This window comes from Arthrobacter nitrophenolicus (genome assembly GCF_000332815.1).
Lineage (GTDB): Bacteria > Actinomycetota > Actinomycetes > Actinomycetales > Micrococcaceae > Arthrobacter > Arthrobacter nitrophenolicus.
The window spans coordinates 1-90,308 of sequence record NZ_AOFD01000012.1; the positions used below are offsets into that span (position 1 = coordinate 1).

Annotated in this window: 80 protein-coding genes, 3 tRNA genes and 16 pseudogenes; 36 read left to right on the forward strand and 63 right to left on the reverse strand. The window is 67.8% G+C overall.

Annotated elements, in window-relative coordinates; all coding sequences use genetic code 11:
• Positions 1–50: 50 nt before the first annotated feature.
• From G205_RS06035 to G205_RS06045, 3 genes are all read right to left on the reverse strand, one after another.
• The gene (locus G205_RS06035; RefSeq protein ID WP_009357194.1) at positions 51–473 is read right to left on the reverse strand and encodes a DUF3151 domain-containing protein; all 423 of its coding nucleotides are present in this window, start codon (positions 471–473) and stop codon (positions 51–53) included.
• A complete protein-coding gene (gene fbaA / locus G205_RS06040) occupies positions 474–1,493 on the reverse strand; it encodes a class II fructose-bisphosphate aldolase (RefSeq protein ID WP_009357195.1) in 1,020 nt (339 codons plus the stop codon).
• Between the two features lie 141 nt (positions 1,494–1,634).
• On the reverse strand, positions 1,635–2,309 hold the full coding sequence (locus tag G205_RS06045) for a TrmH family RNA methyltransferase (RefSeq protein WP_009357196.1): 675 nt from the start codon (positions 2,307–2,309) through the stop codon (positions 1,635–1,637).
• A 52-nt stretch (positions 2,310–2,361) separates the two neighbouring features.
• Between G205_RS06045 and G205_RS06050 the strand changes: the two genes are divergently transcribed.
• Entirely contained in the window at positions 2,362–3,198 is an 837-nt protein-coding gene (locus tag G205_RS06050) for an HAD-IIA family hydrolase (protein ID WP_200859140.1), read from the forward strand.
• On the opposite strand, the gene G205_RS06055 is transcribed toward G205_RS06050, so the two are convergent.
• The 4 genes from G205_RS06055 to pyrE all read right to left on the reverse strand — a co-directional run bounded on the left by G205_RS06055 (position 3,195) and on the right by pyrE (position 6,515).
• Entirely contained in the window at positions 3,195–4,235 is a 1,041-nt protein-coding gene (locus G205_RS06055; RefSeq protein WP_009357198.1) for an alpha/beta fold hydrolase, read from the reverse strand. The two genes, G205_RS06050 and G205_RS06055, sit on opposite strands and share 4 nt — an antisense overlap.
• Before the next feature lie 69 nt (positions 4,236–4,304).
• A complete protein-coding gene (locus G205_RS06060) occupies positions 4,305–4,916 on the reverse strand; it encodes a hypothetical protein (RefSeq protein WP_009357199.1) in 612 nt (203 codons plus the stop codon).
• Positions 4,917–5,016: 100 nt separating this feature from the next.
• Entirely contained in the window at positions 5,017–5,784 is a 768-nt protein-coding gene (locus G205_RS06065) for a GAF and ANTAR domain-containing protein (RefSeq protein ID WP_009357200.1), read from the reverse strand.
• Positions 5,785–5,930: 146 nt separating this feature from the next.
• Entirely contained in the window at positions 5,931–6,515 is a 585-nt protein-coding gene (pyrE, locus tag G205_RS06070; protein WP_009357201.1) for an orotate phosphoribosyltransferase, read from the reverse strand.
• Between the two features lie 74 nt (positions 6,516–6,589).
• On the opposite strand from pyrE, the gene nadE reads away from it, so the two are divergent.
• Entirely contained in the window at positions 6,590–7,444 is an 855-nt protein-coding gene (gene nadE / locus G205_RS06075) for an ammonia-dependent NAD(+) synthetase (protein WP_009357202.1), read from the forward strand.
• On the opposite strand, the gene G205_RS06080 is transcribed toward nadE, so the two are convergent.
• Positions 7,441–8,223 carry an IclR family transcriptional regulator gene (locus G205_RS06080; RefSeq protein WP_009357203.1) on the reverse strand — a complete coding sequence of 261 codons (783 nt, stop codon included), beginning with the start codon at positions 8,221–8,223 and terminating at the stop codon, positions 7,441–7,443. The genes nadE and G205_RS06080 overlap by 4 nt on opposite strands.
• A gap of 171 nt (positions 8,224–8,394) precedes the next feature.
• Here G205_RS06080 and G205_RS06085 point away from each other — a divergent pair, with 171 nt between their 5' ends.
• The 3 genes from G205_RS06085 to G205_RS06095 are packed head-to-tail and all read left to right on the forward strand — an operon-like array spanning position 8,395 to position 11,011.
• Complete coding sequence (locus G205_RS06085) at positions 8,395–9,120, forward strand: CoA transferase subunit A (protein WP_009357204.1); 726 nt, start codon at positions 8,395–8,397, stop codon at positions 9,118–9,120.
• Positions 9,121–9,149: 29 nt separating this feature from the next.
• The gene (locus tag G205_RS06090; protein ID WP_009357205.1) at positions 9,150–9,821 is read left to right on the forward strand and encodes a CoA transferase subunit B; all 672 of its coding nucleotides are present in this window, start codon (positions 9,150–9,152) and stop codon (positions 9,819–9,821) included.
• On the forward strand, positions 9,818–11,011 hold the full coding sequence (locus tag G205_RS06095) for an acetyl-CoA acetyltransferase (protein ID WP_009357206.1): 1,194 nt from the start codon (positions 9,818–9,820) through the stop codon (positions 11,009–11,011). The genes G205_RS06090 and G205_RS06095 overlap by 4 nt, the downstream gene beginning before the upstream one ends.
• 117 nt (positions 11,012–11,128) lie before the next feature.
• On the opposite strand, the gene G205_RS06100 is transcribed toward G205_RS06095, so the two are convergent.
• The gene (locus G205_RS06100; protein WP_009357207.1) at positions 11,129–11,566 is read right to left on the reverse strand and encodes an ankyrin repeat domain-containing protein; all 438 of its coding nucleotides are present in this window, start codon (positions 11,564–11,566) and stop codon (positions 11,129–11,131) included.
• Between the two features lie 281 nt (positions 11,567–11,847).
• Positions 11,848–12,411 (reverse strand): GlcG/HbpS family heme-binding protein, encoded by a 564-nt coding sequence (locus G205_RS06105; RefSeq protein ID WP_035752235.1) that lies wholly within the window; start codon positions 12,409–12,411, stop codon positions 11,848–11,850.
• A 192-nt stretch (positions 12,412–12,603) separates the two neighbouring features.
• Here G205_RS06105 and G205_RS06110 point away from each other — a divergent pair, with 192 nt between their 5' ends.
• The 5 genes from G205_RS06110 (at position 12,604) to G205_RS06130 (ending at position 16,119) form a co-directional block, all read left to right on the forward strand.
• Entirely contained in the window at positions 12,604–13,839 is a 1,236-nt protein-coding gene (locus G205_RS06110) for a sensor histidine kinase (RefSeq protein ID WP_009357209.1), read from the forward strand.
• The gene (locus tag G205_RS06115; protein WP_009357210.1) at positions 13,836–14,462 is read left to right on the forward strand and encodes a response regulator; all 627 of its coding nucleotides are present in this window, start codon (positions 13,836–13,838) and stop codon (positions 14,460–14,462) included. Before G205_RS06110 ends, G205_RS06115 begins: the two co-directional genes overlap by 4 nt.
• Positions 14,463–14,595: 133 nt before the next feature.
• The gene (locus G205_RS06120) at positions 14,596–14,799 is read left to right on the forward strand and encodes a cold-shock protein (protein WP_009357211.1); all 204 of its coding nucleotides are present in this window, start codon (positions 14,596–14,598) and stop codon (positions 14,797–14,799) included.
• Between the two features lie 130 nt (positions 14,800–14,929).
• Positions 14,930–15,265, forward strand: coding sequence for a hypothetical protein (locus G205_RS06125; RefSeq protein WP_009357212.1), 336 nt, complete (start codon positions 14,930–14,932; stop codon positions 15,263–15,265).
• Between the two features lie 68 nt (positions 15,266–15,333).
• Entirely contained in the window at positions 15,334–16,119 is a 786-nt protein-coding gene (locus G205_RS06130; RefSeq protein ID WP_035752214.1) for a MerR family transcriptional regulator, read from the forward strand.
• A 38-nt stretch (positions 16,120–16,157) separates the two neighbouring features.
• Here G205_RS06130 and G205_RS06135 read toward each other — a convergent pair whose 3' ends face one another.
• Complete coding sequence (locus G205_RS06135; protein ID WP_009357214.1) at positions 16,158–17,147, reverse strand: SDR family oxidoreductase; 990 nt, start codon at positions 17,145–17,147, stop codon at positions 16,158–16,160.
• 123 nt (positions 17,148–17,270) lie between these two features.
• Positions 17,271–18,534, reverse strand: a pseudogene (locus G205_RS06140) (acyl-CoA dehydrogenase family protein).
• Here G205_RS06140 and G205_RS06145 point away from each other — a divergent pair.
• Positions 18,523–19,029, forward strand: a complete 507-nt coding sequence (locus tag G205_RS06145; protein WP_035752217.1) for a MarR family winged helix-turn-helix transcriptional regulator — start codon at positions 18,523–18,525, stop codon at positions 19,027–19,029. The pseudogene G205_RS06140 and the gene G205_RS06145 overlap by 12 nt on opposite strands.
• Before the next feature lie 18 nt (positions 19,030–19,047).
• Here G205_RS06145 and G205_RS06150 read toward each other — a convergent pair whose 3' ends face one another.
• Together G205_RS06150 and G205_RS06155 are read right to left on the reverse strand one after the other, a co-directional pair.
• The gene (locus G205_RS06150; protein WP_035752220.1) at positions 19,048–19,692 is read right to left on the reverse strand and encodes a DedA family protein; all 645 of its coding nucleotides are present in this window, start codon (positions 19,690–19,692) and stop codon (positions 19,048–19,050) included.
• Positions 19,693–19,778: 86 nt separating this feature from the next.
• Positions 19,779–20,363 carry a helix-turn-helix domain-containing protein gene (locus G205_RS06155; protein WP_009357217.1) on the reverse strand — a complete coding sequence of 195 codons (585 nt, stop codon included), beginning with the start codon at positions 20,361–20,363 and terminating at the stop codon, positions 19,779–19,781.
• Positions 20,364–20,429: 66 nt separating this feature from the next.
• Here G205_RS06155 and G205_RS06160 point away from each other — a divergent pair, with 66 nt between their 5' ends.
• Complete coding sequence (locus G205_RS06160) at positions 20,430–21,215, forward strand: NAD(P)/FAD-dependent oxidoreductase (RefSeq protein WP_235046803.1); 786 nt, start codon at positions 20,430–20,432, stop codon at positions 21,213–21,215.
• Positions 21,202–21,420: a hypothetical protein gene (locus tag G205_RS22570; protein ID WP_235046804.1), complete on the forward strand. Its 219-nt coding sequence runs from the start codon at positions 21,202–21,204 to the stop codon at positions 21,418–21,420. The genes G205_RS06160 and G205_RS22570 overlap by 14 nt, the downstream gene beginning before the upstream one ends.
• Here the strand turns inward: G205_RS22570 and G205_RS06165 are convergent.
• The 4 genes and pseudogenes from G205_RS06165 to G205_RS06180 form a co-directional block, all read right to left on the reverse strand.
• Positions 21,407–22,183, reverse strand: coding sequence for an enoyl-CoA hydratase (locus tag G205_RS06165; RefSeq protein WP_009357218.1), 777 nt, complete (start codon positions 22,181–22,183; stop codon positions 21,407–21,409). The genes G205_RS22570 and G205_RS06165 overlap by 14 nt on opposite strands.
• Positions 22,180–23,209 (reverse strand): annotated as a pseudogene (gene mmsB, locus G205_RS06170) (3-hydroxyisobutyrate dehydrogenase). Before mmsB ends, G205_RS06165 begins: the two are co-directional and overlap by 4 nt.
• Complete coding sequence (locus G205_RS06175) at positions 23,202–24,317, reverse strand: enoyl-CoA hydratase/isomerase family protein (protein ID WP_009357219.1); 1,116 nt, start codon at positions 24,315–24,317, stop codon at positions 23,202–23,204. Before G205_RS06175 ends, mmsB begins: the two are co-directional and overlap by 8 nt.
• Positions 24,317–25,703, reverse strand: a pseudogene (locus G205_RS06180) (CoA-acylating methylmalonate-semialdehyde dehydrogenase). Before G205_RS06180 ends, G205_RS06175 begins: the two are co-directional and overlap by 1 nt.
• A 280-nt stretch (positions 25,704–25,983) precedes the next feature.
• Here G205_RS06180 and G205_RS06185 point away from each other — a divergent pair.
• A complete protein-coding gene (locus G205_RS06185) occupies positions 25,984–26,790 on the forward strand; it encodes an exodeoxyribonuclease III (RefSeq protein ID WP_009357220.1) in 807 nt (268 codons plus the stop codon).
• A gap of 34 nt (positions 26,791–26,824) precedes the next feature.
• A pseudogene (locus tag G205_RS06190) lies at positions 26,825–27,708 on the forward strand (DUF8083 family protein).
• A 46-nt stretch (positions 27,709–27,754) separates the two neighbouring features.
• Here G205_RS06190 and G205_RS06195 read toward each other — a convergent pair.
• From G205_RS06195 to G205_RS06215, 5 genes and pseudogenes are all read right to left on the reverse strand, one after another.
• Positions 27,755–28,807: a LacI family DNA-binding transcriptional regulator gene (locus G205_RS06195; protein ID WP_009357222.1), complete on the reverse strand. Its 1,053-nt coding sequence runs from the start codon at positions 28,805–28,807 to the stop codon at positions 27,755–27,757.
• Between the two features lie 127 nt (positions 28,808–28,934).
• Positions 28,935–29,183, reverse strand: a complete 249-nt coding sequence (locus G205_RS06200; protein ID WP_009357223.1) for a hypothetical protein — start codon at positions 29,181–29,183, stop codon at positions 28,935–28,937.
• Positions 29,180–30,075: pseudogene (locus G205_RS06205) on the reverse strand (carbohydrate ABC transporter permease). Before G205_RS06205 ends, G205_RS06200 begins: the two are co-directional and overlap by 4 nt.
• A complete protein-coding gene (locus tag G205_RS06210) occupies positions 30,072–31,109 on the reverse strand; it encodes a carbohydrate ABC transporter permease (protein ID WP_009357224.1) in 1,038 nt (345 codons plus the stop codon). Before G205_RS06210 ends, G205_RS06205 begins: the two are co-directional and overlap by 4 nt.
• Positions 31,110–31,112: 3 nt before the next feature.
• Positions 31,113–32,402 (reverse strand): ABC transporter substrate-binding protein, encoded by a 1,290-nt coding sequence (locus G205_RS06215; RefSeq protein WP_009357225.1) that lies wholly within the window; start codon positions 32,400–32,402, stop codon positions 31,113–31,115.
• A gap of 140 nt (positions 32,403–32,542) precedes the next feature.
• Between G205_RS06215 and G205_RS06220 the strand changes: the two are divergent.
• A pseudogene (locus G205_RS06220) lies at positions 32,543–34,332 on the forward strand (glycoside hydrolase family 13 protein).
• Between the two features lie 5 nt (positions 34,333–34,337).
• Here the strand turns inward: G205_RS06220 and G205_RS06225 are convergent.
• From G205_RS06225 to G205_RS06265, 9 genes and pseudogenes are all read right to left on the reverse strand, one after another.
• Positions 34,338–34,948, reverse strand: a pseudogene (locus G205_RS06225) (hypothetical protein).
• Positions 34,945–35,601, reverse strand: coding sequence for a hypothetical protein (locus tag G205_RS06230; protein ID WP_009357229.1), 657 nt, complete (start codon positions 35,599–35,601; stop codon positions 34,945–34,947). Before G205_RS06230 ends, G205_RS06225 begins: the two are co-directional and overlap by 4 nt.
• Complete coding sequence (locus tag G205_RS06235) at positions 35,598–35,978, reverse strand: hypothetical protein (protein ID WP_009357230.1); 381 nt, start codon at positions 35,976–35,978, stop codon at positions 35,598–35,600. The genes G205_RS06230 and G205_RS06235 overlap by 4 nt, the downstream gene beginning before the upstream one ends.
• Positions 35,975–36,166: a DUF2273 domain-containing protein gene (locus G205_RS06240; RefSeq protein ID WP_009357231.1), complete on the reverse strand. Its 192-nt coding sequence runs from the start codon at positions 36,164–36,166 to the stop codon at positions 35,975–35,977. The genes G205_RS06235 and G205_RS06240 overlap by 4 nt, the downstream gene beginning before the upstream one ends.
• Positions 36,163–36,624 carry an Asp23/Gls24 family envelope stress response protein gene (locus G205_RS06245; RefSeq protein ID WP_009357232.1) on the reverse strand — a complete coding sequence of 154 codons (462 nt, stop codon included), beginning with the start codon at positions 36,622–36,624 and terminating at the stop codon, positions 36,163–36,165. Before G205_RS06245 ends, G205_RS06240 begins: the two co-directional genes overlap by 4 nt.
• Before the next feature lie 160 nt (positions 36,625–36,784).
• Positions 36,785–38,383 carry a glycoside hydrolase family 68 protein gene (locus tag G205_RS06250; protein ID WP_009357233.1) on the reverse strand — a complete coding sequence of 533 codons (1,599 nt, stop codon included), beginning with the start codon at positions 38,381–38,383 and terminating at the stop codon, positions 36,785–36,787.
• A gap of 737 nt (positions 38,384–39,120) precedes the next feature.
• A tRNA-Phe gene (locus G205_RS06255) sits at positions 39,121–39,196 on the reverse strand.
• A 48-nt stretch (positions 39,197–39,244) separates the two neighbouring features.
• Positions 39,245–39,318, reverse strand: a tRNA-Asp gene (locus G205_RS06260).
• Between the two features lie 91 nt (positions 39,319–39,409).
• A tRNA-Glu gene (locus tag G205_RS06265) sits at positions 39,410–39,482 on the reverse strand.
• A gap of 170 nt (positions 39,483–39,652) precedes the next feature.
• Between G205_RS06265 and G205_RS06270 the strand changes: the two genes are divergently transcribed.
• Positions 39,653–40,696, forward strand: a complete 1,044-nt coding sequence (locus G205_RS06270) for a PHP domain-containing protein (protein WP_009357234.1) — start codon at positions 39,653–39,655, stop codon at positions 40,694–40,696.
• A 39-nt stretch (positions 40,697–40,735) separates the two neighbouring features.
• On the opposite strand, the pseudogene G205_RS06275 reads toward G205_RS06270, so the two are convergent.
• A pseudogene (locus G205_RS06275) lies at positions 40,736–41,418 on the reverse strand (DsbA family protein).
• A gap of 126 nt (positions 41,419–41,544) precedes the next feature.
• On the opposite strand from G205_RS06275, the gene G205_RS06280 reads away from it, so the two are divergent.
• The 3 genes and pseudogenes from G205_RS06280 to G205_RS06290 all read left to right on the forward strand — a co-directional run bounded on the left by G205_RS06280 (position 41,545) and on the right by G205_RS06290 (position 43,905).
• Positions 41,545–42,537: a DMT family transporter gene (locus tag G205_RS06280; protein ID WP_052014057.1), complete on the forward strand. Its 993-nt coding sequence runs from the start codon at positions 41,545–41,547 to the stop codon at positions 42,535–42,537.
• A 9-nt stretch (positions 42,538–42,546) separates the two neighbouring features.
• Complete coding sequence (locus G205_RS06285; protein WP_009357237.1) at positions 42,547–42,975, forward strand: metallopeptidase family protein; 429 nt, start codon at positions 42,547–42,549, stop codon at positions 42,973–42,975.
• Positions 42,976–42,985: 10 nt separating this feature from the next.
• Positions 42,986–43,905: pseudogene (locus G205_RS06290) on the forward strand (cation diffusion facilitator family transporter).
• A 23-nt stretch (positions 43,906–43,928) separates the two neighbouring features.
• Here the strand turns inward: G205_RS06290 and G205_RS06295 are convergent.
• The 7 genes from G205_RS06295 to G205_RS06315 all read right to left on the reverse strand — a co-directional run bounded on the left by G205_RS06295 (position 43,929) and on the right by G205_RS06315 (position 50,950).
• Positions 43,929–44,726 carry an ABC transporter permease gene (locus tag G205_RS06295; RefSeq protein WP_009357238.1) on the reverse strand — a complete coding sequence of 266 codons (798 nt, stop codon included), beginning with the start codon at positions 44,724–44,726 and terminating at the stop codon, positions 43,929–43,931.
• 70 nt (positions 44,727–44,796) lie between these two features.
• A complete protein-coding gene (locus G205_RS06300) occupies positions 44,797–45,783 on the reverse strand; it encodes an ABC transporter ATP-binding protein (protein ID WP_009357239.1) in 987 nt (328 codons plus the stop codon).
• The gene (locus G205_RS22575) at positions 45,780–46,013 is read right to left on the reverse strand and encodes a hypothetical protein (protein ID WP_235046805.1); all 234 of its coding nucleotides are present in this window, start codon (positions 46,011–46,013) and stop codon (positions 45,780–45,782) included. Before G205_RS22575 ends, G205_RS06300 begins: the two co-directional genes overlap by 4 nt.
• Positions 46,010–46,666, reverse strand: a complete 657-nt coding sequence (locus G205_RS22580) for a LolA family protein (protein WP_235046806.1) — start codon at positions 46,664–46,666, stop codon at positions 46,010–46,012. Before G205_RS22580 ends, G205_RS22575 begins: the two co-directional genes overlap by 4 nt.
• A 456-nt stretch (positions 46,667–47,122) precedes the next feature.
• Positions 47,123–48,442, reverse strand: a complete 1,320-nt coding sequence (locus tag G205_RS24170; RefSeq protein ID WP_476855425.1) for a PEP-utilizing enzyme — start codon at positions 48,440–48,442, stop codon at positions 47,123–47,125.
• Positions 48,339–49,877 carry a PEP/pyruvate-binding domain-containing protein gene (locus G205_RS24175; RefSeq protein WP_476855426.1) on the reverse strand — a complete coding sequence of 513 codons (1,539 nt, stop codon included), beginning with the start codon at positions 49,875–49,877 and terminating at the stop codon, positions 48,339–48,341. The genes G205_RS24170 and G205_RS24175 overlap by 104 nt, the downstream gene beginning before the upstream one ends.
• Positions 49,878–49,909: 32 nt before the next feature.
• Positions 49,910–50,950: a universal stress protein gene (locus G205_RS06315; protein WP_009357240.1), complete on the reverse strand. Its 1,041-nt coding sequence runs from the start codon at positions 50,948–50,950 to the stop codon at positions 49,910–49,912.
• Between the two features lie 427 nt (positions 50,951–51,377).
• Here G205_RS06315 and G205_RS06320 point away from each other — a divergent pair, with 427 nt between their 5' ends.
• On the forward strand, positions 51,378–51,989 hold the full coding sequence (locus G205_RS06320) for an NAD(P)-binding protein (RefSeq protein WP_009357241.1): 612 nt from the start codon (positions 51,378–51,380) through the stop codon (positions 51,987–51,989).
• 45 nt (positions 51,990–52,034) lie between these two features.
• Here the strand turns inward: G205_RS06320 and G205_RS06325 are convergent, their stop codons facing one another.
• Positions 52,035–52,649, reverse strand: coding sequence for a copper resistance CopC family protein (locus G205_RS06325; RefSeq protein ID WP_009357242.1), 615 nt, complete (start codon positions 52,647–52,649; stop codon positions 52,035–52,037).
• 110 nt (positions 52,650–52,759) lie between these two features.
• Here G205_RS06325 and G205_RS06330 point away from each other — a divergent pair, with 110 nt between their 5' ends.
• Positions 52,760–54,202, forward strand: coding sequence for an NCS2 family permease (locus G205_RS06330; protein WP_009357243.1), 1,443 nt, complete (start codon positions 52,760–52,762; stop codon positions 54,200–54,202).
• A 2-nt stretch (positions 54,203–54,204) separates the two neighbouring features.
• On the opposite strand, the pseudogene G205_RS06335 reads toward G205_RS06330, so the two are convergent.
• A pseudogene (locus tag G205_RS06335) lies at positions 54,205–55,508 on the reverse strand (cation:proton antiporter).
• Between the two features lie 246 nt (positions 55,509–55,754).
• Between G205_RS06335 and hutG the strand changes: the two are divergent.
• From hutG to G205_RS06350, 3 genes are all read left to right on the forward strand, one after another.
• Complete coding sequence (gene hutG / locus G205_RS06340; protein ID WP_009357244.1) at positions 55,755–56,708, forward strand: formimidoylglutamase; 954 nt, start codon at positions 55,755–55,757, stop codon at positions 56,706–56,708.
• An 89-nt stretch (positions 56,709–56,797) separates the two neighbouring features.
• Positions 56,798–57,286, forward strand: a complete 489-nt coding sequence (locus G205_RS06345) for a transporter substrate-binding domain-containing protein (RefSeq protein WP_009357245.1) — start codon at positions 56,798–56,800, stop codon at positions 57,284–57,286.
• Positions 57,283–58,293, forward strand: a complete 1,011-nt coding sequence (locus G205_RS06350) for a cation diffusion facilitator family transporter (protein ID WP_009357246.1) — start codon at positions 57,283–57,285, stop codon at positions 58,291–58,293. Before G205_RS06345 ends, G205_RS06350 begins: the two co-directional genes overlap by 4 nt.
• 23 nt (positions 58,294–58,316) lie before the next feature.
• On the opposite strand, the gene G205_RS06355 is transcribed toward G205_RS06350, so the two are convergent.
• Both G205_RS06355 and G205_RS06360 read right to left on the reverse strand, forming a co-directional pair.
• Positions 58,317–58,982, reverse strand: a complete 666-nt coding sequence (locus tag G205_RS06355; protein WP_009357247.1) for a response regulator — start codon at positions 58,980–58,982, stop codon at positions 58,317–58,319.
• The gene (locus G205_RS06360; RefSeq protein ID WP_009357248.1) at positions 58,975–60,552 is read right to left on the reverse strand and encodes a sensor histidine kinase; all 1,578 of its coding nucleotides are present in this window, start codon (positions 60,550–60,552) and stop codon (positions 58,975–58,977) included. The genes G205_RS06355 and G205_RS06360 overlap by 8 nt, the downstream gene beginning before the upstream one ends.
• A gap of 299 nt (positions 60,553–60,851) precedes the next feature.
• On the opposite strand from G205_RS06360, the gene G205_RS06365 reads away from it, so the two are divergent.
• The 4 genes from G205_RS06365 to G205_RS06380 are packed head-to-tail and all read left to right on the forward strand — an operon-like array spanning position 60,852 to position 64,421.
• Positions 60,852–61,862 (forward strand): Bug family tripartite tricarboxylate transporter substrate binding protein, encoded by a 1,011-nt coding sequence (locus G205_RS06365; protein ID WP_009357249.1) that lies wholly within the window; start codon positions 60,852–60,854, stop codon positions 61,860–61,862.
• The gene (locus G205_RS06370; RefSeq protein WP_009357250.1) at positions 61,859–62,362 is read left to right on the forward strand and encodes a tripartite tricarboxylate transporter TctB family protein; all 504 of its coding nucleotides are present in this window, start codon (positions 61,859–61,861) and stop codon (positions 62,360–62,362) included. Before G205_RS06365 ends, G205_RS06370 begins: the two co-directional genes overlap by 4 nt.
• Positions 62,362–64,032, forward strand: coding sequence for a tripartite tricarboxylate transporter permease (locus G205_RS06375; RefSeq protein WP_009357251.1), 1,671 nt, complete (start codon positions 62,362–62,364; stop codon positions 64,030–64,032). Before G205_RS06370 ends, G205_RS06375 begins: the two co-directional genes overlap by 1 nt.
• Entirely contained in the window at positions 64,029–64,421 is a 393-nt protein-coding gene (locus tag G205_RS06380) for a universal stress protein (protein WP_009357252.1), read from the forward strand. Before G205_RS06375 ends, G205_RS06380 begins: the two co-directional genes overlap by 4 nt.
• Here G205_RS06380 and G205_RS06385 read toward each other — a convergent pair.
• Entirely contained in the window at positions 64,418–65,281 is an 864-nt protein-coding gene (locus G205_RS06385) for a fumarylacetoacetate hydrolase family protein (protein ID WP_035752225.1), read from the reverse strand. The two genes, G205_RS06380 and G205_RS06385, sit on opposite strands and share 4 nt — an antisense overlap.
• 188 nt (positions 65,282–65,469) lie before the next feature.
• Between G205_RS06385 and G205_RS23975 the strand changes: the two genes are divergently transcribed.
• Entirely contained in the window at positions 65,470–65,604 is a 135-nt protein-coding gene (locus G205_RS23975; RefSeq protein ID WP_009357254.1) for a hypothetical protein, read from the forward strand.
• 213 nt (positions 65,605–65,817) lie between these two features.
• Here G205_RS23975 and G205_RS06395 read toward each other — a convergent pair whose 3' ends face one another.
• The 4 genes and pseudogenes from G205_RS06395 to G205_RS06410 form a co-directional block, all read right to left on the reverse strand.
• Positions 65,818–66,054 carry a hypothetical protein gene (locus G205_RS06395; RefSeq protein WP_035752228.1) on the reverse strand — a complete coding sequence of 79 codons (237 nt, stop codon included), beginning with the start codon at positions 66,052–66,054 and terminating at the stop codon, positions 65,818–65,820.
• A gap of 162 nt (positions 66,055–66,216) precedes the next feature.
• Positions 66,217–67,809, reverse strand: coding sequence for a histidine ammonia-lyase (gene hutH, locus G205_RS06400; protein ID WP_009357257.1), 1,593 nt, complete (start codon positions 67,807–67,809; stop codon positions 66,217–66,219).
• A gap of 75 nt (positions 67,810–67,884) precedes the next feature.
• Positions 67,885–69,581: pseudogene (locus tag G205_RS06405) on the reverse strand (urocanate hydratase).
• 195 nt (positions 69,582–69,776) lie between these two features.
• Positions 69,777–70,598: an IclR family transcriptional regulator gene (locus tag G205_RS06410; RefSeq protein ID WP_009357258.1), complete on the reverse strand. Its 822-nt coding sequence runs from the start codon at positions 70,596–70,598 to the stop codon at positions 69,777–69,779.
• 259 nt (positions 70,599–70,857) lie between these two features.
• Between G205_RS06410 and G205_RS06415 the strand changes: the two genes are divergently transcribed.
• Positions 70,858–71,493 carry a LysE family translocator gene (locus G205_RS06415; RefSeq protein ID WP_009357259.1) on the forward strand — a complete coding sequence of 212 codons (636 nt, stop codon included), beginning with the start codon at positions 70,858–70,860 and terminating at the stop codon, positions 71,491–71,493.
• A gap of 120 nt (positions 71,494–71,613) precedes the next feature.
• Here the strand turns inward: G205_RS06415 and G205_RS06420 are convergent, their stop codons facing one another.
• Positions 71,614–72,477 carry an SDR family oxidoreductase gene (locus G205_RS06420; RefSeq protein WP_035752238.1) on the reverse strand — a complete coding sequence of 288 codons (864 nt, stop codon included), beginning with the start codon at positions 72,475–72,477 and terminating at the stop codon, positions 71,614–71,616.
• A 118-nt stretch (positions 72,478–72,595) separates the two neighbouring features.
• Here G205_RS06420 and G205_RS06425 point away from each other — a divergent pair, with 118 nt between their 5' ends.
• Together G205_RS06425 and G205_RS06430 are read left to right on the forward strand one after the other, a co-directional pair.
• A complete protein-coding gene (locus G205_RS06425) occupies positions 72,596–72,997 on the forward strand; it encodes a winged helix-turn-helix transcriptional regulator (protein ID WP_009357261.1) in 402 nt (133 codons plus the stop codon).
• Positions 72,998–73,166: 169 nt separating this feature from the next.
• Complete coding sequence (locus tag G205_RS06430) at positions 73,167–73,430, forward strand: hypothetical protein (protein WP_009357262.1); 264 nt, start codon at positions 73,167–73,169, stop codon at positions 73,428–73,430.
• A 28-nt stretch (positions 73,431–73,458) separates the two neighbouring features.
• Here G205_RS06430 and G205_RS06435 read toward each other — a convergent pair whose 3' ends face one another.
• A complete protein-coding gene (locus G205_RS06435) occupies positions 73,459–74,247 on the reverse strand; it encodes a 3-hydroxybutyrate dehydrogenase (protein WP_009357263.1) in 789 nt (262 codons plus the stop codon).
• A 126-nt stretch (positions 74,248–74,373) separates the two neighbouring features.
• Here G205_RS06435 and G205_RS06440 point away from each other — a divergent pair, with 126 nt between their 5' ends.
• Positions 74,374–75,267: a LysR family transcriptional regulator gene (locus tag G205_RS06440; RefSeq protein ID WP_009357264.1), complete on the forward strand. Its 894-nt coding sequence runs from the start codon at positions 74,374–74,376 to the stop codon at positions 75,265–75,267.
• 10 nt (positions 75,268–75,277) lie between these two features.
• Here the strand turns inward: G205_RS06440 and G205_RS06445 are convergent.
• The 11 genes and pseudogenes from G205_RS06445 to G205_RS06495 all read right to left on the reverse strand — a co-directional run bounded on the left by G205_RS06445 (position 75,278) and on the right by G205_RS06495 (position 87,242).
• Positions 75,278–76,257 (reverse strand): annotated as a pseudogene (locus G205_RS06445) (spermidine synthase).
• Positions 76,258–76,353: 96 nt separating this feature from the next.
• Complete coding sequence (gene rfaE2, locus G205_RS06450; RefSeq protein ID WP_009357265.1) at positions 76,354–77,886, reverse strand: D-glycero-beta-D-manno-heptose 1-phosphate adenylyltransferase; 1,533 nt, start codon at positions 77,884–77,886, stop codon at positions 76,354–76,356.
• Positions 77,883–79,306 (reverse strand): annotated as a pseudogene (locus G205_RS06455) (aldehyde dehydrogenase family protein). Before G205_RS06455 ends, rfaE2 begins: the two are co-directional and overlap by 4 nt.
• Positions 79,307–79,345: 39 nt before the next feature.
• Positions 79,346–80,047: an SDR family oxidoreductase gene (locus tag G205_RS06460; protein ID WP_009357266.1), complete on the reverse strand. Its 702-nt coding sequence runs from the start codon at positions 80,045–80,047 to the stop codon at positions 79,346–79,348.
• 53 nt (positions 80,048–80,100) lie between these two features.
• Complete coding sequence (locus G205_RS06465) at positions 80,101–81,567, reverse strand: PfkB family carbohydrate kinase (protein WP_009357267.1); 1,467 nt, start codon at positions 81,565–81,567, stop codon at positions 80,101–80,103.
• Positions 81,564–82,259: a D-sedoheptulose-7-phosphate isomerase gene (locus G205_RS06470; RefSeq protein WP_009357268.1), complete on the reverse strand. Its 696-nt coding sequence runs from the start codon at positions 82,257–82,259 to the stop codon at positions 81,564–81,566. The genes G205_RS06465 and G205_RS06470 overlap by 4 nt, the downstream gene beginning before the upstream one ends.
• Positions 82,256–83,505: pseudogene (locus tag G205_RS06475) on the reverse strand (glycosyltransferase). The gene G205_RS06470 and the pseudogene G205_RS06475 overlap by 4 nt, the downstream one beginning before the upstream one ends.
• The gene (locus tag G205_RS06480; RefSeq protein WP_009357270.1) at positions 83,502–84,536 is read right to left on the reverse strand and encodes a glycosyltransferase; all 1,035 of its coding nucleotides are present in this window, start codon (positions 84,534–84,536) and stop codon (positions 83,502–83,504) included. Before G205_RS06480 ends, G205_RS06475 begins: the two are co-directional and overlap by 4 nt.
• Entirely contained in the window at positions 84,533–85,621 is a 1,089-nt protein-coding gene (locus G205_RS06485; RefSeq protein WP_009357271.1) for a glycosyltransferase family 9 protein, read from the reverse strand. Before G205_RS06485 ends, G205_RS06480 begins: the two co-directional genes overlap by 4 nt.
• Positions 85,621–86,155: pseudogene (locus G205_RS23980) on the reverse strand (D-glycero-alpha-D-manno-heptose-1,7-bisphosphate 7-phosphatase). Before G205_RS23980 ends, G205_RS06485 begins: the two are co-directional and overlap by 1 nt.
• 178 nt (positions 86,156–86,333) lie before the next feature.
• Entirely contained in the window at positions 86,334–87,242 is a 909-nt protein-coding gene (locus tag G205_RS06495; protein ID WP_009357274.1) for a sigma-70 family RNA polymerase sigma factor, read from the reverse strand.
• Positions 87,243–87,387: 145 nt separating this feature from the next.
• Here G205_RS06495 and G205_RS06500 point away from each other — a divergent pair, with 145 nt between their 5' ends.
• Positions 87,388–88,428 carry an NAD-dependent epimerase/dehydratase family protein gene (locus G205_RS06500; protein ID WP_009357275.1) on the forward strand — a complete coding sequence of 347 codons (1,041 nt, stop codon included), beginning with the start codon at positions 87,388–87,390 and terminating at the stop codon, positions 88,426–88,428.
• Here the strand turns inward: G205_RS06500 and G205_RS20570 are convergent.
• Positions 88,409–89,050 (reverse strand): hypothetical protein, encoded by a 642-nt coding sequence (locus tag G205_RS20570; protein WP_152419540.1) that lies wholly within the window; start codon positions 89,048–89,050, stop codon positions 88,409–88,411. The genes G205_RS06500 and G205_RS20570 overlap by 20 nt on opposite strands.
• Positions 89,051–89,328: 278 nt before the next feature.
• On the opposite strand from G205_RS20570, the pseudogene G205_RS06510 reads away from it, so the two are divergent.
• Positions 89,329–90,308: pseudogene (locus tag G205_RS06510) on the forward strand (hypothetical protein); the annotation flags it as partial.

A 90,308-nucleotide genomic window follows, 5' to 3' on the forward strand; every position in this document is an offset into this window, starting at 1 on the left:
TTCGTGGAGAAGGTGGCCGCCCGCCGTCGTTCTTTCAGCGAATGTTTGTACTACTGGCCTTCGATGGCTGCCTTGGCCGCGGGATCCGAGTCCTTGAGGAACTTCTCGATGCGCTCGGGTTCCTCCGGCTCGCCGATGGCTGCCGAGGCCCGGCCCAGCGAGTAGAGGGCGCGCAGGAAGCCGCGGTTGGGCTCGTGCTCCCAGGGAATGGGGCCGGCGCCGCGCCAGCCGTTGCGGCGCAGCGCATCCAGCCCGCGGTGGTAGCCCACCCGGGCGTAGGCGTAGGAGTCGATGGTTCGCCCCTCGGCCCACGCCTCTTCAGCCAGGATGGCCCACAGGAGCGAGGACGTGGGGTTCTTCGCCACCAGGTCCACCGCTTCCTGGCCGAGGGCGAGGTGCTGGTACACCTCGGTCTCGGCGGGCAGGAGCGTGGGCTCCGGACCCATGAGGTTTTTGCGGAACTCGTCCGACATCTAGAAGGTCTTTCCGGCCGAGCCGAGCTGCTTGGTGGCTTCGACCACGCGGGCTGCCAGGCCGGCTTCGGCGGAGGCACCCCAGACGCGGGGGTCGTAGGTCTTCTTGTTGCCCACTTCGCCGTCCACCTTCAGGACGCCGTCGTAGTTCTTGAACATGTGGTCGGCCACCGGGCGGGTGTAGGCGTACTGGGTGTCGGTGTCGATGTTCATCTTGATGGTGCCGTAGGAGACAGCGTCAGCGATCTCCTGGTCCGAGGAGCCGGAACCGCCGTGGAACACCAGGTCGAACGGGTTTTCCTTGCCGATCTTCGCGCCCACCTGGGCCTGGATGTCCTTGAGGATCTCCGGGCGGAGCTTGACGCCACCGGGCTTGTACACGCCGTGGACGTTGCCGAAGGTCAGCGCGGTGATGTAGCGGCCGTGCTCGCCGGCACCCAGGGCCTCAACGGTGGCCAGGGCGTCCTCAACGGTGGTGTAGAGCTTTTCGTTGATCTCGTTCTCAACGCCATCCTCTTCACCGCCCACAGTGCCGATTTCAACCTCGAGGATCATCTTGGCGGCGGCAGTGCGCTCCAGCAGCTCGCGGGCGATGCGGAGGTTTTCCTGCAGCGTCTCGGCGGAGCCGTCCCACATGTGGGAGTTGAACAGCGGGTTGCGGCCGGCCTTGACCTCAGCCTCGGAGGCGGCCAGCAGCGGCAGGACGAAGCCGTCCAGCTTGTCCTTGGGGCAGTGGTCGGTGTGCAGCGCAATGTTCACGCCGTAGTTCTTGGCCACCTCGCGGGCGAAGGCTGCAAAGCCCAGGGAACCGGCAACCATGTCCTTGGTGGAGGCGCCGGACCAGTAGGCCGCACCGCCGGTGGAAACCTGGACGATGCCGTCGGACTCAGCCTCGGCGAAACCGCGCAGGGCGGCGTTCAGGGTCTGCGAGGAGGTGACGTTCACGGCCGGGTAAGCGAAGCCGCCTGCCTTCGCGCGGTCGATCATTTCGGAGTAGATCTCTGGGGTTGCAATGGGCATGCTGACTCCTATGCTGAGTTTCGTCTGAGGCTGGTAACCCGTAGACCGCTTTACGGCTAGCTCCATCCTAGCGATATCCGCCACACCGCCGCCGATTCGGGTCAGCCGTCGGTAACACTCCCGCAACCAGAAGCGCGCGCCCTACACGTGCTGGTTGAAGACGTGCCGCCGGACCCAGGCGTGCATGGCGATGGCTGCCGCTGAGGCGGCGTTGATGGACCGGGTGGAGCCGAACTGTTCAATGGATAGCGTGGCCTCCGCCGCCGTGTGGACTTCGGGTGTAAGGCCCGGGCCTTCCTGGCCGAAAACCAGCACACAGTCCCTGGGCAGGTCGTAGGTTTCCAGCGGCACCGAGTCCGGGAAAATGTCGACGCCGATGATCGCCAGCCCCTCGCCCTGCGCCCACGCCACGAAGTCCTCAACGCTGGGATGGTGGCGGACGTGCTGGTAGCGGTCGGTCACCATGGCACCGCGCCGGTTCCACCGCCGTCGTCCGATGATGTGCACCTCTTTGGCGAGGAACGCGTTGGCGGTCCGCACCACCGTGCCGATGTTGAGGTCGTGCTGCCAGTTCTCGATGGCCACGTGGAAGTTGTGCCGGCGCGAATCCAGTTCCGCCACGATCGCCTCGTGCTTCCAGTAGCGGTACTTGTCCAGCACGTTGCGGCGGTCGCCGTCGGCCAGCAGGTCCGGGTCCCAGTGGTCGCCTTCCGGCAGTTCGCCTTCCCAGGGCCCGACGCCGACCTCCGCCTTGGGCGCCGCGGCCTCCTCGGGGTGTGCGTTGGGGTCGTCGGGAAGGCCGGGCGTTTGGTTCACCCCTCAACACTAGACTGGTCCACTGGAGCAAACATCACCGGTGGAGGTAAGCGTGGCAGAAGCAGACCAGGTAGCAGGAAATCCCGCGGTATACCGCAGCGGCCAGGAAATCGAGTGCTGGCTGACGGACATGGACGGGGTCCTGGTCCACGAGAACCAGCCGATCCCGGGAGCAGCCGAACTGATCCAGCGCTGGGTGGACACCTCCAGGCGCTTCCTGGTGCTGACCAATAACTCCATCTTCACCCCGCGCGACCTGGCCGCCCGGCTGCGGGCCTCAGGCCTGGAGGTTCCGGAGGAGAACATCTGGACCTCGGCGCTGGCCACCGCCCAGTTCTTGAAGGACCAGGTGTCCGCGGGCGGCTCGGAATCAGGAAACCGCGCCTACACCATCGGCGAAGCCGGGCTGACGACGGCGCTGCACGAGGCTGGTTTCATCCTTACCGACCAGAACCCGGACTTCGTGGTGCTCGGCGAAACACGTACCTACTCCTTTGAGGCAATCACCACCGCGATCCGCCTGATCCTGGCCGGTGCCCGCTTCATCGCGACCAACCCGGATGCCACGGGCCCGTCGAAAGACGGCCCCATGCCGGCCACCGGCGCCATCGCTGCCCTGATCACCAAGGCCACGGGGCGGGAGCCGTACATCGTGGGCAAGCCGAACCCCATGATGTTCCGTTCCGCCATGAACCAGATCGACGCGCACTCGGAAACTACCGCCATGATCGGTGACCGGATGGACACGGACATCATTGCCGGCATGGAGGCGGGGCTGCACACCGTCCTGGTTCTCAGCGGCATTACGCACAAGGACGATATTGCCGCCTACCCGTTCCGGCCCAACCAGGTCCTGAACTCCGTGGCGGACCTGAAGAACCAGATCTAGAACACACTCACCCTGGAGCCGCCCCGGGGCAGCGGGAAGAACCCGTTCAGCAGTTCCTCCAGGAGGGGGTTGTACACGTTCGGGTTCCAGCCGGGGCTGGCGTGGGCGGGGGCGGCTCCGGTGGTCTGCAGGCCCGTCGAAACCATGTTGTCCTTGAACGCCACCGCCCACGCCTCGGCGGCCGTCTGGTAGCGCACGGTGCGGTCCCTCGGGTTGCCGATGTAGGCCATCCTGGCGTTGCCGATCCGCCCGGCGAACCGGGATCCGTCGAAGTAGTAGATGTAGGCGGATTCGGTTTGGATCAGCACACTGGACGGGGCGATCGGGGACAGTTGTTCCAGGGTCTGGTCCAGGATCTGCCGCCAGCTGCGCTCGTCCTTGTGGATCACCCGTTCGCCCAGCTCGTAACCGCCGCGCAGGGTGGACGGGAACCGGAAGCCGCGCTCGTAGAGGAACACCACGCCGTCGAACCAGCTTTGGTCAAGGACGTCATGCTTGCTGTACGGGCTGGAGTCCAGGACGATGAACTGCACTTCCACGCCGTGAAGCTCCAAAAGCCGGGCGGCCACCTGGGTTGCCACCATCCCGCCGAAACTGTGCCCGTAGAAGAAGAGCTTGGTGAGCTTCCGGGCGCGGACGTACTCGATCACCGCGATGACCACCTCGTCGATGTCCAGCCCCTGGTTGGAGTACCCGACGGCGGCCAGCCGGGCCCGCTTGTTCAGGGACCCGCGCAGCGAGTTCAGGATCCACTGCGCCTCTTCCCAGCTGGTTTTGTAGCCGGGGAAGAGGAACCAGCTGGCGTCCGGGTAGTAGGCGTCCGCGAAGTTGTCCGGCACGGGCAGGATCTTGTTGGTCCGGCGCTGCGACTGGACCTCCCGCGTGAGGAGCATGTCCGCCGCCAGCAATCCGGAGGCCCCGGCGCCGGTGAGGAATGAGCGCCGGGAAAAGCGTTTCAGGGCAGCGGCTTCCGCCAGCAGGCGGGCCGCGGAAGACCCGCGCCGGTCCTGCGGACTTACCTCCCCCTCATACGGCACGCCTCTACCGTAGGCACAACCGAAGACACGCCCGCAAGGAGCGGGGTATAACCATTCAGTGACGCCGGGTCAACTGGCGGTCTGGTCCTCTGCCGCAGTGGACGGCGCTTCGGGATCCTGCCGGCGCCGGAGGATTTCCCGGCCGATGTCGTTGTAGCGGCCCAGGAGGTCCGAGCCGGCGAGTGACGAGGGGTTGTCCAGCAGGGCGAACAGGGTATCGCTGGCCGCCAGAAGTTCTTCGCCCGAGTATTCCTGCAGCGGCCGGGAGAACAGATCCTCAAGCCGGGCTGCCGGCACGCCCAGGAATTCCCGGCTGACGTCCGGAAGGAGGGCGTCGTCGTCGGAAGCTGGAACAGTCCGCCCGGCAGGGCTGCCGGCAGGTGTCCAGCTGCCGGTGGAAGTTGAGATCTGGAGAGAGACGCCGGCGCCGTCAATCCCGGCCAGCGCGGTGATGTCCATGGCGTTGAGGTCGCTCCGCAGTCCCGCCAGCGCGGCGGACTCCACCAGCGCAGCCTGGGAAAGGTCAACGCGGATATGGGAGCGGATGCCCATGCGCCGGACCCGGCGGATGATGTGAACCAGGTCGGGGCGCGACTCGTGGTTCAGGCTCCCCCGGACGTCGATCCGGACGGTATCGGCGGGGACGTCGAGGTTAACGAGGGCGTTCAGTGCGCGGTCCATAGGTACTCCAAAAAAGGGTGTCTATGGCCGACGGCTCAACCTCGGTAAGCGTAACTCCCAGTTCCAGCCGGGCACAACCCGCCAGTAACAACGCCGGGCATCAGGCAGATTGGTCGGACTGCCTTTGGCTGGGTTCCTGGTAGTGGGTCCTGGTGCCGCTGCCGCCCACTGAATCAACCAGGGACCGCGCGATGTCCCGCAGTTTCGTGTTGCTGTTGCTGGAAGCTTCGGTGAGGATCTGCACGGCGGCCTGCTGGCTGCACCGGTTCTGCGCCATCACGATGCCCACGGCGATATCGATAATAGTCCGGGACTCCAGTGTGGCACGCAGGTTGGCCGCGCTGTCCGTGTGCAGCGAGAACCGCACTGCCAGCCGCAGCGCCTGGGAGATCTCCCGGGTGTAGCCGCGGGCTTTCGCGGCAGCCTTTTCATCGAACTTGTGCGGAACGTCCGAGTACAGGTTGAGTGCCGCTTTGGCTTCGCCCTGCAGGTTGAAGGGCAGCGAGAGCACGGACCGGAGGCCATGCGAAGCCACCGCGTTGGCGTAGTCGGGCCCCCAGCGGTTCTCCTTGAGGAGGTCCGGCACGTGGACCTCGCGTTCTTCCTCGGCCGCAGTGAGACAGGGCCCCTGGGACAGGGAGTACTGGATCTCATCCACTTCCCGCGCTGAGTCGCTGCTCCAGCCGATGGTGGCTGCCTTGCGGTCCCGGAGAAGGGTGATGCCACACAGCGCATCATCCCCGTCACCTGCCACCTGGTGCGCGGAGAACCGTGCCAGCTCGTTGAGGAAATCCTCGAAGTCTGCACTTTCCAGGATGAGGTTCTGGATCTGCTCGTTGGTGTTCAAGGGCTGTTCAGAGGGGAGCATGCTGCACGTTCTCCGTAGGGGGAGTTAAGGGGTTAACGCAAATGATAGGCCAGCCTCAGCCGGTCATCCAACAGAATGCAGCCCCAGTCCCCGGGAGGCTGCTCCAGCAGGCCGCCGCCCCTGGCCTGCGGGGCGGCGGCGGATGGCTAGGAAAGACCCAGCTCGTCCTTGCTGAACGCAAACAGGTAGGGAACACCGGTTTCGGCTTCAATCTTTTCCTTGGCCCCGGTGTCGCGGTCCACGATCACTGCCACCGCTACAACATTGCCGCCGGCGTTGCGGACGCCCTCGACGGCGGTCAGGGCGGATCCGCCGGTGGTGGAGGTGTCTTCCAGGACCAGGACCTTGCGTCCTTCCACGGACGGGCCTTCCACCTGGCGGCCCATGCCGTAGGATTTCTGCGCCTTGCGGACCACGAAGGCGTCCACGGCACGGCCGGCGTCGGCAGCTGCATGCATGACGGCCGTACCCACGGGGTCGGCGCCCATGGTGAGGCCGCCGGCGCATTCGAAGTCGATCCCGGCGTCGTCGGCAAGCGCGAGCATGACCTGGCCCACCAGTTTGGAGGCCTCGTGGTGCAGGGTGATCCGGCGGAGGTCGATGTAGTAGTCAGCCTCCGCTCCGCTGGAGAGGATCACCTTGCCGCGGACCACGGCAAGTTCCTTGATCAGTTCGAGCAGGCGGGCACGGGCGGCTGCAGCGTCCACTGCAGTTTCACTGGGGGAAGTCATGGGTTCCAGTTTAGTCGGGACAGGCCGGTGGACATGCTTGAGCAGTGTCGGCGCCGCTGGCTAGGCTGGGGCACATGCGCGAACTCCAGGCCTCCATCATCAAGGAAATGGGCGTACAGCCCCGGATCGATCCTGCCGGGGAGGTGCGCAAGCGCGTCACATTCCTCAAGGACTACCTCAAGGCAACACAGACCAGGGGCTTTGTCCTGGGCATTTCCGGCGGCCTGGATTCGTCCCTGGCCGGAAAGCTCGCCCAGCTGGCTGTCGACGAATTGGAGGCCGAGGGCGTGGAAGCCAACTTCGTGGCGGTGCGCCTTCCCTACGGCGTCCAGCACGATGAGGCGGATGCCCAGGCCGCCCTTGACTTCATCCGGCCCAAGACGGAGTGGACATTCAACATTTCCGCTGCCGTTGACGGCTTCGAGGACGAGTTCGAAAAGACTGTGGGTAACGGGATCTCGGATTTCCACAAGGGAAACACCAAGGCCCGGACGCGCATGATCGCCCAGTACGCGCTGGCAGGCGAGCACAACTACCTGGTGATCGGCACCGACCACGGCGCGGAGTCCGTCACCGGATTCTTCACCAAATACGGCGACGGCGGCGCGGACATCCTTCCGCTCTTCGGCTTGAACAAGCGGCAGAACCGCGCCCTGCTGGCGGAGCTTGGCGCTCCGGCGCGGATCTGGGAAAAGGTGCCCACAGCCGATCTCCTGGACGACCAGCCGGGCCGCACCGATGAAGACGAACTGGGCCTGACCTACGACCAGATCGACGACTACCTGGAAGGCCGGGACGTTCCCGCGGACGTCGCGGAACGCATCGAACAGAAGTACCTGCGCACCCGGCACAAGCGGACCGTCCCTGTCACGATTTTTGATACCTGGTGGAAAGGCGAGGGCCCCGAAGAGGCACGCACCGGGCTCTAACCCGCGGCGTTTCCGCCCAGCTGCTGGGTGATCCGGTGGGCCTCTGCCATCAGCAGCCCGCCTAGCTCCTCCTGGCGGTCCGGCCGGAACCGGGGCTCGATGCCGGTCAGGGACAGCGCCCAGGCGGGCCGTCCTGACCGGTCAAACACCGCGGCGCCCATCCCCCAACTGCCTTCCAGTACCAGCCCCGGATTCACCGAGTAGCCATGCATCCGGGTGGTGCCGAGGCTTTCCCGCACCAGCTCCCGCGTGTGGTTCGCGGCGAAGGCACCCGCATGCTTTTCCCAGTCCGCCAGCAGCTCCTCCTGCTCGGCCTCCGGCAGGAACGCCATGATCGCCGTGCCCGCGGAGGCCACACCCAGGGGGAACCGGACACCCTCGTGGAGGACGAAGGACCTGACCGGAAAGCTGCCCTCCTCCCGCAGCAGGCAGACAGTCTCCGAGCCGCGGCGGATCGAGAAGAATGCGCTCTCGCCGGTGGCCTCGGCAAGCCGGCGGAGGCTGGGGCGCGCAATGTCCTCCAGCGGGAACCGGGCGGATGCCACTGATCCCATCAATAGGATTTCCGGCCCCAGCACCCAGTTCCCGGATGCCGGGTCGTGGTCCAGCAGTCCCTCGCTTGCCAGGGAGGCGAGCAGCCTGTGAACCGTGGGCCGGGTCAGTCCCGACTCGCGGACCAGGCCGGCCAGCGGCATGCCGTCCGCACTGCGCGCCACCAGGCGTAACAAACCGGCGATCCTGCTGACCACCTGCGCCCCCTGCATCGGAACTGCACCCATCCCCACTCCTTTGTCCACATTATGGATATGTATCAGCTTACCGTCCACAGTGTAGATACAGTGTTTCCCCGCACACTTTCTGGCCTTGACACCCCCAACTCGCCTCCCTAGCCTCGAAGTCACAACCACGTGTCCACAAAGTGGATATCTGACTCTCAACGAGGAGACACCATGAGCAAAGTCCAGCCCTCGGCCGCGGCCGCCCTGGAGGGGGCGCTTAGTGACGGGATGACCCTCGCCGTCGGCGGTTTCGGCCTCAGCGGTATCCCTGCGGATCTGATCGAGGCCGTGCGGGATTCGGGGGTGCAGGACCTGACGGTGGTCTCGAACAACATGGGCGTGGACGGCAAGGGCCTGGGCATCCTGATCGAGGCGGGCCAGGTCCGCAAAGTCATCGCCTCCTACGTAGCGAAAACAAGCTGTTCGCCGAGCAGTACCTCGCCGGAAACCTCGAGGTGGAGTTCACCCCGCAGCACCTTGGCCGAGCGGCTGCGCGCCGGCGGCGCCGGCATCCCCGCCTTCTACACCAGGACCGGCGTGGGCACCCTGGTTGCCGAGGGCAAGCCGCACGAGGTGTTCGACGGCGAAACGTACGTCCGGGAGCGCGGCATCGTGGCCGACGTCGCACTGGTCCACGCCCACACCGCGGACACGGACGGCAACCTCATCTACCGTTACACCGCGCGCAACTTCAATCCCGTGGTGGCCACCGCCGGGAAGCTGACCATCGCCGAGGCCGAGGTCATCCTCCCGCCCGGCACCCTGGACCCGAACCACATCGTCACCCCCGGCGTGTTCGTCCAGCGCCTGGTGCAGGCCGCCGCCCGGGTCAAGGACATCGAACAGCGCACCGTCCGGCCCCGCACCGAGCCCGCCGCTGAAGCGCTGGCCCTCTGAACCCCCACCACTTTCGAAGGAGAAACCCCATGGCCTGGACCAGGGATGAAATGGCCGCCATCGCGGCCGAGGAACTGAATGACGGCGACTACGTCAACCTGGGCATCGGCATCCCCACACTGGTCGCCAACAACCTGCCCGAGGGCGTGCGCGTGGTCCTGCAAAGCGAGAACGGCCTGCTCGGCATGGGCCCGTTCCCCTACGAGGGCGAAGAGGACGCAGACCTGATCAACGCCGGCAAGCAGACCGTCACCGTCCTGCCCGGCAGCAGCATCTTCGACTCCGCCACCTCGTTCGGCATGATCCGCGGCGGCCACGTCAAGGTCGCCATCCTCGGCGCCATGCAGGTCTCCGGCAACGGCGACCTCGCCAACTGGACCATCCCGGGCAAGATGGTCAAAGGCATGGGCGGCGCCATGGACCTCGTGGCTGGCACACCCCGGGTGGTGGTCCTCACCGAGCACAACGCCAAGGACGGCACCGCCAAGATCGTCCGCGAATGCACGCTGCCGCTCACCGGGCTGGGCTGCGTGGACCGGATCATCAGCGATCTCGCCGTCTTCGACCTCGTGAAAAAGGACGACGGCGGGCGGCGGCTCACGCTCACCCGCATGGCGCCCGGCGTCACGCTGGGTGAGATCCACGACAAAACCGACGCAGAATTCGACATCGCCCTCGAACGCGAAGGAGCCATCGCATGAGCCTCAAAGAACAGTTCGGCAAGGACATCCTCATCACCGGATGGGGGCACAGCAAGTTCGGCAAACTCACCGACGAGACCCTGGAGTCCCTGATCGTGCAGGTGGCCACCGACGCCATCAACACCGCGGGAATCGAGCCCGGACAGGTGGACGAGGTCTACGTGGGCCAGTTCAACTCCGGGATGATGCCGCTGGCCTTCCCGTCGTCGCTGGCGCTGCAGGTCTCTCCCGACCTCGCCAACGTACCCGCCACCCGGGTGGAAAACGCCTGCGCCTCCGGATCCGCCGCGTTCCAGCAGGGCACCAAATCCCTGCTCGCCGGCACAGCGAGGACCGTCCTGGTGATCGGTGCCGAGAAGATGACCCACGCCGGGGCCGACGTGGTGGGCGCCGGACTGCTGGGCGCCGACTACGATATGGCCGGCAAGTCCTCCACCACCGGCTTCACCGGCCTCTTCGCCGACGTCGCCAAGCACTACGCAAAACGCTACGACGCCGACGGGAAGCTCGGCGACGTCCTGGGCACCATCGCGGCGAAAAACCACCGCAACGGCGTGGACAACCCCTACGCCCAACTCCGCAAGGACCTCGGCGAGGAGTTCTGCCGCACTGTCTCGGACAAGAACCCCATGGTCGCCGACCCGCTGCGCCGCACGGACTGCTCCCCCGTCTCCGACGGCGCCGCCGCCGTCGTCCTGTCCACCTCCCCCACGGGAGGCACCAACCCTGCGGTCAGGCTCGCCGGGTTCGGCCAGGCCAATGACTTCTTCCCCGCCTCCCGCCGGGACCCCGTGGCCTTCGAAGCCACCCGTGTGTCCTGGCAGCGCGCCCTGGCGATGGCCGGCGTCGGAATCGCAGACCTGGACCTCGCGGAAGTGCACGACTGCTTCACCATCGCCGAACTGCTCATGTACGAAGCCATGGGCCTCACCGAGCCCGGGCAGGGCGCCCTGGCCCTCGAGGAAGGCTGGGTCTTCAAGGACGGGAAGCTGCCCGTCAACCTCTCCGGCGGCCTCAAATCAAAGGGCCACCCCGTGGGCGCCACCGGCGTCTCGCAGCACGTCCTCGCCGCCATGCAACTCACCGGCACCGCCGGCGACATGCAACTGGCAAACCCCCGCCGCGCTGCCGTCCAAAACATGGGCGGCGTCGGAATCGCCAACTATGTCAGCATCCTCGAAGCTGTCTGACCGGAGCTTGGAGCCGCCGTCGTGGGGCATTTTGAAGCCGCGGCCAGCCGTTTAGGCCATGGACGACGGCGTGTCCGCGCCATTGTGCCCCACAACGGTAGTGCGCAGGGGCCGCGGCTAGCCCCGGGAGCGGATCAGGGCGGCGATTTCGGCGAACCCCAGCCGCTCCGCGTTCTGGTGGGCGGTCCGGCCCTCCGGGTCGCGGATGTCCGGGTCCGCCCCGGCGTCCAGGAGCAGGCGCACCACTTCCAGCTGGTGCGGGCCGCCGTTGTTGAGCAGGATGGCTTCCTGCATGGCCGTCCAGCCAAGGTTGTTGACGTGGTTTACCGGTACGCCGGCCGCGATCAGGATCTGCACCGTCTCCACGTGCCCGTGCTCGCTGGCTGGAATCAGGGCCGTCCCGCCGTAGCGGTTGGTACTGGAAACATCCGCACCCGCCGCCAGCGTCAGCCGGAGGACCTCGTTGAAGCCTTCGGCACCGGCATAGAGGAACGCGGAGTCCTGGATGGCGTCCCTGGCGTTGACGTTCCCGCCGCGCCCGATCAGCGCGGCCACGAGTGGGGCGTTGTTGGCTTTGGCGGCTGCGATCAGTTCCTGGTCCAGCTGCGCCTGTTCCCCAGCGGACAGGGCCGGCGCGGGTGGCGGGGCGGGCGCGCCGTCGGGGGTTGTTCCGGACTGGGCAGTTCGGGAGTGGGCTGTTCCGGAATGGGCTGGGGGACGGAGGATGCCGGGGCAGATTCAGCCTGCGGGGCGGGTGGACCGGCCTGGCACGCGCTGAGCAAGAACCCGACGGCGGCAATCACCAGGGCGGCCCGGAATCGTTTCATACGCGGAGCCTACTTGGCAGTGCCGGCGACGGCATCAGCCCCTGCCGTGGCGCAGGCCTCGTCCAGTGCGCCGTCGGGAGCACCGCCGACGCCGATGCCCGCGACTGAGACGCCGTTGACCTTCAGCGGGACCCCACCGGCCAGGAACAGGGTGCCGGGGAGGTCGGCGATGGATGGGCCGGTGCCGTTGATGCGCTTGGCCAGTTCACTGGTGGGAGCGCCGAAGGCGGCAGCCGTATAGGCCTTCTGCCTGGCCGCTTCGATGGTGTGTTCGGCAGCGTTGTCACCGCGGAGCAGCGCCTGGACGGTACCGAACCGGTCCACCAGCGCAACCGTGACGAAGGGCAGCTTGTCAGCCTGGCACTTCGCCAGGGCGGCGCTGACGGCTGTGGCCGAGGCCCCTGCGCTGATGCGGTTCTGCTGCACCACTGTTTCGGGCACGGCCTGGACGTCGACGGCGGGGACGGCTGCCGGTGCCGGGCTGGTCCCGGCGTTGGCTGCGGCCGTCGCTCCGGCGGTCAGGACGAGGGCGCCGGCTGCGGCGGCGGCAAAGGCTTTGTGCGACTTCTTCACGGTGTCTCCTTGGAGGGTCATGGTGGGTACGCACCAATCCTTCCGGGGGCGGCCGCCGCCGGCATCGGGCCTTCGTCTGCTGAACCCTCCACCGGAAGGCCAGCCGTATCAGCCAAATGGCTGAGAGACCAGCAACGGCGGGGGCAATAGCATGGAAGGGAGCGTTTCCCACCAGCCAGAACGGGACATCCCATGCCTACCCGAGCCGCCGGCACCGCCCCGGCCACCGCTGCCGCCCCGGGAACCCGGCCCCGGACCAGCGCACCGCGCACCGGCCTGGGCAGCATCGGCACCGCAGTACACCTGGGATTCGCGGTGCTCCTGGTGGCCTCGCTGGTCCGCTACGTCATGCGGCACAGCCCTGCCGACAACCTGCTGATCCTGGGCCTGGCTGCCGCGGCGAGCCTGCTCTATGCCGCCGTGGCCGTGCTCGCGGCGCGGGGCAGGCCGGGCATCCCGTGGATGTTCACCCTGGTGGTTGTCTGGGCGGTCCTGGTGGTCGCGGCGCCGAGTTTTGCCTGGTGCTCGTTCGCGCTCTTCTTCCTTTGCCGCAGCGCATTGGCCGGAACCGCCGCCTACCTGGCGGCAGGCACCACAGCGGCCGCCACCGCGGCAGGGCTGTTCCGGATGAGTGACGGCACGGACCTCGCCATGCTCCTGGGCCCGCTGGCGGTGGGACTGATGCTGACGCTGATCTACGACCGCATCCAGCACGACGCCGAGGAGCAGCGCCGCCTGCACGCGGAGGTCACGCGGGCGCAGGGCGAGTTGGCCGCCAGCGAGCGCCGCGCCGGCACCATCGCCGAACGCGAACGCGTGTCCCGGGAAATCCATGACACCGTCACCCAGGGACTGGCCAGCAGCCTGCTCCTGCTCGAGGCCGCCGGACGTGCCTGGCCAGGCGCCGCCGCCCGGGACGAACTCCGGCAGGCAACCGGGCTCCTGCGCACCAACCTGTCCGAAACCCGCAGCCTCGTCCACGAGCTGGCCTCCCCCGGGCTGGACGGATCTCCCCTGCCCGAAGCCCTCCTCGTCGCCGCGAGGCAGTACGTGCCCCAGGCCCGGCTCCTCGTTACCGGCGAGCCGCGGGCCGTGTCCGGGGAGGTCCGCCATGCCCTGCTCCGCGTCGTGCAGAGTGCCGCCTCCAACATCAACCTCCACGCGTCAGCAACGGCCGCCACCGTGACCCTGGGATTCCTTCCGGAGGCCGTCACGCTGGACATTTACGACGACGGCGCCGGCTTTGATCCGGCGGCGGCAGCACCGCCGTCGGACGCCGGAGGGTACGGGCTGAGGGCCATGCGCCAGCGGGTGGAACAGCTGGGCGGCACCTTCTCCGTGGAAAGCTCACCCGGGGAAGGGACCATCGTGGCCGCCCAGCTGCCCGCGGCTCCTGCCGGCGGCGAAGACCCTGGAGGCCAGGGATGAGCGCCATTACCGTCCTGCTGGTGGACGACCACCTGGTGGTGCGCAGCGGCCTCCGCGCCCTGCTGGGGACGCAGCCGGACATAACCGTGGTGGCGGAGGCAGCCTCCGGCGAGGAAGCCCTGGTGCAGGTGCGCGAGCACTCCCCCGCCGTGGTGGTGATGGACCTGGCCATGGGTGCGGGCATGGACGGCATCGAGGCCATCCGCCGGATCCGCGGGCTCAACCAGCGGCAGGCCATCCTGGTGTTCACCACCTACGATTCCGATGCGGACATTGTGCGCGCCGTGGATGCCGGCGCCATGGGCTATCTCCTGAAGGATGCGGCGCCGGAGGAAATCTTCGCTGCCATCCGTGGCGCCGTGCAGGGCAAAAGCGTCATGAGCCCGCCCGTGGCGTCCCGGTTGTTCCAGCAGCTGCGCAACCCGGACGAGATCCTCACGCCGCGGGAGGCCGAGCTGCTCAGCCTGCTCACTGAGGGGCTCAGCAACAGGGAACTTGGCCAGCGCCTCTTCATCTCCGAAGCCACTGTCAAAACCCACCTCGCGCACATCTACGCCAAGCTCGGAGTGGAGACCAGGGCGGCTGCGATAGCCACCGCAATCCGCCGTGAAGGCATGCGCTGAGCACGCCATGCCGGGCCAACCCTTGCACGCAGGCCATTGTCCCCGTACGTTGGGGAACAGCGGGGGACGTTCTCCGCACACTTCGGGCTGACACCCCGGGGAGAGAATCAGAGTCACATGAAGGAATGCAGCCATGGCAACAGGCACAGTTAAATGGTTCAACGCCGAAAAGGGTTTTGGCTTCATTGCCCCCGATGACGGGTCCGCTGACGTTTTCGCCCACTACTCGGCAATCGCCACCAGCGGCTACCGCTCCCTGGACGAGAACCAGAAGGTCGAATTCGATGTGACCCAGGGCCCCAAGGGCCCGCAGGCAGAGAACATCCGCCCCCTCTAAGGCTTGGGCCTCCGGCGCCTGCACCGGAGAACCCGTCCAGCGGCCCCGCCACGACAGCTGGCGGGGCCGCTGTTTTGCGTTGCTTCCCGGCCTTGACCATCCGGGAACCCCTTTTTGGGATAATTGGAGCATGGCCGCAGAAGCGCAGGACAAGGATCCCTGGGAAGAATTCGATGCCCTGGGACCCGCCGCGCCGGACCGCGTTCCCGGTTACCCTGGTGGTGAACCACACGGCTTCGGGTTCCGCACCGGAGTTCGCAGCGCCCGGGTTGCCGTGGGCTTCGCAACGTACACGCTGGCATTGGGCACAGTCCTGGCACTGACCGGCTGCGTTGTTTTTATTGCCGGGGAGCAGTGGCTGCTGGTGGGCCTGATGCTCCTGATTGAAGCCATCTTCATCCTGGCCTTCCGCCGTCTCGTGGCCCAGGCACGCAACCGGTCACCCCGGAACCGCCCCACCCCCTGAACCTGCTCCGCCCCTGAACCGGTTCCGCCCCTTGACCTTGACGCTGCGTCAACCCCTACGCTCAGTCCATGGAAGAAACCACGGCTGGGGCAGCGAGGGACTGGTCCAGCCAGGACGTCGCCCGGATGGCGGGCACCACCAGCCGCACCCTCCGGCACTACGACGACATCGGATTGCTCAAGCCCAGCCGGGTGGGCAGCAACGGCTACCGGCACTACGACGCCACCGCCCTCCTGCAGCTCCAGCGGATCCTGCTGCTTCGCGGACTGGGCCTGGGGCTGCCGGCCATCGCGGAGGTCTTCCAGCAGCAGACGGACGCGGTGAAGGCGTTGACCCGCCACCTGGACTGGCTGCGGCAGGAACAGGACAGGCTGTCCCGCCAGATCGCATCCGTCCGGCAAACACTCGAAACGGTTAAAGAAGGAGGAGAGCTCATGGCAGAAAAAATGTTCGACGGATTCGACCACACGCAGTACAAAGACGAGGTCGAGGAGCGGTGGGGCAAGGACGCCTACGCGAAGGGTGACTCGTGGTGGCGGGGCATGGACGAAGCGGAGAAAAGGGAGTGGAAGTCGCGCTCCGAACAGCTGGGGAAGGACTGGCTGGCCGCAGCCGGATCAGATATTTCTCCCGCCAGTCCCGAAGCCCAGGAACTGGCCCGGCGCCACGTTGAATGGCTGAAGTCCATCCCCGGCACCCCGGCCACGGAAAGCGGCGGAGACATCAAGGGATACGTCACCGGGCTCGCGGACATGTACGTCGCCGACCCCCGGTTCGCTGCCAACTACGGCGGAGAGGCCGGCGCGGGCTTCGTGCGGGACGCGCTGCACGCCTACGCGAACAGGAACCTTTAGGGCTTGCATTCCATCCGGGCCCGGGGCCCGGATGGACGTCAGTAAGCCTGCCGGCCCCGCAGCCTGCCGGCGGCCATCACGGCGCCGGCCACTGCCGCCGCGGTGAAGAACCTGCGCCTGGCCGTCCCACGCCGGCCATGCCAGCCGCCGCTCACGGAGCCTTTCCTGATCGATTCCGAAGAACGGTGCAGGTTGCCCGGGGTGACGGCGGCGGACTTGCGGCGGGGAAGCTGCTTCTTGTCCACCTGGCGGGCGACTGACCCTTCCACCAGTTTCGGCGTGACCCTGTGCTGCAGAACCAGCAGGCGGGCGACCGGACCGCCCGCCACGATTTCGCGGCGCGGGTGCTCGATGACCTTGATGATTGCCCTCGCGACGCGTTCCGGGGTGTAGACCGGGGGCAGGGCACGTGCCCGCCGGCCGGTGTAGTTGGCAGCGTGCTGGTAGAACGGGGTGTCGATGGTGGCCGGCAGGACTGTGCACACGTCCACCCCGGACAGTCCTTCCAGTGCCAGTTCCGACCGCAGGCTGACACTGAGGGACCGGACTGCGGCCTTGGTGATGGAATACGCTGCGGAGTAGGGCAACGGGGTCTCCCCCACTACTGACGCGACATTGACCAGGACACCTGAACCCTGGGCAGCCTGGCGGGCCAGGGCAGCACGCGCACCGTTCACGTAGCCGGAAATATTCACGTCAAGGACCCGCTGGAAGTCCGCAGGCGGAACGTCCAGGAGCCGGCCGAAGGCGCCCACTGCCGCGTTGTTGACCCATACGTCAAGGCGTCCGAACTCCGCCACGGCACGCGCGGCCAGGTTCTCCACCGCAGCCGGGTCCGTCACGTCGGTGGCTACGGCAACTGCTTTCGCCCCGCGCTTCCTGCATTCCCGGGCAACTGACTCAAGGGCTTTGGTTCCACGCGATGCCAGGACCAGGCTGGCGCCCCTGGATGCGCAGCGAAGCGCGGTGGCCCGGCCAATCCCGCTCGAGGCACCGGTGATCACAATGACGGAGTTCTTGACGCGCATCGGGCTTCCCTTCCCGCATCCCCAGGGGAGCAGACCAACAGTAAGTAGGCTTACCTCTTCGATGCTATCGAGGGGCGGGGCGCGGGACAACGCCTGCCGGCGTCGTCCCCGTCCGAACGGGATTCAGGTGAAGGCGGAAATCCCGGTGACAGCCCGCCCCACCAGCAGTGAATTGATTTCGTAACTGCCTTCGTAGGTATAAAGGATCTCGCATCACCGAACAGCTTGGCCATGCCGTAGTCACCGCTGATGCCGTTGCCGCCCAGCAGCGACCGGCCCATCGCAACCGTTGCCCGGGCCAGCCGCGTGGTAGTGGCTTTAGCCATGGCCGCCTGCGCCATTTCCAGCCGGCCTTCCTCCTGGAGCCGCGCCAGTTGCACCATCAGCGCCAGGGATGCGGAGGCGTTGCCCAGGATATCGGCGAGCTGCTGCTGGACCAGCTGGAATCCCGCGAGTGGACGGCCGAACTGGTGCCGCTCCAGGACATAGCCCCGGGCGACGTCGAATGCGGCGAACTGGATGCCGGCCGCCTGCCAGCCCACCCACGCCCGGGAATCCCGCAGGAGCCCCTGGACGGAGGCAAAGCGGGCCGCCCCGGGGAGCAGGTTGCCAGCCGGGATCCGGACATCCTCCAGCGTGATGTCCGCATTCTGCATGATGCGCAGTCCGATTTTGTTGGCGATCCTGGTGGCCGTGAAGCCGGGACGGCCGGTCTCCACGATGAAGCCTTTGATCTCCTGGTCCGCCTGGTCCCGCGCCCAGACGAGGGCAAAGTCGGCGATGGTCCCGGCACCGATCCAGCGCTTTGCCCCGTTGAGGACCCACTCACCGCCCTCCAGCCTGGCGGATGTCTCCAGCCCCCGGGAAATGTCCGAACCGTGGCCGGGCTCCGTCAGCGCGAAGGCCCCCAGCTCGGTGAAGCCCGTAAGCCCGGGCAGCCAGCGGCTCTTCTGCTCCTCGGAGCCCAGCTGGCTGATCATGCCCACAATCACTCATTGTGGATGCCGGCGACCGCGGAAAGGGAGACGTCCGCGCGGGCCAGTTCCGCGTACATCAGCCCTTTGAACAGGGCGGAGCTGCCATCCAGCTGCAGGGCCCCGAGTCCGTGGCCGGCCATGTCCTGCAGCAGGCCGAACGGAAAGTCCTCGCGGTTCCAGTAGCCGAGGGATGCCGGCCGCACCGATGCCTGCAGGAATTCCCGCGTCCGCGCATAGCGTTGCCGTTCTGCGGCCGGAAGGAGCTCCACCACATGGATCAGGTCCGCGTCCGGAAAGGGCGGCCGGCCGTTATGCTCCTGGGGCTGCACGGAATTCCTCCCTCGCCAAACCGTTGGATGTCCTAGTATATTCACAGGATTTTCCGGAAAGGGGCTGGTTTGGGTACGCATTTGCCCCGCGATCCCATTGCCGAGGCCCGGCGCAACTGGGAGGAACACGGGTGGGAAGACGTTGCCGCGCCCATGGCAGCCATCACGGCCGTCATGCGGACGCAGCAGATCCTCCTTGCCAGGATTGAAGCCACCCTCAAGCCGTTCGGCCTCACGTTTGCCCGCTACGAACTCTTGGCACTGTTGAGTTTTTCGCGGAAGGGCTCGCTGCCCATGAAGAAGGCGAGCGCCCTGCTCCAGGTCCATCCGACGTCGGTCACCAACGCCGTGGACCGGCTGGAACGCGCCGGACTGGTGGCGCGGTCCCCCCATCCCACGGACGGCCGCACCACGCTGATCGCCCTCACCGGCGAGGGACGCAGCCTGGCCAGGCGTTCCACGGCGGCGCTGAACAGCGAGGTGTTCAGCGATCCCGGCTTCAGCCCCGGGGACGTGGACCTCCTGATCCGGATCCTGGGCGACTTCCGCAGGAATGCCGGGGACTTCGCGGACTGAACGCGGGGAGGCAGCCGGTCAGCGGTTGGCTTTGGCCCGCTTCGCCCTCCGGACCACCAGCAGGACCACCGTGACGGCCAGTGCCACGTACACCGCGTAGTTGAGGAACCGGGAGTACTGCTCGATGAGCCGGTACTGGGTGCCCAGGGCATACCCCAACCCAATCAGGGCGCCGTTCCACAACCCGCTCCCCGCGAGGGTGTAGAGGCTGAAGGTCCCCAGCGGCATGGCGGAGGCCCCGGCTGGCAGCGAAATGAGGCTGCGGACGCCGGGAAGGAGCCGGCCGAAGAAGATGGAAGACCGGCCATGGCGGCGGAACCAGTCGGCGGCGTGCTCAAAATCCTCCCGGTCCACCAGGGGCAGTTTGGACAGCCCGCGGATGGAGCGTTCCAGCCCCAGCTTCGCACCCAGCCAGTAGAGGAACAGCGCCCCGGCGTAGGCGCCAAGCAGGCTGGTGACAAAGACGAGGAACAGGTTGAGGGCCCCTTGCTTGGCAAGGTAGCCAGCCAGCGGCAGGATCACCTCACTCGGAATGGGCGGAAGTATTGTTTCGGCGAGGGTGAAGGCTCCCACACCCCACTCCCCCAGCCTGTCAATTGCCTGCGCAGCAACACCAACAAGGCCACCAAGTCCGTCCGCCGCGCCCGCCGCCGGTACCTGCATCTGATTCTCCCCCATTTCCGCTGCAAACTTCCTGCGGTCCTGTCTACCCTACGGGGCTGGGGGAAACCTGACAGCCCGGCAAGCCCCTATCTTTTGGCGGCGGGCTTTGCCCGCACGTGCATCCGTTCGCCCTGCGTGCCGAACAGGCTGAGGAATTCCACGGCCCCGCCGTCGGCCCTGCCGAACCAGTGGGGGATGCGGGTGTCGAACTCCGCCGCCTCGCCGGGCCCCAGGACCAGGTCCTGGCTGCCCAGCACCATGCGCAGTTTCCCGTTCAGGACATACAGCCACTCGTAGCCCTCGTGTACCTGCGGACTGGGTTCTTCCAGCCGGCCGGCGGCCAGGATGTGCTTGTAGGCCTGGATGCCGCCCGGTTTCCGGGTCAGCGGAATGATGGTCATCCCCCGGGCCTCGATAGGGCGGAGGTGCACGCGCGGATCGCCCGTTTCCGGCGCCCCCACCAGTTCGTCCAGCGGCACCTGGTGCGCTTTGGCCAGGGGCAGGAGCAGTTCGAGGTTGGGCCGCCGCTGGCCGGATTCGAGCCGTGACAGGGTACTGACCGAGATTCCGGTGGCCTCCGCCAGAGCGGTGAGCGTGACGTCGCGGCTGACCCGGAGGGCCTTCAGCCGCGGGCCCACGGCCGCCAGGACGTCGTCAAGGTTTTCATCCATTCAGCTATTTTGCCATAACGGCAAAGTTGTTTGCGGAAACCGACGCCTTCGGCAGACCATGGACCCATGACTGAAAATGCCCCATCCAGCTCCCGTGGTCCCTTCTACGACGTCGTCATCGTCGGCGGCGGTGCCGCCGGCCTCAGTGCAGCCCAGATGCTGGGTCGAAGCCGCCGGTCCGTGGTGGTGGTGGACAGCGGTGATCCGCGGAACGCGCCGGCACAAGGTGTCCACGGCTTCCTCTCCCGTGACGGAATCAGCCCCGCAGCCCTGCTGGCCGCCGGACGGGCGGAGGTGGCGAGCTACGGCGGAGTGATCCTCCGCGGAGAGGCAACTGCCGCCACCGGCGACGTGCGGCAGGGCTTTGGGGTAACGCTCGACGACGGCAGTCGGCTCCGCGGCCGGCGGCTCCTCATTGCCACCGGCCTGGTGGACGAACTGCCGGACATTCCCGGCTTGCGGGAGCGGTGGGGCATGGACGTACTGCACTGCCCGTTCTGCCACGGCTGGGAGGTGCAGGACCAGGCGATCGGCATCCTGGGCAACGGGCCGTGGTCGGTTCACCAGGGACTGCTGTTCCGGCAATGGAGCAGCAACATCACCCTGTTCCTCAATGACCGCACCATTCCCTCGGAACCGGAGCTCGAACAACTGGCAGCGCGGGGCGTCAAGGTCGTCGCCGGCGCCGTGGAAACTTCGGGTGGAAGGCGACGCCCTGCGCGGAGTGGCACTGGCCGGGGGTCCCGAGGTTGCCCTGGACGCCCTGGTGGTGGGTGCGCGGACCTCCGCCCGCGTCCACGCCTTTGCCGGCCTTGGCCTGTCCCCGTCACCGCACCCCATGGGCATCGGTGACTACCTTGAAACGGATGCCGACGGCGCCACGGCGGTTCCCGGCGTCTGGGCCGCGGGCAACGTCACGGACATGAAGGCGCAGGTGCTGGCCTCTGCCGCATCAGCAGCGTGGACCGCCGTCGTCATCAACAACCACCTGATGGCGGAGGAAATGGAACGCGATCTCGCGGCCTACCGGGAGTCGCAGGCCCTTACCGGTGCTTGAAAGCCGGCTGGCGCTTCTCCGTGAATGCCGCCATGCCTTCCTTCTGGTCCTCCGTGGCAAAGAGGGAGTGGAAGAGCCGGCGCTCGAACAGGACGCCCTGTGCGAGCCCGGTTTCGAAGGCGGCGTTCACGGCCTCCTTGGCTGCCATGGCCACCGGCTTCGACTTTGACGCGATGACCTCGGCTGCTTTGAGGGCTTCCCCCACGACGTCCTCGGCGGGGACAACCCGGGACACCAGGCCGCTGCGTTCGGCCTCTTCGGCCCCGATGAACCTGCCCGTCAGGATCAGGTCCATGGCTTTGGCCTTGCCCACTGCGCGGGTCAGTCGCTGGGATCCGCCCATGCCGGGCAGCACCCCCAGGTTGATCTCGGGCTGGCCGAACTTGGCGTTGTCGCCGGCGATGATAAGGTCGCACATCATGGCCAGCTCACAGCCGCCGCCCAGGGCGAAACCGGAGACCGCGGCGATGGTGGGGATCCGCAGGCGGGTGAGGTCCTCCCACCCGCGGAACCAGTCGGCCGCGTACATGTCCATGTAGCCCTGCGCCGCCATCTCCTTGATGTCGGCGCCGGCGGCGAAGGCTTTGCCGGATCCGGTGATCACCACGGCGCCCACCCCGGGGTCCGAGTCCATCGCGGTGACCGCGGAGACCAGTTCCTCCATGGTGGCCTTGTTCAGCGCGTTCAGCGCCTGCGGCCGGTTGAGGGTGACCAGCCCCACCCGCCCCTGCTGCTCCACCAGGATGTTGTGGTACTCCGTCATTCAGGACTCCCGTCGTCGTGTGCTGTTGGCGCATTACCCGTTGCTGTACCCGCCGTTGTTGCGCCCGGCCCGGCGGCATCCGGTGGCGGAGCCGTTCCGTGCGCCGCCGGAGCCCCTGTGGCGGACTTTTCCCGGATGTCTGTGATGATCGCTGAGAAGTCGCGGCCGGCACCGCCTTCCGCGGCAAACGTATCGTAGATTTCCGCTGCAAGCTGCCCCATCCGCCCTGTCACGCCGGTGCTGTGCAGGGCGTTGACGGCAAGGTTGAGGTCCTTGGCCATCAGCGCACCGGCGAATCCGGGCTGGTAGTCGCGGTTGGCCGGGCTGGTGGGGACGGGGCCGGGGACGGGACAGTTGGTGGTCAAGGCCCAGCATTGGCCGGAGGCCGCCGATGCAACGTCGAACAGTGCCTGGTGGCTGAGGCCCAGCTTCTCCCCCAGGACGAAGGCCTCGCTGACTGCGATCATGGATACGCCAAGGATGAGGTTGTTGCAGACCTTGGCTGCCTGGCCGGCGCCATGGGCACCGCAGTGCACCACCCGCTTTCCCATCACCTCCAGCAGGGGCCGGACGGCCTCGAAGTCATCGTCCCCGGCGCCCACCATGAAGGTAAGTTCCCGCCTCGGCACCCACCACGCCGCCGGAAACGGGGGCGTCCACGGAGCGGTGTCCTGCCTCGATTGCCAGCCGGGCCGCCTCGCGTGCCTCGTCAACGTTGATGGTGGAGCAGTCCAGGAACATGGTGCCCGGCGCGGCTGCCGCCAGCAGGCCGGGCCCGCCGCCGGTCCCGCGGTAGGCATCGAGCACCTGCTGGCCGCTTTGGAACATGGTCAGCACCACGTCGGCACCGGCGAGTGCGTCGGCGGCGCCGGCTGCCACCGGAATCTGCCTGGACTGGGCTGCCTCGAGCGCGGCAGGCACGACGTCGTAGCCGGCCACGCTGTGCCCTGCCGTGACCAGGTTCGCGGCCATCGGAACGCCCATGTGTCCCAGGCCCAGGAACGCCACGGTGTACTTGTCAGGCATGGTCCGTCTCCTTTAACTGCCGGTCTGCCGCTGTAACCCTGTCCAACGCCGTACCAAGATCCAGTTCCCCGCCGTCCAGCGGCTGGAAGTAGCGGGCAACATGCTCCGGGCGCACCTCGCCGAGGGTGGGCGGCTGCCAGCGCGGCGTACGGTCCTTGTCCACCACCTGGGCGCGGATGCCCTCCCGGAAGTCAGCGCCGGCGAGGAAGCGCAGGCCCACGCGGTATTCCTCGGCGAGGGCCTCATCCAGGCTCAATCCGCGGGCACGGCGGAGCGATTCCAGCGTCACCTTGACCGACGTCGGCGATTTTGCCTCAATCGCCTCCGCGGCTTGCTGCGACTCCGCAGCGCCGCTGCCCTGCCAGGAGCGGAGCCTGCGGACGATATCCCCGGCGTCCGGTTCCGCGTAGCAGGCGTCAATCCACTCCCGCTGGGCCGCCAGGGCGGAGGGCGGGGCCTCCCCGGCACAGCGTCCGACGGCGGCTTCCGGGCTTTCGCTTTCGAGCGCCGCCACCAAGCCGGGCAACCGGGCGGACGGTACGTAATGGTCCGCGAGGCCCAGGTACAAGGCGTCCGGTCCGTCCAGGTGCGCTCCCGTCAGCGCCGCATGGGTTCCCGTCTCCCCCGGTGCACGGGCGAGCAGGAAGGTCCCGCCGACGTCGGGGGCAAAGCCAATGGTGGTTTCCGGCATCCCGGTCCTGGTCCGCTCGGTGACCACGCGGACGGAACCATGGGCGGAAATGCCCACCCCACCGCCGAGGACCAGGCCGTCCATGAGGGCCACGTACGGTTTGGGGTAGCGCGCTATCAGGGAGTTCATCCGGTACTCAGACTGCCAGAAGTCAGCAGTCCGGTGGCCGCCGTGCGGGATGTCCTCGTAGATGGCCACGATGTCCCCGCCCGCACAGAGGCCCCGCTCTCCGGCGCCCTGGACCAGGACGGTGGCCACGCCGTCGTCGTCCGCCCACGCGGTGAGCTGCTCCAGGATCATGCCCACCATGCCCGCGGTCAATGCGTTAACCGCCCGAGGCCTGTTCAGGGTAATCACCGCCAGCGCGCCCCGCCGTTCGAACAGCACCTCCGGCCCGTCCGTTGCACGTTGCGCCATCAGCTTCCTTCCGGCATGACGAAGCTGGATCCCTGCCTGATTCCGGAGGGCCAGCGCGTAGTGACGGTCTTGGTCTTGGTGTAGAACCGGAAGGCGTCCGCGCCGTGCTGGTTCAGGTCGCCGAAGCCGGACGCCTTCCAGCCGCCGAACGTGTAATAGGCCAGGGGCACCGGGATGGGGACATTGATGCCCACCATGCCGACGTCCACGCGGGTGGCGAAATCCCGGGCCGCGTCGCCGTCGCGGGTAAAGATGGCAACGCCGTTGCCGTACGGGTTGTCCGTGCAGAGCCGCAGTGCTTCCTCGTAGCCGGACGCCCGGACCACGCTGAGGACGGGCCCGAAAATCTCGTCGCGGTACACCGCCATGTCCGGGGTGACGTTGTCGAAGAGGGTGGGACCCACCCAGAAACCGTCCTCATAGCCTTCCACCGTGAACCCGCGGCCGTCGGCCAGGAGGGTGGCGCCGTCGTCCACGCCTGACCTGATGTAGCCCTCGATGCGTTCCTTCGCAGCGGCTGACACCACGGGCCCGAAGTCCGAATCCGGCGCATGCTGGAGCCGACCCGGAGGTCCTTGATCCGTTCCTGGAGTTTTTCCACCAGCCGGTCCGCGGTTTCCCTGCCTACCGGCACTGCCACGGAGATGGCCATGCACCGTTCGCCGGCGGAGCCGTAACCGGAGCCGATCAGGGCGTCCGCAGCCTGGTCCAGGTCCGCGTCCGGCATGACCACCATGTGGTTCTTGGCTCCGCCGAAGCACTGCGCCCGCTTCCCGTGCGCGGCCGCCGTCGCATAGATGTACTGGGCTATGGGGGTGGAACCAACAAAGCCGACCGCCTTGATCCGCGGGTCCTCGAGGATGGCGTCCACGGCTTCATTGTCCCCGTTGACCACGCTGAACACGCCGTCCGGCACGCCCGCCTCGCTGTAGAGTTCCGCGAGCCGGAGCGGTACCGAGGGGTCCCGCTCGGAAGGTTTGAGGATGAAGCGTTGCCAGCGGCCAGGGCGGGGCCGGACTTCCACAGGGGGATCATGGCCGGGAAGTTGAACGGCGTGATGCCGGCCACGACGCCGAGCGGCTGGCGGAGTGAATGGATGTCGATGCCGGCCCCGGCGTCAGTGGAGAATTCGCCCTTGACCAGGTGGGGAGCCCCGGCGGCGAACTCCACCACTTCCAGGCCGCGCTGGATGTCCCCCTTGGAGTCGGCAACGGTCTTGCCGTGCTCGGAGGACAGCAACCGCGCCAACTCGTCCATCTGCGAGTTCACCAGGTCGACGAACTTCAGGAGGATCCGTGCCCGCCGCTGGGGGTTCATGGCGGCCCAGGCTGGCTGTGCATGGGCGGCGGCTGCTATAGCCTCCTGCACCTCGTCGCGGCCGGCCAGCGGAACCCGGGCCTGGACGCGGCCCGTACAGGGGTCGAAGACGTCCCCGAACCGTCCGGACCTCCCCTCGGCATGCCGGCCTCCGACGTAATGGGACAGCTCGCGCACCATGGCTGATGCTCCTTCGCAGTGTTCCGGTTTGTGGCCCAGGTCATTTCTGGTTGCGAATATACTCGGACTTCCAACTAAGTTCCATCAGCCGGGCATCCGCTCCGCCGGCACTCCTGCAGGCCCCGTCCTGCTTTACCTGCTGCAGTGCTGCCACGGTAAGTTAGGAACTGTGAAGATAGCTACCTGGAATGTAAATTCGCTCCGTGCCCGCGCAGACCGCGTCGAAGCCTGGCTTCAGCGCAGCGACTGCGACGTCCTGGCCATCCAGGAGACCAAGTGCAAGGACGATAACTTCCCGTGGGAACTGTTTGAGCGGATGGGCTACGAGGTGGCCCACTTTGGTGTGAACCAGTGGAACGGCGTGGCCATCGCGTCCCGGGTAGGCCTGGAGGACGTCGAACGGACCTTCCTCGACCAGCCTTCCTTCGGCAAGGCCGGCAAGGATCCCGTACAGGAGGCCCGTGCCATGGCAGCCACGTGCGCCGGCATCCGGATCTGGAGCCTGTACGTTCCCAACGGCCGGTCGCTGGACGACGAGCACATGCCCTACAAGCTCAAATGGTTGGAAAGCCTCAAGACGCACGCGCAGGGGCTGGTGGCCGAGGACCCGAAGGCCCAGGTGGCGTTGATGGGCGACTGGAACATCGCACCCTTCGACGAGGACGTCTGGGACATCGACCTGTTCGTGAACAACCGGTACACCCACGTCAGCCCGCCCGAGCGTGCCGCTTTCCACGCCTTCGAATCAGCGGGCTTCACCGATGTGGTGCGCCCCTTCACTCCCGGCCCCGGCGTCTACACCTACTGGGACTACACCCAGCTGCGCTTCCCCAAACGCGAGGGCATGCGCATCGACTTTGTCCTCGCCTCCCCCGCACTGGCCAGCCGGGTTACCGGCGCCTCCATTGACCGCGAGGAACGCAAGGGCAAGGGCGCCTCGGACCACGCCCCCGTACTGGTGGAACTGGCGGATTGATGACAGCCACCTGGACCCAGACAAGGAGACCGCGATGACGGGAAACCTCTACCGGGGCCAGGCAGGCCTGCCTTTTCCTCCACGCTGCGGGTCTACGAGCCGCTGGACGCGTTCCCGGAAGAGCAGCGCGCCGCCATCCAGGCGGCGGGTGCACGCACAGCCTCGCGTGCCGCCGTCGAAAACGCCGAACTGCTCGCCTCGCTGGGGCGCATCACGCGTTCAGGCGGTGACCCGTTTCCCACCGGACGCACCGACCTGGTGCGGGTCACCACCGCCCCGGCGTCCCAGGGCGGAGCCGCCGACGACGGCGCTGACGCCGAGCCGGTGCTGCTGTACTGCCCCAGCCAGCTGGTCCTCCGTGCCGGCCTGGCAGCCAACGCGCTGATGGAGGGGATCCACGGCCCGCTCGCGGAACTGCTGATCCCCGAGGAACAGCGGGACAAGCACCAGGAACGGATCGACCAGGTCAAGGCCCGGGACGGCTCCATCAGGGTGCATACCCGGGCGTCAACCTGGGGGATCCCGTTCAGCTGGTTTTCGCTTTTCATGGAGTCTGACCACAAGGACGTGGTGGAGGCGGCCGGCCGCATCCTCACCGTCCGGGTCTGGGCTTCGATCACCGATGCCCTGGAACGGGCCCGCTACGCGGTTGCCAACCTGGCCCTGGCGGCCCCGGACCTGGACATGCTGGACGACCTCGCCCAGCTCACCGAGTGGCTCGAGCAGTTCCATGTGGAATCGATGGTGGAGCTGGACTACGGTGCCGTGGCGGACAAGGTGTATCCGGACGAATCCCCGATGGACATCCGACTGGGCATCGAATGCCTCGCGGAGGGCGACATGACCGGGGCTGCGGCGGCCTACCGGCGCCTGGCCTCGCGCTGGATCCCCATCCGGCAGCTGGCGCGCGCGTCCTGACGCCGCCCGCCCCTGCCGGGGTGGGCATGCCGCAGGTGCCGCAGTCCTACGACTGGGGCGGCGCCGTCGTCCTCCTGACAATCAGTTCATGGGGCGCTACGGCGGACTTCACGGCACCAACCTGCCCGTCCAGTTCGTCAAGGAGCATCTTGGTGGCCAGCTCGGCCTGTTCGTCGGGCCGCTGCCCCACGGTGGTCAGGCCCATGGCGTCGGCAAAATCGTGGTTGTCGATCCCCACGACCGACAGTTCCTCCGGTACGCGGACGCCGATGCGCTGGGCCTCGAAGATGACGCCCATGGCCATCTCGTCGGAGGCGCAGAAGATGGCGGTGGGTTTGGCACCTGGCCGTGCCCATAACCGGCGGAAAGCCTCCTGCCCGCTGCGGACCGTGAAGTCGCCCCATTCGTCCCACTCGGGACGGGTGGGCAGGCCGGCGGCCGTCATGACGTCCTTGAAGGCCAGGATCCGGACCCTCGGAACGTCGAAGTTCAGGTCCGTCTCGTCGTCACCGTGAAGCAGTGCGATATCGCGGTGGCCCAGGTCAATCAGGTGCCGCACGGCAGTGGAAGCTGCGGCGTAGTCGTCAATCCCGATGTAGGCGCATTCCTCGACGTGTCCGCCCACCACCACCAGCGGGATGTCGATCTTCTGAAGGTGGTCCAGCTCCTCATGCGTCAGTGCCATACAGAGGACCAGCAGGGCGTCAATCTGCTTGTAGACCATGGTCTTGCTGAAGAGCCGCTCACGGTTGCTGCCATGGCCGCCAAGGTTGAACAGGGAAAGGTTGTACTGCCGGGCATGGAGTTCCCGGTCAGCCCCTTCAATGGCCTTGGAAAAGAACCAGCGGCTGACGAACGGGGCCAGCACGCCGATGGTCTTGGTGCGGCCGGTAGCGAGCCCGGACGCGGAGGATGAGGCGACGTAGCCCAGGTTCCCGGCTACTTCAAGGATGCGTTCGCGGGTGGCGGGCGAAACGCGGGGCAGGCCACGGACGGCCCGGGAAACTGTGGCGGTGGAGACACCGGCGGCTGCCGCAACGTCCTCGATGCTGACTCCCGAGTGGCCGCCCCTTTGGGATCTTTCTGTTGTGCGTGCCACCGTGTCCCCTCAATAACTCCATGCAGCGTGAAGCTGCCGCTCGCCCTGCGCTGGCCCCCGAGCCTTCGTATTTTCGCACTCCCCGGCCACGCAGCGTTAAACCGTGACGGTCATGGCCTTCCCCCGGCTACCTGCGTTCGGGGAGCTTCCGGCGCAAACGGATCATGCCGTAGAGCGCCAGGAGTGTGGCCAGCAGCCCCAGGGCCCAGCCGAGCGCAGGCTGCGCAGTCACTTCCATCCAGACCGTGACCACCAGCAGGACCAGGGCCCAAAAGCCAAGGAATCCGATGATGATGTCAAAGTCCTCGCCGGACCGGACGCGCCTGCGGTCGCTTCCCGCCCCCGTGGAGCGGGAGCGGGAAGCATCGCGGGTCACTTGACTGCACCCGCAGTCAGGCCGGCCACGATCTTGCGCTGGAACACAAGCACCAGGATCACCAGCGGAATGGTGACGATGGTGCCCGCGGCCATGATCGCGGTGTACGGAATCTGGTTGGGCTGCGCGCCGGCAAAGCTGGCGATGGCAACCGTCACCGGTTTCGTGGCCTCATTGGAGAGCTGGCTGGCGATCAGGAACTCATTCCAGGAGGAGATGAAAGCAAGGATGGCGGTGGTGAAGATGGCCGGTGCGGCCAGCGGCATGATCACCTTCCGGAACGCCTGCCCCTGGGTGCAGCCATCGACGCGCGCTGATTCTTCAAGCTCCCACGGCATCTCGCGGAAGAAGGAGGTCAGCGTGTAGACCGTCAGCGGCAGGACGAAGGAGATGTTCGGGATGATCAGCGCCTGGTAGGTGCCCATCCAGCCGATGTTGGTGAACAGCTGGAACAGCGGGGTGATAAGGCAACGCCCGGGAACATGGACGCGCCCAGGATGAAGCCCAGCACCAGGTACTTGAACCGGAAGTTCAGGCGTGCAAGGGCGTACGCCGCGAACACGCCGATGATCAGCGAAACCACGGTGACGGTCACACCGATGATGATGCTGTTCAGCAGTGCTTGGCCGAACTTGTTGCCGAACGAGGTGTCGAACGCCGTGATGAAGTTGTCAAGCGTCACGTGCGTGGGCCAGGGCGTGGTGTCGTAGGTGAACCCGACTTCACGGAAGGCCGTTACGACCATCCAGTACGCCGGCGCAAGGCACCAGATCAGGATGACGGCAGCGCTGATGTAGGTCCGGACGCTCGCCCATTTTTCCCGGTTCTGCGAAGCCTTGCGGCCCTTGTCCTGCTGCGCCCGTAAATTGGCGGAAGCGGCTGTGGTTGTCATTTCTTCCCCTTACCGGTGGCTCCGCTTTGTTCCACAACATTCGCGCCAAGGAAGCGGACAAAGATGAACGCCACCAGGAAGATGATCAGGAACGTGATGGTGGAGAGCGCGGCCGCAGAGTTGAAGCCTTGCCTGATCTGGTTGATCACCAGGATGGACAGCGTGGTGGTGTTGTTCGCACCACCGGTCAGGATGTACGGAAGGTCGAACATCCTGAGGGCATCCAGGGTGCGGAACAGGATGGCAACCATCAGCGCCGGCTTCACCAGCGGCAAAGTGATCAGGCGGAAGCGCTGCCAAGCACTGGCACCGTCAACCTTTGATGCCTCGTAGACCTCTGCGGGGATCATTTGCAGGCCGGCAAGGATCAGGAGCGCCATGAACGGCGTGGTCTTCCAGGTATCGGCAATAATCACTGCCCACTTGGCCGGCCATTCGCTGCCGGTCCAGAGGATGGAGGCGTTGAACAGCTTGTTGATGATGCCGTTGAAGTCGAACATGAACAGCCACAGCTGGGCGGTGACGGCGGTGGGGATGGCCCACGGCACCAGCACGGCCGCACGGACCAGGCTGCGGCCCTTGAAGGTGCGTGCCATGATCATGGCCATCCAGAAACCGAGGACGGTTTCGAAGGCTACGGTGATCACCGTGAAGAGGAAGGTGGTGCCCGTGGCGGTCCAGAACTGGCCGCCCAGGGTGCCCGGCGGGCAGGCGACGGTGCCGCCGCCCGGTGCTGCACACTGCTGTCCAAGCCAGTTCACGTAGTTCTGGATACCGGCCGGTCCGCCTGCGGTGAAGAGGCCGGTGGCAGGGTCCAGTCCCGCGTCCTTCTGGAAGGACATCACGATGGCGCTGATGATCGGGTAAACGATCACGATGCCCAGGGCGATGATGGTGGGTGCCAGCAGCCAGGAGGCCCATTTGCCCTGGCTGAGGATGGCGTTGTCTTCGCCTACGCCCTTGGGACCGTGATGTACATCGGGCGCGCCCGACGCCGGCTTCTTGACCGGCGTCGGGCCCAATTCGGTTGCCATGATTTACTGCGATCCTGCGCCAGCGGACTCGATGGACTTCTGCATGTCGGACAGTGCGTCCTTGGCGGGCTTTTCACCCTTCAGGGCCGCGTAGGCATTCTCCTGGATTGCCTGGGTGACTGCAGGGTAGAACGGGGTGACCGGACGGGGCACAGCGTTCTCGATGGAGGTCTTCAGGACCGGCAGGTACGGAAGCTTGGCGACCAGTTCCTGGTCCTCGTACAGGGAGCCGAAGACAGGAGCCAGGGAACCCTGGGTTGCAAAGAACTTCTGCTGCTCTTCCTCGATCAGGAACTTCACGAAGTCCAGGGCCGTGGCCTTGTGGTCCGAGTAGACGCTGATGGCGGCGCTGTGGCCACCCAGGGACGAAGCGCCCGGGCCGTCCTTGCCGGGGAGGGCAGTCATTCCCAGCTTGTCCTTAACCTGGGAGGAGCCTTCGGTGGTGGCCAGGTTGTAGACGTAAGGCCAGTTGCGGAGGAACAGCAGCTTGCCTTCCTGGAAAGCGCGGCGGCTTTCCTCTTCCTGGTAGGTGATGGCCTCAGCAGGGATGTTCCCGTTCTTGAAGGCCTCGATCAGGTTGTTCAGGCCTTCCTCGGCCTCGGGGGTGTTCAGGTTCGGCTTGCCCTCGTCGTTAAGGACGGAACCGCCGGCTGAGTTGATGGCTTCGGAAGCATTGACCGTCAGGCCTTCATACTGCTTGAACTGGCCGGAGTAGCAGCCCATGTTGTTGGCCTCGGCGATGGAGCACATCTCCATCATTTCGTCCCAGGTCTTGGGCGGCTCGGGAACCAGGTCCTTGCGGTAGTAGAGGATGCCGCCGTCGGAGGAAACCGGGGCTGCATACAGGGTCCCCTTGTAGGAACCAGCCTCAACCGTGGGCTCAAGCATGCCCGTGGTTTCGATCGCCATCTTGTCCTTGAGCGGCTGCAGCCAGCCCTTTGCGGCGAATTCGGCAGTCCAGACGACGTCCACGCTTGCGACGTCATAGTCGGCATTCTTGGCCTGGAAGTTCTGCACCAGGTCATCGTGCTGCTGGTCAGCCTGGTCAGTCTGCTCCTTGAACGTGACTTTCTCGTCCGGGTGCGCAGCGTTCCACTTCTCGATCAGCGGACGGACCACGTTGCTGTTGTCTTTGCCCTGCACGTAGGTAATGGGACCCCGGCTGTCAAGGTTTGCCTCGGCGTCGCCGCCGCCACCGCCCGTGGTTCCGCCGCCACCGCCCGCACATGCGGACAGGGACAGGGCCAGGACGCCGGCAGTGGCGACCGGAAGAAGGAATCTAGGGGTTTTCATTAGCTTGAAGCTCCTCGCTGAGTGACAAGTAAGTCGACAGTGCGCTTGCTAGGTGAGGTTGATGTGGTGACTGTCACACTAGTAATGTTGCTGCGTGCAATGCAAGCGTTTACATCAAAAAGTTACCTAAGGGGAACCAAATGTCCAACCAGGCCGTTCCCGCTTCCGGCCAGGCCCGGCCGGAGTGGTGGGCAGACGCCGTCGTCTACCAGATCTACCGCGTTCCTTCGCTGACGGAAACGGGGACGGCATGGGTGACCTGCGCGGTGTGACGGAACGCCTGCCTTATCTCGAGAAGTTGGGAGTGGACGCCGTCTGGCTCTCCCCCTTCTATAAGTCGCCGCAGGCCGACGGCGGGTACGACGTTGCGGACTACCGTCAGGTGGACCCGCTCTTCGGGTCCCTCGACGACTTCGATGCAATGTTGCAGGATGCTCACAGCCGGGGCCTGAAGGTCATCGTGGACCTGGTTCCCAACCACACCTCCGATGAGCATGCCTGGTTTCAGGCTGCCCTCAGGGCTGCGCCCGGCTCCCCCGAACGGGACCGTTACATCTTCCGTCCCGGGAAGGACAGCGTGCCGGGGTCCGGGGACGGCAACCGGGCACCCAACAACTGGAAGTCGATCTTCGGCGGCCCGGCGTGGAGCCGGGTTGCGGGACCGGACGGTTCGCCCGGTGAATGGTACCTCCACCTGTTCGACACCAGGCAGCCCGACCTCAACTGGGAGAATCCCGAGGTCCACGAGGAGATGCGTTCCGTCCTCCGGTTCTGGCTGGACCGTGGCGTGGACGGTTTCAGGGTGGACGTTGCGCACGGCATGGTCAAGGAAAAGGGCCTTCCCGACTGGGACGGTGCGGCGTCCATGGTGGAAGGAACGCACAGCCTGGCGCTGCCGCCCGGTGACGCGCCGGGCGCACATACCGACGCCGAGGAACCGCACCGTGCCGTCTCCCCGGTCTACCCGCCGTCGCCCTTCTTCGACCAGGAGGGCGTGCACGACATCTACCGGAACTGGCACCGGGTGCTGGCGGAGTACGGCAGCGACCGGATGATGGTGGCCGAAGCCTGGGTGGAACCGGCGGAACGGCTGGCCCGCTACGTGCGGCCGGACGAGATGCAGCAGGCTTTCAATTTCGATTTCCTGCTCGCGGGCTGGGATGCGGAGCGGATGGCGGCCGCCATCGACGCGTCCCTGGCAGCGGCCTCCTCAGTGGGGGCACCGTGCACCTGGGTGCTGAGCAACCATGACACCGTGCGGCATCCCACCCGGTTCGGGCTTTCCGACCCGACGACATTTCCCAAGGGGCTGGCCGCGGATGATGAGCAGCCGGACTCCGCCCTGGGACTGGCCCGGGCCCGCGCCGCCACGCTGGTGTCCCTGGCGCTGCCGGGTTCTGCGTACTTGTACCAGGGCGAGGAACTGGGCCTTCCGGAACACGCCACTCTTCCGGCTGAAGCCCGGCAGGATCCCACCTTCTTCCGCACGAAGGGTGCCGAGATTGGCCGGGACGGCTGCCGGGTGCCGCTGCCCTGGGCCGCCGACCTGCCCGGTTACGGCTTCTCGTCCCGGCACAGCCAGGCACAGCCATGGCTGCCGCAGCCGGAGAGTTTCGGACCCCTTGCTGCAGACCAGCAGGAAGGAGAGGAGGGCTCCACCCTGGAGCTCTACAAAGCTGCCCTGGCCTTCCGCTCGGGGCGCAGGCTGGGCCTGGGCAGCCTGGAATGGGACGACCTCCATGCACCGGACGCCGGGGTGCTGGCGTTCCGCAACGGGGATGTCCTGGTCCTGGCGAACATGGGATTCGCGTCGGCTCCCATTCCCGCGGGATACAGGGTGGCTCTGGCCAGTGGACCTGTTCCCGCCGAAGAGCTGGCTGCGGTGCAGGAGGTACCGGTCGACTGTGCGGTCTACCTGGAGCGGGTATAGGGCGGTCAGCGGACGCGCTCGGCACGGCCGAAGCGTGTCCGTGCCCCCGCACCAATGTGGATCAGGACCGGCGTTTCCTTGCCGACTACCGCTTCGAGCGCAGCGAGCAGGCCGGCGATCTCTGCTGCCAGCAGGTGCGGCGCCACGCCCTGGCGCGGCAGCAGCCGGACTTTCAGCGCGGGTGACCCCTTGACGTCATAGGTGGCTACCGTGGAACCGGCGAGGTCCGGCCGTCCCGCCAGTGCATGCTTGAGGGCCTGTTCCGCGACTCCCCCGCCGATGCGGACGTCACCGGGAACATCGCCCGGATCGTATTCGGCGGCCAACAGGTTGGACCGGCCCTTGCCCTGCTGGGCAATCCAGGCCACCATAAGCCCGATCAGCAGCAGAAGGACCAGGGCCACCACAATCCACAGCCAGCTTTCGGTGCGTCCCGGGAACCTGGTGGCGTTGAAGGCCTGGTTGATTCCGTCCCAGATCCCCGGGGACCAGGACTGCCACCAGGCACCCACGGGCGGGACGGTCGCCAGAAGCACCAGCAGGATGCCGGCGGCAAGGAGCATCAGCCCAAAACGGTGAGGAGGATCCGGTTGAGGAGGCTTGGTGTGCTGTTCATGCCCCGATCACTCCCGTTGGCGTTACATTGACCCGGGCTTCGGGTGACGGTTCCAGTTCCATTTGGTCCAGCTCATCCTGGACGGCGGCGAGGACTGTCCCCCCGTCCACCGGCACTCCGGACGTGGGCCTGACGTTCACCAGCACCTGGCGCTGGGAAACAACCACCATTACCTGCTCCGGGGTCACGTTCGCCGCCAGGCGGGCCCGGCGGGCAAGCGATGAGGCGATGACTTCATCGTCAACCACGACGGCGGGGCCACCGGAAGCCTGCCCGGCGCCAGCGAGGAGGTGGCGTGCCCGCCGTCCCGGAAGTATCCCGTTGAGCACGAAGATCAGGCCGGCCATCGCCAGGACCGCGCCGACAGCGCCCAGCAGCAGCGGCGGGATCCCGGCGGGGAGCTCCACGATGCGTTGCGCGGCAACCTGGGGCTCGATCAGCCAGGCAGGCTGGCCGATGGCATGAACCGCTGCTTCCAGGAGTCCGTAGGCCGCCAGCACCATGACCAGGACGGCAGCGACGATGGCCACCGCGGCACGCGAGGAGTGCGTTTCCCGGTACGCCACCCGGCGCATGTCCGGCCCCTGGCCTGCGGCACGGCGGTCCCCCTCGCGCCGCGACCGCCTGGCTCCGGCGTCCACCCTGCTGCTCACCGGACCCGGCCCCCTTCACTGATCCTTGCACCGCTGATGCGGATATCCACCCTGCTCAACCGGGCACCGCTGAGCTCCGTGACGGTTTCCAGGATGCGGGTTTTAGCCTCGACAGTCCGGTCCCAGATGGAACCGCCGAACCTCTCCACCCGCGTCGGATCCAAGACAACGCTCTTCAAAGGCGGGATGCTGATGGGCGTGACGAGGGACAAAGCCAGCAGGCCGTCGTCGTCCGTCCAGTCTGCCCGCACGTCCTGGGCGTCGACGTCGAACGCCGCAGCAGCCGCTGCCTTGGCAAGGCTTGTCAGCGCCTGCGTGCTGATGCGGTTATGGCCGCTGAGCGCCTGTCCCCGCAGCGCCGGGGCGGGCGTGCTCATGATGATGAGCGCCGGCCGATGATGGCGTCCAGGACACCGCGGAGGTCCAGCTTCCCTTCGGCGGCGCGGCCCAGGAGTGCCCCAATGGCCATGAAGAGCAGGGCTACCAGGAACCCCCACAGCCCGAACTGGAGGGACATGAAGGCTACGAAGGCGCCCATGGCGGCGCCTGCCAGTGTCAGGTTCACAGCAGTGCCTCCCTTTCAGGGGTTCCGGCGGCGGCCGGTTTAACGGGCGGCGGCACATAGACATCGGTGACTTCGACGTTCACCTCGATGACCTGGAGCCCCACCAGTTCCTCCACCGCCCGGTAGACGGCGGCGCGCACCTGGTTGGCAAGGGAATGCAAGGGCGTGCCGTAGCTCGCCACGAGGCTGATATCCACTGCGACCTGGGTTTCGCCCACTTCGGCGCGGACCCCGGCCGCATGGTCGGAGCTGCCGACGGCGTCGCGGATGGCCCCCAAGGCACGGGACGGTACCGATCCCAGGGAGTAGACGCCGGGAACGGCGCGGGCGGCGATCCCGGCCACCTTGGCAACAGCGGTCTCGGAAATTACGGTCCGTCCCAATCCGGGCGCCGGGACAGGTACCGGCGCGGCACCGCTGCGGAAGCCCGGCTCGGGTTGTGGGTTCTGGTATTCCATCAGGCACTCCCCCTTCTGTTGATCCAACCCTATCCCTAGCCTGCGGTGCTGCGCTGTTAACTGAGGGGCAGTAGTTAAAGGGCCCAGGCGGGGATGCCCCCAAGAGCATCCCCGCCTGGGCGGTGCCGCTGCAGCAGCGGCGGTGCGGCTATGCCGCGGTCTACTTGTACAGTCCTTCGCCGCCGACCTTGACGTTGGTGGGCAGGTAGCCGAAGGGGCCAAGGCCGTTCTGGCCGAAGCTGCGGTCAACCTGGGTGATGCCGTTCTTGAAGTTGATCTTCACGGTCGGGGACAGGGAGCCGCCGCGGACACCGTTGACGTTGTCGATGAATGACTGCACCAGCCCGTTGGGCTGCACGTAGTGCGAGTAGGCCTGGAACTGGCGGCCGTTCTGCTGGCCGGAGATGGTGCCGCTCGGGTTGTTGGCGGGCAGGTTGAGGTCGGTGGGCGAGCCAAGTGCCAGGCCGGAGTTGTTGACCGGCTGGTAGTCGGAGCGCACGCCGTCGCCCACGAAGCCGTAGACGCCGTCGGGGCCGCGCATGCCTGCTGCGTACGTGAACTGGTGGCTGATCGTGTACAGGTAGTACTTGTTCTTGCCGTCCTCGTTCTGGATGAAGATCTGGGGACGTTCAGTCTGGTCGTTCACGCAGTTCGCGGAGAGGATCGGAGGCAGGAAGGACCACTTGGTGAGGTCCTTGTTGTCCGCCACCGCGAGACCCACGTTGCCGGTCTGGTAGTAGGCGCCGCTGCTGTTCACCTCGTCGAGGGACTCTGCGTTGGCATCGCCCTCACGGTAGCCGAGGTCTTCCTCGGTGCACTGGTACTCGCCGCGGTTGCCGCCCGTGTTGCCTTCGAAGACCATGAAGGTCTTGCCGGGGTGCGCCGGGTCGGCGAAGGTGAACGGGTCACGGAACGCGAAGCCGGGGTTCTGTTCCTTGGTCTGGTACATTTCGCCGTCCGGCTCAAGCAGCTTGGTGTGCTCGAAGCCGTCGAACCAGACGCGTTCCTCGTTGGCGTGGATGTTGCCGAGGGCCTTGGCGATGGCCGCGTCCGGGGCGATGCCGCCGCCGCCGGCGTTCCGCTCGGCCACATCGTGGAAGGTGGTGGCCGTGTAGAACACGTTCACGTGGTTGCCCTGCATCAGGCGGGTGGAGCCGGACCATTCGGTGTTGCCGATGGAGGAACCGTCCACGAAAAGGTGCCCGCCGTAGTTCCACTTGTCCTTGGCCGGGTCCGCGTTGGTCTTGCGGAAGAAGAAGCCGATGCGGGCGTTCCAGTGGCGCTGGTCGAAGTTGTAGCCCGCGTGGCGGTCAGCGACGAGCGAGAAGATGACGTCGTAGCCCTTGTAGCTGATCTGGTTGGCGTGCTCGTCCGTCAGGGACCAGGTGTCCCAGACCCAGACGTCCTCGTTCATGGTGGGGAAATCCTCGGGGATTTCCGGCATGGTGACGTCCGGGCTCATGGAGTTCTGCCCGGGAGCTACCGTGGTGTCGCTCTGCGCCATGATCTGGCTGGCATCGGCGCGGGTCCACTTGGAGGTGAAGTCCGACGCCGGGTCGAAAGCTTCCTGGGTGTGTTCCGTGGGGAGGGGGAAGCCGGGCGTGGGGGCCGGCATCTGCTCTGCGGCCGGCGGGTCGGCAGGCTCGTTGGCCTGTGCCGACGGCACGGCAAGGAAGGTCGAGGCAGCCACGGCTGTTGCCAGTGCTGCGGCGGCGGACCGCCACCGCAGCATCCGGGGTGCTTGGGGGTGCTTGTGCATGTTTGCTCTTCTCGCGGAGTTGAAACTGTTCGTGGAAGACGGGCGGATGCCCTGGTTCCCCGCACTCCGGCGAGCCTCGACACCTTGGCAGGCGTCATCGAGGACGCCGTCGTGTCGAGGGGCGGGACCTGGGTGGGGTCCCACATGCGGCCCGTGCTGATACCGGGGATATCCGGGCCGGTCTCCACGCTAGGCAGGCCTTTCACGGCATTTCAAACCGTGTTTCGCGGCCCCGAAAACCAAGTTTCACCCGATTGTGCAAGCGCTTACACATTCCAATGCGCGCGCGTGACATATGGTTCTTCGGGGGTCAAATGTTACAGATGTCTGACAAATTATTTCTTGCGGAGCAGTCCGCTGTTGGGTTGCCCACATCTGCGCGGCGGCCAAAATGAGGCGGGAATTACACCGCCAGGGACACGCAAAAATGATGTCGACGCGCATCCTCCTCCGCGAGCCCCGGATTTAGGCCGCGGAAAACTCCTTGCGGGTCGGGAATGAGTGGCCGCGTCGGGAAAGGGCGGGCGCCGCGGAAGTGCTTGTGTGCGTCGAAAATGACTCCGCCCGTCGTTCCGGCAGCGGCTAGCCGAAGAAGTGAGGAGGGGCTGCTCTGGGTGCGGGTCCGGCGGGTGCGGCGGCAGATGCCAGGCCTGGGTGCCAAGCTGCATGCTGACGGCCAGGATGGGAAAGCTGGTTAAGCAGAAAAGCACCAGTTCCGAAGAACTGATGCTTCCCAGTGGTGGCTCCGACCGGCGTCGATCCGGTGACCTTTCGATTTTCAGTCGAACGCTCTACCAACTGAGCTACAGAGCCTAGGTGACTAGTCACCATGAGAGCCGGAATTGCTTCCAACAATCAGAGCGACCCTGACGGGACTTGAACCCGCGACCTCCGCCGTGACAGGGCGGCGCGCTAACCAACTGCGCTACAGGGCCTTGCGTTTCTTGCTTTCGCAGTATCTCTACCGCTTTTTTCAAGGCTTCCAGCCTACCAGACTTTTTTAGTCTGTTTGACCAGTTCCTTGCGTACCCCCAACGGGATTCGAACCCGTGCCGCCGCCGTGAAAGGGCGGTGTCCTAGGCCGCTAGACGATGGGGGCCAGAACCCGTTCGGAGCAAAAGCAAAATAAAAGGCGTAAAGCGAGGCTTTCCGTCTTTGTCCTTTGCGTTCTCCGAACTGGACTCTAAAACTATAGGGCCTAGTTCCTGATAATCCAAAATCGGCCAAAAACCCCGTGCCTGAACAGGGAGAACAGGTGAAGATGGACTGATGGATGCCGTTGCAGCGCTCAATGAGATTGCCTTCTGGCTGGAGCGCGGACGCGCTGCCACCTTCAAGGTCCAGGCCTTCCGGAAGGCCGCCGCGGCCATCAGCCCGCTGCCGGCCGAAGAAGTGGCTGAGCGGACCAGGACCGGCAGGCTGAAATCCATGAAGGGCATCGGAGACCGGACCTACCAGGTCATCCAGCAGGCCGTGGCGGGCGGCGTCCCCGACTATCTGGCCGACCTGCGGGAAAAGGGCGCCCAGCCGCTGGCCACCGGCGGCAGCGAACTTCGGAGCGCCCTCCGCGGCGACCTGCACAGCCACAGCGACTGGTCCGACGGCGGCTCCCCCATCGAGCTGATGGTGGCGGCCGCCGGGGTACTGGGCCGGGAGTACCTGGCGCTGACGGACCACTCGCCCAACCTCACCATCGCCAACGGGCTGTCAGCGGAGCGCCTCACCAGGCAACTGGATGTGGTGGCGGCGATCAACGCCGACGGGCAGGCCGGGTCCAAAGGGCAGCCGGAAGGCAAAGTGCGGCTGCTGACGGGGATCGAGGTGGACATCCTGGAATCCGGCGAGCTGGACCAGGACCCGGAACTGCTGGACCGCCTGGACATCGTGGTGTCCAGCGTCCACTCAAAGCTGCGCGCCGACCGGAAAACCATGACCCGGCGGATGCTCGGCGGCATCCAGGCGAGGCATACGAACGTGCTCGGCCACTGCACCGGCCGGCTGGTGGAGGGCTCCCGCGGTACCCGCCCGCCGTCGGAATTCGATGCCAGGGAGGTCTTTGCCGCCTGCGCCGAGAACAACGTGGCAGTGGAAATCAACTCCCGGCCCGAGCGGCAGGACCCGCCTGATCCGCTGATCCAGCTCGCGCTGGAGGCCGGGTGCCTGTTCTCGATCGACAGTGACGCGCATGCGCCCGGCCAGCTCGACTTCCTTCAGTACGGCGCCGAGCGCGCGGCCCGGAACGACGTCCCGCAGGACCGCATCATCACCACGTGGCCGGTGGAACGGTTGCTGGAGTGGGCCGCGGCGAAATAACCGCCTTCCCAGCGGCCGCGGCAACCGCCCAGGGTGCAGCTATTCGACGGCGTCAGCGAGTTTCTGCCGGAAGTCCGCCTTCGTGGAGAGGACCAGCTTTTCGCCGTTGAGGAAGAAGGTTGGAGTGCCGCTGACACCCAGCGCCTTTCCGTCTGCGATATCCGCCAGGACCCGCTCCTCCGTTTGCTGGTCGGCGACGGCGGCGTCATACAGGGCCAGGTCCAGCCCCAGCTCCTCCGCATAGCTGCGGAACAGCGGCGCCTGGGACTGCTGGCTGCCGGCCCACTGGGACTGGGTCTCGAAAAGCCTGTTGGCCATCTGCTGGTACTGGCCCTGTTGCCCGGCGGCCTCGGCAGCGAGTGCGGCCTGGCCCGAGTTCGGGTGCATCGACAGCGGGAAGTGCCGGTGCACGAACGTGATCCGGTCCCCGAACTCCGCCTTGAGCTCCTCCACCACAGGTGGATGGAACCGCAGGACGGGCACTCGAAGTCGAGGAACTCCACCAGCTGGGCTTTCTCCACTGCCGGGGTGGTGAGCCGGTGGCTGTCCGCCCGGACAAGCTGCTCAGCCCCCGCTGCGGGGGGCGCCGCCTGCTGCTGCCTCCCTGCCACCGAGAGCGCGAACCACACCGCCCCGCCAATCAAGATGACCGCCAGCACGATCCAAATGATGATCCTGGCAAGGCGTGCGTTATCGCGGGGTGGAGCAGGGTTTGAGACCATAATCCGCATCCTAGCGGAGGCCGGGAGCGCCGCCGGCTCAAGGGTCGTGCAACTTTGGCAGGAAGTTGCCCAGACGTGGCCGATTTCCGCCAGCCCCGGCCCGTCCCGTCCGGATACATTGGCTGCATGCCCTTCACCGCCCCCGCCCGCAAACCCAATTCCGAGTCTCCTCCGGCAGCGTCCCGGGCCAGGGCCCTGGGCGTCGCGGCGATGGCCGTCACCGTGGTGTTCTGGGCCTCGGCCTTCGTGGGAATCCGGGCCATCGGGCCGCACTTCTCCCCCGGATCCCTGACGCTCGGCAGGCTGGCGGTTGCCGCCGTCGTGCTGTCCTTCCTGGTGCTGCCGCAACTGCTGAAGAGCCGCAAGCTGCCGCGGGGGCGCGAATGGTGGCCCATCCTGGCCTACGGGGTCATGTGGTTCGGCGGCTACAACGTGGCGCTGAACGCCGCCGAGCATGTCCTTGATGCGGGCACCAGCGCCCTGCTCATCAACGTCAGCCCCATCCTGGTGGCCATCATGGCCGGCCTCTTCCTCAAGGAGGGCTTTCCGCGGTGGCTGCTGATCGGCAGCACCGTGGCCTTTGTTGGGGTGGCGCTTATCGCGCTGGGGTCCGGACCGGCTGCCGGGGCGGCGCCCGGCCCGGGGAAAAGCGCGACGGCGGACCTGGCGGGAGTTGCGCTGTGCCTCCTTGCCGCCGTGCTCGCCGCGGTGAGCGTGATCATCCAGAAGCCTGTCCTGCGGAAATTCCCCGCGGCGCAGGCCACCTGGTTCGGCATCATGGTGGGATCGGTGTGCTGCCTGCCCTTTGCCGGGCAACTGGCCTCCGAGCTGCAGGCCGCACCGCCCGAAGCCACGGCCGGGCTGGTGTACCTGGGTGTCTTCCCCACTGCCATCGCCTTCACAACCTGGGCTTACGCACTCTCGCTCGTGGACGCCGGCAAGCTGGCAGCCACCACCTACCTGGTTCCCGGAGTTACCGTGCTCATTTCCTGGCTCCTGCTCGGCGAGGTTCCCACGGCCTGGGGCCTGGCGGGCGGCGTCATCTGCCTGCTGGGCGTAGGGCTGACCCGCCGCCGGAGCCGCCAAGGGATAGGGGCTCCGGCGGCTGTTCGGCGCTAAAGTCGAAGTATGCCTCCCAGCCTTCCACCCGGCCTTCCGATCATTCCCGACGGTCCGCATGAGCCGCTGGGCTTCCGGATGTCCGCGGATGAATTCGAGGCCGCGGTGTCCGACGCGCTGGACAGCATCCCGGACAAGCTGGCCCGTGCCATGGACAACGTGGCCGTCTTCATCGACGACGATTACGTGCCCGGGCCGGGGGAAGATCCGGACACCGTGCTGCTGGGAATCTACGAAGGCGTCCCGCTGACTGAACGCGACTCCTGGTGGGACGCAGGGTCCCTGCCGGACCGGATCACCATCTTCCGGGAACCCATCCTGGAAATCTGCTCGTCCCGGGAGGACGTGATCCATGAGGTGGCGGTAACCGTCGTCCATGAGATCGCGCACCACTTCGGCATTTCCGATGACCGGCTGCACGAGCTGGGCTGGGGCTAGCCTTGTAGGCATGGGACACGACCACAGCCACACCCACGGCATCACCGCTACCGGCCAGCACCGCAAGCGGCTCGTGGCCGTGCTGGTGATCACGCTTGCCGTTGTCCTGGTCCAGGTGGTGGGGGCCGTCCTGTCCGGGTCGCTCTCCCTGCTGGCTGACGCCGGGCACATGCTCTCCGACGCAGCCGGGGTCACCATCGCCCTCCTCGCCGCCTGGATCGCCGGCAGGCCCGCCAGCGACCAGCGCACCTACGGGTACCAGCGCGCAGAGGTGCTGGCAGCGCTGGCCAACGCCCTCATCCTGATCGTGATCTCCGTGGTGATCTTCACCGAGGCCATCCGCCGGATCGGCTCCGCCCCGGAAGTGTCCACGGACATCATGCTCTTCGCCGCCATCCTTGGCGCGGTGGCGAACGTTGTGTCCCTCCTGATCCTGCACGGCGCCCACCATGAAAGCCTCAACGTGCGCGGCGCCTACCTGGAGGTCCTCGGCGACCTCCTGGCTCGTTCGCCGTTATTGCCGCCGCCGTGGTGATCATGCTGACCGGTTTCAACGCCGCGGACACCATCGCCTCGGTGGTGATCGCCATCCTGATCCTGCCGCGGGCCTGGAGCCTGCTGCGCGACGTGGTGGATGTCCTGCTGGAAGCCAGCCCCAAGGGTGTGGAAGTCCAGATGATCCGTGAGCACATCCTGTCCGTGGCAGGCGTCACCGACGTGCACGACATCCATATCTGGACCATCACCTCCGGCGTGCCCGTGTTCTCTGCCCATGTGGTGGTGGAGGACGGGGTGCTGAATGCGCGCGGTGCCGACCAGCTGCTGGACAAGCTCATCACCTGCCTGGGCTCGCACTTCGACACCGACCACTGCACCTTCCAGCTGGAGCCGGCCAGCCACTCGGAGCATGAGGCGCACCAGCACGCATAAGCGTGGCCGGCCCTGCCCCGGCATCAGCTCAGGATGTCCCTGGTGACGAACCTCCCGTAAGCCAGCGCCCCGAACACTGCAATGTAGCCGCCTTGCAGCAGGGCGTTGCTGGTGAATGAGTCCCACAGCAGGGGCTGGCGCAGCATGTCGCCGAACCCGAACCAGTAATGGCTGAACAGCCACGGGTGCAGCCATTCCAGCTGCGGCAGCTGGTCCAGGACCTGGGACACCACCGACACCACCACGGTGGCAGCCATGGCACCCACCGGAACCACCGTGAGGGTGGACAGGAAGAGCCCGACGGCGGAAAGGCCCGCCAGCGAAACGGCCAGGTACGCGGCAATCAGGAGGATGCGGACCGCGGCTTCAGGCGGCTGGATGACGTCCCCCGACAGCAGCGTCACGGGCCCCACCGGAAACAGGGCCGCGCCAATTGCGGCACCGGCAAGGCCGACGGTGAGCGGCGCGACAATGCAGAACGCGAGCGCCCCTGCGTATTTGACCAGCAGCAGCCGGACCCGCCCGGCGGGCGCCACGAGCAGGTACCGGAGGGTGCCCAGGTTTGCCTCGCCGGCGATGGTGTCCCCCGCCACCACCCCCACCGTGAGCGGCAGGAACAGCGGCACCGAGACCAGCATGGCGGTGAAGGCAACAAAGAGGCCGTTCTGGCTGATCCGGTCCAGGAAGGCCGGGCCCCGGCCGGGCGGGACGGCGGACGAAACCCGCACCGCGATGGCGATCAGCACGGGAATGGCTGCCAGTGCCAGCAGCAGCGCCCAGGTGCGGCGGCGGCCGAACAGGACCCGCAGTTCCGAGAGCATCAACGAGGACGCGGACTCCCGCGCCTCCCGGACCGCCGGCGCGGCTGTTCCGGGGACTTCCGCCGGCACGCTACTGGGCAACGTCGAACCCCTCTCCGGTCAAGGCAACAAAGCGGTCTTCCAGGCTTTCGCGTTCGACGGCGAATCCCCGGACCCGCACGCCGCCCGCCACCAGCTGCCCCACAACATCCTCGGGGAGACGGCCGTCGCCAGCGGCGGACAGGCTGGCGAGGAGGACCTCGCCGTCGGGCTGGGATCCGCCGGCCTCCGCCGCCAGGCCCAGGCCGGCAAGGACAGACCTGGCCTGACCGGCGTCGGGTGTCAGGAGCCGGATCCGTGCGCTGCCGGCACGGCGCAGTTCGGCGAGCGGTCCCTGCGCCACGAGGCGGCCGGCGCTCATGATGGCCGCGTGCGTGCACATCTGCTCCACCTCGGCGAGCAGGTGGCTGGAGACAAAGACCGTGGCCCCGTCATGGGCAAGGGAACGGACCAGGTTGCGCACCTCCCGCGTGCCCTGCGGGTCGAGTCCGTTGGTGGGCTCATCCAGCACCAGCAGGTCCCGGCGGGCGAGCAGTGCGTTGGCGATGCCCAGCCGCTGCTTCATCCCCAGCGAGTAGGCGTGCACCTTCTTGCCGGCGGCATGTGAGAGCCCCACCCGTTCCAGGGCACGGTCCACCCGGCCCTTCCGGGTGGCGGGTACGGTGCTGCGGCCGGCGGCATCCAGCCGGGAAAGGTTCGCTGCACCGGACAGAAAGGGGTAGAAGGCGGGCCCTTCCACCAGCGCGCCCACCCGCGGCAGCACGTCCCGGAACCTGCCCGGCATTTCCATCCCCAGCAGGCTCACCGTTCCTGCTGACGCCGCCGCGAGGCCCAGCAGCATACGGATGGTTGTGGTTTTACCGGATCCGTTGGGGCCAAGGAACCCGAAGACGGAACCGGGCGGCACGGCGAGGTCCACGCCGTCCACGGCAACCTGCCGGCCAAAGTGCTTGGTCAGGCCCCGCGTCTCGATGGCAAGGTTGTACCTCCCGGACCCGCTTCCGCCCTGCGGGATCACGGAGCCGCCGACGCAGCGGCCTGCAGCCTGTCCGGCTGCACCATGCCGGCGAAGATGCGGCCATCATCGGTGATGAGGACGTTCAGGAGCGTGGTGGACAGCAGCCGCCCGCCGGGGACAGCGACGGCGGCCTGGGACAGGAGCGGATCCCGCAGCAGCGAGTCAGCGAGGGTTCCGCCCGCGGCAGCGGCCGGGATCCCCACCACCGTCTCCCAGCCCGTTCCGGTCACGGAGGGGCGGGCCGGATGCTGCCTGAGGGCTGCCAGGTCTTCCGGGTGATGATCATGCCGGGCGCACGGAAGTTGAGGGACCACCGGTCCGGGTCACGGAACTGCAGTTCCTTCACGGGGCTGCCGGGCGGCGGGGCGAAGGTGAAGAGGGAGTCGTCCGGCGCGTCCAGGGAAAGGCTGGTGAAGCCGGCACGGAACGACGGCGAGGAGGCACCGCGGGCGGTCACCTGGACGGACAGGGGCATCCCGGTTTCCCCGTCCACGGCAATGGCCACCTTGCCCACGACCGTGGCATCGGTGCGGGGCTCAAGCACCAGGTTGTAGGCGGTGCGCCCTGCAACGTCCACATCCTCACCCACTGACACGGCGGTGCTTGGCTCCACCTTGGCCAGGAGGAGTCCGGCGATGTCCGCGGGCGTGTGCGTGTGCATGCCGCCCGGATTGTCCGGTTCGGCCGGAGGCACGTTCGGGTCCTGCGGCCCGGCGGTCGGCGGCACGTACAGCGGCAGGTCGCTGGCAAAGGACGGAAGGGTCAGATGGGCCGTGGAGTTGTCCTTGGAGGAATAGAACCAGACGTCATTGCCCCGGCGGACAATGTCACGTTCGGCCAGCCGGTCCACCACCTGTACCCGGGCTTTGGCCTTGCCGTCCATGTACACCCGTGCGGTGTGCCCGCCGGAGAGCAGCTCGAACAGGGAGCTGCGCCGCCTGCCGAGGCGGGCCCGGACGTAGGCCCGGCAGGGGGAAGTTCAGGCAGTCCCAGATCCGACGATTGCTCAACGGTGCCGGAGAACGTGGAGACCTTGTGCTGCCCCAGCAGGGCCAGCACTTCCGCCGGCGACTTTTCGGGCAGGGGGTCGCCTGCCCGGGCCGGGATGGATCCCGCGAGCACCCCTGCCGCGATCACTGCAGGTACTGTCATGGCAGGCAGCCACCGCAGCCAGGCACGCCTGGCGCCCGGCGCGTTCCGCCGTTGGAGCCAACTGCTGGAGCCGGTGGTGCCGGAGCCCGCTGCTTCTGAGCCCATAGCTCAAGGTTACGCCTGCGCAGGCACGTAGACACGGGCCGGAAGCCCCCTCCCGGAAGGGGTTTGGTACCCCGGGGACTGGTCAGGCAGGCGTCACGGTTCCCGCGCCGCCGTCGACCGTAATCCTCTGCCCGGTGGTGATCCTGCCCGTGGCATCGGCAACTCCCACGACGGCCGGAATGCCGTACTCCCGGGCCACCACCGCGCCGTGCGAGTTGGGGCCGCCCATCTCCATCACCAGTCCGCCCGCCGTGAGGAACAGCGGGGTCCAGCCGGGGTCTGTGGACGGGGCCACCAGGATTTCGCCGGGCTCCAGGTGTGCGCCCACGGGATCCAGGATGACCCGGGCAGCCGCTGTCACGGATCCTGTGGAGGCGGGGCTCCCGGTCAGTGCACCGTCAGACGCTGTTGCGGCCGCCGGTTGCAGCGCCTCGACCTCGGTGCCGTCCGACAGCAACACCCGGGGGATGCGCCGCCGCCCGACTTCCCACTCGTACGCTGCCCGCCGCTCCGCCACCAGCTCGCGCAGGTCCGGGACCGCGCCGCCAGGATGATCCGGAAGGGCCTGGTGCGCTTCGTGGAAGTCGAGGAAGAAAATGTCGTCAGGCTGCTCAAGGATTCCGGCGTCGGCAAGCTCCTTGCCGACGTGCAGCAGCTGCCTGCGGACCTCCGCGAGGCCCACGACCAGCTGGTACTTCGGCAGCTCCCGCAGCCCGGCAAAGAGCCGTGCCCTCCGCAGGGCAGCCCGGACCACGACGGCGTGCAGGGGGCTTCGTGCCCCTGCACGGGCGACCAGCCTTGCCACCTGCGCGTCGGCGTCCTCTGCCGCCTTGCTGAACTGCACGTCGGGCGCCAGGTCCGGGACCTCCAGCCGAAGATAGTTGGCCAGGACACCGATGATGTGGGAGGGGTCGTCGGACCAGCGCGGCATCCCGACGTCGATCTCCGCCACCGCACGGTGGCCGTACCGGTCGAGGAACCGGGTCAGGCCGGCCTCAAGCCTGGCGGGGACGCGCCCGGCCTGGAACTCCCTGGCCAGGCGGGACGGGTCCTGCGTTGTGAGGGCGGTGTACGACTCGGCGTCGTCCCGGATGGCAACGGCGAGCCGCCACAGCTCCAGGTCCATCTCGGTGGTCACGTTGTTGGGCAGGCCGCGAAGTACCGGCTCGAGTTCGTCCCACCGGGCCCCACCCAGCACCTTCCCTGCCACGGCGAGCATGGCGAACCCCAAGGCGGGCAGCGGCAGGATGGCGGGCACGATGGTGAACAGGCGGGTCCGCAGGAGCATCTCGGCGTGCTCAAGGCGCGCGGCGGGTCCTGCAGCGGGCGGCGCTTCCAGGGCAGCCTCGAAGTCGCGGGTGAAGCGGTCCAGGCGGCGGAGTGCAGCAGCCGGCCTGAACATCCCCCGAAGGAGCGACTCCGGGGCTTGCCCGGACGGCGGCGGGGACAACATGGCGGAGCAGCGCCAGCGGCGTCCTGCGCGTCACGGAGAACGCGGGCTCGTCGAAGAGCTGCCTGAGCAGGGTCGCCGAGCGGGCCTCCATGATGTCGAACACGCGGGGAAGGATCCACCGGCCCACGGTGCTCCGCAGCGGAGTGGTGAGGTCGAAGTACAGCCGCTGGCCGGCCTCCGCGTAGGGGGACGGCCCCCTGCGGGGATCGGGAACGTGGAACCGTGCCGCCTGCGCCACCGAGGAGGCTATGAGCCGGAATACCGCCCGGCCCATGGGTGTGATTGGCCGGGTCAGGCCCTGCGCGAGGCTGAAGCAGAGGTAGACCCTGGTGCCGGTGCCGCCCTGCGCGCCGGTCCGTTGCGGGACCGGATAGAGGGTGGTGATGGGCCTGGACTGGGTCAGCCACAGGGTTCCGGAGCCGTCGATGGCCCATTCGATGTCCTGCGGCGCCCCGAAGTATTGCTCTGCCTGGCGGCCCAGCCGTGCCAAGGCGGTGGCCTGGGCGTCATCGAGGCACTCGCCCGCTGCGGCGTCCGGCGCCTCAATGGTCCGGGTCCCGCCTCCCGGGACTGCCCGGACCGCCACCTTCTTGTCCCCCGGTTTCCGTTCCAGGACCCTGCCCGTCAGGGCATCAACCACATAATGGTCCGGGTTGACTGCCCCGGACACCACTGCCTCGCCCAGGCCGGGGCTGGCATCTATGACGGCGTGGCCCCTGCGGCCGGTGAGCGGGTTGGCGGTGAACATGACCCCGGCGGTCTCGGCCTCCACCATCCGCTGGACCACCACGGCCAGGGCGACGCCGGCAGGATCGATGCCCAGGCCCGCGCGGTAGGTGGTGGCGCGGTCCGTCCAGAGCGACGCCCAGCACTTACGCACCGCTTCCAGCGCGGGGGCCACACCCACCACGTTGAGGTACGTGTCCTGCTGCCCGGCGAAGCTTGCGAACGGCAGGTCTTCCGCGGTGGCCGATGACCGCACCGCCACCGGCACGTCGTGACCCAGTCCGCGGTAGGCCTGTTCGACGGCCGCGGCGACGTCAGCGGGGATCGGCGCAGCAAGGATGGCACTGCGGGCAGCCGCCGCAAGGCCGGCCAGCGCCGAAGGATCCACGGGCCCCGCGCCGGGTTCCGGCTTCAGGGCGGCCTGGACGTAGGCGAGGCCGGGAAGCAGGGAAGCAGGCGCGCCGGTGGCCCGGCGGTACGCCTCAGTGGTGAGGCAGAAGCCGTCCGGCACGGGCAGGCCCGCGGACATCAGTTCGCCCAGGTTGGCTGCCTTGCCTCCGGCCAGGTCCAGCATGGCGGTGTCCAGGGAGGACAGGTCCCGGACCAGTCCGGGAGTGTCCACCGCGGGGCTTCCGCCGGGCTCGGCGTGCGGCTGCATGTCCTGGCGTCCCTCGTGGCGGGGCTACGGGATCAGGCAGCGTCACCGAGGATGGGCCCGAACCTGGCCCGGTCCGCCAGCCGGGGGTCTTCCCGGTCCGGGACCACCATGACGGGACCCTTGGCGTGGTGCAGCACGCCGTCGGACGTGGAACCCAGCAGCATTCCAGTGAAGCCGCCCCGGCCGCGGGTTCCCACCACCACCAGCTCCACGTGGCGGCTTTCCTCCACCAGCACGTCCACGGGTGATCCGTCCCGCAACTGCGATTCGGCGGGAAGGGCCGGGTAATGGCTCCGCAGCCAGGCCATGCCGGCGTCCAGGGTCACCTGGATGTCGGCGAAAAGGGCCTTGCGGTCCATCGGTGCCGGAACCCAGGCCAGCGAGCCGCTGTATTGGGGGACGGCGCACACCACACGCAGCGTGGCGCCCAGCCGTTCAGCCTGGTCTGCTGCTTCCAGCACGGCTACCCGGGCCTGTTCCGATCCGTCCACGCCCACCACCACCACATTTTCTACGCGCTGGTGCCCGGCCTTCGCCTGTTCTGCCTTGATGCGCCGGTCCTCGGTGGTTTCGCCGAGCCGGTCGGAGCAGATGAGCGGCACGGTCACCGTGGGGCATTTGGCGTGGGCGGGCAGGGCGCTGCTGACCGAGCCCAGGAGCCGGCCCACGAAGCCGCCGCGGCCGCGGGTGCCGAATACCAGGAGTTCGGCGGTTTCGGACATGTCCAGCAGCACTCCCGAGGCGTCACCGTTCTCCACGGACGAGGTCACCTCGATGTCGTACTGGGAGACCTTCTGCAGGGCCTGCCGGACCACGGCCTCGGCGCCCTCACGGATGACGGAGTCGTCCACTGTGGCGTAGCCGCCGTCAAGGCCGGAGGCAGCGAAGATGGGCACGGAGTATGCGGTCACGATGTGCAGGGGACGACGGCGGCGCTGGGCTTCACGGGCCGCCCACACCAGGGCGCACTGGCCATGGTCCGAGCCGTCCACGCCAACCACGATCCCCTCAGGCGCGGCGGAAGTGCCGCCGCCGTCCCGGGCCGGGTCCGGATGCAACTCGTGTGCGCCCATGGGGCCGCCTCCTTGCGCTACTGCCGCTGATGTTGCGGCTATTCTGCCAGAAGCGGGGAGCGTTTTCCGCACCCGGCGGGCCGTCGCGGGCGCCGGCGGAACAACCCGCCTCCGCTTCTCACTATTCTCCGTCCGGGATGCCTTAGCAAGCCTGATCAGCGCGGAAATCCACATGTTATCCACAGCCTTTCCACACCCCTCCGGAAAGCGCGTTCACCCGCAGAAGAATGTTTGCGTTTTGGGCTATCCCTGGCCGGAAATGTTCTGTAGTCTTCAGGACATTGTTGGTCCGGGAAGCCCGCAGGCACTGCCTGCCAGGGCTGCCCTCCAATGTGCTGCGGCCGGACTTTGGGGGGCACGGAACGCGCGCCGGCGAGGATGCCGGCACCAGCCGAAACTTCGAAGGAGGGAAACTGTAGTGTCAAGCATGCCTGGGAGTGCCGGGACCGAACAGACCACCACCGTGATCATTGGCACGGGGCTTTCCGGCCTTGCCGTAGCGGCCGAGCTGCGCCGGCGCGGGGTGGACTCCATCGTGGTGGACGGCCTCGACGTCCTGGGCGCCGCCCAGCCCGCAACGGCGTCGCTGCAGCGCTGCGACGCCGCGGACCCCGCCACCTTGCGCGAGCGGAACGAGATCCTGCGGCACCTGCGCAACTACGCCGCCAGCCACCAGGTGGACGTGCGGAACACCACCCGCGCGGTACAGCTGACCAAGGTGGATGCCGCACCCGCCCCGCAGTGGGAAGTCCACACGGCCACGGGTGTCCTCCTGGCAGACCACATTGTCCTGACCCGCTGCGCACAGAGCCAGCTCCGGCGGATGATCAACGAGTTCGGCATCGCCGTAGGGCGGAACCTGGCTGCGGCCATGCGGGCCATCGGCATCTACCTGGTGGGCGTCGGTGAGCTGATTACGCCCTCCCCAAAGGAAGTCCTGCGCCAGGCCAAGACCGTGGGGCTGGCCATTTCGGCCAAAGTCCACCCGGCTCCCCTGGCCCCGCCGTCAACCGGCAGCCTCGCGATGCTGCCCTGCTAGCGTGTGCGCCGGCGCTGCCGCCCGAAGCCTCCCGTTGGGGACGGGCTATCCCGCGTCCGGCTCTTCGCCGGCGGACAGCCGGCGCTTTGCGATGACAGCCAGCGCTACCAGCAGGCCCACCGCCACCGCAGCGAAGATCACGATGCTCCACTGGAAGGGCTCGCCGGAGTCCGCGGGCCCGGACGGCTCAGCCGTGGCTCCCGGCTCCGCGGTGCCCATTCCCGGAACGTTGGCGGCCGCCGTCGGGCCCGTGGCCGGAGCCGTTCCCGCTGCGGCAGCGGCGGCGGCGGTGAAGCCGAAGGTGCCCTCGATGGGGTGTGAATCCGAACTGACCACGCGCCACGACACGGTGTACGCGCCTGCGGGTGCTCCCGGCCGGAGCTTTTGGGATGCCACGTTGTCAACGATCTGGACCTGCCCGTCGGCCCACTCCGTGCCCGAAGCGTCCTTCACGGAGACGGACGCGCCAATTCCCAGGGGCTTGTTGCTGAACGTCACCGACACCTGTTCCGGCGGGACGGGGACAGACGCGCCCTGCGCCGGGCTGCTGGATTCGGCGGCGTCGTGGGCGGCGGCCGGACCGGCCAGGCCCAGCATTGCGGCAGCAAGGACGAGGAATCCGAGCAGGAAGTTCAGCGGACGGCGGCGGATGGGGCGCATGCGGTACTGCTCCTTGTGTTGGCTTCCTTACAGACTAGGCGAATTTGCCGGGGCTTCCGCCGCCGCCGCCATAGGATGCAGGTATCCCCACATACTCCCCCGGAGGACTAATGCTTAAGCAAGGCTCTGCCCTGGACCGGTATTTCAAGATCACCGAGCGCGGCTCCAACCTCTCCCGCGAAATCCGCGGCGGCTTCGCCACCTTCTTCGCCATGAGCTACATCGTGGTGCTGAACCCGCTGATCCTCTCAGGCCCCGATTCCACCGGCACCACGCTCGGGTTCACCGCGGTTGCAGCGGTGACGGCGTTCGTTGCTGGCATCCTGACCATCCTGATGGGCGCCTGGGCAAAGCATCCCTTCGCGCTTGCCACCGGCCTGGGCGTCAACGCCTTCGTTGCCGTCACCGTGGCCACCAACCCCGGGCTGACGTGGCCGGACATGATGGGACTGGTGGTCCTGTCCGGCGTGACCATGCTGATCCTGGTCCTCACGGGATTCCGGACCGCCGTCTTCAAGGCCGTGCCGGACGGACTCAAGACCGCGATCGTGGTGGGGATCGGGCTGTTCATCGCCCTGATCGGGCTCGTGAATGCAGGCTTTGTCCGGCGCATCCCGGACGTGGCCGGCACCACGGTCCCGGTGGGCCTCGGCTTTGACGGCAAGCTCCTGGGCTGGCCGACGGCGGTGTTCGTCTTCGGCCTGGTCCTCACCATCGCGCTGGTGGTCCGCAAGGTCAAAGGCGCCATCCTGATCGGCATCATCACTTCCACGGTCATCTCCGTCATCCTGGAACTGACGCTGCGCATCGGCCCCAGCGTGGTCCCGGGCAAGGAGTACAACCCGCAGGGCTGGTCGCTGGTGGCCCCCACGTTTTCGGAGTGGGCCGCACCGGACCTTTCCCTGATCGGCAAGGCAAACCCATTCGGCGCATTCGACCGCCTCGGATTCGTGGCGGCCACGCTACTGGCGTTCGTCATCCTGCTCAGCATCTTCTTCGATGCGATGGGCACCATGGTGGGACTGGCCAATGAAGCAGGCACGGTGGACGAGCACGGCAACATTCCGAACGTGGACCGCGTGCTCCAGGTGGACGCGCTGGGTGCCATTGTTGGCGGCGGCGCGTCCGTGTCCTCCAACCAGATCTACGTCGAGGCGGGCGCCGGCATCGGCGAGGGCGCCCGGACCGGTATCGCCTCGATCGTCACGGGCCTGCTGTTCCTCGTTGCCATGTTCTTCACCCCGCTCATCAACCTGGTCCCGTTCGAGGCCGTGGCACCGGCGCTGGTGGTGGTGGGCTTCATGATGGTGTCCCAGGTGGGCAAGATCGACTGGCAGGACTGGGGCATCGCCATCCCCGCTTTCCTGACCTTCACCCTGATGCCCTTCACCTACTCCATCGCCAACGGCCTGGGTGCCGGCTTCATCGCCTACGTGCTCATCCGCACCGTCCAGGGCCGGGTCAAGGACATCCACCCGCTGATGTGGGCCGTGGCCGGCGCGTTCCTGCTGTTCTTCGCCGTCGGCCCCATTGAGGCGGCCCTGGGAATGTAGCCCTACACGGGCGTGTTCGGGGCCAGGCCCTCGTCCCCGGACACCGCCCGGGCTTTCTTTTCCCGCAGCCGGTCCAGCCGGTTCATGAGCGGCGAGGTGGTGGCGCCGTGGATGACAATGGACATGGCGACAACCAGCCCCACGAAGCCCCAGAGCCACTCCGCCTGGTCCGGGAACTCGCCCTTGCCCAGCGCGTAGGAGAGGTAATAGAGGGAGCCGATCCCGCGGATGCCGAAGAAGGACAGGGCAATCCTTTCCCGCGGACCGGTCTTCCCGCCCAGCAGTCCCAGCCAACCTGCCAGCGGGCGGACCAGCAGCAGGAACACCAGCGCCACCAGCACCTCTGCCAGCCCCATTCCGGCCAGCAGGCCCCGGGCGATGGCACCACCGAGCAGGACCAGGATGACCACCGTCAGGAGCCGTTCCAGCTGTTCCACGTAGGAGTGCAGCACGCGGTGGTAGCCGTGCGTGTGCTCTGCGGCCCTGATGGTGACGGCGCAGACGAACACAGCGATGAACCCGTAGCCCTCCACCATCTCGGTCAGCCCGTAGGCCAGGAAGGTCGCGGCCAAGGCGACAAACCCTTCTGAGTGGTTGGAGAGCCGCAGGCTTTCCTTCCGCGCCGAAAAGAAGAGCCGTGCCAGCAGCTTTCCGGTGAGGAAACCCAGGAGCAGGCCGATGGCAAGCCGCCACAGCACGTCCACCCCGAACCACTCCGGGAACCAGCCGGCCGGGTCCGGGCCGGCGATGCTGATGGCGATGGCCAGGTACACGAAGGGGAAGGCCAGGCCGTCGTTGAGTCCGGCTTCGGAGGTGAGGCCGAACCGGACCTCGTCCTCCTGGTTGGCATCGTCGTCGTTATCCGCGGGTTCACCCACCTGGACCTCCGAGGCAAGGACAGGATCCGTGGGTGCAAGGCTCGAGGCCACCAGCAGGGCGGCACCCAGGCCCAGTCCCAGGAATCCCATTCCGAGCACTGTCAGGAGCACGATGCACAGCGGCATGGCGACTCCCAGCAGCCGCCAGGTGGTGGACCAGCCGCTCCGGCTAACCGGCCGGTCCAGCGCCAGGCCGGCACCCATCAGCGAGACGATCACGCAGATCTCGGAAAGGTGCAGGGCAAAGTCGCCGTGGGCGAGGGGGTCCGGGTTGGGCAGGGTGGGAATCAGGCAAAGGCTGCCATCCCCGCCCCAAGGAAGACCATGGGCATCGAAAACGGCATGTTCCGCAGCAGTTTGGGCAACACCGCGGCGATAAACACCGCCAGTCCTGCCGCGGCAAACAGGATATTGGGGGCTTCAAACACGTGCTGTTCTCCGGCCTGTTCGTTGCGCCGGTCCGGCGCAAGCAGCGTGGTGCGGTCCCGGGAGGGATTGCTCCACCATAGCCTCTGCCGGCTCCCGGTGCAGCCGGGCGTTTTGTCCACATAAAGAGACCTCCAGCCGGGCGAAGTCGCCGTATGTGGACGAAAACTACACGGGGTTCTTGCATTCCAGACACCTCCGCGGCGGCGCTGCTGGTTTTCGCGGCCGGCATGCGGTGAGCTGGAGGCATGGCCTCCATGACCCCTTCCGTCGATGTCCCGCCCGCGCCCTGGACGGGAAGGTTCGACGGCGATGCGCCGGAGCACCGCCGCTGGTGGCAGGCGGTGGTGCCTTCCACCGGCGCCGCAACGTCCGGTTCCGCCGCCAAGCCTGCCGCGCTGATTGGTTTTGCCAGCGATGAAGGAGTGCGCCGCAACAAGGGCCGGACCGGCGCCGCCGCGGCACCGGCCGCAATCCGCAAAGCCCTGGGCCCCCTGGCCTTCCACCTGGACCGTTCCGTGACGGACGCAGGCGACGTGGCCGTTTCCGAGGGGGCGCTCGAAGACGCCCAGGCGCGGCTCGGGAGCGTGGTCTCGGAACTGCTCGACGCCGGGCACCTCACGGCGGTACTCGGCGGCGGCCACGAGACCGCTTATGCCAGCTATCTGGGAGTGAGCGGATCGCAGGCACTCCAGCAGGGTGCACGCCTGGGTGTGCTGAACCTGGACGCGCACTTCGACCTCCGGGACGAGCCGGTTCCCAGCTCCGGGACCCCGTTCCTCCAGATGGCCCGCGCCGAAGCTGCCGCGGGGCGCCGGTTCCGGTACGCCGTCGCCGGCGTCTCGGAGGCCAACAACACCCGGGCCCTGTTCGACACCGCCGGGCACCTCGGCGTGCAGTACCTGCTGGACGAGGACTGCGAAACGGACCGGGTCCGGGAGTTTGTGGCGTCCTTCCTGGCCGACATAGACGTCCTCTACCTGACCATCGACCTGGACGTGCTTCCCGCCGCCGTTGCGCCCGGCGTCAGCGCCCCCGCCGCGTTCGGCGTGCCCCTGCCGGTCGTCAGCGCCGTGTGCCGGCAGGTGGCCGCCAGCGGCAAACTCCTGCACCTGGACATCGCCGAGCTGAACCCTGCCTTCGACGTGGACGGGCGGACGGCAAGGGTTGCCGCACGGCTTCTGGACACCCTGCTGCGCTGACGCTGCACGCTCCGCCAGCGCCGGAATCGCCAAAGTGATAAGCATGCTGTCTATTAGGGAGGTGGATCTTCAGCTGGAAGGAGTTGCGCATGCGGCGTTGCAAAGTACTTTTCCTGCTGCTGGCCGCGCTGCTGGCCCTGGCCGGCTGCGGCACCAGCTATCCGGCAGACCCGGAAGGGACGCTGGACCGGGTACGCGGCGGAACGCTCCGCGTGGGCGCCAGCCCCAACCGCGACTGGGTCCGGCTTCCGTCCGGCAGCGGCGGCGCGGCCAGGGTCGAGGGCAAGGAGGCCGAGCTGGTCCAGCAGTTCGCTGAGCGGCTGGGGGCGGACATCGAGTGGGTCACGGGCACCGAACAGGTCCTGGCCGATGAGCTCAAGCACGGCGGGCTGGATCTGGTGATCGGCGGCCTGGACGACAAGACACCGTGGTCCACCCATGCCGGACTGACCCGGCCATACACGGAGTCCCGCGACAGCCGCGGCTCCCTGCACAGGCACGTCATGCTGGTCCCGCTGGGCGAGAACGCCTTCCTCCTTGAGCTGGACCGGTTCCTGTTGGAAAGCGGGCAGGCATGATCCGGACCAACAGCACCCAAACCGTCCGGTTCGGCCATACCGAGCTGCCGCCCGAACAGCAGGAAGCCCTGCGCAAAGCGCGCAAGTATGAGTGGATCACCATCGCCTTCCTGGCAGCCTCCACCGCGCTGGTCTACGCGGTGCTCGGCAACTCCCAGGCCATGAAGGCCGCCTGGGTGGAGGATCTCCTGTCCTTCCTGCCGCCGCTGTCCTTCCTGCTCGCGGCCAGGGTCATCCGCAAGCGGCCCAGCGAGGACCATCCCTACGGCTACCACCGCGCGGTGGGCATCGCCCACGTGGTCGCAGCGGTGGCCCTCACCGTCATGGGCGCCTACCTGATCGTGGATTCGGCCATCGGCCTGCTCAGCGCCGAGCATCCCACCATCGGCGGCTTTAATTTCTTCGGCCAGACCATCTGGCTGGGCTGGCTGATGATCACGGCCATGGTGCTCACGGCCGGGCCGCCCATCTGGCTGGGCCGCGTGAAGATGAAGCTCGCGGAGAAGCTGCACGACAAGGTGCTGTACGCCGACGCGGACATGAACAAGGCCGACTGGATGACGGCCGCGGCCGCCGCGGTGGGCGTGGCCGGGATCGGGCTGGGCTGGTGGTGGGCAGACTACGCCGCGGCCATCCTCATTTCCGGCAGCATCCTTCATGACGGCATTCGGAACACCCGCGGAGCGGTCTCGGCGCTGATGGACAAAAGGGCCATGACGTACGACGACGACGCCCCGCACCCGTTGGCCCGACGGCTGGACGCCTACCTCCGCGGACTGCCCTGGACGCGGGAGGCCCGGTCCCGCATCCGGGACGAGGGGCACGTGTTCCACGTGGAATCGTTCGTGGTGCCCGCCGCCGGCAGCATGCCCAGCCTGGAGCAGCTGGAGCAGGCCCGCGAGGCCTGCATAGCGATGGACTGGAAGGTGCAGGACATGGTGATCGTCCCGGTGGCTGAACTGCCTTCCGAGTTCCTGCCCGGCCCGACGACGGGCGGTGAGCGCTAGGGGTTTTCAGCCCGCCGGAGCCCTCAGGCCTTCAGCAGGTACCTGCGCTCCGGCCGGCCCACCCCGTACTTCAGCCGCACCTCGAGCAGGCCCTCATCGTTCAGATACTCCAGGTAGCGGCGGGCGCTGACCCGGGACGTGCCCAGCTGTTCGGCAACCTCGGCAGCCGACAGGTCGCCGTCGGCCTCCTTCAGCGCGTCCTCCACCAGCTTCAGGGTCTCCACGCTGCAGCCCTTGGGCAGCGGCCGTTCGCTCCTGTCCAGCCCGAACACCCGGTTGACGTCCGACTGCTCGGCGATGTCCTTGGCCGAGTCGAGGGCCTGGTACGCGCTCCGGTAGTGCTCCAGCCGTTCCTGCAGGTCCTTCTGGGAGAAGGGCTTAATGAGGTAGTGCACGATGCCGCCGCGCAGCGCCTTCCGCACCGTTTCCACTTCGCGGGCGGCACTGATCACCAGCACGTCAAGCTCCGGGGCCACCTCACGCAGCCGGTGCATGAGGTCCAGGCCGTTGATGTCCGGAAGGTGGATGTCCAGCAGCACCAGGTCCGGCTGCAGGCGTTCGGTTTCGACGACGGCCTGGGCGCCGGTATGCGCCGCTCCCACCACCGTGAAGCCGGGGGTCCGCTGGATGAAACCGGCGTGGACCTTGGCCACCATGAAGTCGTCATCGACGATCAGGACCTTAATCATGATGTACACCTCGCGTAAAGCGGGCGGTGAAAACCGCCCCGTTGTCATTGTCCACCGTCAGGTCGCCGCCGGACCGGCGGCAGACCACGCGGGACAGGGCCAGGCCGAACCCGCGGCCGCCTTCCCGGACGGAGGCCTTGGTGGTGAAGCCCTGCCGGAAGATGTCCTCCACTGCTTCCGGCGGAACGCCGGGCCCATTGTCCCGCACGGTCAGGGTGACCTGGTCCCCGCCGTCCTTCACCAGCACCCGGACTGTCGCCTGCCCAACCCCGGAGACGGCGTCGAACGCGTTGTCCACGAGGTTTCCCGCCACCGTGGCGAGGTCGCGCGAGAGCTCATCGCTGACGGGAGCCAGGGCGGAGGCGGGGTCCAGCTGGAGCGTGACATTGCGTTCCGCGGCCAGGCTGGACTTGGCAATCAGCAGCGCGGCCAGGGCCGGGTCCTGGATCCTGGCGGTGACTTCGTCGTTGAGCCGGGTCCTGTCCACGGTGGCGCCGTTGACGAACTGCACCACGGAATCGTAGTCGCCGATCTGGATCAGCCCGGAGATGACGTGCAGCTGGTTGGCGAACTCGTGCGCCTGGGCGCGCAGCGTGTCGGTGGCGGTCCGGGTGGCGCCGAGCTCCCGTTCCAGCGAGGACAGCTCGGTCCGGTCACGCAGCGTGGTGACGGATCCAATCTCGCGGCCGCGGGAACGGATGGGCACCCGGTTCAGCACCACCAGGCGCTCCCCCACCAGCACCAGCTGGTCCGGGTCCGGCTGGTCCCGGGTGAGCACCACTTTCAGCGCCGGATCCACCGGGAGCGAATTCAGCCTCTTTCCGACGCAGTCCTCCGGCAGGCCCAGCAGCTCCCGCGCGCTGTCATTGGCCACGGTGATGCGTTCGTTCGGGTCAAGGGCAACCACGCCTTCCTTGAGCCCGTGCAGCATGGCCTCGCGGTTTTCCACCAGCCCGGTGATCTCGCTCGGCTCCATGCCCAGGGTCTGCCGCTTGACGCGCCGGGACAGCAGGAAGGATCCCGCAACGCCCAGGACGCTGGCCACGCCCACATAGGTGACCAGGTTGGGAATGGCGTCACCCAGCCGCTCCAACGTGGTGGGGTAGTCCCTGCTGATGGAGGCGATCCCGATCATTTTCCCGGTGTCGTCCAGCACCGGGACGTGGGCGGAAAGGACGGCGCTGCCGCTGCCGGCCACCACGCCGGTCCAGGCCCGGCCCTCCAGGACCCGGCTGGCCCCCAGTTCCAGGGGCTGTCCGAGCAGGCCGGGGTCCGAGGACGCCACCACCGTCCGGTCCATCTTCGCCAGTGCCACGTGCGAGGAGCCGGAAACAGTGCGGACGGATTCTGCCACGGCGGGCAGGGCAGCTCCGGCCCTGGGTTCGGCGGTGGGCAGGAGCTCGCGGACGGCCGGATTGCTGCCGAGCGCCTCTGCGGCGGAGAGGGCGCGGCGGCCCTCGACCCGCTCAAATGTGGCGGCGGACTGGGCCAGGGAAATGGCCACCACGGCCACCAGGACTGCCAGGACAATCAGCAACTGCAAAAGGAGGTACTGCCCCGCGAGGGACATCCCTCTTCGTCGAGTCACTGTGGTTGCTTCCCTTTGATTCCCATGCCGGCCTGGTCCCTGCCGTAATTACCGGGAACTATACCGGGCCGACCACCTCAGACGCTTTCTCACCTCCCGCCGCCTAAACCCCGTCGCCCTCCCGGCGTCTGGCTACACCACCGGCAGCGCTGCCTGCCTGACACGTGAACTTAATGAACTCAACTTTCTCTGCGTACACAAGAGTGACCGGCATCACGGCGGCACCTAGCATCGAATCACCAGTCAGTCTTGCTGATCGTTTTTCAGAGAAGAGGAACACCATGCGCCAGATCCGCGCATTGCGAATCGCCGCCGTCGCTGCCGGCATCGCCCTGATGGCCACCGGCTGCGGTGCCACGGGCAAGAGCTCCAACGGTTCGGAAACCTCCGGCGCCGCCGCCGGCCCCATCACCGGCCTCCAGATCATGGTCCCCAACACCCCGGGCGGCGGGTACGACACCACTGCCCGTGCAGCCGCGAAGGTCCTCGAGGACGAGAAGATCACCAGCAACACCGAAGTCTTCAACCTCGCCGGTGCCGGCGGCACCGTGGGCCTGGCCCGCGTGGTCAACGAAAAGGGCAACGGCGATCTTGCCATGCTCATGGGCCTTGGCGTGGTTGGTGCCAGCTACACCAACAAGTCCGAGTCGAAGCTGACGGAGACCACCCCGCTGGCCCGCCTGATCGAAGAGCCCGGCGCCATCATGGTCAGCAAGGACTCCCCGTACAAGACCATCGACGACCTCGTGGCAGCCTGGAAGGCGGACCCCGCTTCCATCTCCGTGGGCGGCGGCTCCTCCCCCGGCGGCCCGGACCACCTGCTTCCCATGCAGCTGGCCGGCGCGGTGGGCATTGACGCCACCAAGGTCAACTTTGTCTCCTACGACGGCGGCGGCGACCTGCTGCCCGCGATCCTCGGCAACAAGCTGGGCTTCGCTGCCTCCGGCGCCGGCGAGTTCCTCCAGCAGATCCAGTCCGGCGAAGTCCGGGTGCTGGCCACCAGCGGCGAAGAGCGGCTCGAAGGCGTGGATGCACCCACGCTGAAGGAATCCAACATCGACCTGGTGTTCACCAACTGGCGCGGCGTCGTGGCCCCTCCCGGCATCAGCGACGAGGACAAGGCATCCCTGATCGCCGCCCTCGAGAAGATGCACGAGAGCGAAGGCTGGAAGGAAGCCCTGAAGACGCACAGCTGGACCGATGCGTTCATCACCGGCGATGAGTTCGAGACCTTCCTTACCGAGCAGGACAAGCGGGTGGCGGACGTCCTGACGAAACTGGGCCTGGCGTGAGCTCCTTGCCAACCGGCCTGAAAGGCCGCGCCGAGCTGGGGGTCGCCCTCCTGCTCGGCGCGGCCGGCGTCCTGGTCTTCCTTGACGCCAGCCGCCTGTCCGTCCCCTATTCCCAGTCGGATCCGGTAGGGCCCAAGACCGTCCCGTTCATCGTGGCCGGGCTGCTGGTAGTGTGCGCCATCCTGCTGGCGGTCAACGTCATGCGCGGCGGCAAGGGTGAAGCCGAAGGCGGCGAGGACATTGAACTTGGCCACCCCGCCGACTGGAAAACCGTCCTGCCCTTGGCCGGCGCGTTCGTCCTCAACATCCTGCTCATCGACTGGGCCGGCTGGGTCATCTCCGGGACTGTCCTGTTCTGGGGCAGCGTCCTGGCACTGGGCAGCCGCCACTACATCCGGGACGGGCTCCTCTCCGTGGCCCTCTCGCTGCTGACCTTCTACGGCTTCTACCTCGGCCTCGGCATCGCGCTCCCGGCCGGACTCCTGGAAGGAATCCTCTGATGGACGTCTGGTCCTCACTGATGGACGGTTTTGCCACCGCCCTGACCCCCATGAACTTCCTGTACGCCGTCATCGGCGTGCTGCTGGGCACCGCCGTCGGCGTCCTTCCGGGCCTGGGCCCGGCCATGACCGTGGCGCTGCTGCTTCCGGTCACTTACGCCCTGGAACCCACCAGCGCCTTCATCATGTTTGCCGGCATCTACTACGGCGGCATGTACGGCGGCTCCACAACCTCGATCCTCTTGAACACCCCGGGCGAATCGTCGTCGGTGGTGACGGCCATCGAAGGCAACAAGATGGCCAAGGCGGGCCGCGCGGCGCAGGCACTTGCGACGGCGGCCATCGGCTCGTTCGTTGCCGGCACCATCGGCACCGCGCTCCTCGCCGTCTTCGCACCCATCGTGGTGGAGTTCGCCGTCAGCCTGGGTGCCCCCAGCTACTTCGCCATCATGGTGCTCGCCCTGCTGGCTGTGACGGCCGTCCTGGGCTCGTCCCGCCTGCGCGGCTTCGCCTCACTGGGCCTCGGCCTGGCCATCGGCCTGGTGGGCATCGATTCCGTGACCGGCCAGCGCCGCCTGACCTTCGGCCAGCCGCTGCTGGCGGACGGCCTGGACATCGTGGTGGTGGCCGTGGCCATCTTCGCCGTCGGTGAAGCCCTCTGGGTGGCCGCCCACCTGCGCCGCAATCCCCTGCATGTCATTCCCGTGGGGCGGCCCTGGATGGGCCGGAAGGACTGGGGGCGCTCCTGGAAGCCTTGGCTTCGTGGAACCGCCTTCGGCTTCCCGTTCGGCGCCTTGCCCGCCGGTGGTGCCGAGATCCCCACGTTCCTGTCCTACGTCACCGAAAAGCGCCTCTCCAAGCACCCCGAGGAATTCGGCAAGGGCGCCATCGAGGGTGTGGCCGGACCTGAGGCGGCGAACAATGCGGCTGCCGCCGGTACCCTGACTCCGCTGCTGGCCCTGGGCCTGCCCACCAACGCAACCGCCGCCGTCATGCTGGCCGCCTTCACCACTTACGGCATCCAGCCCGGGCCGCAGCTCTTCTCCAGCCAGGGACCCCTGGTGTGGGCGCTGATCGCCAGCCTGTTCATCGGCAACCTGCTCCTCCTGCTGATCAACCTGCCGCTGGCACCGCTGTGGGCCAAGCTGCTGCAGCTGCCCCGTCCGTACCTCTACGCCGGCATCCTGTTCTTTGCCACGCTGGGCGCCTACTCGGTGAACCTGCAGGCGTTCGACCTGGTGGTCCTGCTGGTCCTGGGTGCGCTGGGCTTCATGATGCGCCGCTTTGGCCTTCCGGTCCTGCCGCTGATCCTTGGCGTCATCCTCGGCCCGCGCATCGAGGGGCAGCTCCGCAAGACCCTGCAGCTCAGTGCCGGCGACCCGGCCGGGCTCTTCAGCGAGCCGATTGCCATCGTCGTCTACATCATCGTGGCGCTCATCCTGGTGTGGCCGTTTGTCTTGAAGCTGATCCGCCGCAACCGGCCGCAGGCTGCCGGCGCCCCGTCGGCCCCGGCCGCCCCGTCAGGCAGTTCCGCCCCGTCAGGCAGTTCAGCGCCGGCAGAACTCCCCGGCCGCCAGGAGCCTGCAGCCCGCACCGAAACCACTGTCCATGCACCCGGTTCAGGCCACGAGGACCGCACTGTCCGCTCAGACAAGAAGGAGACACCATGACCATCGTGGTGGGATACGTCCCGACCCCCGAAGGCGAAGCAGCCCTCACCCAGGCCATCACCGAGGCCCGGAAGAGCAACACCAGACTGTTGGTCATCAATTCGTCCCGTGGGGACGCGCTGGTGGACAACCGCTATGCCCAGGAGCCGGACATCCAGAGCATCGAGGACCGCCTGGCAACCCAGGGCATCGACCACGAGATCAAGCAGCCGGTCCGTGGGCACGATGCCGCAGCCGAGGTCCTGGATGCCGCGGAGGAGCACAACGCCGAGCTGATCGTGATCGGCCTGCGCCGCCGGACCCCGGTGGGCAAGCTGATCATGGGCAGCGTCTCCCAGCGGATCCTGCTGGAAGCGGACTGCCCGGTCCTTGCCGTGAAGGCAGGCTAGGAGCGGACCAGCTCCTGGCGCTGGCGGCCCAGCCCCTGCACCTCTACCTCCACCACGTCACCAGGCTGGAGGTAGGGGTAGCGGCCGCTCAGCGCCACCCCCTCCGGGGTTCCGGTGAGGATCACGTCACCGGGCTCCAGGCGCATGTACTGGCTGCAGTGGTGGACCAGCGTGGGTGCGTCGAAAATCAGCTGCGCCGTGTCCGAGTCCTGGCGTGGCTCCCCGTTGACCCAGCTCTGAAGCGGCAGGTTCCCGCCGTCGATATCCTCTGCCGGCACAAGCCACGGGCCCAGGGGTGTGGACCCCGGCAATGTCTTGCCCTTGGTCCATTGCCCCGCCGCGCCGGGAAGCTGGTACGCCCGCTCGGAAAGGTCATTCGCCGTGACGTAGCCGGCGATGCATGCCGCCGCCTCTGCGGTGCTTTCCAGGTAGCTGGCTTCCCGTCCGATGACGATGCCCAGCTCCACTTCCCAGTCGAACTTGCTGGACAGCGGCGGAACTGCGGCCCGGTCGAAGGGCCCGGTGACAGTATTGCTGGGCTTGAGGAACATGACCGGTACCTCCGGCGGGGTGGCGCCCGACTCCGCCGCATGGGCCGCGTAGTTCATGCCGATACCCACCACCGCTCCCGGCCGGGCCACCGGGGACCCCACGCGCAGGTTCGGCGCGTCTTCAACGGCCGGCAATGTCCCGGCTTCCAGCGCGGCACGGACCTTCGCAACGCCGCCGGACGCCAGGAAGGCGCCGTCCACATCGCGGGTCAGCGGGAGAAGGCTGAAGTACTGGCCGGAGCCATTGTCCGCCGTCACCAGGACCACCGGCTGCTCGTGCCCGCTCTCGCCCAGGCGCATTAGCTTCATGGTGGGTCTCCTTTATTCCGTGGTCCCGGTTTGCTGGATTTCATAGTGGCCGATGCGGCCAGGCTCCCGCCAAACGTACCGATTGTGACTGGCCTTCAGGCCGCCAAAACAGCAGTCATCTGACATCTTTGGATGAGGCGGGTAAACTGGACCAGCCCTCCGGCACGAAAACACAGAAAGTTCAGCACATGACGACAGCAACTTTGGAACGCCACCCGGCTACCACGGAGCCCGCTGAAGCAGCGCCCGCCCGGTCCATCGACCTGGAATTCTCCAGTGCCCTCGAGGTGCACGCCGGCTGGAAGAGGCTGTTGCCGAGCTGATCGAGGTGGCAAGCAAGGACGCCTCCTGCGGCATCCTGGTGACCAGGCTCCACCCGGGCCGCTACACCGTGGCCCTGGATGAATCAGTGCCGTTCGGCGAAACCTATGAGGCCATCGCCGCGTAAGCACGGCCCTTCCGGCACAAGCCGCTTAAGCACAAATCCCCGCACCGCCCAAGGCGGTACGGGGATTTTGCTGTTTCTCCAGGGGCTGCTAGCCGCGGCGGACCTGCACGCCGTCGGACTTCAGGAAGAGCTGTTTTTCCGCCGGGCCCGCCGGCACAAGCCACAGGACGTTTCCGCTCTGCGACACCTCTTCCACCTCCCCGGCCGCTACAACATGCGCATGCTTGATGATCTCGACGCGGTCACCGACGGAAAGGCTCTTCCAGTCGGACACCACGGCGGAATGGGCATTGCGCCTCGATAGGACTGCCCCACGTGCTTTCATGTGAACTTCTACCCCTTTGTATACGTTCTGCGCCACAGCCTCGTTGATGTGACTTTCACTACACCTTCAGTTCTACTACACTCTGTGCACCCCTGATGGCCGTGTCGGCCAAAATTCCATCAGGTGGACACAGAGGCAGCAGAAGCCGAAGATCCTTCGCTGTCAGGCGAGGGAGCCAACGGCGGATTCGGCCGCCCGGCGCACCTCACCCGATGCCACCAGCCGGTCAGCCGTTTCCAGTTCCGGAGAGAGGAAGCGGTCCGTTCCGGGCCCCGCCACCACCTCGCGGAGGGCAGCCACCACGGCGGCACCGGCCGGCCCGGGCGTCAGGACGCCCCCGGACAGCTGTGTGCGGATGTCCAGGGCCCGGGCCGAGGTGACCAGCTCAATAGCCAGGACGCGGCGCAAGTTGTCCACGGCCTTCCGCAGCTTGCGGGCCGCATGCCAGCCCATGGACACGTGGTCCTCCTGCATGGCGGAGCTCGGGATGGAGTCCACCGACGCCGGGACTGCCAGCCGCTTGTTGTCCGAGACCAGCCCCGCCTGGGTGTACTGCGCGATCATCAGGCCGGAGTCGACGCCGGGGTCTGCCGCCAGGAAGGCCGGCAGGCCGTGCGAGCGCGCGGGATCGAGCATCCGGTCCGTCCGGCGCTCGGCGATGGAGCTCAGGTCAGCCACCGCGATGGCCAGGTAGTCCAGGACGTAGGCCACCGGGGCGCCGTGGAAGTTACCGTTGGAGCTGACCCGGCCGTCGGGCAGCACCACGGGGTTGTCGATGGCGGCCGCCAGCTCACGGGTGGCCACGAGTTCGGCATGGTCCACGGTGTCCCTGACGGCACCGGCGACCTGCGGCGCGCAGCGGAGCGAGTAGGCGTCCTGGACGCGCGAATCGCCCACCCGGTGGGAGGCCACGATCGGCGAACTGGAAAGCACGCGCAGCATGTTGTCCGCGCTGGCCGCCTGTCCCGGATGGGGACGCAGGGCGGCGTGCAGCTCCGGGAGGAACACCTGGTCGGTGCCGAGCAGTGCCTCGACGCTGAGCGCGGCAGTGATGTCCGCCGTCGTCAGAAGCTGGCGGAGGTCGGCGATGGCCATCAGGAGCATGCCCAGCATGCCCTCCGTGCCATTGACGAGGGCAAGGCCCTCCTTCTCGGCGAGGACGACGGGGTCGATGCCGTGCCCTGCAAGCAGTTCGGCGACAGGCCGCTGTCCCTGCCCGCCGTAACGGACGCCGTCGGGCCCTTCCGCTTCACCCTCGCCCATCAGCACCAGGGCGCAGTGCGAGAGCGGGGCGAGGTCGCCGGAGCAGCCGAGCGACCCGAACTCGCGGACCACCGGGGTGATGCCGGCGTTGAGCACGTCCACCATGGTCTGGAGGACCACGGGACGGACGCCGGTGCGGCCTGATGCCAGGGTCTTGGCCCGCAGGAACATGATGCCGCGCACCACTTCGCGTTCCACCGCCGGCCCCATCCCGGCGGCGTGGCTGCGGATCAGGCTCTTTTGGAGCTGGGTTCGCAGCTCGTTGGGGATGTGCCGGTTGGCGAGGGCGCCGAAGCCGGTGGAGATGCCGTAGGCGGGGGTGTCGCTCGCGGCCAGGCTGTCGATGTGGGCGCGGACTTTGGCGACGGCGTCGAGGGCCTCAGGCGCAACGGCAACCTTGGCGTTGTGGCGCGCGACGGCGAGCACATCCTCGGGCGTGACGCCGCTGGAGCCGAGGGTGACGGTCAGCGGTTCATGGGTTGTGATGGTCATTGAAGTTCCTACTTCTGTGGTTGAGCCTGTGGCGTTGGTTGAGCTTGTCGAAACCTTGATTTCGACAAGCTCAAATCACCGGTTCTCGTTCATCGGGATGCGGACGCCGCGTTCCTTGGCCACTTCGAGGGCGCGGTCATAGCCGGCGTCGGCGTGCCGGATGACGCCCATGCCGGGGTCGTTGGTCAGGAGGCGTTCCAGCTTTTCGGCGGCGAGGTCGGTGCCGTCTGCGACGGAGACCTGGCCGGCGTGGATGGAGCGGCCGATTCCCACGCCGCCGCCGTGGTGCAGGGACACCCAGGTGGCACCGGAGGCGGTGTTCAGCAGCGCGTTCAGCAGGGGCCAGTCGGCGATCGCGTCGGAGCCGTCTGCCATGGCCTCGGTCTCGCGGTACGGGGACGCGACGGAGCCGGAATCGAGGTGGTCGCGGCCGATCACGATGGGAGCCTTGACCTTGCCTTCCTTGACGAGCCGGTTGAACAGCAGCCCGGCCTTGGCGCGTTCGCCGTAGCCAAGCCAGCAGATGCGGGCGGGCAGGCCTTCGAACTCCACGCGTTCCTGAGCGGCGTCGATCCAGCGGTGCAGGTGCTGGTTCTCCGGGAACAGTTCCTTGATGCTTCATCGGTGACCCGGATGTCCTCGGGATCACCGGACAGCGCCACCCAGCGGAACGGGCCCAGGCCCTCGCAGAACAGCGGCCGGATGTATGCCGGGACGAAGCCGGGGAACTCGAAAGCGCGCTCGTAGCCGCCCTTGCGGGCCTCGTCGCGGATCGAGTTGCCGTAGTCGAAGACTTCGGCGCCGGCGTCCTGGAACTCCACCATGGCCTGGACGTGCCGGGCCATCGAGGCCTGGGCCTTCTTGGTGAATCCTTCCGGATCCGACTCGGCCTCGCGGTGCCATTCGGCCACGGAAATGCCCTCGGGCAGGTAGCTCAGCGGATCGTGGGCGGAGGTCTGGTCAGTGACGATGTCCACGGTGAGTTCGCCGGCCCTGTGGCGGCGGAGGATCTCGGGGAAGACCTCGGCGGCGTTGCCCACGTAACCCACAGACCAGCCGCGGCGCTCTTCCTTGGCCTTGAGCACCTTGGCGATGGCGGCGTCGAGGTCGGTTTCCACTTCGTCCAGGTAGCGCTTGCCGGCGCGGCGGCGCAGGCGGGTCTCGTCGACGTCGACAATCAGGCAGGCGCCCTCGTTCAGCGTGACAGCCAGTGGCTGGGCGCCGCCCATGCCGCCGCAGCCGCCGGTGAGGGTCAGGGTGCCGGCGAGGGTGCCGTTCTCGTCCCCGGTGAGCTTGCGGGCGATCGCGGCGAAGGTCTCGAAGGTGCCCTGCAGGATTCCCTGCGTGCCGATGTAGATCCAGGACCCGGCGGTCATCTGGCCGTACATCATCAGGCCCTCGGCTTCGAGCCGGCGGAACTCCGGCCACGTGGCCCAGTCCCCCACCAGGTTGGAGTTGGCCAGCAGCACCCGGGGCGCCCATTCGTTGGTGCGGAACACACCCACCGGCTTGCCGGACTGGACCAGCAGGGTCTCGTCCTTTTCCATGGTTTCCAGGGTCCGGGTGATGGCGTCGAACGCGGCCCAGGACCGGACAGCACGGCCGGTGCCGCCGTAGACCACCAGGTCATCCGGGCGCTCGGCGACCTCGGGGTCCAGGTTGTTCATCAGCATGCGCAACGGCGCTTCGGTCTGCCAGGACTTGGCGGTGAGCCCGGTGCCGCGGGCAGCTTTGACCGGGCGGGCACCGGTGGTGAAATCGGCGGGTGCCATGATGGCTCCTTTTCATGTGTGTCTGTGATGGGAAAGAACTTCTGTAACAACTAAAGCCCTTTGGGAAGGGGGTTCACAGGGGTTTTGCGAGGGTGCTGTCCGGCATTCCAGACACCCGCGGCCGGCCAGGTTGCTCTATCACTTAAGGCTCCCATTCCGGGGTTTTAGCAGCCGTAAGTGATGGAGCAACGAGGGTTATTTGCCGGGGCGTCCGTGAATCCGGACCGATAGTTCGTCGGCGACCTTCTGGACCCGGGCGGCCAGCGCGGGCCACTCGTCCGCCGCCAGCTTATCCTCGAGGAAGGTGACGGCGACGGCGGCCGTGGGCCAGCCCAGGTGGTCGGTGACGGCGGCGGCGATGGACCCGAACCCTGGCGTCACCTCGCCGTGCTCGGTGGCATAGCCGCGGTGCCGGACCTGGTCCAGGTGGGAGGACAGCGCGGAATACTTCATGATGGGCGTCTCGGTCTCATGCCGGGCCGTGAACGCAGCCGCGTTCGGGTAGAGCGCGCGGACCTGAGACTTGGGCAGTGCGGCGAGGATGGCGCGCCCGCTGGCGGTGAGGTGGCTGGGAAGCCGGACGCCGACGTCGGTCACCAGGGACGGGCGGTTCTTGGCCCGCTCCTCCACGATGTACAGCACGTCGCGGCCGTGCAGCACGGCCAGGTGCGCACTCTCGCCGATGGCGTCCACCAGCGACGCCAGCAGCGGGCGGCCCAGCCGGGACAGCGGCTCCTGGCGGGAGTACGCGGAACTGAGTTCGAAGGCGCTGATCCCCAGCCCGTAGCGCTGCTCCTCATGCAGGTGGAGCACAAAGCCGTTGGCCTCCATGACCCCCAGCAGGTGGTAGACGCTGGAGCGCGGCAGCCCGAGTGTCGCCGCGATCTGGGACGCTGCCATCGGCCCCCGCCGGGACGCGAGCAGCTTCAAAATGCGCAGCGTGTTTTCGGCCGCGGGAACTTTCGACGCCACCCTTGCTTCGCGCGCGGGGGCCGGCTGGGTTTCCGTTACTGCCACAGGTACTCCTCCCTCCGGGAAACCGGAACTGTCCGGTATCCCATACACAAGGATGCGCCCTTAGGGGAAGAACAGACCACCGCTAGCAAGAACCGTTGTCTGGGATTCCAGACATCGCCAGTGACTGCAGCAACGGACGACGCCGGGCCTACCTCGTGGACGAAACGTCGCCCTTGCCCGTGGTCCAGCCTGCCCGGGAAGGCTGGTCCGGCATGGCCCGACCGGTGCCGCCCGCCCCGCCCCGGGACTAAAATCAGGCATGGTTCCCCTCTCCAACCTGCTGGCGTTTTCGCTCGCCTCGGTGGTACTCATTGCCGTCCCGGGGCCGAGCGTGCTCTTCGTGATCGGCCGTTCCCTGGCCCTGGGCTGGAAGGGCGGTGTCCTCACCGTCCTGGGAAATGCGGCGGGGCAGCTGCTCCAGGTGGCTGCCGTGGCCCTGGGGGTGGGCATCGTGGTGGCGCAGTCCGTGGCTCTCTTCACCATCGTGAAGTTTGCCGGTGCCGCCTACCTCGTCTATCTGGGCGTGCAGGCAATCCGGCATCACCGCAGGCCGGCAGCGCCGAAACGGAGCCCTGCCCCGTCCGCGCCCTGGCGGCTGGTGGGGCAGGGAGCCGTTGTGGGTGCCACCAACCCCAAGTCGGTCGTTTTCTTCGTTGCCGTCCTGCCCCAGTTCGTGGACTATGCGTCCGGCGCCATCCCCCTGCAACTGGGCCTGCTGGGCGCTGTGTTCCTGCTGATCGCCCTGGTCTCGGACAGCCTCTGGGCCATTGCCGCCGGCACGGCCCGGCAGTGGTTCGCCCGGTCTCCGCGCAGGGTGGACGCTGTGGAGGCCACGGGCGGAGCACTGATGATCGGACTGGGCGGCACCCTCGCCCTCACGGGCAGCAAGTCCTGACCCCCTCCCGGCGCTCGCTCACTTAATGCACGGTATGTCGGATCCCTCTCTCACCGGGTGACAGAGGGATCCCCCAAAACCTGCAGGATGTGCGGGAGCGCCGGGAGTGCAGCGCGTTCGTCAGACGGCGGCGGCCGCCGACCGCACCGCCTCGGCGAGGGACGTCGTCGGCCGTCCAATCAGCTTCCGCAGGTCGCCCGTGCTGACCAGCAGGTCGCCGCGGGCGATGCCCAGGTCCGAGTCGGCAAGGATTTCCGCGAAGGCAGCCGGAACGCCGGCGCCCGCCAGCAGGCCCGCGTAATCCTCGGCGGGCAGGTTGTTGTAGCTGATCTCCTTGCCGGTAGCGGCGGTGATCTCCGCGGCCAGGTCCGCCATGGTGAAAGCTTCGTCACCGCCCAGCTCGTACACCTTGCCCGCCTGCCCGTCGGCAACCAGGACGGCCGCGGCCGCGTGCGCATAGTCAGCCCTGGAGGCACCGCTGACCCTGCCCGAGCCCGCGGCACCGGCGAGCCCACCCTGCGCGAGGGTTCCCGGCAGCTGCTCCGTGTAGTTTTCCAGGTACCAGCCGTTGCGCAGCAGGACGAAGGGGACACCGGACCCGCGGAGGATGGCTTCCGTCTTCTTGTGCTCGGCGGCCAGCAGCATGCCGGTGGTATCGGCATTGGCGATGCTGGTGTACGCCAGGAGCTCCACGCCTTCGGCCTTGGCCGCCTCAATAACAGTGCGGTGCTGCTCCACCCGCTGGCCCACCTCACTGCCGGAGACCAGCAGCACCCGGCGGGCACCCCGCAAGGCCGCAGCCACGGATGCCGCGTCCGCATAGTCCAAGCGCCGGACCTGCACGCCCTGCTCCGCGAAGTCCGCCAGCTTGTCGACGGAGCGCCCGGCTGCCACGATGTCCTGGGCGGGAACGTTGCGCTCCAGCAGTGCCTCGATGACGTGGCGGCCGAGTTGTCCGGTGGCTCCGGTTACGACGATGCTCACAATGGTCCTTTCGTTTGGTTTCAGCCTGTCGAAGGGCACAACCATGGTCCGCCGGGTTTACTTCCCAATAGAGAGTACGCACTTGAAGGTAAGGTACTGACCCCGCGGTAAGCTGTCCATGGAAGCCACCACGCATCCGTCCCCGCTGCCCCGGAGCTTTGCCGACGGCGTCTTCCCGGCCGGGTGCCCCAGCCGGATCCTGCTGGACCACATCACCAGCAAATGGGGCGTACTGATCCTGCTGTCCCTGTCCGAAGGGGAGCAGCGGTGGAGCGAATTGCGGCGGCGGGCCGAGGGCATCAGCGAAAAAATGCTGGCCCAGACGCTCAAGACCCTGGAACGGGACGGCCTGGTCAGCAGGCACGCCCAGCCGGTCATTCCGCCACGCGTCGACTACAGCCTCACCGGGAAGGGGTACGAACTCAGCGGACTGCTGGTGCCCCTGGTTGCCTGGGCCTTCGACAACGCTGACGACATCATCAACGGCCAGAGCAGTCGCGGAGCAGTGCCGGGCAAGTAGCGGCCCAAGCAAAGACGAGTACCTGTTACTGGTGTGACTGGTGTGAATAGCGCATAGCTTTGGGGTAAGGTGCCCAGCCGGAATGGGAGGGCCGCCCTCTGCTGGGAGCGTTCCGGTTGACCTGCACCGCCAGTGAGCGGCCCCTGCCGCTTTCGAGGAGTTGGTTCGCATGGTCAAAGCCCAAGTCCAGGACCCTTACAGCATGGGCCGGCCCGTCAGCCTGGCCGAAGCCGCAAAGCACATCTGGACCCGGGTCCGGAGGTCCTTCGCCCCACGTTCCCCTTTCAAGATCGGCGACGCCGTAGTGGGTGACGATCCCTTCAAGGGCCGGCATGAGGGGGTGGTGGTGTTCCTGCAGGGAACCGCCGCCGGTGTGGACACAGCACAGGGCGTGTTCTTCTACGACCACCGGCAGCTCAAACGCCTTGACTAACCCCCAAAGGACAAGAACTCGAGGGGGGCTACTTCGCTGACCAGCCGCCGTCCATGGTGTAGCTGGCACCGGTGACCATTCCCGCAGGGGCCGACGCCAGCCACGCCACCAGGGATGCTACCTCCTCCGGCTCCACCAGGCGCTTGATGGCGGACTCGGTAAGCATCACCCTGGCCAGGACTTCGGACTCGGGGATGCCGTGCACCTTGGCCTGGTCCGCGATCTGCGACTCCACCAGCGGCGTGCGCACATAGCCGGGGTTGATGCAGTTGGAAGTCACCCCGTGCTCCCCGCCCTCCAGCGCCGTCACCTTGCTGAGCCCCTCAAGCCCGTGCTTGGCGGCGACGTAGGCGCTCTTGAACGGCGAAGCCCGAATACCGTGAACCGAGGAAAGGTTGATGATCCGGCCAAAATTGTTGGCGTACATGTGCGGCAGTGCCGCCCGGATCAACAGGAACGGCGCCTCCAGCATCAGGGTGAGGAGCCGCCGGAAATCGGCGGGATCGAACTCCTCGATGGGGCTGATGCGCTGGATCCCGGCGTTATTCACCAGGATGTCGCAGTCCAGGCTCAGGGTGGCGAGCCGGTCCACATCCAGCAGGTCCACAGCCCAGGAGGTGCCGCCCACCTCGTCGGCGAGCGCGGCGGCGCCGGCGGAGTCGACGTCGGCCACCACCACCTTGGCCCCGCGCGCCGCGAGCTCCCGCACGCACGCCGCTCCGATTCCACTGGCACCTCCGGTAACCAGCGCCTTCCGGCCGTTCAAATCACCGCCGGACCCGGCTGCCTGGTTTGCGGGGCGTTGCTCTGCGCTCACTGTTTCTCCTTGGTGTCTTCACTGACACGTGCTGGTCTCCAGCACTGACGGCTACCCTGAGTATTGCTGCACACAGATGCGGCTTCAATAACCAAACCGGCACCCGCCATGTGCAGAATTGCAGATATGAACGCCAATCCGGATGACCTCCTGGTCCTGCTCGCAGTGTCCCGCTCGGCAAAATTTACGACGGCGGCCCAGGCCTTGGGGCTGAACCACACCACCGTCTCGCGCAGGATCGCCGCGCTGGAGAAAGCGCTGGGCGGCCGGGTCCTTGCCCGCGCCGCGGGCGGTTGGGAACTGACCGAGCTGGGCCAGCAGGCGGTGCTTGTGGCCGAGCAGGTGGAGGCCGTCCTGGGCACGCTGGGACCGGCGGGCAAGGCACCGGACCCGATAACCGGCGTCGTGCGCATGACGGCGACCGACGGGTTCAGCGCCTACATCGCGGCTCCTGCAGTGGCCCGGCTCCGCCGTGACCACCCGGGCCTCAGCGTGGAGGTGGTGACCATGACCCGGCGGGCTCTGCAGCAGCGCTCGGGGCTGGACATCGAGGTGGTGGTGGGAGAGCCGCAGGTGCACCGTGCCGAGGCCGTGCGGCTGGGCGAATACATGCTGGGCATGTACGCCTCACGGGCCTACCTTGCCGAGCATGGGATGCCCGGCAGCGTGGCCGAGCTCAACGAGCATCCGCTGGTGTATTTCGTGGACTCGATGCTGCAGGTGGACGACCTGGACGCGCCGCGCCGGCTGGTCCCTGCCATGCGCGACGGACTGACGTCCACCAACGTCTTCGTCCACGTCGAGGCCACGCGGGCGGGCGCAGGTGTGGGATTCCTGCCCTGCTTCATGGGCGACCTCCACGATGACCTGGTCCGGTTGTTCCCGGATGAGATCGCCGAACTGCTCCCCTACTGGATGGTCCTGCGTGCGGAGTCACTGCGACGGCCGGCGGTCGCGGCCGTGGTGCAGGCGCTGCGGGACCAGGTGGCCGCCCACCGGGAGGCACTCCTGGGCCGCTGAAAAACGATAACTACGTGGGCCCACGCCCGCCGGGTTCCCTGGCCGAGCTTGCGAGGTTAGGGTGCGGGTGGGGAGGATCGTGGCGGACCGGGGCGCCGGCAGCGAAGGCCCGGACCTGGGCGTCGTCCCAGAGTTGTGCCGGGACCGCGCCGCCCAGGAGCCGGCGGGCTAGCTGCGGATCGTCCCCAAAGGGAACGTCGCTGCCGGCCATGACCATGTTCCGTAGCGCCTGCCCTTCAGCATGGCGGGGTCGGCGATGATAACGGTGTGCGCGAAGGCGGCCGCGAGGGTGGCGGCGTCTTCGCGCGCGTTCTTGAGGTCCGGCCCGTCGCCGGAGTTCACGACGTACACCCCACCGGGGGCGAGGACCCGGCGGACGTGCTGGTTGAACTCGGCCGTTGTCAGCGGGCGCGGGGTCAGGGCACCGGCGAAGACGTCCCGGATGATGAAGTCCCGGGTGTCCGGGGTCAGGGTCTCCGTCACCTGGCGGGCCTCCCCCACCCGCAGGCGCAGCAGCGGGGCCTTGGGGAGGTCGAACCAGCCGCGGACATATTCGGCCAGCTTCCCGTCGAGCTCCACCACCACCTGCCGCGCGTCGGGGTAGGCGGCGGCAAAGTAGCGGGCCAGCGAGCAGGCGCCGCCGCCCAAATGCAGCCCGCGCAGCCGGGAGGTTGTGCCGGTGCCCGCTGCGGAGCCTCCGGAAGCAATGCCCGACGGCGGCCAGCGCGACTCGATCAGCGCCGCCATCCAGCGCATGTACTCGAAGTCGAGGAACAGGGGGTCGGCGAGGTCGATGTGCGAGCTCATGACGCCGTTGATCTTCAGGAGCCAGCCGGTGGAGTTGTCCTGGTCCGCGATCAGCTCGCAGTCGCCGGTATCGATGTAGTAGACGCCTTCCACGGGACCGCCAGGCTTTGTCCCCTTGGTTTGTTCGGCCGTGACAGCCGCCGTCCGGCCGGCCCGGCCCCCTGACTTTCCGCGTTTAGCCATTACCCGTGCCGCGCCTCAGTCATGCTTCAACCCTAAATGACGCCCGGGTCCGCACCGCACCGGAAACCGGCGCGGCACGGCCCCAGGAAACCGCTCCTAGATGGCCGAAGCGGCACCCTCGCCGTCCCTGATCCGGTTGACCACGGCGGTGGTGGAGCGTTCCGCCACGTAGTCCAGGATGGCCACCCGGCCGCCGTATTCCTCCACGGCCGGGGTCTCCGCCAGCATCTCCGGGGTGTAGTCCCCGCCCTTGGCGTAGACCTCCGGGCGGAGCTGCCGGATGAGCGGCCCGGCGGTGGGGGTGTCGAAGACGGTCACGTAGTCCACGCAGCTGAGCGCAGCCACCACGGCGGCCCGGTCGCCCACGGCGTTGATGGGCCGGCCGGCGCCCTTGAGCCGGCGGACCGAGTCGTCGCTGTTGAGGGCCACCACCAGGATGTCGCCCAGCTGCTTGGCCTGGTTGAGGTAGCGGGTGTGGCCGCTGTGCAGAACGTCGAAGCAGCCGTTAGTCAGCACGATCCGCTGCCCCTGGGCCCGGTGCACGTCGAGCTGCCGTTCCAGTTCATCGGCACCCAGTGCGGTGTCCGCGAAGGCCCGGAGGTAGCGGCCCAGCTGTTCGGTGCTGCACACCGACGTGCCCGGCTGGTGCACCACCACATCCGCTGCGGACTGCGCCAGGTCCAGGCTCGCGGTCAGGGGCAGCCCGGCCGAGCGGCCCAGCGTGAGGGCCGCAACGAACGTGTCGCCGGCCCCGGAGGCCTGCTTCTCGGCCGCCGGCCGTGCCCACGTGCGGTGCCGGACGCCGTCGGACGTCAGCAGAACCGTGCCGTCGCGGTCCAGGGTGACCACCACCGCCCGGGCGCCGGTGGCCGCGAGCAGGGCTTCGGCGTGCGCACCTATGGCGTCCACGCGTTCCTGTCCGTCGGGCAGCCGCCGGTCCAGCAGCCGCGCCGTTTCCTGCGCGTTCGGGGTGACCAGGTCAGGGTGCAGCGGAGCCCAGGGGCGGGGATCGTGCGAATCGACCACCACCAGGGGCCGCCGCGCCGCGCCTTCCCGGGCCCCCAGCGCCGCCACCAGTCCGTCATGCACCGGCCCGGCGAGGACGCCGTTGCCGTAGTCGCAGACCAGGACGGCATCCTGGCGTTCGACGGCGGCGCGCACCGAGGCGGCCAGCGCGGCCAGCGCGTCGGCCGGCACAGTCCTGGCTGAGTCGTCCAGGCGCAGCATCACCTGCCCGCCGCTGCTGATCCTGGTTTTGGTGGTGGTCACCATGTCCGGGTGGGTCTGCAGGTGCCGGACGTCGATGCCGGCAGCCACCAGCTGGTTGCGCAGGTCCACGCCGGCGTCGTCGGTGCCGATGATCCCGGCCACGGAAACCCGCGCGCCCAGGGCGGCCAGGTTCATGGCGGTGTTGGCTGCGCCGCCGGGGACGGACTCCCGGACCTGGATGTCCACCACCGGGGCGGGGGCCTCGCGGCAGAGCCGCTCGATGGTGCCGCTCCACCAGCCGTCCAGCATGAGGTCGCCAATCACCAGGATGCGTGGTTCTTCCGCCGCCAGCCGCCCGGGCAGCCACTCCGACAGTGCCCGCTGGCTGGAGAGGTCCACGGCTTCTGGAGAGGTGCTCATGGCTGGTCCTTCCGGGGGGTCGTCGCGGGCGGGGCAGCAATGTGCACCACCTTCACCTGGCTGAACTCGTCCAGCAGCTCCGGGCCGTAACCGAACCCGTGCCCGCTGTCGCCGCGCGGCTGTGCCGCGCCGCCCGGGGCGCCGCCGAACACCTCATTGACCTTGACGGTTCCCACCGGCAGGGCCGCGACCGCCTGCTGGATGTGCGCGATATTGCCGCTCAGGACTGTGGCGGCCAGGCCATACCTGCCGCTGCATGCCAGGCGCAGGCCGTCGTCGAACGTGTCCACCACCTGCACCGGGGCAACCGGGCCGAAGGTCTCCTCTGTCATGACCTGCATCCCGTCCGTGCAGTCCAGCAGCACGGTGGCCGGATACAAGGACCCCGGCCCGTCCGGAAGGGTGCCGCCCTCAACCGCCCGGGCACCCTGTTCCAGGGCGTCCGCAACCTGGGCGTGCACCTCGTCGCGCATGCGCAGGTCCACCAGCGGCGCCACGCTGCCGTTGCTGTTGCGCTGCGCGGCCTCTGCCTGCAGGGCGGCGCAGAACTCCTCCGCGATGGCCTTGTGGACGTAGATCCGCTCCACCGCTGTGCAGATCTGGCCGCTGTTGCTGAAGGCACCGATGGCGGCCTGGCTGGCGGCCCAGGCGGGATCCACATCGCTGTCCACGAGCAGCGGATCGTTGCCGCCGTTCTCCCTGATCACGTGGGCTCCGGTCAGCGCCCCGGCCCGGGCGATCCGGGCACCAGAGGCGCTGGACCCCACGTGGGCCAGCACATCCACGTCGGCCTGGGACAGCAGGGCGCCCACCTCCGCCCCGCCGTTGACCGTAAGGAACACCCCTGGCGGAAAGGCCGGCGCCAGGACCTCGCCGAGCGCCTCGCCCAGGCGCGGGCACCGCTCGCTGGGCTTGTGGATGACGGTGTTTCCGGTGACCAGGCTGCGCCGATCAGGCCGCAGGCCACCGCCACCGGATCGTTCCAGGGCGTCAGGAGGACTGCCACGCCCCGGGATTCGGCCACCGTGTAGTCGGAGGCGAGCCGGTTTCCGCGGAGGCTGTGGCCACGGTGCACCGGGCCGAGCTCGGCGTACTGCTCCAGGGTGGACACCCCGGCGGCAATGCCGGCGAGCGCTTCCTCCATCGGCCGGCCGGTTTCGCTGGCGTTGAGGCCGGCCAGCTCCTGCGCTGCGGCATCGAGTGCACGGGCAGCGGAGCGCAGCGCGGCACCCCGCTCTGCCGGGGCGGTGGCCGCCCATTCGGCGGTGGCACTGCGGGCCACTTCCACGGCATGGTCCACTGCACCCGGCCCGGCTTCGGGCACCGTCCACAGGATGTCACCCGTGCGTGGATCCCGGATGGTGATGCCGGAACCGCTGGCGGTGTCCTGGCTGATGGTTTCGGTAGCTGTTGTAGGCATGGGTTCCTCCCGTCGGTTCATGCAGGGCCGGTCTGGGGCTTAGGGCCAGGAGCCCTCCTCCTCGTGGCAGACCAGCATCTCGCGGACTTCGCAGCCCTTCGGCTGGGACAACGCGAACAGGATGGCCTGGGCCACGTTCGCCGGATCGTTGAGCCGCGAATCGTCCTGGGGCTTGTACTGTTCGGTGCGGTCATCGAAGAAGCGGGTCTTCATCCCGCCCGGGATCATGGTGGTGACGCCGATTTCCCCGCCGGTCTCGGCGGCGAGCGCGTGGCTGAAGCCCACCACGCCGAACTTGGAGGCGCAGTAGGCTGTGGCGTCAGCCACCGCGCGCTTGCCCAGCGTGGAAGCGACCGTGACAACCCGGCCGTGGGTGGCCTTCAGGTACGGCAGGGCGGCCCGGACCACGGACACGGTGCCCATCAGGTTCACGCCGATGACCTTTTCCCACTCCGTGGCCTCGACGTCGGCCAGCTTGCCGCAGCGGTCGATCCCGGCGGCGGTGACCACCGAGTCCAGCCCGCCCACCGTCTCGGCGGCTTCGCGCACCGCGGCTTCCACCGCCAGGCGGTCGGCGACGTCCACTTCGAAGGCCTTCACGCCGGAGACGTTGCTGATGTCGCGGTCCAGCACCACCGGGGTGCCGCCCGCGTTGAGGACGGCCTCGACGACGGCGGCGCCCAGTCCGGAGGCCCCTCCGGTAATGAGGACGCGGCCGGGTGCATGCGATTCTGCGGTCATGGTGTTCCTTTCACATGGGTAAATACGTTGTCGTGTAGCGCGGGGAGGGCCGGTCAGCCCACCTTGGCGAGCGCGTTGGCGAGTCCGGTGGTGGACCGCGCCGGGTGGTAGGGAACCGTGAGGCAGCGGCCGCCCCAGCTTTCCACCAGGTCCGATTCCGGGAGCCGGGCGCCCTTGTAGTCGCCGCCCTTGACCCAGATGTCCGGGCGCAGCCGCTCCAGGGCGGCCTCGGGGGTGTCTTCATCGAAGACCAGCACCGCGTCCACGCACTCCATGGCGAGCAGCAGCTCGGCCCTGTCGAGCTGGCCGATAATGGGACGTTCCGGGCCCTTGAGCCGCCGCACCGAGTCATCCGAGTTCAGGCAGACGATCAGGCAATCCCCCAGCTCGCGGGCCGCGGTGAGGGAACGCACGTGGCCTGCATGGAGCAGGTCGAAGCAGCCGCCGGTGGCCACCACGGTTCCCCCGTTCTGCCGGACCGTCCTGGCCAGCAGCAGCGGCTCGCTGGGTCTGCGCTTCGCCCTGAGTGACCGCGGGTCGGACGCTGCCACGCCTGTTTCAGCGTCCTGCCCGGCAGGACCGGTGGTGCGGTCGGGAAGCGCCGCCACCCCGCCGGCGGCGAGGAAATCCGCGGCGTCGTGAACCGCCAGGCCGGCGGCCTCCTCCAGGCTCCGCCCGGCCAGCAGGTGCACGGCCAGGCCCGCTGCGAGCCGGTCCCCGGCGCCGCAGGGATCCCCCGCTTCCACCCGGGGAGCAGGCACGGTGAGCGGCTCCTGGCCATCGCGGCGCAGCAGGACGGCGCCCTGCTCTCCCCGGGTGACCAGCACCGCGTTGCTCTGCCAGTGGTCCAGCAGGATGCGGCCCGCCTCTGCGGCGTGGTCCCCGGACCCGTCCTTTCCGCCGGCTGCCCCCTTGTCCGCAGCTGGCTCCGGGTCCTTGGATGCCAAGGCCTGGGCGGCCCTGACCGCTTCGGACAGGTTGGGCGTGGCCACGGCCACGCCGGGCACCGGGTCCGGACCGGACGGATGAGGATCCCAGATGACGGGCACCTTCCGGGCCAGCCGGGTGAGGAGTTCGCGGAGCCGGGGGTTGGCCGCCACTCCCCTGCCGTAGTCCGCGACGATGATCACCCCCGCCTGCTCCACGGCGCTGAGCATGGCGGGGTTGACGTCGGGTACAGGCGTCTTTTCGCACCCCTGGTCGAAGCGCACCAGGGGGTGCGAGCCTGCCCGCACCCGGGTCTTCACCGGCGAAGGGTAGCCGCTGGGGCCTGCCACGAGCCGCACTCCGGCGAGGTGCTCCTTCAGCTGCCGCCCGGCGTCGTCGTCGCCAATAACCGTCACCAGGGTGACCGGCCAGCCGTCCTCGGCCAGCATCCGGGCCACCAGCCCGGCGCCCCCGGCACGACGGCGGACGCCCGAAACATCCACCACGGGAACCGGAGCATCGGGGCTGAGGCGGGTGGCCTCACCCGAAAGGTCAACGTCCAGCATGACGTCGCCCACCACCACGATCCTCATGGCCGGCCACCTCCCACCGTGGGACTGCGGCGGGCCACCTCGAGGTCGAAGGCCCGGCACACGGCGTGCAGCGCGATCAGGTGCCCTTCCTGGGCATTGGCGTTGAGGGCGTCGACCATCACGGCCTCGTCGCAGGCATCGGCCAGCGGGTTGGGGCCTGTTCCGGTCAGCGCCCACGTGGTCACGTTGAGCCGCGCTGCCGCCTCCGCGGCGCGCAGCAGGTTGGGGCTCTTGCCGCTGGTGGACAGCAGCATCAGCACATCGCCGGAACGGGCATGCGCCCGGACCTGGCGGGCAAACACCTCGTCGTAGCCGTAGTCATTGGCGATGGCCGTGACGGCGGAGGATTCCGCGTGCAGGGAGATGGCGGAGAACGGGACGCGTTCGCCGTCGAACCTGCCCACCAGTTCGGCGGTGAGGTGCTGTGCCTCGGCGGCGGACCCGCCGTTGCCGGCGGCGAGGAGCCGCTGGCCGCGCAGCAGCCGCTGGGCGAGCTCAACTCCCCAGGCGGCGAGGCGGCCGGACTGGCTGCGGAGCGATTCCAGCGCCGGAACCACGTTGTCCAGGTGGCTGCGCACGGCGTCGGCACTGTCCGGGTCGACAAAGGCCGCCCCGGGCAGCACGGCGGGCAGCGCCGGCGCGGTGGCCAGCACCCGCAGGTCGGCTTCCCTCAGGGACCATTCAGCAGTCACAGCGCTGCTCCTTCCATGGGTATGGCGCCGGCCGGGGCCTCCGCCACGGCGAGCTGGTAGGCCTTCTCCGTTTCGGCGGCCACCCGCTCCCACGAGTACCTGGTACGGGCACGCACCTGGCCGGCGTTGCCGAGTTCGGTGCGCAGGTCCGGGTTTCCGAGCAGCAGCGCGAGCGCCGAGGCGATCGCTTCCGGGTCCCGCGGCGGCACGTGCAGGCCGGTGGCGTGGTCCACCACGGTGTCCCGCAGGCCGCCCACGGCAGCCGCCACCACGGGGACGCCGCAGGCCATCGCCTCCAGCGGGACGATGCCGAACGGCTCGTACCAGGGCGCACAGACCACGCGTCGGCGCTGCGGAAGATCCCGGGCATTTCGGCGCGGGACACCTGCCCCTGCAGCGAGACCTGGTCCGCGACGCCCAGCTCGGCAGCGAGGGCCAGCAGCCGGCGCACCTCCGGGTCCGCGTGCAGGACGCCGGAATCCCCGCCGCCCACAATGAGGAGCTCGACGTCGTCGAACCCCGCTGCACGCAGGTGCGGCAGGGCGCGGATCACCAGGTCGACGCCCTTGCGCGGCACCAGCCGGCCCACCGAGAGGATCCGGTGGCGCCGCTTCCGGGCGGCAGCGGGTCCCTCAGCCGAGAAGAAGCCCAGGTCCACGCCGCAGGGGGCGATGGAGATCTTGCCCGTGGTGATGCCCATGGCCTTGAGCTCAAAAACCTCATCCGAGCAGGTGGCAATGATCCTGTCCGCGGAGCGCCCCACGCCGGGCTCCAGCCAGCGGCGTTCGGTGGGACTGGTGTCCTCTGCGCCCTGGTGCCGGCGTTTCACCGTGCCGAGGGCGTGGAAGGTCTGGATCACCGGGACGCGGTATCCCGCGTCGGGCCGGCGCGCAGCGTCAAGCGCGGCAAGACCGGACATCCAGAAGTGGCCGTGCACCACGTCCGGCGGCCGCTGCCCCCAGTCCCTGGCCACACCGTCCGCGAGCTCCCCCATGTAGGGAAGCAGCTCATCCTTGGGCACGTGCCGGGCGGGGCCGGCATCGACGTGCACAACCTCAAGCCGGCGACCCACCCGGACCCTGGCGGGAAGCTCCGTTGCATCCCTGCGGGTGTAGACGGTGACGTGGTGGCCCCGCTTGGCGAGCGCTTCGGACAGCGCGGCAACATGGACGTTCTGTCCGCCCGCGTCCACTCCGCCCAGGGCCGCCAGCGGACTGGCGTGCTCGGAAATCATGGCGATTTTCATGGGGTCTTCCTCTCTGGCGCCGGGACAAGGATCCGCTCGTCCGGGTGCTCGTTGACGGAGTGACGGGGCCGGCTCCGCAGATCCGCCAGCAGCTCATCCCAGCGGTCCTGGAACGTGCCCAGGTTGTAGCGTTCCAGCGCCGCCTCACGGGCGGCGGCGCCCCGCCGTCGGGCTTCATCCGGATTGGCGACCAGCCTCTGCCCACAGCGGAGCAGCTCGTCGATATCAGTGGAGACGGCGCCGGCCTCCGGCGGCACCGCCCGCGGCGCTTCGGTGGTGGCCAGCGCCACCACCGGCATGCCCAGGTGCATGGCTTCCAGGAGGGAAAGGCCCAGGGACGTCCAGCGCATGGGGTGCACATAGACCCGGCAGCGGGCCAGTTCCCGGTGCAGTTCCTGCGTCTTCAGGTCGCCCCGGGCCGCCAGCCGGGACGCGTCGATGCCGGTGGCGGCGGCGAGCCCGTCCGTCTTCATGCCGAAGACCTGAAGGGGCGCCACCGAGGCAAAGGCCGGCAGCAGATCGGTTCCGGTCACCCGGCCGCGGCGCACCGGCTCATTGACCACAACGCCCAGCTCGGCCAGCTCCCCCGTGTACAGGTGCCCGGGGTCCGGGATCCCGTGCTCAATGACGGTGGCGGGAGCCGAGCCGTTGTCCCAGGCCAGCCGGTTGAAATGGGTCACGTGGACCACCGGAATGCTGTCCTGGTCCGCGAGCGGATGGCGGGTGTTCGGGAAGTTGCCCTTGGGGGTGTTGTGCTCCACGTACACCGCCGGCAGGTCGCGGCCCGGGGTCCGCCCCAGCAGCCGGGACACCTCCGTGACCTCTTCCGGGCGCTGAAGCACGACGGCGTCAACGGCGTCGGCGTCGAGCGTTGCCAGGTCCACCTCCCGCACTGAAGGCGGCCAGTCCCTGCCGGCACGGCCAAGTCCCCAGGCACCTCCTTCCGGCAGGACAGGAAGCAGGTACTCATGACGTCCGCGCACAAACGCGTCCGTCCAGGAACCGTGGACATGCCAGAGCAGGATTCTCATCTGTTACGGGCCTTTCTACGGGTGCTGACATGGGTGCTGAAGGAACTCACTCCGCCGATCAGCCGTTCGACGGCGGCAACCACCTCCTCGGGCGAGACGGAGTCGAGGCAGGGATGGCCCGGGACCGGGCAGACGCGGGCGCGGGTCATCCGGCAGGCCGCGTTCTGGTCGCCCAGCAGTTCCAGCGGCACCCCGTACGGCGCCCAGCGGATGGCGGGCACCACGGGCGAAAACAGGCACGCCACCGGAGTGCCCACGGCGGCTGCGAGGTGGGCGGGCCCGGTGTTCCCGGTGACTACCGCGTCGGCCCCCGCCATGACACCCGCCAGGGTGGAGAGGTCGGTCCGTCCGCCGAGGTCCAGCGCGGAGGGGCCGGCCACGGTGGCGGTCAATGAGGCCTCGTTGGGGCCGCCCGTCACCACCACCCGGCGTCCCGCGCCCTGAAGCAGTTCGACGGCGGCGGCGTGGTGCAGCGGCGGCCACGCCCTGGCCGGGACGGCAGCCCCCGGATGGACCACCACGTAGGGTTCGGCGCCCACCAGGTCCCGTACATCGGGGACGGACGCGAGGTGGAGCTTGCCGTCGTCCCCGGCCGGCAGCCGGAACCCGGCGGCCTCCGCGATGCCCAGCGCCCGCTCGGCCTCGGGCTGGTCCTCCGGGAAATCCTCACCGGGCTTGAGCCTGACATCCAGCAGCGACCCGGCGTGATCGGTGGACGCCCCGGTGATCCGCTCCACGCCGGCCAGCCTCAGCAGCAGGGCCAGCGGCAGCGGGGACTGGTGGAAGGACGTGAGGATGACCGCTTCGGTGATCCGTGAGTTGCGGACGAAATCGATGAGCCGGTCCGCGTGGGGGCCGGTCATCTTCGGGGCGGGGTTCATGATCCACGGGCTGTCCCAGCTGTAGACCTCTGCGGCGCCGGGCAGCAGCGCAGCCGCGGCCTCCCCCTGCCGGCCGCACAGCATCACCACGTGGTTGGCGCCGCTGCCGTCCGGAACCCTGCCGTGGGCCACGGCCCGGACCGCGGGCCCGGCCAGGAGGACATCGCCCATGCTGTCCAGGCGTGCCACCAGCACGCGGCCCATCAGGGCGTCCCCTGCAGCAGGCCGACGGCGGCCGCCAGGTCAGGGGCGACCAGCCGCGCCGCTGCCACCTCCTCGGCCCGGGTCACCGGGGTGGGAACCAGCACGCCTGTTGCTCCGGCAGCCTCCGCGGCTCGGACATCCGCCCCGATGTCGCCAATGAGTGCTGCCTCGGATTCGGCGATGCCCAGCTTTCGGCAGGCGCTGTGGACCATTCCGGGCTGCGGCTTCCGGCAGGCGCAGCGTCCTGCTCCGAGTGGGGGCACACTTCCCAGACGTCGAAGGGCCCCAGCAGTTCTTCCACCCTGGCATTCACGCCCGCCACATCGGCTTCCGTGATCAGGCCCCGGGCGATGCCGGACTGGTTGCTGATGACGCCGGTGGCGATGCCCTCGGCCCGGAGGCCGTCCAGCACGGCTTTGGCACCCGGCACCGGCCGGACCAGTGCCGGGTCCCCGTTATAGGCACATCGACCACCAGGGTTCCGTCCCGGTCAAACAGGACAGCGCGGAACTTGGACGTTTCGGGGCTTTCCATAAGCACCCTGTTCCCTCCTCCTGCTGCTCCTAAACAGGGCCACAGGCTTTTCCCGGCTTTCGGACCGGAAAGATCCGAGCCGCTGAAAAGGCAAGATACGAAATTCGCGGGTTTGCTGCTGCGCCTTCAGCCCTGCCGCGGAGATAGTTTCCACGGCAGGCGAAGGGTCATTAGGGGACTAGACGGTCCTTGGCTTGGCACTTATCCGGCGGGTGTGGGAGGCCGGGCCGGAAGCCCTGCCACCGCGGACGGCACGCAATGATCCTGCGTTGCCGCCGTCCTGGCCAGTGCCGGGACGGGCGCTGTTTTCAAGCCGCCGCTGGAGTTCCACCAGGACGCGGGCCAATCGGCGCGAAACCTGCATCTGGGACATGCCGAGCCGCTTCCCCAGCTGCACCTGGGTTTCCTCGCAGAAGTAGCGGCGGTACAGAAGCTCCCGGTCCGCGGCGTCCAGGTCCTGCATCGCCTCCCGCAGGCAGGCAAGGTCCTCCAGCCGCTCCAGCGGCGTTTCCGGGCAGGCCAGCACGTCGCCGAGGGCCGGCGCGTCAGAGTTGGGGTTGACGGCATCTAGGGAATCCGGGTGCATGCTGCTGGATGCCGAGATGGCTTCCTGCACTTCCGCCGGGTCCGTCCCCAGCTCTCCGGCCAGTTCCTCCACGCTGGGGTTCCTTCCCAGCGCCTGGGTCAGTTCCGGCTCGGCGCGGAAAAGCCTGGTCCGGAGGTCCTGGATATGCCTCGGCGGCCGGACCACCCAGGTCCGGTCCCGCAGGTACCTCTTCAGCTCACCGGTGATGGTGGGGGCGGCGTAGGCGGGGAAACTTTCGCCCTTGGACTGGTCAAACCCGCGGGCTGCCTTCACCAGGCCAAGGTAGGCCACCTGGTTCAGGTCCGCCCGTTCGCGTCCGCGGGCCTCGAACCGGCCGGCAAGGGCTTCCGCGAGATCCAGGTAGCTGAGGACGAGGTCGTTTTCAAACGTTTCCCGCAGCCTACCCGATGAGGCGGGCGAAGGATTTTTGTGCAGGAGTTCTGGTTCCTGCCGGCGGACTGGCGTAGCATCCACGGCAAGCGCGGCAAAGGATTCGGGCATTGTCGTTGGTTCCCTCGGTCTGGTTCCGAAAGCCTGCGGCAAGACTTAGAAGTAGGAAATCATAAGGTTGCTTATAAAACAATCCTTCCGCTGTAGGCTCAGCACGTAAGCGGAACCAGCACACCCCCGCCGGAGGAGCCTTTTCATGCGCATCGCCATCACCGGAGCCAGTGGAAACGCTGGCACAGCGCTGCTGCGGAATTTGCAGGGCCACCTGGCCAAAAAACCGGGAAGCCTGGAAGTGGTTGGCATGAGCAGGCGACGTCCGGACACCACCAGGGAACCGTATTCGGGGGTCGAGTGGCACACCGTGGATGTCGGCCTGGAGCGGGACAAGCCACGGCTGGAGGCCGCGCTCCGCGGAGTGGACGTGGTGGTGCACCTGGCCTGGCAGATCCAACCCAACCGGGACCTCGAGCAGCTCTACCGCACCAACGTCACGGGCACCAGAAATGTTCTGGCGGCGGCCAAGGCGGCAGGCGCCAAGCAGGTTGTCTGCGCCTCCTCAGTTGGCGCCTACAGCAAAGCCCCCAAGGACAGGCGCACGGACGAATCGTGGCCGGCAGAGGGCATGCCGGGTTCGCATTACAGCCGGCACAAGGCCGAACAGGAGAAACTGCTGGATGAGTTCGCGGCGGCCGAGCCGGGCATATCCGTCGCGAGGCTCCGGCCGGGGCTGATCTTCCAGCGCGACGCGGGCAGCGAAATCGGCAGGTATTTCCTGGGGCCTGTATACCCGCGGCTCCTGCCGGCCCGGCCCCGGATTCCACTCCTGCCCGCACCTGACGATCTCATCTTCCAGGCAGTCCACGCCGACGATGTGGCGGAGGCCTACTGGCGGGTCATCGACCAGCGGGCCAGCGGGGCGTTCAACATCGCGGCCGAACCCGTCCTCACGCCCCGGGAACTGGCCCGCATCCTGGGCGCCCGCAGGATCCTTCCGATCCCCATGGGCCTGCTTCACAAGCTGGTGGGCCTGGCCTGGTGGCTGCGCCTCGTGCCCACCGATTCAGGCTGGGTGGAAATGGCAGCCGGGGCACCAGTCATGGATACCAGCCGGGCCCGCCGCATCCTGGGGTGGGAAGCGCGAACCTCATCTGTCGACGCCGTCAAGGAAGTCCTCGAAGGCATGGGACAGGGGAAGGGCATTAGCCCCTCCCCTGTCCTCAAGCCGCGTAAACCCTGACCGGGAGCCCTATCGGGGGCCAGCCGGAGGTCTTTGGCGGGCTAGATACCGGTCCGCGGGTTCTCGCCGTCCCGGCGTGCCGCTTCCTCCCGGGCAGCGTCCCGGCGTGCCGCTTCCTCCCGGGCAGCGTCCATCCGGTCGCGGTCCACATGCGCACCCTCCTGGCGCTCTGCGCGCGCGTCGCCGGCCGCGGCACCAACGGGGCTGGCGGCACCACGGGCATCATCCTGACGGTGTCCTGGCGGACGCCGTCGCCGTCCCGGCGGACCCCGTCGCTGCGGACGGCGTCATCCCGGACGGCGTCATCACGAACAGTGTCGTCACGGACACCGTCACCACGGGTATCCCGGTCCCGCGCAGCTCCGTCCCGTCCGACGTCGGGATCCACCTCGTCCGCCCTGCGGGTATGGTCCGCAACATCGGCGCGGAGCGACTGTGCTTCCCGGGCTGTCGCGTCGGCTTCCTGCTTGAGCCGTGCGGCATTTACCTGCGCCTGCTCTGCGTCAGCACGGGCACGCGCAGCCTTGGCCTCGCGCTCCCGGGCATCAAGTTCCATATTTTCTGCCTCGCGGCGGATTTCGGCTGCCTTTTCCCGGTGGGCTTCATCGCGTTTTTGCTGCATTGCCTTCCGGCGCCTTCCGGTTGCCAGCAGCAACACAATAAGGACCAGCACAACAATGGCCACTACCACCCAAACCCATGGAGCTGTTTCCAAACTACCCACCACTTTCCACTTCGATGTCCGGGCAGGCCTGCGCCATTCCGGCTGACGTTTCTGGAACCGTTATAACTCGCTTAGCAAGGGTACTTACTTTCCATTAGTAATCATGCTTATTATTTTACGGCCAGTATTGCTGGTTCTTGATCAACAGCCGGCCTTCTTGGAAAGAGAGAGCGAAGATGACAGAGAACCAATGGCCCGAGGATCCCGCCTACACGGCTCCCCCGGCCTCAACGGGTGTACCGGGCGAGCGGACCGCCACTACCTTTCCAGCCGCCGCCACTCCGCCGGCCGGGGTGACGCAGACCGGGGTGACGCAAACCGGTGACACCGCCGGGGCGTCCCGCAAGGACGCGGCAAAGGAAGAAGCAGCGGACGTAGCCCGCACGGCAAAAGATTCGGCCCAAAGCGTGGCGCAGACGGCCAAGAGCGAGGCTGCCAACGTTGCTGCGGAGGCGAAGTACAGCGCGCAGGACCTGCTGCACCAGGCGAAGACGGGCCTGACCAGCCAGGCCGGCACGCAGCAGCAGAAGGCAGCCGAGGGCATGCGCTCTATCTCCGGCCAGCTGCGGAGCATGGCGGACGCCCCGGACCAGCAGGGCATGGCCAGCGACCTCATCCGGCAGGCCGCCGAGCGCACCTCCTCCATGGCCACGTGCTGGAAAACAGGGAGCCGGGTGACCTTCTGACCGAGGTCCAGCGGTTCGCCCGGAACCGTCCCGGGACCTTCCTGCTGCTGGCAGCCGGGGCCGGCGTCCTGGCCGGCCGCCTCACCCGCGGCCTCACCGCAGGCGCCCCGGAATCGTCGTCGGGAACACGCCGCACCGCCGGCCTTGCCGGGCAGTACTCCGGCACCCCGTACGGCGACCAGTACAGCGAATCGTACGCACCTGCCGGCGGTACCGTTCCGCCACCTCCGGTCCAGCTCCCCGGCCCCGCCATCACCACGGCAGGGTACGACGGCGGCGCTCCCGGCGGCGGTTACGCCGAACCCGTGCGTCCCGCCAGCGCCCTGGACAGCCCGCAACTGGTGGAAGAACCATGGTCAGGCAACCGGATTGCTGACGATCCCCTCCGCGACCGCGACCTTGCGGACGACCCCATGCCGGGAGACCCGCTCACCCGTGACCGCAGGGCGGATGGCCACACTGGCGGCTTG

What these genes read in the sequence shown, in the direction of transcription:
- G205_RS06035 (WP_009357194.1), bottom strand. Translation starts at nt 473, where the DNA reads ATGTCGGACGAGTTCCGCAAAAACCTCATGGGTCCGGAGCCCACGCTC.
- fbaA (WP_009357195.1), bottom strand. Translation starts at nt 1,493, where the DNA reads ATGCCCATTGCAACCCCAGAGATCTACTCCGAAATGATCGACCGCGCG.
- G205_RS06060 (WP_009357199.1), bottom strand. Translation starts at nt 4,916, where the DNA reads ATGGACCGCGCACTGAACGCCCTCGTTAACCTCGACGTCCCCGCCGAT.
- G205_RS06065 (WP_009357200.1), bottom strand. Translation starts at nt 5,784, where the DNA reads ATGCTCCCCTCTGAACAGCCCTTGAACACCAACGAGCAGATCCAGAAC.
- pyrE (WP_009357201.1), bottom strand. Translation starts at nt 6,515, where the DNA reads ATGACTTCCCCCAGTGAAACTGCAGTGGACGCTGCAGCCGCCCGTGCC.
- nadE (WP_009357202.1), top strand. Translation starts at nt 6,590, where the DNA reads ATGCGCGAACTCCAGGCCTCCATCATCAAGGAAATGGGCGTACAGCCC.
- G205_RS06080 (WP_009357203.1), bottom strand. Translation starts at nt 8,223, where the DNA reads ATGGGTGCAGTTCCGATGCAGGGGGCGCAGGTGGTCAGCAGGATCGCC.
- G205_RS06085 (WP_009357204.1), top strand. Translation starts at nt 8,395, where the DNA reads ATGAGCAAAGTCCAGCCCTCGGCCGCGGCCGCCCTGGAGGGGGCGCTT.
- G205_RS06090 (WP_009357205.1), top strand. Translation starts at nt 9,150, where the DNA reads ATGGCCTGGACCAGGGATGAAATGGCCGCCATCGCGGCCGAGGAACTG.
- G205_RS06095 (WP_009357206.1), top strand. Translation starts at nt 9,818, where the DNA reads ATGAGCCTCAAAGAACAGTTCGGCAAGGACATCCTCATCACCGGATGG.
- G205_RS06110 (WP_009357209.1), top strand. Translation starts at nt 12,604, where the DNA reads ATGCCTACCCGAGCCGCCGGCACCGCCCCGGCCACCGCTGCCGCCCCG.
- G205_RS06115 (WP_009357210.1), top strand. Translation starts at nt 13,836, where the DNA reads ATGAGCGCCATTACCGTCCTGCTGGTGGACGACCACCTGGTGGTGCGC.
- G205_RS06120 (WP_009357211.1), top strand. Translation starts at nt 14,596, where the DNA reads ATGGCAACAGGCACAGTTAAATGGTTCAACGCCGAAAAGGGTTTTGGC.
- G205_RS06125 (WP_009357212.1), top strand. Translation starts at nt 14,930, where the DNA reads ATGGCCGCAGAAGCGCAGGACAAGGATCCCTGGGAAGAATTCGATGCC.
- G205_RS06130 (WP_035752214.1), top strand. Translation starts at nt 15,334, where the DNA reads ATGGAAGAAACCACGGCTGGGGCAGCGAGGGACTGGTCCAGCCAGGAC.
- G205_RS06135 (WP_009357214.1), bottom strand. Translation starts at nt 17,147, where the DNA reads ATGCGCGTCAAGAACTCCGTCATTGTGATCACCGGTGCCTCGAGCGGG.
- G205_RS06150 (WP_035752220.1), bottom strand. Translation starts at nt 19,692, where the DNA reads ATGCAGGTACCGGCGGCGGGCGCGGCGGACGGACTTGGTGGCCTTGTT.
- G205_RS06155 (WP_009357217.1), bottom strand. Translation starts at nt 20,363, where the DNA reads ATGGATGAAAACCTTGACGACGTCCTGGCGGCCGTGGGCCCGCGGCTG.
- G205_RS06160 (WP_235046803.1), top strand. Translation starts at nt 20,430, where the DNA reads ATGACTGAAAATGCCCCATCCAGCTCCCGTGGTCCCTTCTACGACGTC.
- G205_RS22570 (WP_235046804.1), top strand. Translation starts at nt 21,202, where the DNA reads ATGGGCATCGGTGACTACCTTGAAACGGATGCCGACGGCGCCACGGCG.
- G205_RS06165 (WP_009357218.1), bottom strand. Translation starts at nt 22,183, where the DNA reads ATGACGGAGTACCACAACATCCTGGTGGAGCAGCAGGGGCGGGTGGGG.
- G205_RS06175 (WP_009357219.1), bottom strand. Translation starts at nt 24,317, where the DNA reads ATGGCGCAACGTGCAACGGACGGGCCGGAGGTGCTGTTCGAACGGCGG.
- G205_RS06210 (WP_009357224.1), bottom strand. Translation starts at nt 31,109, where the DNA reads ATGGCAACCGAATTGGGCCCGACGCCGGTCAAGAAGCCGGCGTCGGGC.
- G205_RS06215 (WP_009357225.1), bottom strand. Translation starts at nt 32,402, where the DNA reads ATGAAAACCCCTAGATTCCTTCTTCCGGTCGCCACTGCCGGCGTCCTG.
- G205_RS06235 (WP_009357230.1), bottom strand. Translation starts at nt 35,978, where the DNA reads ATGAGCACGCCCGCCCCGGCGCTGCGGGGACAGGCGCTCAGCGGCCAT.
- G205_RS06245 (WP_009357232.1), bottom strand. Translation starts at nt 36,624, where the DNA reads ATGGAATACCAGAACCCACAACCCGAGCCGGGCTTCCGCAGCGGTGCC.
- G205_RS06250 (WP_009357233.1), bottom strand. Translation starts at nt 38,383, where the DNA reads ATGCACAAGCACCCCCAAGCACCCCGGATGCTGCGGTGGCGGTCCGCC.
- G205_RS06270 (WP_009357234.1), top strand. Translation starts at nt 39,653, where the DNA reads ATGGATGCCGTTGCAGCGCTCAATGAGATTGCCTTCTGGCTGGAGCGC.
- G205_RS06280 (WP_052014057.1), top strand. Translation starts at nt 41,545, where the DNA reads ATGCCCTTCACCGCCCCCGCCCGCAAACCCAATTCCGAGTCTCCTCCG.
- G205_RS06285 (WP_009357237.1), top strand. Translation starts at nt 42,547, where the DNA reads ATGCCTCCCAGCCTTCCACCCGGCCTTCCGATCATTCCCGACGGTCCG.
- G205_RS06295 (WP_009357238.1), bottom strand. Translation starts at nt 44,726, where the DNA reads ATGCTCTCGGAACTGCGGGTCCTGTTCGGCCGCCGCCGCACCTGGGCG.
- G205_RS22580 (WP_235046806.1), bottom strand. Translation starts at nt 46,666, where the DNA reads ATGGACGGCAAGGCCAAAGCCCGGGTACAGGTGGTGGACCGGCTGGCC.
- G205_RS24170 (WP_476855425.1), bottom strand. Translation starts at nt 48,442, where the DNA reads ATGTTCAGGCCGGCTGCTGCACTCCGCCGCCTGGACCGCTTCACCCGC.
- G205_RS24175 (WP_476855426.1), bottom strand. Translation starts at nt 49,877, where the DNA reads ATGCAGCCGCACGCCGAGCCCGGCGGAAGCCCCGCGGTGGACACTCCC.
- G205_RS06315 (WP_009357240.1), bottom strand. Translation starts at nt 50,950, where the DNA reads ATGGGCGCACACGAGTTGCATCCGGACCCGGCCCGGGACGGCGGCGGC.
- G205_RS06320 (WP_009357241.1), top strand. Translation starts at nt 51,378, where the DNA reads ATGCCTGGGAGTGCCGGGACCGAACAGACCACCACCGTGATCATTGGC.
- G205_RS06325 (WP_009357242.1), bottom strand. Translation starts at nt 52,649, where the DNA reads ATGCGCCCCATCCGCCGCCGTCCGCTGAACTTCCTGCTCGGATTCCTC.
- G205_RS06330 (WP_009357243.1), top strand. Translation starts at nt 52,760, where the DNA reads ATGCTTAAGCAAGGCTCTGCCCTGGACCGGTATTTCAAGATCACCGAG.
- hutG (WP_009357244.1), top strand. Translation starts at nt 55,755, where the DNA reads ATGGCCTCCATGACCCCTTCCGTCGATGTCCCGCCCGCGCCCTGGACG.
- G205_RS06345 (WP_009357245.1), top strand. Translation starts at nt 56,798, where the DNA reads ATGCGGCGTTGCAAAGTACTTTTCCTGCTGCTGGCCGCGCTGCTGGCC.
- G205_RS06350 (WP_009357246.1), top strand. Translation starts at nt 57,283, where the DNA reads ATGATCCGGACCAACAGCACCCAAACCGTCCGGTTCGGCCATACCGAG.
- G205_RS06355 (WP_009357247.1), bottom strand. Translation starts at nt 58,982, where the DNA reads ATGATTAAGGTCCTGATCGTCGATGACGACTTCATGGTGGCCAAGGTC.
- G205_RS06360 (WP_009357248.1), bottom strand. Translation starts at nt 60,552, where the DNA reads ATGTCCCTCGCGGGGCAGTACCTCCTTTTGCAGTTGCTGATTGTCCTG.
- G205_RS06365 (WP_009357249.1), top strand. Translation starts at nt 60,852, where the DNA reads ATGCGCCAGATCCGCGCATTGCGAATCGCCGCCGTCGCTGCCGGCATC.
- G205_RS06375 (WP_009357251.1), top strand. Translation starts at nt 62,362, where the DNA reads ATGGACGTCTGGTCCTCACTGATGGACGGTTTTGCCACCGCCCTGACC.
- G205_RS06380 (WP_009357252.1), top strand. Translation starts at nt 64,029, where the DNA reads ATGACCATCGTGGTGGGATACGTCCCGACCCCCGAAGGCGAAGCAGCC.
- G205_RS06385 (WP_035752225.1), bottom strand. Translation starts at nt 65,281, where the DNA reads ATGAAGCTAATGCGCCTGGGCGAGAGCGGGCACGAGCAGCCGGTGGTC.
- G205_RS23975 (WP_009357254.1), top strand. Translation starts at nt 65,470, where the DNA reads ATGACGACAGCAACTTTGGAACGCCACCCGGCTACCACGGAGCCCGCT.
- G205_RS06395 (WP_035752228.1), bottom strand. Translation starts at nt 66,054, where the DNA reads ATGAAAGCACGTGGGGCAGTCCTATCGAGGCGCAATGCCCATTCCGCC.
- hutH (WP_009357257.1), bottom strand. Translation starts at nt 67,809, where the DNA reads ATGACCATCACAACCCATGAACCGCTGACCGTCACCCTCGGCTCCAGC.
- G205_RS06415 (WP_009357259.1), top strand. Translation starts at nt 70,858, where the DNA reads ATGGTTCCCCTCTCCAACCTGCTGGCGTTTTCGCTCGCCTCGGTGGTA.
- G205_RS06425 (WP_009357261.1), top strand. Translation starts at nt 72,596, where the DNA reads ATGGAAGCCACCACGCATCCGTCCCCGCTGCCCCGGAGCTTTGCCGAC.
- G205_RS06430 (WP_009357262.1), top strand. Translation starts at nt 73,167, where the DNA reads ATGGTCAAAGCCCAAGTCCAGGACCCTTACAGCATGGGCCGGCCCGTC.
- G205_RS06440 (WP_009357264.1), top strand. Translation starts at nt 74,374, where the DNA reads ATGAACGCCAATCCGGATGACCTCCTGGTCCTGCTCGCAGTGTCCCGC.
- rfaE2 (WP_009357265.1), bottom strand. Translation starts at nt 77,886, where the DNA reads ATGAGCACCTCTCCAGAAGCCGTGGACCTCTCCAGCCAGCGGGCACTG.
- G205_RS06460 (WP_009357266.1), bottom strand. Translation starts at nt 80,047, where the DNA reads ATGACCGCAGAATCGCATGCACCCGGCCGCGTCCTCATTACCGGAGGG.
- G205_RS06465 (WP_009357267.1), bottom strand. Translation starts at nt 81,567, where the DNA reads ATGAGGATCGTGGTGGTGGGCGACGTCATGCTGGACGTTGACCTTTCG.
- G205_RS06480 (WP_009357270.1), bottom strand. Translation starts at nt 84,536, where the DNA reads ATGAGAATCCTGCTCTGGCATGTCCACGGTTCCTGGACGGACGCGTTT.
- G205_RS06485 (WP_009357271.1), bottom strand. Translation starts at nt 85,621, where the DNA reads ATGGGCCGCGTGCTGGTGGCACGCCTGGACAGCATGGGCGATGTCCTC.
- G205_RS06495 (WP_009357274.1), bottom strand. Translation starts at nt 87,242, where the DNA reads ATGCCCGAATCCTTTGCCGCGCTTGCCGTGGATGCTACGCCAGTCCGC.
- G205_RS06500 (WP_009357275.1), top strand. Translation starts at nt 87,388, where the DNA reads ATGCGCATCGCCATCACCGGAGCCAGTGGAAACGCTGGCACAGCGCTG.
- G205_RS20570 (WP_152419540.1), bottom strand. Translation starts at nt 89,050, where the DNA reads ATGCAGCAAAAACGCGATGAAGCCCACCGGGAAAAGGCAGCCGAAATC.